The sequence below is a fragment of the Nostoc sp. CmiVER01 genome (genome assembly GCF_034531135.2).
Taxonomy (GTDB): Bacteria; Cyanobacteriota; Cyanobacteriia; order Cyanobacteriales; family Nostocaceae; genus Nostoc.
Genome location: NZ_JAVRBU020000023.1, coordinates 1 through 115,343 on the forward strand (window position 1 = coordinate 1; position 115,343 = coordinate 115,343).

The 115,343-nt window shown below is 40.9% G+C and carries 76 protein-coding genes and 10 pseudogenes (1 of these 86 running past the window's edge); 71 read left to right on the forward strand and 15 right to left on the reverse strand.

Features of this window, described 5'->3' with window-relative positions:
- The first annotated feature begins 485 nt into the window (after window positions 1-485).
- The 15 genes from RMZ43_RS30950 (at window position 486) to RMZ43_RS31020 (ending at window position 25,095) form a co-directional block, all read left to right on the forward strand.
- On the forward strand, window positions 486-1,967 hold the full coding sequence (locus RMZ43_RS30950) for an ABC transporter substrate-binding protein (RefSeq protein WP_322652418.1): 1,482 nt from the start codon (window positions 486-488) through the stop codon (window positions 1,965-1,967).
- A 212-nt stretch (window positions 1,968-2,179) separates the two neighbouring features.
- On the forward strand, window positions 2,180-4,651 hold the full coding sequence (locus RMZ43_RS30955) for a hybrid sensor histidine kinase/response regulator (protein ID WP_322652419.1): 2,472 nt from the start codon (window positions 2,180-2,182) through the stop codon (window positions 4,649-4,651).
- Window positions 4,644-5,468 carry a response regulator gene (locus RMZ43_RS30960; protein ID WP_416212410.1) on the forward strand — a complete coding sequence of 275 codons (825 nt, stop codon included), beginning with the start codon at window positions 4,644-4,646 and terminating at the stop codon, window positions 5,466-5,468. The genes RMZ43_RS30955 and RMZ43_RS30960 overlap by 8 nt, the downstream gene beginning before the upstream one ends.
- A gap of 561 nt (window positions 5,469-6,029) precedes the next feature.
- Window positions 6,030-6,398 (forward strand): carboxymuconolactone decarboxylase family protein, encoded by a 369-nt coding sequence (locus RMZ43_RS30965; RefSeq protein ID WP_322652420.1) that lies wholly within the window; start codon window positions 6,030-6,032, stop codon window positions 6,396-6,398.
- A gap of 47 nt (window positions 6,399-6,445) precedes the next feature.
- A complete protein-coding gene (locus RMZ43_RS30970; RefSeq protein WP_322652421.1) occupies window positions 6,446-7,987 on the forward strand; it encodes an EthD domain-containing protein in 1,542 nt (513 codons plus the stop codon).
- A gap of 18 nt (window positions 7,988-8,005) precedes the next feature.
- Window positions 8,006-11,269, forward strand: coding sequence for a nuclear transport factor 2 family protein (locus RMZ43_RS30975; RefSeq protein ID WP_416212411.1), 3,264 nt, complete (start codon window positions 8,006-8,008; stop codon window positions 11,267-11,269).
- Between the two features lie 368 nt (window positions 11,270-11,637).
- Window positions 11,638-14,433 carry a CHRD domain-containing protein gene (locus RMZ43_RS30980; RefSeq protein ID WP_322652423.1) on the forward strand — a complete coding sequence of 932 codons (2,796 nt, stop codon included), beginning with the start codon at window positions 11,638-11,640 and terminating at the stop codon, window positions 14,431-14,433.
- 116 nt (window positions 14,434-14,549) lie between these two features.
- A complete protein-coding gene (locus tag RMZ43_RS30985; protein ID WP_322652424.1) occupies window positions 14,550-14,867 on the forward strand; it encodes an antibiotic biosynthesis monooxygenase family protein in 318 nt (105 codons plus the stop codon).
- A gap of 117 nt (window positions 14,868-14,984) precedes the next feature.
- Window positions 14,985-16,412 (forward strand): MFS transporter, encoded by a 1,428-nt coding sequence (locus RMZ43_RS30990; RefSeq protein WP_322652425.1) that lies wholly within the window; start codon window positions 14,985-14,987, stop codon window positions 16,410-16,412.
- Window positions 16,413-16,516: 104 nt separating this feature from the next.
- On the forward strand, window positions 16,517-17,149 hold the full coding sequence (locus RMZ43_RS30995; RefSeq protein ID WP_322649065.1) for a DJ-1/PfpI family protein: 633 nt from the start codon (window positions 16,517-16,519) through the stop codon (window positions 17,147-17,149).
- A gap of 108 nt (window positions 17,150-17,257) precedes the next feature.
- Window positions 17,258-19,081, forward strand: coding sequence for an AGE family epimerase/isomerase (locus RMZ43_RS31000; RefSeq protein ID WP_322652426.1), 1,824 nt, complete (start codon window positions 17,258-17,260; stop codon window positions 19,079-19,081).
- Window positions 19,082-19,231: 150 nt separating this feature from the next.
- Window positions 19,232-19,645 (forward strand): STAS domain-containing protein, encoded by a 414-nt coding sequence (locus tag RMZ43_RS31005; RefSeq protein WP_322652427.1) that lies wholly within the window; start codon window positions 19,232-19,234, stop codon window positions 19,643-19,645.
- Window positions 19,646-20,011: 366 nt separating this feature from the next.
- Window positions 20,012-22,129 (forward strand): glycogen debranching protein GlgX, encoded by a 2,118-nt coding sequence (glgX, locus tag RMZ43_RS31010; RefSeq protein WP_322652428.1) that lies wholly within the window; start codon window positions 20,012-20,014, stop codon window positions 22,127-22,129.
- A gap of 517 nt (window positions 22,130-22,646) precedes the next feature.
- Entirely contained in the window at window positions 22,647-23,405 is a 759-nt protein-coding gene (locus RMZ43_RS31015; protein ID WP_322652429.1) for a MinD/ParA family ATP-binding protein, read from the forward strand.
- A 253-nt stretch (window positions 23,406-23,658) separates the two neighbouring features.
- Window positions 23,659-25,095, forward strand: a complete 1,437-nt coding sequence (locus RMZ43_RS31020) for a CHAT domain-containing protein (protein ID WP_428850941.1) — start codon at window positions 23,659-23,661, stop codon at window positions 25,093-25,095.
- A 297-nt stretch (window positions 25,096-25,392) separates the two neighbouring features.
- Here RMZ43_RS31020 and RMZ43_RS31025 read toward each other — a convergent pair.
- The 3 genes and pseudogenes from RMZ43_RS31025 to RMZ43_RS31035 form a co-directional block, all read right to left on the reverse strand.
- Window positions 25,393-25,488: pseudogene (locus tag RMZ43_RS31025) on the reverse strand (IS5/IS1182 family transposase); the annotation flags it as partial.
- Between the two features lie 448 nt (window positions 25,489-25,936).
- The gene (locus tag RMZ43_RS31030; protein WP_428850944.1) at window positions 25,937-26,236 is read right to left on the reverse strand and encodes a transposase; all 300 of its coding nucleotides are present in this window, start codon (window positions 26,234-26,236) and stop codon (window positions 25,937-25,939) included.
- Window positions 26,233-26,325 (reverse strand): annotated as a pseudogene (locus RMZ43_RS31035) (IS1 family transposase); the annotation flags it as partial. The pseudogene RMZ43_RS31035 and the gene RMZ43_RS31030, both read right to left, overlap by 4 nt.
- 854 nt (window positions 26,326-27,179) lie before the next feature.
- On the opposite strand from RMZ43_RS31035, the gene RMZ43_RS31040 reads away from it, so the two are divergent.
- From RMZ43_RS31040 to RMZ43_RS31065, 6 genes are all read left to right on the forward strand, one after another.
- Entirely contained in the window at window positions 27,180-28,580 is a 1,401-nt protein-coding gene (locus tag RMZ43_RS31040; protein WP_322654414.1) for a hypothetical protein, read from the forward strand.
- A gap of 35 nt (window positions 28,581-28,615) precedes the next feature.
- Entirely contained in the window at window positions 28,616-31,552 is a 2,937-nt protein-coding gene (locus tag RMZ43_RS31045) for a response regulator (RefSeq protein WP_322654413.1), read from the forward strand.
- Between the two features lie 77 nt (window positions 31,553-31,629).
- Window positions 31,630-32,007 (forward strand): response regulator transcription factor, encoded by a 378-nt coding sequence (locus RMZ43_RS31050; protein WP_190894307.1) that lies wholly within the window; start codon window positions 31,630-31,632, stop codon window positions 32,005-32,007.
- Between the two features lie 258 nt (window positions 32,008-32,265).
- The gene (locus tag RMZ43_RS31055; protein WP_322654412.1) at window positions 32,266-32,775 is read left to right on the forward strand and encodes a hypothetical protein; all 510 of its coding nucleotides are present in this window, start codon (window positions 32,266-32,268) and stop codon (window positions 32,773-32,775) included.
- 224 nt (window positions 32,776-32,999) lie between these two features.
- Window positions 33,000-33,233: a hypothetical protein gene (locus RMZ43_RS31060; RefSeq protein ID WP_322654417.1), complete on the forward strand. Its 234-nt coding sequence runs from the start codon at window positions 33,000-33,002 to the stop codon at window positions 33,231-33,233.
- On the forward strand, window positions 33,175-33,774 hold the full coding sequence (locus RMZ43_RS31065; RefSeq protein ID WP_428850945.1) for a DNA cytosine methyltransferase: 600 nt from the start codon (window positions 33,175-33,177) through the stop codon (window positions 33,772-33,774). The genes RMZ43_RS31060 and RMZ43_RS31065 overlap by 59 nt, the downstream gene beginning before the upstream one ends.
- A gap of 306 nt (window positions 33,775-34,080) precedes the next feature.
- Here RMZ43_RS31065 and RMZ43_RS31070 read toward each other — a convergent pair.
- From RMZ43_RS31070 to RMZ43_RS31085, 4 genes and pseudogenes are all read right to left on the reverse strand, one after another.
- Window positions 34,081-34,698: pseudogene (locus tag RMZ43_RS31070) on the reverse strand (isopentenyl phosphate kinase); the annotation flags it as partial.
- Between the two features lie 102 nt (window positions 34,699-34,800).
- A pseudogene (locus RMZ43_RS31075) lies at window positions 34,801-35,223 on the reverse strand (alpha/beta hydrolase family protein); the annotation flags it as partial.
- A gap of 42 nt (window positions 35,224-35,265) precedes the next feature.
- Window positions 35,266-35,971: pseudogene (locus RMZ43_RS31080) on the reverse strand (IS5 family transposase); the annotation flags it as partial.
- 59 nt (window positions 35,972-36,030) lie between these two features.
- Window positions 36,031-36,468 carry a hypothetical protein gene (locus tag RMZ43_RS31085; RefSeq protein WP_322649076.1) on the reverse strand — a complete coding sequence of 146 codons (438 nt, stop codon included), beginning with the start codon at window positions 36,466-36,468 and terminating at the stop codon, window positions 36,031-36,033.
- Window positions 36,469-36,567: 99 nt separating this feature from the next.
- On the opposite strand from RMZ43_RS31085, the gene RMZ43_RS31090 reads away from it, so the two are divergent.
- Complete coding sequence (locus RMZ43_RS31090; protein WP_322654410.1) at window positions 36,568-36,936, forward strand: helix-turn-helix domain-containing protein; 369 nt, start codon at window positions 36,568-36,570, stop codon at window positions 36,934-36,936.
- A gap of 37 nt (window positions 36,937-36,973) precedes the next feature.
- Window positions 36,974-37,516, forward strand: a pseudogene (locus RMZ43_RS31095) (IS630 family transposase); the annotation flags it as partial.
- On the opposite strand, the gene RMZ43_RS31100 reads toward RMZ43_RS31095, so the two are convergent.
- Window positions 37,505-37,666 carry a hypothetical protein gene (locus tag RMZ43_RS31100; protein WP_322654409.1) on the reverse strand — a complete coding sequence of 54 codons (162 nt, stop codon included), beginning with the start codon at window positions 37,664-37,666 and terminating at the stop codon, window positions 37,505-37,507. The pseudogene RMZ43_RS31095 and the gene RMZ43_RS31100 sit on opposite strands and share 12 nt — an antisense overlap.
- A gap of 18 nt (window positions 37,667-37,684) precedes the next feature.
- A pseudogene (locus RMZ43_RS31105) lies at window positions 37,685-37,906 on the reverse strand (IS4 family transposase); the annotation flags it as partial.
- Between RMZ43_RS31105 and RMZ43_RS31110 the strand changes: the two are divergent.
- The 20 genes from RMZ43_RS31110 (at window position 37,905) to RMZ43_RS31205 (ending at window position 71,921) form a co-directional block, all read left to right on the forward strand.
- The gene (locus RMZ43_RS31110) at window positions 37,905-38,363 is read left to right on the forward strand and encodes a GNAT family N-acetyltransferase (RefSeq protein ID WP_416212451.1); all 459 of its coding nucleotides are present in this window, start codon (window positions 37,905-37,907) and stop codon (window positions 38,361-38,363) included. The pseudogene RMZ43_RS31105 and the gene RMZ43_RS31110 sit on opposite strands and share 2 nt — an antisense overlap.
- A gap of 52 nt (window positions 38,364-38,415) precedes the next feature.
- Window positions 38,416-38,916, forward strand: a complete 501-nt coding sequence (locus tag RMZ43_RS31115; RefSeq protein ID WP_322654408.1) for a hypothetical protein — start codon at window positions 38,416-38,418, stop codon at window positions 38,914-38,916.
- Window positions 38,917-39,397: 481 nt separating this feature from the next.
- The gene (locus RMZ43_RS31120; RefSeq protein WP_322654407.1) at window positions 39,398-41,701 is read left to right on the forward strand and encodes a TOMM precursor leader peptide-binding protein; all 2,304 of its coding nucleotides are present in this window, start codon (window positions 39,398-39,400) and stop codon (window positions 41,699-41,701) included.
- Between the two features lie 456 nt (window positions 41,702-42,157).
- Window positions 42,158-43,252, forward strand: a complete 1,095-nt coding sequence (locus RMZ43_RS31125) for an amidohydrolase family protein (RefSeq protein WP_322649084.1) — start codon at window positions 42,158-42,160, stop codon at window positions 43,250-43,252.
- 53 nt (window positions 43,253-43,305) lie between these two features.
- On the forward strand, window positions 43,306-43,938 hold the full coding sequence (locus tag RMZ43_RS31130) for a hypothetical protein (protein WP_322649085.1): 633 nt from the start codon (window positions 43,306-43,308) through the stop codon (window positions 43,936-43,938).
- A 464-nt stretch (window positions 43,939-44,402) separates the two neighbouring features.
- The gene (locus RMZ43_RS31135) at window positions 44,403-45,794 is read left to right on the forward strand and encodes a radical SAM/SPASM domain-containing protein (RefSeq protein ID WP_322649086.1); all 1,392 of its coding nucleotides are present in this window, start codon (window positions 44,403-44,405) and stop codon (window positions 45,792-45,794) included.
- A gap of 83 nt (window positions 45,795-45,877) precedes the next feature.
- Window positions 45,878-51,670: an AAA family ATPase gene (locus tag RMZ43_RS31140; RefSeq protein WP_322654406.1), complete on the forward strand. Its 5,793-nt coding sequence runs from the start codon at window positions 45,878-45,880 to the stop codon at window positions 51,668-51,670.
- Window positions 51,671-51,843: 173 nt separating this feature from the next.
- Window positions 51,844-53,226: an AAA-like domain-containing protein gene (locus RMZ43_RS31145; RefSeq protein ID WP_322654405.1), complete on the forward strand. Its 1,383-nt coding sequence runs from the start codon at window positions 51,844-51,846 to the stop codon at window positions 53,224-53,226.
- An 855-nt stretch (window positions 53,227-54,081) separates the two neighbouring features.
- Window positions 54,082-54,624, forward strand: a complete 543-nt coding sequence (locus tag RMZ43_RS31150) for a helix-turn-helix domain-containing protein (protein WP_322649089.1) — start codon at window positions 54,082-54,084, stop codon at window positions 54,622-54,624.
- Window positions 54,625-55,099: 475 nt separating this feature from the next.
- Window positions 55,100-55,285: a LysM peptidoglycan-binding domain-containing protein gene (locus RMZ43_RS31155; protein ID WP_322654404.1), complete on the forward strand. Its 186-nt coding sequence runs from the start codon at window positions 55,100-55,102 to the stop codon at window positions 55,283-55,285.
- Window positions 55,286-55,786: 501 nt separating this feature from the next.
- Entirely contained in the window at window positions 55,787-56,140 is a 354-nt protein-coding gene (locus tag RMZ43_RS31160) for a carboxymuconolactone decarboxylase family protein (RefSeq protein WP_322649091.1), read from the forward strand.
- A 43-nt stretch (window positions 56,141-56,183) separates the two neighbouring features.
- Window positions 56,184-57,743, forward strand: coding sequence for an EthD domain-containing protein (locus tag RMZ43_RS31165; protein ID WP_322649092.1), 1,560 nt, complete (start codon window positions 56,184-56,186; stop codon window positions 57,741-57,743).
- Window positions 57,744-58,103: 360 nt separating this feature from the next.
- Window positions 58,104-60,743: a nuclear transport factor 2 family protein gene (locus tag RMZ43_RS31170; protein ID WP_428850942.1), complete on the forward strand. Its 2,640-nt coding sequence runs from the start codon at window positions 58,104-58,106 to the stop codon at window positions 60,741-60,743.
- Window positions 60,744-60,821: 78 nt separating this feature from the next.
- Entirely contained in the window at window positions 60,822-61,451 is a 630-nt protein-coding gene (locus RMZ43_RS31175; protein ID WP_322649094.1) for a DJ-1/PfpI family protein, read from the forward strand.
- Window positions 61,452-61,614: 163 nt separating this feature from the next.
- Window positions 61,615-63,744 carry a glycogen debranching protein GlgX gene (gene glgX, locus RMZ43_RS31180; protein WP_322649095.1) on the forward strand — a complete coding sequence of 710 codons (2,130 nt, stop codon included), beginning with the start codon at window positions 61,615-61,617 and terminating at the stop codon, window positions 63,742-63,744.
- Window positions 63,745-63,777: 33 nt separating this feature from the next.
- A complete protein-coding gene (locus RMZ43_RS31185; protein WP_322655655.1) occupies window positions 63,778-65,952 on the forward strand; it encodes an AGE family epimerase/isomerase in 2,175 nt (724 codons plus the stop codon).
- A 403-nt stretch (window positions 65,953-66,355) separates the two neighbouring features.
- Window positions 66,356-68,011: an FAD-dependent oxidoreductase gene (locus RMZ43_RS31190; RefSeq protein ID WP_322649097.1), complete on the forward strand. Its 1,656-nt coding sequence runs from the start codon at window positions 66,356-66,358 to the stop codon at window positions 68,009-68,011.
- A gap of 118 nt (window positions 68,012-68,129) precedes the next feature.
- Window positions 68,130-69,524 carry an ATP-binding protein gene (locus RMZ43_RS31195; RefSeq protein ID WP_322649098.1) on the forward strand — a complete coding sequence of 465 codons (1,395 nt, stop codon included), beginning with the start codon at window positions 68,130-68,132 and terminating at the stop codon, window positions 69,522-69,524.
- Window positions 69,525-69,614: 90 nt separating this feature from the next.
- Window positions 69,615-70,826 (forward strand): MFS transporter, encoded by a 1,212-nt coding sequence (locus RMZ43_RS31200; protein WP_322649099.1) that lies wholly within the window; start codon window positions 69,615-69,617, stop codon window positions 70,824-70,826.
- Window positions 70,827-70,865: 39 nt separating this feature from the next.
- Entirely contained in the window at window positions 70,866-71,921 is a 1,056-nt protein-coding gene (locus tag RMZ43_RS31205) for a hypothetical protein (protein WP_322649100.1), read from the forward strand.
- Window positions 71,922-72,079: 158 nt separating this feature from the next.
- Here RMZ43_RS31205 and RMZ43_RS31210 read toward each other — a convergent pair whose 3' ends face one another.
- Entirely contained in the window at window positions 72,080-72,211 is a 132-nt protein-coding gene (locus tag RMZ43_RS31210) for a hypothetical protein (RefSeq protein ID WP_322655654.1), read from the reverse strand.
- Between the two features lie 163 nt (window positions 72,212-72,374).
- Between RMZ43_RS31210 and RMZ43_RS31215 the strand changes: the two genes are divergently transcribed.
- A complete protein-coding gene (locus RMZ43_RS31215; RefSeq protein ID WP_322649102.1) occupies window positions 72,375-73,721 on the forward strand; it encodes a multicopper oxidase family protein in 1,347 nt (448 codons plus the stop codon).
- Window positions 73,722-73,963: 242 nt separating this feature from the next.
- Here RMZ43_RS31215 and RMZ43_RS31220 read toward each other — a convergent pair.
- Window positions 73,964-74,128: pseudogene (locus RMZ43_RS31220) on the reverse strand (ISAzo13 family transposase); the annotation flags it as partial.
- Between the two features lie 595 nt (window positions 74,129-74,723).
- On the opposite strand from RMZ43_RS31220, the gene RMZ43_RS31225 reads away from it, so the two are divergent.
- The 20 genes from RMZ43_RS31225 to RMZ43_RS31320 all read left to right on the forward strand — a co-directional run bounded on the left by RMZ43_RS31225 (window position 74,724) and on the right by RMZ43_RS31320 (window position 100,482).
- A complete protein-coding gene (locus RMZ43_RS31225) occupies window positions 74,724-75,926 on the forward strand; it encodes an ABC exporter membrane fusion protein (RefSeq protein ID WP_322649103.1) in 1,203 nt (400 codons plus the stop codon).
- Window positions 75,923-77,098 (forward strand): ABC transporter permease DevC, encoded by a 1,176-nt coding sequence (gene devC / locus RMZ43_RS31230; RefSeq protein ID WP_322649104.1) that lies wholly within the window; start codon window positions 75,923-75,925, stop codon window positions 77,096-77,098. The genes RMZ43_RS31225 and devC overlap by 4 nt, the downstream gene beginning before the upstream one ends.
- Window positions 77,099-77,107: 9 nt before the next feature.
- Window positions 77,108-77,827 carry a DevA family ABC transporter ATP-binding protein gene (locus RMZ43_RS31235; protein ID WP_322649105.1) on the forward strand — a complete coding sequence of 240 codons (720 nt, stop codon included), beginning with the start codon at window positions 77,108-77,110 and terminating at the stop codon, window positions 77,825-77,827.
- Between the two features lie 42 nt (window positions 77,828-77,869).
- Entirely contained in the window at window positions 77,870-78,583 is a 714-nt protein-coding gene (locus tag RMZ43_RS31240; RefSeq protein ID WP_322652177.1) for a helix-turn-helix transcriptional regulator, read from the forward strand.
- A 412-nt stretch (window positions 78,584-78,995) separates the two neighbouring features.
- Window positions 78,996-80,633, forward strand: a complete 1,638-nt coding sequence (locus RMZ43_RS31245; protein ID WP_322649107.1) for an NAD(P)/FAD-dependent oxidoreductase — start codon at window positions 78,996-78,998, stop codon at window positions 80,631-80,633.
- Window positions 80,634-80,743: 110 nt separating this feature from the next.
- On the forward strand, window positions 80,744-82,192 hold the full coding sequence (locus RMZ43_RS31250; protein ID WP_322649108.1) for a cytochrome P450: 1,449 nt from the start codon (window positions 80,744-80,746) through the stop codon (window positions 82,190-82,192).
- A 56-nt stretch (window positions 82,193-82,248) separates the two neighbouring features.
- A complete protein-coding gene (locus RMZ43_RS31255) occupies window positions 82,249-83,679 on the forward strand; it encodes a tryptophanase (RefSeq protein ID WP_322652176.1) in 1,431 nt (476 codons plus the stop codon).
- 88 nt (window positions 83,680-83,767) lie between these two features.
- A complete protein-coding gene (locus RMZ43_RS31260) occupies window positions 83,768-85,066 on the forward strand; it encodes an FAD-dependent oxidoreductase (RefSeq protein ID WP_322652175.1) in 1,299 nt (432 codons plus the stop codon).
- Window positions 85,067-85,137: 71 nt separating this feature from the next.
- Entirely contained in the window at window positions 85,138-86,274 is a 1,137-nt protein-coding gene (gene aroF / locus RMZ43_RS31265) for a 3-deoxy-7-phosphoheptulonate synthase (RefSeq protein ID WP_322649111.1), read from the forward strand.
- A gap of 40 nt (window positions 86,275-86,314) precedes the next feature.
- Window positions 86,315-86,893 (forward strand): SRPBCC family protein, encoded by a 579-nt coding sequence (locus RMZ43_RS31270; protein ID WP_322652174.1) that lies wholly within the window; start codon window positions 86,315-86,317, stop codon window positions 86,891-86,893.
- A gap of 203 nt (window positions 86,894-87,096) precedes the next feature.
- Window positions 87,097-89,337 carry an anthranilate synthase gene (locus RMZ43_RS31275; RefSeq protein ID WP_322652173.1) on the forward strand — a complete coding sequence of 747 codons (2,241 nt, stop codon included), beginning with the start codon at window positions 87,097-87,099 and terminating at the stop codon, window positions 89,335-89,337.
- Window positions 89,338-89,352: 15 nt separating this feature from the next.
- Window positions 89,353-90,207 (forward strand): indole-3-glycerol phosphate synthase TrpC, encoded by an 855-nt coding sequence (gene trpC / locus RMZ43_RS31280; protein WP_322649132.1) that lies wholly within the window; start codon window positions 89,353-89,355, stop codon window positions 90,205-90,207.
- A 27-nt stretch (window positions 90,208-90,234) separates the two neighbouring features.
- On the forward strand, window positions 90,235-91,047 hold the full coding sequence (trpA, locus tag RMZ43_RS31285; protein WP_322649114.1) for a tryptophan synthase subunit alpha: 813 nt from the start codon (window positions 90,235-90,237) through the stop codon (window positions 91,045-91,047).
- A gap of 17 nt (window positions 91,048-91,064) precedes the next feature.
- A complete protein-coding gene (gene trpB / locus RMZ43_RS31290) occupies window positions 91,065-92,306 on the forward strand; it encodes a tryptophan synthase subunit beta (protein ID WP_322652172.1) in 1,242 nt (413 codons plus the stop codon).
- Between the two features lie 34 nt (window positions 92,307-92,340).
- Window positions 92,341-93,438 carry an anthranilate phosphoribosyltransferase gene (trpD, locus tag RMZ43_RS31295; protein ID WP_322652171.1) on the forward strand — a complete coding sequence of 366 codons (1,098 nt, stop codon included), beginning with the start codon at window positions 92,341-92,343 and terminating at the stop codon, window positions 93,436-93,438.
- 126 nt (window positions 93,439-93,564) lie between these two features.
- Window positions 93,565-95,196 (forward strand): tryptophan halogenase family protein, encoded by a 1,632-nt coding sequence (locus tag RMZ43_RS31300; RefSeq protein ID WP_322649117.1) that lies wholly within the window; start codon window positions 93,565-93,567, stop codon window positions 95,194-95,196.
- A 177-nt stretch (window positions 95,197-95,373) separates the two neighbouring features.
- Window positions 95,374-95,922 carry an NADPH-dependent FMN reductase gene (ssuE, locus tag RMZ43_RS31305; protein WP_322649118.1) on the forward strand — a complete coding sequence of 183 codons (549 nt, stop codon included), beginning with the start codon at window positions 95,374-95,376 and terminating at the stop codon, window positions 95,920-95,922.
- A 159-nt stretch (window positions 95,923-96,081) separates the two neighbouring features.
- A complete protein-coding gene (locus RMZ43_RS31310; protein ID WP_322649119.1) occupies window positions 96,082-97,128 on the forward strand; it encodes a bifunctional riboflavin kinase/FAD synthetase in 1,047 nt (348 codons plus the stop codon).
- A 374-nt stretch (window positions 97,129-97,502) separates the two neighbouring features.
- A complete protein-coding gene (locus tag RMZ43_RS31315; RefSeq protein ID WP_322652170.1) occupies window positions 97,503-99,329 on the forward strand; it encodes a ScyA-related TPP-binding enzyme in 1,827 nt (608 codons plus the stop codon).
- 10 nt (window positions 99,330-99,339) lie between these two features.
- The gene (locus RMZ43_RS31320; RefSeq protein WP_322649121.1) at window positions 99,340-100,482 is read left to right on the forward strand and encodes a 3-oxoacyl-ACP synthase III family protein; all 1,143 of its coding nucleotides are present in this window, start codon (window positions 99,340-99,342) and stop codon (window positions 100,480-100,482) included.
- A gap of 138 nt (window positions 100,483-100,620) precedes the next feature.
- Here RMZ43_RS31320 and RMZ43_RS31325 read toward each other — a convergent pair whose 3' ends face one another.
- Window positions 100,621-104,139, reverse strand: coding sequence for an NB-ARC domain-containing protein (locus RMZ43_RS31325; protein ID WP_322649122.1), 3,519 nt, complete (start codon window positions 104,137-104,139; stop codon window positions 100,621-100,623).
- Window positions 104,140-104,896: 757 nt separating this feature from the next.
- Between RMZ43_RS31325 and RMZ43_RS31330 the strand changes: the two are divergent.
- The 5 genes and pseudogenes from RMZ43_RS31330 to RMZ43_RS31350 form a co-directional block, all read left to right on the forward strand.
- Window positions 104,897-105,059, forward strand: a pseudogene (locus RMZ43_RS31330) (transposase); the annotation flags it as partial.
- A 264-nt stretch (window positions 105,060-105,323) separates the two neighbouring features.
- Window positions 105,324-107,057, forward strand: coding sequence for an FAD-dependent monooxygenase (locus tag RMZ43_RS31335; RefSeq protein WP_322652169.1), 1,734 nt, complete (start codon window positions 105,324-105,326; stop codon window positions 107,055-107,057).
- Window positions 107,058-107,102: 45 nt separating this feature from the next.
- Complete coding sequence (locus RMZ43_RS31340; RefSeq protein ID WP_322652168.1) at window positions 107,103-107,810, forward strand: TetR/AcrR family transcriptional regulator; 708 nt, start codon at window positions 107,103-107,105, stop codon at window positions 107,808-107,810.
- Between the two features lie 623 nt (window positions 107,811-108,433).
- On the forward strand, window positions 108,434-108,757 hold the full coding sequence (locus tag RMZ43_RS31345) for a hypothetical protein (RefSeq protein ID WP_322652167.1): 324 nt from the start codon (window positions 108,434-108,436) through the stop codon (window positions 108,755-108,757).
- A gap of 107 nt (window positions 108,758-108,864) precedes the next feature.
- Window positions 108,865-109,200 (forward strand): annotated as a pseudogene (locus RMZ43_RS31350) (IS4 family transposase); the annotation flags it as partial.
- A 34-nt stretch (window positions 109,201-109,234) separates the two neighbouring features.
- Here the strand turns inward: RMZ43_RS31350 and RMZ43_RS31355 are convergent.
- A complete protein-coding gene (locus RMZ43_RS31355; RefSeq protein ID WP_322652166.1) occupies window positions 109,235-110,596 on the reverse strand; it encodes a DUF4157 domain-containing protein in 1,362 nt (453 codons plus the stop codon).
- 270 nt (window positions 110,597-110,866) lie between these two features.
- Here RMZ43_RS31355 and RMZ43_RS31360 point away from each other — a divergent pair, with 270 nt between their 5' ends.
- Both RMZ43_RS31360 and RMZ43_RS31365 read left to right on the forward strand, forming a co-directional pair.
- On the forward strand, window positions 110,867-111,523 hold the full coding sequence (locus RMZ43_RS31360; protein ID WP_322652165.1) for a hypothetical protein: 657 nt from the start codon (window positions 110,867-110,869) through the stop codon (window positions 111,521-111,523).
- Between the two features lie 7 nt (window positions 111,524-111,530).
- Complete coding sequence (locus tag RMZ43_RS31365) at window positions 111,531-111,788, forward strand: hypothetical protein (RefSeq protein WP_322652164.1); 258 nt, start codon at window positions 111,531-111,533, stop codon at window positions 111,786-111,788.
- Between the two features lie 142 nt (window positions 111,789-111,930).
- On the opposite strand, the gene RMZ43_RS31370 is transcribed toward RMZ43_RS31365, so the two are convergent.
- Both RMZ43_RS31370 and RMZ43_RS31375 read right to left on the reverse strand, forming a co-directional pair.
- Entirely contained in the window at window positions 111,931-113,418 is a 1,488-nt protein-coding gene (locus RMZ43_RS31370; RefSeq protein WP_322652163.1) for a DUF4157 domain-containing protein, read from the reverse strand.
- Window positions 113,419-113,555: 137 nt separating this feature from the next.
- Window positions 113,556-115,343: the 3' portion of an AAA family ATPase gene (locus tag RMZ43_RS31375; protein WP_322652162.1), read on the reverse strand. The gene runs 387 nt beyond the window's last position; 1,788 of the gene's 2,175 nt are visible here — the last part of the coding sequence; its start codon lies beyond the right edge, outside the window; the stop codon is at window positions 113,556-113,558.

Sequence of the window (115,343 nt, forward strand, 5' to 3'; positions counted from 1 at the left end):
CATACTCTTCTGATCTGCGATCGCTCAACTCTCTGTTTCAATTCTAACCCAGCAGAACTTATGAGACAAACCACTAGTTTATGCAGAGGGCAGAAGGAAGAAAAAATAAAATGACAGAAAGCCTTGTGGTATAAGGTTTACAGAATCTCTACATCACAAGAAAAGTCTTCAAGTCGGATCTGGATCTTTGTCACAAGTTCTACGACGACAGGCAAAATCTCAAAACCCTTCTGCCTCCCGCCTTAAAGCGCGTAACTTTTCATCATCGTCAAAAGCTGACAAGAACCGTAAAATTGTGTTATTCAAACTCAGTAGATATGCTGAAATATTCAATTCGAATATTACTTAATTATTTGAAGTATTGGGAAATGCCCGTATTGAATTAAATCATCCCGTATTTATGCAACGCGTTTTTTTAATAAGAGAGTCTACAAAAAGTATTAAATTGGCTATATCTACTCAGGTAAAAGGTAAGTTCTACGAGTATGTTATTTAGAACCAAAGCCAGTCAAATTGCTAAAGGCTTTAAGAATCACCAGAAAGCTAAACTAACTTTCACCGTAGTGCCAATAGGAGCTAGCCATTGCTATGTATTCATGGCATTGATACTCAGCTTGATAAATTTTGGCTGTACTAACACCTCAAAATCTGACCAATCCTCTGTTGTCGAGTCCTCTTCTGAAAGTAAAGTCTTGAAAGTATGGTGGGATAAAGGCTTTACTGTAGAAGAAGATGAAGCGCTACAACAAATCGTTAGTAACTGGGAAAAACAAACTGGCAAAAAAATCAAGCTTTCTTTTTTTACCAACGATGAGCTACCAAAGAAAACGAAAAGGGCAATAAAAGCTGGCAATCCGCCTGATATCTTGGTTGGTTACAATGCAAAAACAGAGTTGAATCCACGACTTGCCTGGACAGACCAATTAGTAGATGTCTCTGATGTAATTGAACCAGTCAAAAGTTCTTATCCTGAGACAACACTAGAAGATGTTCACTATTACAATAATGTCGCTAAAAAACGGAGTTACTATGCAGTCCCCCTTCATCAAGGGACAATTCAAATTTTCTACTGGCGAGACTTATTAAAGCAAGTAGGTCGGAGTGAAAGCGATATCCCCAAAGATTGGGATAAATTTTGGGAGTTTTGGAAGCAAGTGCAAGATGACTTGCAAGCAAAGCAAAAACAACTGCAACAGAATATTTACGGGTTGGGTTTTACTTACTCCATTGGAGCTTCTGACACTTACTATATGTTTGAGGAGATTTTAGAAGCATACGATGTCCAACTTCTAGACTCCAAAGGTCAACTCCTCATTGATGACCCTAAAGTGCGTCAAGGTATTATTAAGGGCTTAGAGTGGTATGCAAAATTTTATCAACAGGGGTACGTACCCCCAGATGCGCTAAATTGGTTAAATCCAGACAATAATCGCAACTTGTTAAACCGTGCTGTGGTTATGACACCCAATACGACCCTAGCGATTCCTATTGCTGTGCGTCAAGATCGTGATACCTACCTTAACAAACTTGGGACTCTAGAATTTCCTAATAAACCTAATGGCAAACCTATGCGCTACTTAGTCCTCTATAAAGAAGCAGTTCTGTTTGCTAAGTCTAAAAACCAGAAAATAGCCAAGAGTTTTCTAGGTTATTTAATCCAACCAGAGGTAATGGGAAGTTACCTTAAAGCTACTGGAGGTCGTAATTTCCCAGTACTTAAGTCTGTCTGGAAAGATCCTTTTTGGACAGACCCAAGCGACCCGCACATTTCGGTTGTGGCAAAGACATTAATCACGCGCCAAACGCGCTCATATTACAGTGCCCAAAACCCTGCCTACTGCATAGTTTTAGAGGAAAATGTTTGGGGCAAAGCTCTCCAACGAATACTTGTAGATCATATCACCCCAGAGCAATCAGCAGATGAGGCAATTAACCGAATCAAGCAAATTTTTGCTCAATGGAATTAAGTCAGAGAAAAGGTAAGTTTAATTATATAAACTTATTTGTTGTTAACATCAAAAATATATTTCTTGCATAAATGATAGATAAAAAGGTAATAAATTTTATATCAACATTAGCAGCGTTAACTTTTGCTAAATGTCTGTTGGATTTCAAACCTGAAAACTTCTCGTGTTTTTTCTCGATTATTTTTCTTCGAGTCGCAAAGTGACCATAACTTATGAAGTTCTGGAATCAGCACCTGACCACTAAAGTTGCCAGTTCATTCTTGCTCTTGTCGCTGGTAAGCGTTGCTGTGGTTGGAGGAGTTGCCTTTATCAAAGCGAGGGAGGCTTTAAAGCAAGCCGCCTTTGATCGACTCAATGTAACTGCAACACTTAAGGAGGAAGAAATAACTCGGTGGTTTGAAGACCAACAGCGAGATTTTCTACTTGCAACTCAATCTACAGACGTACAAGCGCATCTTAAGATACTCCTAACTAGTGAAAAAAGTAACGCAAATTATCAAGCTGCTTACACTGTTGTCTCTAAATATTTAATTAGAGTCGTCAGACTTAAACCTAATCTCAAAGAAATTTTCATTCTCGATCGCAGTAATCGAATTATTCTATGCACTGACAAAAAGCGTGAAGGTCAGTATGAAATTTTAGGCAACATTACTTATATTGAGCAGGTTGAACCAGGAGATGCTTTTAACCCAAATTTCTACGTTTCACCGTTGACTGGTAAACCATCAGTTACCTTGGCAACATCTTTGCGTAACACCGCAGGGGTAAGACAAGGTGTGATTTTAGCTCATCTGAACCTAGACCGAATTGATAATATCGTTCGGGAACGCACAGGTTTGGGTAAAAGCGGCGAAACTTATTTAGTTGGCTCCTTAATAACTAAAAACACCTTTATTTCCAAACCGCAAGTCAACACGCAAGACTTTCCTGAAGGAATTAGCAGTCAAGGGATTGATGAGGCAATGAGTGGAGTCAGAGGCTTTGGGCTTTATCGCAACTATGCTGGAGTGCCAGTTATTGGAATGTATCGCTGGCTCAATGATCAAGATTTGTCTTTACTGGTAGAAATGCATCAAGAAGAAGCCTTTGCCCCTGCTCGTCAACTGGCAGCGACTATTGTATTAGTAGGGTTGGTGTCTGTAGGAGGACTATTGATCGGAGTTTCTTGGCTGACGCGACAGTTAAAAATCTCTCGTGAACAGTTAGAAAATTACAGCTACCAATTGGAGATGAAAGCCCAAGAAGCCGAAACTGCCAACCGTACCAAAAGCGAATTCCTGGCAAACATGAGCCACGAACTTCGCACTCCACTCAATAGCATCCTTGGCTTTACCCAACTCATAACGCGCGATCGCTCTATCAATCCTTCCCATTTGGAACATCTAGAAATTATAAGTCGCAGTGGCGAGCATTTGCTGACCTTGATCAATGATGTGTTGTCAATGTCCAAAATTGAGGCAGGTCGAACAACATTGAATGAAAATAGTTTTGATTTGTATTCTTTGCTTGACTCGCTCCAAGAGATGCTGCAAATAAAAGCAGAATCCAAGGGATTACAACTGATATTTGAGCGTAGTCCCAAAGTTCCCCAATTTGTGCATACAGACGAAAGCAAATTGCGTCAAGTCTTAATTAACCTTCTTGGTAACGCTATCAAATTTACTCAATTCGGTGGTGTTAGTTTGCGCGTGAGAGAGAAAACTGAAAATTTGGAAACTTCTAATCCTCAATTATCAATCTTCAGTCACCTTCATTTTGAAATAGAAGATACTGGTCTTGGCATTGCACCAGTCGAGCTAGACAATTTGTTTAAACCATTTGTTCAAACAGAAGCTGGTCGCAAATCTCAACAAGGGACAGGTCTGGGTTTAACTATTAGCCAGCAATTTGTGCGCCTCATGGGTGGTAACATTACTGTTAGGAGTACTTTAGGTCAAGGAACAATTTTTGCTTTTGAAATCAAAATTAGTCCAGCAGAAATAACTGAAGTTCAAACTCGACAGTTATATCAGCGAGTAATTGGTCTAGAGGCTAATCAACCGAAATACCGAATCTTAGTAGTAGAGGATAAATGGGAGAATCGCCAACTCCTAGTCAAAATGCTTGCATCGCTTGGCTTCGAGGTGCGTGAAGCTGAAAATGGTAAACAAGGAGTAAGCATCTGGGAAACCTGGGAACCGCATTTAATTTGGATGGATATGCGGATGCCAGTGATGGATGGGTATGAAGCCACCAAACAGATCAAGGCTCATTTAAAAGGTCAGGCTACTGTGATCATTGCTCTGACTGCTAGTGCCTTTGATGAGGAACGAACTGTGGTTTTATCTACAGGCTGTAACGATTTCGTGCGTAAGCCCTTCCAAGAAGAAGTAATTTTGAAAAAAATGGCGAAATATTTAGGGGTACGTTATGTCTATGAACAAGAAGCACTTAAACAAGTCCAATTAGCAGAAAGTTCTGACCTTGAGCTTTTCTCATTAGAAAAAGAGTTGGCTAAAATGCCCTCTGAGTGGATAGCACAGTTACACCAAGCGGCACTACGTACAGATGAAAAGTTGATTTTCAGCCTGATTGAGCAAATTCCTGAAGAATTTGCACCTCTGGCTAATGCCCTAACTGATTGGGTCAATAACTTTCGCATTGATAAAGTCATTGATTTAACACAACCAGAACAAAATGGATAAAAATCAGGTTCAGCCACCCAAAGCAAATATTCTACTTGTTGATGATACTCCAGACAATCTGCGACTTTTATCTGCCATGTTAACTCAGTTGGGGTATGAAATTCGCAGAGTAATTAACGGGCAAACAGCTTTAAAAACAGCGCAAGCTGCCCCACCCGATTTAATTTTGCTCGACATCATGATGCCAGATATGAATGGCTATGAAGTCTGTCAACATCTGAAAGCTTCAGAGAAAACCCGCGACATCCCGGTGATTTTTATCAGTGCTTTGGATGAAGTACTCGATAAAGTTAAAGCCTTTGCCGTTGGAGGAGTGGATTACATCACCAAACCCTTTAGTGAAGAAGAGGTTTTTGCTCGTGTTGAGAATAACCTGACTATCCGCAGGCTGCAAACGCAACTCACGGAGCAAAATGTACGTCTGCAACAGCAAATTATCCTTAGCGAAGCTTCCCAAAAAGCTCGCCAAAAAGCAGAGTCAGCACTGCGACTAAGCCAGTTTTATTTAGACAAGTTTAAATATCCTATCTATTTTGTGAATTCTGATGCCCAGTTGGTATATGTGAATGAAGCAGCTTATCGTACTCTGGGCTATACCCGCGAACAGATGCTAAATATGACTGTTCATGATATTGATCCAAATTTCCCAGCAGTTACTTGGCAGTCAAAATGGCAAGAATTTAGACATAAAAACTCTTTCACTTTTGAATCTACTCACCTTACTCAAGATGGTCGAGAAATAAGCGTGGAAATAACCATCAATTACCTAGAGTTCGACGGTCAAGAATATCATTGTGTGAGTGTCCGCAATATTTAAACTCGCTAACAGGGTTAAGATCGCCAAAGCTGAGTGATTGGGTTTTAGGAATTTAGATTGAATAGGCGATCGCACAATATGGTTTAGATAAACTTTTTTCTCCTCCTCTGCTCCTCCTGCCTGTCTCAACGAATAAATTTCCTAACTGAACCGTATTGGGCGATCGCAACTTTAGTCTACGATAAATAGGCGTTTTCAGGCATTCAGGGACAAAAACGCAAAATTGGCGTGAAAGGTATGCAAGGATGAAATCAATCATCTTGCCGAAAAGGTTAACATGACCTTTTCAGACGTTTACTGACCTATTTTACATAAATTTAACTACACTTTTTTGAAAAACTCCTTACTACCTAAGACTTTTTCATGCTTAGAAAACTGGGTGATTATCTTAAATTAAATGCAGGGTTACATCAACCCCAAACAAAATTTAAATAAGGATAGAAGTCATATCTTTATGAGATGGACTACAAAAAAAGATTTTTTTAATAGTTGATGAGAACAATAACTCTTTAAAGAGTTGCTTTTGCAAATGCAAATCTACAGTAAGGATTTACAACAAGTATGAATCTAACCAAGAATGAAATGGAATATAACAATGCAGTTTTGGACGATCAAGACGTTCAAGAGGGTTTAAAAAGTATCAACGCTAAATTTGGTGATTTTTGCACCCGTGTAGCAGGTGAAGCGTGGGGTCTACCTTTAATCGACCAAAAAACAAAAGCTTTAATTACAATCGCAGTAGATGTTGTCAATCAAAATCAAGTAGGCCCAGGTAGTCCGTTCGGGGCACATGTACAAATGGCTCTCAAGCAAGGAGCCACTGTTGCAGAGATAGAAGAACTCCTTTTATTTATGTGCGTTTACGGGGGTTTCAATAAGGTTGCTGGTTGTTTTGGTAGTCTCAATGAGATTCTTAGTTCCCAAACTTAATATTTCGCCTCAATTAAGACAGAAAATGTGGACAAAGGAGAGCAGCAATGATGTTAACAACTAGAAAAGCCGATTATGCAATCCGCGATCAAAAAGGTAAAGTAGCCTTTTATGTGCTTTTGTGGAAACGGAGAGGAATTTCCCTAGAACTTTTCGATGACTATTGGAGAGATGTTCATGGCCCAGTCTGCGCGCGATTACCAAGTCAGCACCAATATTGGCAGTTCCATCTGTCTCAAAATGAAGGTGGTTTATGGCCAACTATTAAAGGTATTGAGTATGTTTGTCCTGAAGAAGATCAGTTTAATGGCATTGCCGAATTAACCTTTGAGTCAGAAGCAGAACGTAATATCTGGTTTAAATCTGCTGCCATTCTCATGGATGACGAGCACAATATATTTAGCAAAGCGATCGGTTATAACTCTAGCCCTGAGAATTCTAAAACCTATATTGATAGCATTCCCTCAGGAGATCCCAACGGCAAACTGAATCTGATTAAGTTCCACGTTATGGTGAAGAAATCTGACGCTGTAAGCGTGGAAGCTTTCCGCAGATATATGACAGATAGCTTTGCACCAGCTGTTATCCAAAGTGATTCTGTCCTCAAGTTCCGGCTGAATTTATTTGAGGAAGTAGATAATTCCCGCCCAGATGCAGCTGGGGTATCTCATTATGAATCTCCATACAAGCAGTATCAAGCTGCCTTTGAAATTGCCTTTGCCAATCCTCTGGAAATGGAAACATTCTTTGCCTCTAAAGAATATGCTACTGCTGTTAAAGACCAGATTCAGTACGTTCAGCGCATTTTACCATTTCCAGAACGAACTGCTTACACTTTTGTTTACGAGGGCAAGATGACGCTGGCGGGTCAACGGAGTTCTACAGTTGCAGAACTGATCGCAAATATCGGCGCAACCAATCAACTAAAGGAGGACGTAGTTTGTCTTATGCTCGAACAAAAACTTATATCTAACTCGAATGGTTTAAGCAATGGTTCCCAAAACGCTGCAAGCACATTCATTAATAAACGTACTAATTACTATAAAGATTTGGCAGCAGATTATTCTCGTCCGGGGCTTGTAACTGCTTATGTAGCGAAAAAACTGATTGAAGATGCCGAAAAGTTTGTTGGAATGAAAGAAAGGATATTGCCACTGATCAGTCCTAGTTATACTGTTGAGCAGATTGAACAAGAGAACAAAGAATGGTGGCCAACCCATTGTGAGGCATTAAGGCAGGGACGAGGCGATATTTTAACTGGTGAATATCGTGAAGATTTGGTTTATTTTTGCCAGGATGGGCCCTATCAAGGGTTAGCACAGCAAAAAGAGCGCGAACAACATTGGTGGGCATTAATTGCTCAACCAGGCGTAACAATGTGTTGGCCAATCGTCATGTTTCATGGTGAAGTTACCTTCTTTGAATGGAAGTGTATAGATGATGAAACCAACGAAACACTTGCTAAGGGAAATGTTACTTGGATTCGCCGTGGTCACAGAGGCGGATGTTACCTCAAAACTGAGCAATTGACTTTCTACCGCGACGTTTTTGCTCCCAGTGGATTATTGAAACTGATCGCTACAGCTTAGGATGATAGACAAGCGGGTATACAAAAATTTGCAAAAGTTGGAACTGCAAATGTAAAAAGTATTAACCCGAATGGTTACTTTGTTACTCGTGTAGCTCGTGAAATATGGGGTCTGCCATTAATTGACCAAAAGACTAAAGCACTGATTGCGATCGCAGTTGATATTGTCAACCAAAATCATCAAGCTTCCGGTAATCCTTTTACAAAACATATAAATATAGCTCTCAAACAGGGAGCTATTGACCAAGAGATTGCAGACATTCTTTTGTTCATGTGCGTTTACGCAGGATTCAATAAAGTCGTAGGCTGCTTCGGCATCCTTAATAAGATTTTTGAAACAAGGAAAAAGCTAATGACAACAGCAATGAGAAGAGTCGATTACTCAATCCGCGACCAAAAAGGCAAGTTAGCCCTCTATCTTTTGTTATGGAAACGCAAAGGCATTTCCCAAGAACTTTTCGATGACTACTGGAGAAACGTACATGGCCCTCTCTGTGCCCGCCTTCCCGGACAGCATCAATACTGGCAGTTTCACCTAGCTAAAAATGAAGGTGGCATTTGGCCGGAAGTTGCTGAGGTAGATTACACCTGTACTGAAGAAGAACAGTTTACTGCAATTGCCGAATTAACTTTTGAGACAGAAGCAGAACGCGATATATGGTTCAAATCTGCCGCCATTCTCATGGATGACGAACACAACATATTCAGCAAAGCAATTGGTTACATAACTAATTCTGGCAATTCTAAAACCTATATTGATAGTATTCCTTCAGGAGATCCCAACGGAGAATTAGGTGTAATTAAGTTCCATGTCATGGTGAAAAAATCTGATGCTGTGAGCGTGGAAGCTTTTCGCAGATATATGACAGACAGCTTTGCACCAGCTGTTATCCAAAGTGATTCTGTTCTAAAATTCCGACTGCATTTGTTGGAGGAAGTAGATACTTCTCGCCCAGATGCACCTGGAGTATCTCATTATGAAGCCCCAGAAAAGCAGTATCAAGCTGCCTTTGAAATTGCTTTTGCCAATCCTCTAGAAATGGAAACATTCTTTGCTTCTAAAGAATATATTGCTGCTGTTAAAGACCAAGCTAATTACATACAACGGCTTTTACCATTTCCAGAGCGAACTGCTTACACCTTTGTTTATGACAGCAAGATGACTCTAGCAGGTCAATGTAGTTCTAATGTTGCGGATTTAATTATGAAAGTAGGTGCGACAAATCAACTTAAGGAGGACGTAGTTTCTCTAATGAACGGCAAGCAGAATAAACAGAATGGTAAGTCTGGATTAGGTCATTACCTGCAAGGTGTACAACATTTTGGCATCACAGTTTATGACATGCCAAAATCTTTAGAATTTTACCTTGAAGTATTGGGAGGTAAAGTTGCTATTGGTGGAAATGGATTTTACGGCGAAGCATTGCACAATTTGATGTTTCAAAAAGAGGAGGTTGAGGCCATTGAAAAAGGGATCAATCCAAAGTCTCTAGGAGTTGCCAACATTAGAGATGGTTCAGACATGTCTTTAGATGTCAGATTCATTTCTTTTGGCAATACAGTAGTTGAAATCATTCATTTCCGAGATGCTAAGTTAACACTTGCTGCACCGAATGCTTTTGAAAAAATACCTTCCTCTGTTGGTTACACCAATGCACCACACCTTTCGTTCTATGTGAAAGATGATGTAGATATTGATGCCTTTGCGAAAGAATTAGAAGAGGAATGTCAAAGACGAGGGCTGACTGAGGTAGTTGTTAACCGTATTATTCGGGCTAACTCGGCAGAAGAAATGAAAAAACTTGCCCCTCAATTTGCCAAGACAGACTTTACTGGCGATTTTGAAGGATGGGCACTATTCTACTGCAAAGGGCCAAATGGGGAACAGTTAGAATTCAACCAAGTTACTCGTAAAGCCAAAGAAAACTTTACTAGAGCAGAGGCAGAATATAACCAAGCTAATGGGACAAATTACTGGTTTTTAAATTCTCAGAAACCAAAATCAAACGCTCAGGGGCTTTACGCTACATACAGTGTTTCCGTTGATGCTCCTTTAGAAACTGTTTGGGATGTTTTGATGGACAAAATACAAAACCCCCAACCATATATTCCCCATGTAGTTGAAGAACTGAAGATTTTAGAGATATATGACAATGGCATTCTCCGCAAAATTAGAACGCCGGGAATGCAGATGAAAGAAAGAGTCATCGTAGACAAGCAAGCTGGAAAAGTCACATTCACTGTGGTGGATCATCCACTTTTCACTGGTGAATTGAGTAACCAAGTGACGCTACCTTCCAATGGTAATTCTGGGTCTTTGCCAATTCTAACTTACACAATAAATTTGCAGCCTACTAGTGACAAAGCCCTCGCACAACTAGAAGCCCAATGGTTTATTAAAGCTGCTCAACCAGAAGCGATCGCTCAAGCTGCTCAACATCTAAAACATATTATTGAAAGTAAAAATAATCAGGAGCAAAAAACAATGGTACTTGCACATTCACAGGCATTTGTTGGTACGAAATCTGAAATTGTCCGCCGGATGTTTCAAGCTGGTGAATCGATGAATGTAGAAAAATTCGTTAAGTTCTACACCGAAGATGCCCACTATCAATTCAGCAACTTCCCCATTGCTTATGGGCCACAAGGTATTAGAGACTCTTCTGTTAGTTTTCTAGAAACGGTTGCCAAAGTTTACCACCATATTAAAAATATGTGGGAAGTAGGAAACACAGTTGTTTGTGAAATGGATGTCACCTACATTCGCCATGATGGTAAAGTGTTTACACTTCCTTGCTGCGACACAATTGTTTTTAAAGGCGATAAAGTCCAAGAACTGCGGATTTATATGAATATCGATCCGGTATTCGTCTTTGATAACAATGAAGCACAGCCAAAAGCTGCTACATCTGGTGGTTCATTGACGAAAACGCTGGAAAAAATGTATGAGGCTTTACACGCCGAAAATTGGGATCAATTTATGTCATTCTTTACCCCCAATTTACTTTATAAAATCGGTGCAAATGACCCTGTAATCGGGCCAGAAGCCTGTCGAGATTTATTAAGTCATATCTATAAAACTCTCAAACTAACAACCCACAATACACGAGGAATTTGGGAGATTGGCAACACCATTATTTTAGAAATGGATGCTAATTATATCCATAAACAAGACAAGCGATTCGTTCAAGTTCCTTGCGTAGATATCTATCGTTTTGATAGCGATAAGATTTACGAATGGCGAGTTTATCCAGATGCATCTGCAACAGGTGTGCAGATTTAAAAATTATCTAATGTAGCAGTCCTAATTTATTTGTGAAATCTTCTCTTTCTTTTACTCTTTGCGCCCATTGCAGTTTATTTAGGACTTACGCAAAAATTGCTTAAAAGCTTAACTTATCGAACCGCCATCGCGCTTCGCGTCTCGCAGAGAAGACGCCAAGAACGCCAAGAATCGTAGAGTTTGCGTAAGTCCTATTATTAAGAAAATACTTTTCACAACTCAAATAGGATTGCTACATAGCAATAGCGAATATACCCACATTCCTTTCCCCTTCAACCAAAAATTGTCCGGTGTATCTCGATAATCGAACAGCCAAAAATTCCACTACAAATTCTTGAATACAAGTTAACTAAAAGCAATAAACTTATATGACACATCCAATCGGTTCTATACCAATCCATTCTCCCAACGAACCAAATCATTCAGACCAGCCAGATCATGCTCACTCGTCCGAGCATCAAACTTCAAATGGTATTCAATCCCTTAATACACTTGGAGTTGTCGATAACTACTTATTTGTTCCCCAAGATGCTCCATTAAATGAACGTCCAGCACTTTATACTTCCGGTGATTTATACACGCTTTTAGCAACATCACAAGAAACTAATTTTGCTTTCAATGCATTTGATTTCTTTGTTCCGCCAGGAGGTGGGCCACCACCACACATCCATAATTACGAACATGAGGCTTTTTTTGTCGAAGAAGGAAGTGTTAATTTCTTTTTAGGTGATGAAGCTGGGGTTCCAGGAAGCGACAAATTCTTTGTTTTGGATGCAGTACCTGCTGGAACCTTGATATTTGGCCCAAGATTGAGACCTCATGGATTTTCCAACCCTGACTCTACAGAGGCTAAATCAGGAACAAATAAAGGAGCGAGAATTCTTTCACTCACAACTCCTGGGGGGCTAGATTTCTTATTTGGATTTGCGGGTGAGCCAGTCAAAGATAGAAATGACCCAATTCCTGCTCCACCTCCTGGAATTAACCCTGCATTTATCGAATTTGGGCAGCGAACTGGTTATCGTGGCGAATCCTTTCCTAAAGGTATAGCGTTTCCTGGGTATACACCGCGTGAAGGCACTCCCAAGTATGTTTTGGTGCTTCCAGATGACGCGCCTGCGGGGCTGGAGGAAAAGCTAAAAGCTCAAGTGGCTGGTATTGATGGGTTTAGTATTTGGACTGCAAGCGAGCGACCAAAAATTTCTGGGCCGTTTGGAGTTGAGTACACTTCTTTGACTAGTTTTGCAGAATCAGCAGACTATTTAGGTAATCATCCTTCATATAACCAATTTTCCCTTGCACCCAAAACAACTAATACCTTTGCTAGCTCCTATTTAAATAGGAATCAGGTGGTAGAGCCTACAAAATCGCTAGCAACTGGCACTGCTAATGTCCAATTAAATCAGGCAGGAGAGCTTGAATATAAATTGACAGTTACAGGTTTGGATTTTGGGGAATTAGTAGCAGATAAAACTCCCCAAACTCTTGGTAGTGAGCTAGATGATGTCATTGGGATTCATATTTATTCAGGTAAACGCGGCAGCAATGGTTCAGACGTATTTAGTATTTTAGACCCGGTTCATCAAGATGAAACGGAGTTAAGTATCACTTTGAATCCTGATAAGTCTGCCACCATTAGTGGTGTCTGGAATCTCACAGAGAAGGAAATTCCCACTACCCTGAGTGATTTCGTCAAAAATAGTGGTTTGCCAGGACAAGAGAGCGAATTCTATTTCGAGATAGATACTGAAGGAAATAAAAAAGGTGATATTCGGGGTCAAATTGCTCGTTCCACCAATGATTTTCCTACACCTATTAAAAGCGAGAACTCTGAGGTATTTTATGTTAGAGAGGGAGAATTATCTTTCAAAATCAATAATGAAGTTAGGTTGGCACAGCCAGATACTTTTGTCTATGTGGCACCAGGAAATGAGTACTCCTTCGGTAACTTTGGTACTGGAAAAGTCGAGTCGTTGGCAGTCTCAATTACACCAGCAGAACTTGAACCAGTACCTGTAGTGTCGCCTTTAAAACCTCAAACTAATATCTCGCCTAAACAGCTTGTCTTCTTAAGTGATGGAGATGATTTTTATCGACCAAATAAGAGTGATCTCCAGAACACACAAACAACTTACAATTTTCACGCCGACTACGAGACGAAAAATAACTTTAAGGCCATTGCCTCAAACCTTGTACAGGTAACACCGTCATGGCAAAGTACTAACGCTCCTTATGGTTTGGACAAACTCACTGGATTGGTCTACGGACAGACTGACTTTGCTACTGGCAAATTCAACTTCAACACAGATCCAACAAAATTTGGCTTACAGGGTTTACCGACTGGCTCGATAGTGCTGCAAGGAAGCAACGACGATAAGTTGTTTGCCACTGATAACGCTAACGGTATGGTCGATTTTGAGAAACTCACATCCACATCTTTTGGTACTTACACTCTCACTGGCGGAGAGGGCAAATTTAAAGGTGCTACTGGCACGCTGAACTTCTCCGAAACTGGCAAACTCAGTACAAATCCAAGCGATCCCCTTAAAGGTGAGGCTTCAATAACTGGCTCTTTTCAAGTTCCAGGGCCGAAACCCGGTTTTCGGATTTATGCAGGTGAAGGCAATGATGAACTCTATGCGACTGAGGAAGACCGCGTATTTGGCGAGGAAGGAAATGACTTGCTTGATGCCTCTAGTGGTAAAGGTTATAACCTTCTTGATGGTGGCGAAGGAAATGATATTCTCATCGCCGGCAGCAACGATCAACTTGTTGGTGGTGACGGAGACGATACCCTGATTATCTCCAAAGGTGGTGGCAATCTCCTCTATGGTGATGCTGGAGCCGATCAGTTTTGGATTGCTAATGGTAGATTACCTGATGCAGTTGCTGACACTAGGCAACAAATTGATTTCGGTCTACTACCGTTAAGCGATACCAAAAATGCGATCGCAGATTTTGAACAAGGGATTGACAAGATTTACATTCAGGGAATTAGCGGTGTCTCTTCGTTTAATGACTTGAAACTACTGCCTGTCTTTGGCGATATTCGCAGTACAAGTATTATTGCTCAACCTAGCGGGATTGATGGTGAGATATCCCTGGCAAACGTGACTGGCGTTTTGTTCAACCAACTTTCAGCTGCGGATTTTGTTTTCAGTTAGAGGGAATGGCTTTTTCCCAGTTCTCGAATTAAGAACCAATAATACTGATCCTCAGACACAACGAAATAACGCATCTTTTTACTCAGTTTAGTATTAACTCGGAATTAAGAGCAAAAATGACTACCATCAGCGAAGAAACTAATCTACTTACCGTGATCAACGTCTTCACAGTTGAAAATCCTCAAGAGCAGCAGTTTTTAGTAGATCACCTAGTAAGTAACATCGAAAAAGCTAAAAAGCAAGAGGGTTTAATATCTGTGAATATCCACAAAAGCTTGGATGGCACACGAGTTATAAACTACGCCCAGTGGAGCAGCAAGGAAGCATTAGAAACGGCTCTGAAAAGCCAAGAATTTATGGCTCCTGTAGAGAAAGCTGTGGAATTCCCTCACGATTTTCACTTGTACGAAGTTGTCTTTACAACACAACCATAGCGATCGCATTTTTTCAAAGGTGTAAGGGTACAGGGATGTACGAGAAACACTTGCTCATAATCTTTGTTTCCTTACCCAGTACTCCCCTAACTCTTCACTAATGATACAAGAAATTTTATGGTCACTAAGACTGCAACAGATTCCCGGCGTTGGCTGGCGCTGATCCTGCTGTGTGCGACACAGTTTATGTTCGTACTTGATGTATCAATTATTAATGTTGCTCTGCCCTCAATGCAGTCAGCGTTCGATTTTTCACAACAGAACCTCCAATGGGTGATTAACGCCTACACACTTGCCTTTGGCGGCTTTCTCCTACTCGGTGGTCGTGCAGGAGACTTACTCGGTCATCGTCGCGTTTTCATCGTTGGACTGACTTTATTTTCTTTAGCCTCACTAATGGGCGGTCTTGCGACTTCTGGAGCTATGCTGATTACAGCACGTAGTCTTCAAGGTTTAGGCGCTGCCCTTAGCTCTCCAACGGCGTTATCAATTCTTACCATGACCTTTACTGAAGGCTCGGAACGCAACCATGCTTTAGGAGTTTGGGGGGCTACGGGTGCATCAGGTGGCGCAGCTGGCGTACTTTTGGGTGGAATACTGACTGGGATGCTGGGTTGGGAATGGGTGCTATTTGTCAATGTACCGATCGCTGGTGCAGCAGCTCTGTTAGCTCCAATATTTTTGAATGAGACTGTCACGAAAAAAGATTCTCGGCAATTCGATTTAGCAGGCGCTTTCTGTAGTACAACAGGGTTAATTCTGCTTGTTTTCACAATCGTGAACGCTGAAGGGCACTTGGCGCGGACACTCGGATTACTCTGGCTGTGTGTGTTACTTTTCGCTGGCTTCATTCTGATTGAGCTGCGATCGCCTGCGCCACTAGTGCCGTTACGAATCTTTCGTTTGCGTAATCTTACTGGAGCTAACCTTGTCACTTTGGTTCACGGCACTGGGCCGTTATGTACCTTGTTCTTTATCTCACTCTATCTCCAGCAGGTGTTAGGCTTGTCGGCACTCGACTCAGGACTCGCCTTCTTACCTTTTGCATTAGCTGGTGGTGCTTCCTCTGGTTTTGCCTCGGTGCTGGTGAATCGGTTCGGTGTCAAACCTGTTTTGACAGCCGGGATGCTTTTAATGTCCCTTGGTCTGGTACTCTTCGCCCAAGTTGCTGTCGGTGGCAGTTATTTAATCCATGTGCTACCAGCTTCGCTCATTGTCGGTGCTAGTGCTGGTCTCTCCTTTGTGCCGTTAACTATTGCTGCTTTCATGTCGGTCAAAGCTGAAGATGCCGGACTAGCCTCCGGGTTGCTGGCTACTAGTCAGCAGGTAGGTGCTGCGATAGTTCTGGCGTTGCTAGTAGCAGTTGCTAGCGCTCACACTAAAGGAATTATTGCGGCGCAAGGTGAATCACCAGCAGTATTGGCAAGCGCGTTGACTCAAGGCTTTCAGTCTGCTTTCTACCTCGGTGCTGGTTTAGTGGCACTGGGTGCGATCGCCGCGTTTTTAGTTATCCAACAACGAACCAAACACTCCCGTCTTAATTAGCGCCTCCTCAGATTTCGCTGACAAGAAACAGAACAAATCTCCAGTCTGCATTTATCAACAAATTGGCATTCAATACATACAAATAATTAAGAAGTGAGCTAGCTATGACTACTGATTTGAAAGGAAAAATTGGTGTACTTATTGAAGAACATTTCGACCAAACTGAGTTTCGCAAATTCAATGAGTACTTTCCTCAACAAGGCTATGAAGTAGAATACATTTCTCATTTGTGGGGCAATCCACAATTAACATTCGGTTCAAATCCCGATAACGGTGAAGTTGAAGATCATGTAGTTGTAACCACAGAAGTTAACGATATAGATCCATCTGACTACAAAGGAATTATTTGTATCGGCGCTTATGCTATGGATCGGCTGAGATATCAAGTTTCTGTAAAGAAAGGTCAGAAAAATCAAGCTCCGGCGGTAGTTTTTCTTAGAAAAGCAATGAATACAGATGGTGTAAAAATTGGTACAATCTGTCATTCTTTGTGGCTTTTATGTGCTGATAAAGATTTGATTCAAGGTCGCCAAGTTACCTGCGCTCACAATATTATTTGTGATGTAGAAAATGCAGGTGGTGAAGTTATTTATGAAGGTGATGCCACCGCCGATTTAGTCATTGATGGCAATTTGATAACAGGAAAACATCCAGGAGTTGTAGACCAATTTATGGAAGTTTTTCTACAAGAAATTGAAGAGCAGCAACAAAAGGTAAAAGTCGGAGCAAATGCTTGAAGGTTAGTGATTGATTACTAGGAAAGAAATTATTTCAATATTTGCTTGAGGTTTGAATACCCAATCGCCAGTACCTAATTCCCAATTCCCAATCTTGGAGATAATCCTATGGATCACATGAGTTTTTCATTTTCAGACATGATCGCTGGTTATGTCACCCACTTTAACCGCAGCGAAAAATCATTTGGTATCAAAACATCAGATGGACGAGAATACCAAGCATACCTCACCCCTAGCGCCTATGGTCGGATTAGCCAAAACTTAGACGAACCTTATCTCGACTGTACTGCTCGGTTTGGTGAAATGCTCACTCCCGGTCAGCATGTGTTTGCTTATGGTGTTTTCTATCCTTGTGGACAAGATTATAAATTTGACGTTAAATATCTTGTTTTTCCGGGAGATGCACCCAGTAAATATCGTCATGAAGAACCAGATTGGTGGGTCAAACAAATACGTTCAATTGCTGATTCTTATCTAAAATGGCAGTTTGGCTACCCGGAACAGCCGATTGATTATAAGGAATATCGCACTTATCTCAACTTAGCTGGTAGTAAAAAGCGTGATGATTTCTTACAAGAAACTGATACGATTTCTCGCTTAGTTTATGGTTTCGCCTCAGCTTACCTATTAACTGGAGAAGACCGATTTCTAGAAGGTGCAGAAAAAGGTACTGAGTATCTGCGCCAGCACATGAGATTTTACGATCCAGATGAAGATTTAATTTACTGGTATCATGGTATTCAAGTTACAGGCAACCGAGAGCAAAAACTACTAACGTCTGAATTTGGCGATGATTATGATGCCATCCCAGCCTATGAACAAATTTATGCTCTGGCTGGCCCCATCCAAACTTACCGCATAACTGGCGATCGCCGCATTCTTAAAGATGCAGAGATGACTATCGATTTGTTTGATCGCTTTTTCTTAGATAAAGATGGCGTTGGTTATTTCTCTCACATCGACCCCTTAACTTTAGACCCGCGTGCAGAATCCCTTGGTGCAAATCGCGCCCGCAAAAACTGGAACTCAGTAGGAGATCACGCACCAGCTTATCTAATCAATTTGTGGCTAGCAACTGGCGAACAAAAATACGCCGATATGCTGGAATACACTTTTGACACAATCGCTAAATACTTCCCAGATTACGAAAATAGCCCATTTGTCCAAGAAAGGTTTTACGAAGATTGGAGCCACGATACCACCTATGGATGGCAGCAAAACCGCGCTGTAGTCGGCCACAACCTCAAAATAGCCTGGAATCTGATGCGGATGCAAAGCCTCAAACCCAAAGCTGAATATGCAGATTTGGCAAAAAAAATTGCTGCACTGATGCCAAATGCGGGTAGCGATCGCCAGCGCGGAGGCTGGTATGATGTGGTAGAGCGAATACTGGGCGAAGGCGATGAACAATACCGCTTCGTCTGGCACGACCGGAAAGCTTGGTGGCAGCAAGAGCAAGTAATTTTAGCCTACTTGATTCTGCACGGCATAACTCAAGAGCCGGAATACTTACGTCACGCCCGCGAAGCGTCAGCATTCTATAATGCTTTCTTCCTCGATCATGATGACGGCGGTGTTTACTTCAACGTTTTGGCCAACGGTTTGCCCTATTTGATGGGTAATGAGCGATTTAAAGGTAGCCACTCAATGAGCGGTTATCACTCAACCGAATTGAGCTATTTATCGGTAGTTTACACCAACCTACTAATTACTAAGCAACCAATCGACCTTTACTTTAAGCCACAGCCGGGAGCATTTAAAGACAACATCCTGCGGGTACAACCAGATATTTTGCCACCTGGAAGCGTGCGGATTGGTCAAGTATGGGCAAATGAGCAAGAGTATAGTGATTTTGATGCAAATGCATTAACAGTAAAGCTCCCCGATACCCAAGAACAAATAAAAATTAAAGTCCGAATTGTCCCGAATTAGTGAAATCAAAAGAACTAGGCGATCGCATAAATAAGAGTCCAAGAGTGCGATCGCTACTTTAAAAGTTAAGATGCCCCGCAGGTATCAGATTTTAGTTGGTGGACACTGCATAAAACTATTGTGTTTATTGAAATTTGAGATTAATACACTATGACAATTAACATCGAATTGCTGCCAGTAACGTTGTTAAACACGGCTGTCGATCAAGACCAGGCTGATTCGAATACACTCGCACCAATAACAGTGGTAGAAATAGTTGGCGATATAGACACCAATACAGCTCCCCTAGCTCAAGAGCGAATTTTACCACTAGCTCAACCTGAAACCAGAATGATTCTGGAAATGACTAATGTGCCTTATATGTCCAGTGCTGGCTTAAGGATGCTGCTGTCGCTGTACCGGCAATTATCTGCTAAAGGCGGACAGATTATTTTGGTAGGACTTTCCGAAGAAATTCAGGACACAATGTCCATGACTGGATTTCTCGACTTTTTTCAGACTCGCAACACCCTTGATGAAGCCTTAGAAACTTTCAATAACAAAGTTCAGGTCAAAGACACGTAATAGCTTGTGAGAAATCTGGGTTTAGCCCTTCCTCAAGCACTAAGGTGATTACTACGAACTCCCTTTGAAGAAGAATTCAGAAGTCAGAATTTAGCAGTCAGAATTAATCAGTCGGGGATTCAGACCCGCGACTGATTGAAGACCTCTAAATCTCCGATTTGGAGGGGGTTTTAGACCCGTTTATTCATCCGCTTTTTCGTTCAGAATTCATACTGAATTCTGGCTCCTGACTTCTGAATTCTGTTTGATAAAATTACGGTACAAATAAATAACCTATCACAAAACTTCAAAAGACTTACAGTGCTGGTTTATTTATTTCATACTGCATACTTCAGCTTTTTTGTACTAGCCCAATAGGAGCTATAAATGCAGAGAATTGATATCCATCCCACCCATAGTTACGAAAACTTTAAGCTACGTCCCGGTAGTCCAATTCCTTTTGGAGCAACCTTAGTACCAGGAGGCGTTAACTTTTCTATCTTTTCCCGTCATGCCAAATCCTGTACCTTAGTACTGTTCAAAAAGCACGCCCTTGAACCAATGGCGGAAATTCCGTTTCCAGAAGAGTTTCGCATTGGTAATGTCTTCAGCATGACCGTATTTGACTTGGATTACGAAAACCTCGAATACGGCTACCGCATGGACGGGCCTTTCGACCCCAAACAAGGACACTGGTTTGACACCAGCAAAATTCTTCTAGACCCATACGCCAAAATCATCGGTGGCAGAGATATTTGGGGAGAAAAACCCGACTGGGATAATATATATCAGCATCGATCGCGTTTAGCATTTGATGACTTTGACTGGGAAGGTGAGCGTCCACTACAAATTCCTACTGAGGATTTGATTATCTATGAGATGCACGTCCGCAGTTTTACTCAGCATCCCTCCGCCGGAGTGAAGCATCCAGGGACATTTGCTGCCATCCGTGACAAAATCCCCTATCTTAAGGAGCTAGGTGTCAACTGTATTGAGCTGATGCCCATCTATGAATTTGATGAATTTGAAAACAGCCGCCCTAACCCCCAAACAGGGGAAGTACTACTAAATTACTGGGGTTACAGTACTGTCGGCTTTTTTGCGCCGAAAGCTGGTTATGCAGCTACAGGCAAATATGGGATGCAAGTTGATGAACTCAAAACGTTGATTAAAACTCTGCATCAAAATGACATTGAAGTAATTCTAGATGTTGTTTTCAACCATACAGCAGAAGGTAACGATTATGGGCCGACGATTTCCTTTCGCGGAATCGACAACAAAACCTACTATATGCTGACCCCAGAAGGTTACTACTTTAACTTTAGTGGCACTGGTAACACCCTCAACTGTAATAATCCAATTGTTCGCAATATGGTGCTCGACTGTCTACGCTATTGGGCTGCTGAGTATCACATTGATGGCTTCCGCTTCGATTTGGCTGCAATTCTGGGACGTGACCCTTGGGGCGCACCACTCTCTAACCCACCACTTTTAGAAAGTCTTGCGTTTGACCCAATTCTCGCTAACTGCAAACTCATTGCTGAAGCTTGGGATGCAGGCGGTCTTTACCAAGTCGGGTCTTTTCCAGCATTTGGGCGTTGGTTAGAGTGGAATGGTAAGTACCGTGACACTATTCGTAAATTCCTTAAAGGTGAACCAGGGATGGCGGGAGACATGGCACAGCGACTACAAGGTTCACCGGATCTCTATGCTTGGGCTGACCGTGGCCCGACAGCTTCGATTAATTTCATTACCTGCCATGATGGTTTTACGCTGATGGATTTGGTTTCATACAATGGCAAACACAATGAAGCCAATGGTGAAAATAACAACGATGGTACTAATGATAATGAAAGCTGGAATTGTGGCTGGGAAGGTCAGACTGACAATCCAGATATCAACGCCTTGCGCCGACGACAGATAAAAAATGCTGTGGCTATGTTGATGGTTAGCCAAGGAGTGCCAATGATCCTCATGGGGGATGAGGTAGGACGCACACAATACGGGAATAATAATACTTATTGCCACGATAACGAACTCAACTGGCTGGATTGGAGATTATTGGAATCTCATGCAGATTTGTTTAAGTTTTTTAAAGACTGTATTGCTCTTCGTAACGCCCATCCTGTGCTGAGAAATAAATACCACTTTCGCAATGTGGATTATGTCGGCAGTGGCTATAGCGATATTACTTGGCATGGAACTCAAGCATGGAACGCTGACTGGTCTAACGAAAGTCGCATCGTGGCTTTTATGCTTTGTGGTCAACACGCTAAAGAGGGGACGGTAACTGACAATTACATATATGTGGCGATGAATATGCATTGGGAAAGTCATTGGTTTGAGATACCAGAACTTCCCCAGGAAATGCAGTGGCATGTTTGTGTTAACACTGGTGCTGCTCCTCCAGAGGAAAGTTGGGCACCAGGGACGGAACCATTACTGCAAAACCAGCACGGATTGTTTATCGGAGGTAGATCGGTGGTCATATTAGTGGGTAAATAATACAATTCGCAAGTTCTAGAGATATCAGGACTGAGGTAAAATACCTCCCAAACTCTTACTGCTCTACCTTGTGTCAATCGCTACAACATGGGGATGCCACTACGAATAGACCCACCGTAACGCGCTGGTTTCTCTGCATACTCTCCGGCAAGCCCTTCGGGTGACGCTCCTAACGTCGCTAACGCTTCGCTAACAGCAGTCGCTCATGGGGGAAACCCCCTACAGCCCTTCGGGCATCCTACGGCAGGTGCTAGCCTCTCCCTTTGGGAGAAGACCGCGCTGCTTCACCGCTCTACATCTACGTTTTTCTATAATTATGCGTAAGTCCCGTAAAATCCCAAACGGTATATGGTATAAGATGTGTCATATCATGTCCGCCTAATTAGTTATAATTCCCCATCTATGCAAAAACTAGGAAAACTTCTTTCCCCCTGCTCCCTGCCCCCCTTGTACTGAGCGCAGTCGAAGTATGCTCCCCTGCGGTTTTAATGATAAATCTTTCACCGAACACAATATCATGCCTAAAATTATATCTGTCCACTCATTTCGGGGGGGCACTGGTAAATCAAATATAACTGCTAATTTGGCTGCTACTGTTGCTCGTTATGGGCATCGGGTTGGTATCGTTGATACTGACATCCAATCTCCAGGGATTCATGTCCTTTTCGGTTTCGATGAGGAAATGATGGAGCTTTCCCTTAATGATTATTTATGGGGGCGCTGTGATGTTGAGGATACAGCCTACGATGTTACTTTTGCTTTGAAAGAAGTAGCTAAGAAAAACAGCGCTATTTACCTTATCCCTTCTTCTCTCAATCTGGGTGAAATTACCAGAATTTTACGTGAGGGATATGACGTAGGCTTGCTACATGACGGCTTTCAAGAACTGATCGAGAGACTAAATTTAGAATATCTATTTATTGATACTCACCCTGGACTCAATGAAGAGACTTTACTCTCGATTACCATTTCCGATGCTTTGATTATCATTTTGCGTCCAGATCATCAAGATTTCCAGGGTACGGCTGTAACTGTGGATGTCGCCCGTCAATTAGAAGTGCCCCAGATGCTAATGGTTGTGAATAAAGCACTGCCAAATTTAGATTTTGATACTTTACGACGACAGGTAGAAATAAGTTACAACGCTTCAGTAGCGGGCATTTTGCCTCTATCAGAAGAAGTAGTTCACCTAGCCAGTAGAGATATCTTTTGCTTACGCTACCCCAGTCATCCCTTCAGTCAGATTGTGGAAGCGATCGCTAAACAAATTCAGTAGATCGAAAACTTTTATAAGTTGACGAAATAATCAGGGTTTCAGCCGACGTTTTGGGGTTGACGATCGCGATCGCTTGCACTGCACTCTTAACCCACCAACAATGCCCGTTCCTTGAAAAGCAGACTCCAACAGGATTCCGGCAGACTATGTTCCTAAACTCAAATGAACGGCTCTTCAGGCTTCTGGAAAACTTTTCGATCTACTGAAATTATCACATGAAATACTAACAGACATTAACCCGGTGTCAGCAGTCATGAATAAAATTAATTTTTTAGCCATAATATTTCTAATTACAAAAATAATTAGTCCCATCTCAGTTAAAGCTGAGACTCTTACTTTATCTCAATTAATTAATAATAAACTTATTGCAGAAGTAGGAGAAAGGGTTAGTAAAAAAGCTCTCTTACGAAAGTGCCAAAAAGAGTTTTGCAAGAGGTATAATCTAAGTTTAGAAAATTCAACTACTGAAGTACCACTACCAAGAGATGCTGTAGCTGAACAAGAAAAAATCTGGAAAAAGGGTTATGAAAATTATTTAGGTGCAATTTTTTCTAATCAATTAATGACATCTAACACTATTAAAAACAAACTTCAGGAAATTGAGAATGACACTGGAAAGAAATCTGCTGTTATTTATCTAATACCAACAAATAAACAGCTAGAAATACTTTTAGTAACTGCGAAAAATAACCCAATTAATAAGAGTATATCAGTAGCTAATAAAAATACTTTATTCAAAGTAACTAAACAGTTTCAAGCTGAACTTAGTAATCCTAGAGAAGTTAATACTACGAGCTACTTAGCGTCTGCACAACAACTTTATCAGTGGTTAATTGCTCCAATTGAAAAAGACCTGAAAGCTCAAAATATAGATACTTTAGTTTTTTGCGTAGGTACTGGCTTGCGCTCTGTACCTTTGTCAGCATTGCATGATGGTCAGAAATTTTTGATAGAAAACTATAATATCAGTTTAATTCCTGCCTTCAGCCTGATAGACACTCGTTACACTGACATCCGTAAATCTTCAGTTTTGGCAATGGGAGCTTCCCAATTCAAAGACTTCGATCCTTTGCCTGCTGTACCTATAGAGTTATCTACAATTGTGAAGAATCAGGGGGGGGAACGTTTCCTAAACGATAAATTCACTTTAAATAATTTGCGATCGCAACGAAAACGGCAACCTTACAAAATTGTTCACTTGGCAACTCACGGAGTCTTCCAACCAGGAACAGCTAGTAACTCCTACATTCAATTTTGGAATAATAAGTTGTACTTAAACCAATTGCGACAGTTGCAATTGAATGTTCCTACTGTAGATTTATTAGTATTGAGTGCGTGTAGAACTGCCTTAGGAGATCGGCAAGCAGAGCTAGGCTTTTCAGGGTTAGCTTTGCAAGCGGGAGTCAAGTCGGCAATGGGTAGTTTGTGGTCTGTTAATGATGCTGGGACTTTAGCGTTGATGACAGAATTTTATATGCATTTGAAAACAGCACCGATTAAAGCTGAAGCTCTTAGGCAAGCGCAAATAAGAATGCTTAAAGGGCAAGTTCAGTTTAAGCAAGGACAACTGCGCTCCTCTGGGTTAAGGACAGAAATGCCTTTACCACCAGAACTATCAGAACTGGGAGATTTAAATTTATCCCATCCGTATTATTGGGCAGCCTTTACAATGATTGGCAGTCCTTGGTAGATAATACCAAGGACTGCATCTGTGGGAAAAATAAAATAATTATGTATTTTATTCTGCCCTCTGCCTCCTGCCTTCTTCAAAGTTCAGTAGACCTCTTGCATAAATATTTTGTGGTATGATTATGGATTATTCTAATTTCAGTTTTTGGTAAGAGTTTATAAATTGTTTCAAGCAAGTATTATCAGGCGATGACAACGACAAACCGCAGGCATTGCTAACTAAAAAAATGGAAGTAAAGGTTGCTTCAGTTATTCATTAATTACTGAAATTATTTGATAAGTTTGATTTTTAATCGATTTATATGGCTAATTCGTGATTATAAATTCCCGCAATTAAATTAGACCTTAACCCAAAACGTCGGTGACGATTTCGATAGCTATCAGATAATATTCTGAGGATTTCTTATTTTCCTCTGCTTAGAGTGATGGAAGAGCGATAAACAAACCCTTTGGTCAAATTGACTGAGGGGTTGTTTTTATTAATGTCGTTATAGGGCAATATGGTTCAGTTAAGGGCTACTCGTACAAAATTTTGGGTTTTTGAGACGCGATAAATCGCCGTCTCTACGAGTGTTTTGGTCTTATCTGAACCGTATTGCCTTAGAAGTAAGACTGTTAAGGAATTTTACAAGAAGTCTATTAAACGATAATATCGCTTGCCACTAGTAGTGGTGATCCTTCAAGCTGAATCTCGAAATTAGCCGCTAGATTACTATCAGTATTACCTTGGAGAATACCTCCAGAATAACGGATCTGACCTGCTGCGGTGAATGCGCGAGTTCCAATGTAAGTGAAAGCTTGGTCGCCTTTTATGATAGTGTTAGCGTCTATCTTATACCAATTTAATATAAAGCTGCATAGAATAAAGCTTCCAGGATAAAGTTGTAAGAAGAGACAGAAATTACCTGCTCAAAAGTAAGTTGGTCAAATATTTCTTGGATGCGCTCGCGTAAAGCTTGTAAAGAAGAAAAAAGTTGATTTTTGAGTGGTTTTTTGAGCAGCTGCCAAAGCCTTTCAATTGGGTTGAGTTTAGGGGCTGATGGTGGTTGAAACAGAGGAATAATATTCTCCGGCCAACGGAGCTTTGAACTTGTATGAGCCGGTGCTTGATCAACCTGTAAAATAGCGTAATCGGGCCTAATTCATCCAATTCGCCAACTTCTGGAATGACATCTTCTTTTGGTACATCTGGAAGTTTTTCTCCCAGTTGCTTGCCCCAATAAATTAATGATTGCACAAGGCTGGCAGAAGATTTTGAACTTAACGCAGTCACGTTGTCGAATCTTGCAATTCCTGCCATTAGCTTGCCAAAAGTATTATTTATTATCTGAGTCTTTAGCTACCTAATTTAGTATTGCTTAGTCTGATGTTTACATAACTGATTAAAAATTTCAAATTCAATGTTGTGGGATAACCAGCTTTTTTACACAATAAAAAAGCTCGAATTTTGAAGTGCTAATTTATTTAGTTTCTGGTGACTTGATTGTTCAAATTCTTACGAGTGAATTTTTTGTTCGTGTAGTTTACTCGTGCTACATATTGAAGTGCGGAATATAGGTTATAAGTATTCATCCGAACTTGATATAACTCATCAAAAAGTAAGCGATTTCTGTAGATGCAAAGATGCCTCTGGTACGGAATTTAAATATATTTGCTAATGCTCAACTTTGCTGTTAGATAGCCCATCTTTTTGGGAAAACTAGTCTTATTAATTAGTAAATTATTATATCCTTAGATTTTTATGACAATTTCTCTCTTTTTTGGAGATGCTGGGCGTAGCTTCCTTATCCGTTCGCGGAGCGTCCCGCAGGGAAGGGGTATGGATAGCCACGGTGAAGTAAGCAGGAGGCAGAGGGTTGCAATACAGTTTAGACTGCTTTTCTACACGAGAGGCCGCGCGATCGCAACTGGTAAAAACTAAGAACATGCTTGTCTGTGGAAACTTATACCAATTCTGTATGAAGATGCGCTTATGATGCAAGAAATGAAGAACGAACCGCCAAGAGCGCCAAGTACGCCAAGAAGAAATAAGAAATTCTGATCTATCCAATTTCTTTTTTATTGATGTTTAGAACAATGAAACAAATGAATAATAATTCGCTAGGACAAAAACATAAAAGTATTTTTGTAAATAAACTTAATTTAAGAGTTACTAAGAAAAAGGCTTTCTTCGGTACTCTCATCTTATTGCTTGGTTTGCTTGGAATTGGCACTTTCTGGTTTAAATCCAGATATGATTTTGATAATAAGATGACGGTTGAAATCCAAGAATTATCTAATGCCGAGTATCCAGCAAATCCTGCCCATTTAGGCAAAAATTTTCAAAGATATTCCCAACGGAAATTAACAATTATCAAGAAAGACGAAACTCACTTCGATTTTATACTGGAACCGACAAATAAAAAAACAGCAAAGATAATTATAAAAAATGTTGATTTAAAGCTATTAGTGCCTAAAGCACCAGAATGGGTGAAAAAAGATAAAGGTTTAGAAATAATTGCCTTTACAGATCGGGAGTGGAACCGACAACAAGTTAGCTTTCCGGCAAATTCTGAAAATATAGAAATTATCGGAGGCGATGGTTTTGAAAAGCAAAATCTTGTAGAGATTGCTTTGGCTAACAATTGCTTAAATGCTGGATTTTGGGAAGTTTTGCTTTTTACGAAAGAAGATGGTAATAAATCCCTTTATTATCAAAATTGGTTTACCTTCCCATTAGGACATTATAAAAATGTATTTGAAAATATCAATAAAATTTCTTATTGGGACTATTGGTGGAGATTAGAACACTGGCAAGATCCGAGTGGTACAGTAATAAATACTAATTTGCTCAGGAAAGTGAGCGATGAAAAAGAAATCGTTACCAACTTTCCAATTGATGAAAAAATCATTGCGGCAGGGGAACAAAGTAGAAAAGTTAGGACTACACTAGCAACTAATTTAACTAGCTGGGGAGATTTTTATAGGAACGAAAATAAAATCGAATTTGCAACATTTAGATCACCAGGGTTTTACGATGCCAATAAACCTTGGAAAAATGAATACTGGAGAATAGGTAAATTTGAAAAAACTATTTTAAGAAACATTAAAACTATCGGTAATCAGCAAGATTTGCAGGAGATAGAATTGATATTAGGAGATACAAGAACTGGAGAGAAAAATAAATTATTGATCAGTGGCATCGATATCAAAAATCTTCCTAAATTGCCTGTGGAAGAATATCCTAAAGGCTTATATATGCCGATGGGAATTGGGATACCTCCTTTTTATCAAAGTTACGAAGAATTAACAAAATCTCATCCAGATGAAAGCCCCTACTTCAGTTTTTTACTAGATTCAAAAGATAGATGGATAGATCATCACCACTTAGCAGTTGATGGTTCAGTAATGCACCTTGATATGGAGAATCCAAATCTTTTGCATCTTTATTTACTGTCTTATGAAAGAAATACTTTAATTACTCATCTCTTAATCTATTTGAAATGAACACCGCGCTACCACTCATTACTCAGCACTCTCTTATGCTAAAAAACCTTAAATTACTGAAAATCGCTCACCAAGGAATTCTCAAGCAATTCCTGATCACTTTCTTACCACTGTCCGTCCTGGTCGGGGGCGTGCTGATCATCATTCATCAGGCAGAGAGTAAAACTGAACGGGGCGCAATTTCGATCAACGAAAGCCGTAACGTTGAACTGCAAGCCAAAATAGCTGCTAATGATTTCAATTTAATTAAGTCAGACTTGATGTTTTTGGCTACCCAAAACGAACTACAGTCCATGCTCAACCGACCTGGGAGTACAACTGAAACACTGGAGTTAAGGCAGGCGATCGCTAAAGAGTATGTTTCCATGTCTCAGCAGAAGCAACTCTATGACCAGATTCGCTTTCTTGACATAACTGGTAAAGAAATTGTCAGAGTCAACTTTAATAAAGGTCAGCCCAGCGTTGTCCCTGACGAAAAGCTGCAAGTCCAAGCAAAGCGTTACTGGTTTAAGGATACCTTACCCCTCAAATCAGGTGAGGTCTTTGTTTCGCCACTGGATCTAAATATTGAGCGGGGCAAAATTGAACAACCGCTCAAACCAATGATCCGTTTTGGCACTCCTGTATTTGATTCTCAGGGGCAAAAACGCGGCATCGTTGTGCTTAACTATCTAGGTGAGAAATTTATCCAGAATCTGCAAAAAGAAAACTCGACAACTTTAGGCGAAATGCAGCTACTCAATGCTGATGGTTATTGGCTTAAGGGATCAAAGCCAGAGAATGAGTGGGGCTTTATGTACGAAGACCGCAAAAACCAAACCTTCGCCAAAGCCTTTCCGAAAGTTTGGCAGCAGATAGCCACAACGGAGTCGGGACAGTTCCAAACGGCTGAAGGATTATTCACCTTCAAAACCCTGTATCCTCTACTGGAAGTTCAAAAAGCTCAATCCAGTACGGGGGCGACCCGCGCCTTTGATTCCAGTCAAGAGAAGGTGGATGCCAAGTCTTACCGTTGGAAAATTTTGACTCATGTTCCCTCTGCGATCTTAAATGCGCGATCGCAAAGTTCTTTTAAGCGACTCGTGCTGTTTTATGTTGTTCTGACTGGGTTGATTGGGGTAGGTTCCTGGCTATTAGCCCTATCCCGCTTGGGACGGCAACAAGCAGACACAGAACTGCAAGCAACATTCGCTGACCTGACTGCGATTATTGACAATCTAGCAGATGGATTACTAGTAACCAACACCATTGGACAGATCACCCGCTTTAACCCGGCGCTACTCAAAATGTTCCAGCTTGGCGACATTGACCTTAAAGGAAAAGACTATCAAGAAATTTCTCAAGTTGAAATTGCTAATTTGGTAAAGCAGACCCACAAGCAGTCACGAGAAATCTTCACAGCTGAGGTCGATCTAGCAGCAGGTCGAGTTGGTCAAGCTCTAGCAACCACCATCTTTAAAGAAGCTTTTAAGGATGAGTCGAGGAAGTGGCTAGGCTCAGTGATCCTGATTCGGGATGTGACAGCTGAGAAAGAGATCGATCAGATGAAAACCGATTTCATCTCTACGGTTTCCCACGAGTTGCGGACGCCACTAACTTCTGTCCTCGGTTTTGCGTCGATCATTAAAGAAAAGCTGGAAACTGATGTTTTTCCAATACTTCCTACCGAAGACCGTAAACTTCAGAAAACGATTAAGCGGGTGGGTGACAATCTCAACATTATTGTGTCAGAAGCAGAACGCCTTACATCTTTGATTAACGATGTCTTAGATATCGCCAAGATGGAAGCAGGTAAGGTGGAATGGCAGATGCAACCCCTCGATCCGAGCGAATTACTCGATTGGGCAACCAATTCTACCGCCGGGTTGTTTGAAACTCATGGCTTGCAGTTAGTGTGCGAGATAGAACCTGGACTGCCTCAGATACTAGGCGATCGCAATCGTCTGCTACAAGTCCTGATCAATCTGATTTCTAATGCCGTTAAGTTTACCGAATTCGGTTCTGTCATCTGCCGCGTTAAACAAGAGAACGAAGGTGTTTGCATCAGCGTCATTGACACAGGCGTTGGTATTACACCTGAAGACCAGCCAAAAGTATTTGAGAAATTCCGCCAAGTTGGCGACACCCTCACCGACAAACCCAAAGGCACAGGGCTAGGACTGCCCATCTGTAAACAAATCGTCGATCATCACGGTGGTAGAATCTGGGTGGAGAGTGAACCAGGTAAGGGCAGCATATTCTCGTTCCTCATTCCCACCTCTGCTAGCGATCGTAAAACCAGTACCAGTCTGAATCTGGATGCGCTAGTCAAACAACTTAAAGAACACGTCATCACCACAAACCCTGTGCTGAATCAAAATAGCAAAACAATTCTGGTAGTAGATGATGATATCAACATTCGGGAATTGCTTCGTCAACAACTGGAAACCGAAGGCTATAATGTTCGGGAAGCGAAAGACGGCGTGGATGCTATTCATCAAATAAAAATAGCCCGTCCCGACCTGATTCTGCTGGACGTGATGATGCCCCAAATCAACGGCTTCGATGTGGCAGCCGTCCTCAAAAATGATCCCCAGACCGCAGACATTCCGATCATTATTCTGTCAATTATTGAAAACAAAGAACGAGGCTACCATATTGGCATTGATCGCTATCTCACTAAGCCCATTGACACAGAGAAACTCCTCAACGAAATTGGCTCATTGCTTTCCCAAGGTACTTCCAGTAAAAAGGTATTGGTTGTGGACAAAAATGCCTCAACCTTAAAAACCATATCGGATGTACTACAAACTCAGGGATACAGCGTGATTGCAGCCTCCGATCCCCAAGAATGCATCAATAAAGCTCGGTCAGCCAAACCTGACATGATCATCATCGATTCTATTTTCTCTCAAGAAGCCGACATGGTGAAAACTCTACGGTTTGAGAAGGAGTTGAAAAATGTATTTTTTATTATGCTGTCCGAACAGTAATCGCTGTGACTGGGGATTGGTCAAAAATTAGTTTAACCCAATGCCCCACTCCTCACTCCCCACTCCCTCCCAATCTTATGACTCAGAAAATTCTAATTGTTGACGATGAACCCAATATCTTGATTTTGATGGAACAAGCCCTAGAAGCATTAGAAGACGAGGGTGTTGAACTTCTAACTGCTCGAAATGGAGAAGAAGCCCTCGAAACTATTAAAACTGAAAAACCAAACCTAGTTTTTCTTGATGTGATGATGCCTAAAATGAATGGTCTGCAAGTCTGCCATATTGTAAAACACGACCTGCAAATGACTGACATCTACATTGTGATCTTGACAGCGAAGGGACAGGAATTTGATAAACAAAAAGGAATTGAGGTTGGCGCAGATTTATATTTAACTAAACCATTTCGCCCCAAAGAAGTACTTGAAAAATCAATGCAGGTTTTGGGCTTTTGAGGAAAATTTTGAATGCTTTTCACCTGCTTTCGCTTCCATTCTACCGCAGGCGATCGCATTTGATTTAGTTAGGTCGATTACTACTGAGATTAACACCAGTCAAATACTGGTTTTGGCTTTGGAGGTGACTGCATGACTAAATCAGTAATAGCTAAGTTATCTACAATACCCAAAAATTCTTAGAGAAAGGGGTCAAAGCCTCGCAAGGGGAACCAGTCAGATGTCTTTATCCGTACCTCAAAACTAAAAAGTTACTTGATGGCTCAACTGTTTTTTATCCTCGTGTCATTGGTGAGCGTGACCCAAATAACCCCTTTCTTTGGAGGTGGGGATATAACTGGAAGGAAAAACACAACCGGCGTTTGGAAGGGTAAAAGTATAGGCTCAATCCCCCCTGCTGCTGTCCCAATGATCCGTCTAATGCAACAGCAAGGGGCAAATAAGGAAGATATTATCGCCTTTATCAAAAAAGCGAAAATCAAAAAGCCATCACCAAAATCAGATGTCTGCAAAAATTTTGATAGCACAAAATTAAAACCAGTTCTTCCAGATGATGCCCCAATCGCTGTAGTACTGTTCGCTGGTGGCGGTGGGATTGAGGCGGGGATGGTGCAAGCCGGGATTCGTCCAGTCATTGCGGTGGAGTTCGACCCCACAAAACCAGACTTGAGCAGGGCGATCGCTCTCAACCATCACCGCAACTTTAGCGAGTACGGCTGTAGAATAATCCAGCTAATGGGACTTAGGCAAAAAACGCCGATAAAATAGCCCCAAACGTATACCGCAAGGGACTTTGACATCGTTTTGCTTGGTTTGTTGATATATCTGGATTTCAGGCGTTTTTGGGCATTTGGTGTATTTCCGTTACTCCACAAGGGTTTGAGGCTTATTTCTTCTTCAAAAATGTTTAAGTCCCGCTAACAGTCCAAGAAGTAGCACGGTTAAGATTTGTAGGTTTCCCCCGCCGCCCCGATTACCTCCACGCCTCCCCCGTGTGCGCCAACTTTAGCCAAGCCCACACAGCGAAAGCGGGTAAAGCTGAGGAAACTGGTGACGATCTGACGGCAGCGATCGCAGTAGCAGAAGCTATCCAACAGTTGCAGTCAGCGGGTGTTTACCCTAGAGAATGTCCCGCGCTATCAGAACAGTCAAAGTTTTGCCATCATCCTGGATGCTTTGGAGCAAAAGGGATACTCGGTCGATTACAGAGTGGTCAACATGGCTGACTTTGGCTTGCCCCAGGCGCGGCGGCGGTTAGTTCTGGTTGCCAGTAGAGGTTGTCGCGTTGCTTTACCAACTCGCAGAAAACCAATAGGGTGGTACGAGGCGTTCACGAAGTGTGCCGAAGGTATCGCCCATCTCATTCCTATGATGACCGATTCTCAACTACTCCCCAAACAACGGCAAGCGGTAGAACAATTTCTGACGGCTAACGAACCAACGCCACTGCTACTAGAGAGAGTTGGGGGACGCAACAGACTAAAGTACAAGCCTGGGCATCTACCCTGTAACACCATTCTGCGATCCCATTTTACAGATCACAAAGGTTGTAACCGTAGTAAGTTCGCTGATATCTGGTCGCCTGATGGGATAGTCAAATCCTTGTCTATTGAAGGGGCTGCAATCTTGCAAGGGTTTCCGTCTTGGTATGAGTTCCCAAAAGAGACTGCTACGGCTGGGTCAATCATTGGCTACTCTGTACCACCCAGTTTTGCCGCGCAGTTATTTACTCACATACAGAAACAATTATCAGGAGCATTTTTATGACAAACCGAGAGCAACTCACTTGAAATGTGTTACTACAGGTAAGGAAGAGGACAACCAACAAGCAGGGGACAGAAAAGAAGAAGCACAAAGGTTGTGCGGTGAGAGTGAATTTCCGCCTTCCGCCTGCTTTAATGGTTTTCTTTCCTTAACTACAGTTCACATCTGGGTTCGCAGAAATTTATTAGTAGGATAGATTCATAGCTGCCTTCAGCAAGAACTGCCCTCTGCCTTTCTCAATGAGTTATCTCAAAAAGATTAAGGGTAAGTAATTCGGATTAACTACCAACAGTTTTGAAATCATTTTAGTTAAAATGCCCTAATTAAAGTGCCTAGAGTTAGCGTACCTAAAACTGAAGAGGCTAAATTGCCTGGGATATTCCCATCAATTATCCAGCAGTCAATCCCTAAACTAGAAATAGTCAAAAACTCCTCAACTTTCTTCGCCATCCCGCCAGTAACATCTACTGATTTGCTCTTGCCCAAGAAAGGTTTAATCTGAGAATATTTAGCTTGAGTAATATTGGAAACTACTTGCCCCTCTTGATCATATACACCTGCATAATTCCTAACATTTATTAGTTGAATTTTAAACTTACCTTGAAGATAGAAGTATTTCGCTAGTTCTGCAATTATTGCATCTGTCGAGAGGACAGTACCACCAATAGCTTGATCTAGAACGACATCACCAAAAATTAAAGGAATCAAACCTGCTTGTAGACTACTTTCTATTACACTAAAGTCACTCTTCAACAGTTTCTTATTATGAGTGATTATCATAGTAATAGGTGGCAAACTTACCACTGGTAAACCTGCTTGTAGAAAACTTTTAGCTAGTAGGAAATTTAAATCTAAAGCATCTTGGTGAACTAAGCAAAACCCTAGTTTTTCTTCATCACATGAAAAACCATTAATTGTATCATATTTATTCGCTGTTAAAAATGCACAAAGCGAGCAGTATTGCGGTCAAGCCTGTCGTGAAGCACCGCAAACTACTACAATGGCGGCGATCGCCTTGTTCAGTTGGGGCTAAAAGTTTTCAATGACTACAGGCTCAACTGGTTGGGCAATTTCAAAATTGAAAATTTGTGAATAAAAGTAAAGTTCTGCTGACAAAGAACGCTTGATGTTTGCGGCTTTGCGGAAACCATGTTCTTCACCCTCAAAAGCAACATAAGCCACAGGTACACCTTTTGTTCTTAGGGCTGTAACCATTGCTTCAGTTTGATTGGGCGGAACTACTCGATCTTCTAATCCCTGAAAAAAAATCATTGGGCAGGCTAGACGCTCACTAAAGTTAATTGGCGAACGCTGTTGATAAATCTGACGCTGTTGTGGATAAGGGCCAACCAGACGATCCAAGTACCGGGATTCAAACTTATGTGTGTCCCGAACTAAAGCTTCCAAATCACTGACACCAAAATAGCTGGCTCCTGCTTTAAAAGTATCTCGGAAAGTTAAGAGGCTGTTTGAAAAGTTTTGAGGAGTAAAATTTTATGCCAATCGCCTCACCATGATCCGGATCATGGCAAGATAGATAAATGTCTCTGATGTTTCGGGTAATAACTCATAGTCTCTGACCAACCGCCGACACCCCATGAGCCAACCAAAAGTGCGCTCAACCACCCAACGTTTTTTGAGCAAGACAAAGCCCTTGGTCTGCTCCGGGCGCAACACCACCTGCACAATCCAACGGCAAAAATTCATCACCCACTGCATAAACGGCTCACCATCAAAGCCGCCATCCACCCAGAGAATAGTCAAACGAGATACCTGCTCCTGAGAGTGTTTCACCCGTTTAAGAACTTGTTTTCCCCCTTCTGGCTCACCCACATTGGCTGCCGTGACCAAGACCCGCAATACTAACCCCAAGGTATCGACCGTCATAAATCGCTTCCGTCCCTTGATTTTTTTTCCTGCATCAAAGCCTATCAATTGACTAACCATCGCTGCACTCTTGACGCTTTGACTATCGATGATCGCTTACGTAGGACTTCGATGGCGATCCTGCAAGGGTCCGTGTCCACTGCCGGAGATTATCATGAATTTTCAGCCACGTTCCGTCTTTGCGCCATTTGCGAAAATAGCTATATACCGTCTGCCAGACGGGAAAGTCACCCGGTAGCGTAGGCGTAGCCCGCCGTAGGCATCGCCATCTAACTCCTTCTACCAAAACATAGAAAATTTGCTCTTTCAGTGCTGTCTACGATCTATTTACAGCGTATACTGAGAGAGCTTTTTTACCATTTCTCTAACTTTTCAAACAGCCTCTAACAGTGTGAAATATTGTTCTGTGTGGTTTAATCCTTGCCAAATTTGCAGAATTTTTGTGTCTAAAACTAACTTGCTCTTTTTACCTTCGGTAATAACTTGAGACAGTCCAGAGGTGCGGAGAAGGAAATAAAGACCGTGAATATAAGGATAGGATTTTTGTACAGGACGTTTGAGGTTAATATCTATGGGATAACTCAATTGTGAGTTAAGTTGTTGGAGATACTTAAGCAATAATTGGTGATAAGTGCTACTAACTTCAACGCCGTTGGGTTGGAGAAGTTCTAAAATAGTTTGAAAATCCCGCAGAATTGTTCCTGGGATATCTTGAGTAATGGTTTGCTGTTGAAGTAGTTGTTTTTTATCCTCCGTCAGTGGTAATTTATCTCGGATTTGATCTGGAATGAGGGAAAATAGGTTACTCATCTAAGTTGAGATAAGGAATTTGTTCGGCAGTTACAGCAATTTTCAGGTAATTGAACCACAAACTACGGTAACCTAAATATGAAGTAATTGTTTGATTCGATGCTAGTATCTTACTCAGAGGATTTGCGTCGTCGCGTGATTGCAGCTTGGTTAGCAAAAGAAGGTTCTCAACGGCAGGTGGCGCAAAGATTTAAGGTCAGCTTGTCGTTTATACGAAATTTGCTGCGTCATTATCGTGAAAGTGGACGAATTGAAGCAAAACAACGTGGAGGATACCAAAAGCCGACAATTCAGGATGAACATCTAAGCATGATTAAGTCTTGGGTGGAAGAGAAAAATGATTTGTTGCTAACAGAGTTGTGCGATCGCTTTGTAGAAGGTACAGGGATTGAGGTAAGTATTACTACAATGCATCGGGCGTTAGAAAAATTAGGCTTACGCTGTAAAAAAAACTCTTTACGCGAGTGAGCAGGATACACCACGAGTACAGGAATTCCGACATGACTATCGCCGTTGGTTAGATAAAGTTGACGTGCGAAATTTGGTATTTGTCGATGAAGCCGGATTGAATTTATCAATGTCACGCTTGTTTGCTCGAGCAGTAAACGGCGAACGCGCAGTTGGTAATGCTCCTGGAACCAAGGGTGGGAATGTTTCTTTGATTGGTGCAATAAATATCGATGGACTAGTTGCTGCAATGACTGTGCCAGGAAGCACAAATACTGAGGTATTTCTAACGTATGTAACTCAGGTCTTAGCACCTCAATTATGGCAAGGAGCAATTGTCGTAATGGATAATCTTAAGGTTCATCATGCTGAACGTGTAAGGGTTGCAATTGAGTCAGTGGGTGCAAAAGTCAAGTTTTTACCTCCCTACTCTCCTGACCTATCACCCATAGAGCTTTGTTGGTCTAAACTCAAGCAATTTCTTCGTTCCTGTGAGGCGCGTACTTCTGAATCGCTCAATCAAGCAATGGCTGAAGTTGTAAATTCTATTACCGAGGATGATACTTTCGGTTGGTTCAATCACTGTGGTCTATTTACCTGAAAACTGCTGTAATGTCACAACTTGGCCATTTTGCCAAATGCTAATAGATTCTACTAAACGGTGGTGTCTTTCAATAGCTTTTTTCATAGCGAGTTTAACACCTGCATCGATTTGGCTAGAAGATAATTTCTCAGGAATTCGCTTATTCATCGCAATACCTCTGCCAAATTAAGAGGGTTCAACGCCTGTAGAAACGTTATGAATACGTCCTAAAGAAGTAAGCTTGGCAAAAATCTGGGTTAATAAAATAGGCTCAGGGATTTCTGGAAGCATTTTTAAGATTTCATGGACATATCGAAAGCCACGATAATGAGTCTTAAGGTCAATAATGCCGGAGTCGGGATTAAGGATGCGGAAATCAGCGAGAAGATGATGAGATAAATTAACCATGCAAATTAGAGAAGATGACCTGACAGGTAAAAAGATTGCTGACCTTTTATGGGAACATCTTGAAAATATGTATGAGATTACCCCGCCCGAAAGCGTTCATGCTCTTGATATAGAGGCATTGCGTTCGCCTGATATTACCTTTTGGACGGCTTGGGATGGCGAAGAACTGGTTGGATGCGGGGCATTGAAAGAACTAGATTCAAAAAGCGGTGAAATCAAATCAATGCGTACCGTCAAGGCTCACCAACGTAGGGGTGTCGCCTCAAAGATTCTGGAACAGATTATTAAAGAAGCCCAACGGCGTGGTTACGATTGCTTGAATTTAGAAACAGGGGCAATTCCAGAATTCGCTCCAGCACGAGCATTGTATACAGGGTATGGGTTTGAGTACCGAGGCCCCTTTGCTGACTACATTGATGACCCAAACAGCGTATTTATGACGAAAAAGCTTGCTTGATTCACTTTTTCATTGGACATTTTGCTCGGCAGCAGAGGGGCAAGTTCGACCGATGACAAAGCTTGAACCCGAACAACAGCAAGAAGTGTGGTTAAAAGCAGTGGAGCAGGCACAGCGTAAAGTGCCACCAGCTAGAATCGTTAAAAACGTAGTACAGCAAATAATGGAACGCACCCAAGTACCCAACACTTACCAGTTAGGCGAAGTATGCCAAATCCTTGCTCTTGACAACCCGGAACTCAGAGGTAAAGGTGGGTGCTGGGGCATAGTCAACCATGTGGGCGAATTCAGTTGTACCGTCAGAACCTGGGATGGCGAGCATACAGTTGGGTTGCAGTACCTGAAGTCTTTCAACTACTTGCCTGCCGAGTGTGAGCAGATGCGGGTGATTTGCGATCGCATCAATCGGGTGTATTCGAGTGGACTGGAGGAGTCGGTGCAGAGGTTTTTGGAGTCGTTGGGGAAGCTGAAGCGGGCTTATTTGACCGATTTGGAAGGAAAAGTGCTGAATTTGTTGGAGTTTGAATATAAAAAAAGATCCCCCTCTCACTGACTTGTACACACACGATCTGCATCGAACAAGCCATCATTTGTGGTACGGTTTAGTGGTTAAAGCTAAACAACTGTTGGCGCAGCAAATAGAGATACAGAGATACTGCTGAACATACTGATGCTGTTTTAGGGCTATGAGGATGGTAGTAGCTAAAGTTAATTGATAAAAATACGTGAGCTATTCCATTGCTTTTTATAAAAAGTTATGAGTTTTTATATGAGCTTTTGAAATTATTTTAATAAAAATTGTGTAACAATAATTTAAAAGCTACCTGAGATTCATTATAAATTCCGTTAAAATACAATGTCCGGAAATCTATGTTTACTTATCAACTATCATTAATTGTGCCAAAGTTTGATTTTTAAATTTACTAAATACATATAAACATATTTTTAAAATAAAAAAATCAATAAAAATTAACTATAAGTTAGCTCTACTAAAATTACACTTTAATTAGTAAAAAAACAATTAATAAAGCTCAATGGAACTTAAAATCCAATTCAATCCTTGTTATTCTGTTCAAACTATAGAAACAGACAATATCTTTTTTTTGTCAGAAAGAGAAAAAGTCTGGTTAAACGATCATCTTTCTTATACTTTAGCTACATTCATCGATGGTGAACGCAATACTGACGAAATTATTGATACCATTCAACAGTCGCTACTGCAAGATCCAAAATCTTTACAGTCAGCTACCACTTTTTTCCAAGAAGTTCTCGATGTAAGTATTAAAGTTCAATATGCTTTATTACAAATGCAGCAAAAGGGCTATCTTATTCAAGAAGATAATTCTTTCCCATCGCACTTAGAAATCTTCTGCCATCATCTTAATATTGCCCCCACAGTAGCTTATCAAAGATTGCGATCGACTAAAGTAGCAGTAAAAGCATTAGGTTCGGTTGCTGCTGAAGACCTGATTGCTGTGCTTGAGTCTCTGCAAATTCAAGTAGCAGACGAAGGTGATTTGACAGTAGTTTTAACCGATGATTATCTCAATGTTGAGCTAGAGAAATTCAATCAACAAGCCTTAAAATCCAAAACTCCTTGGATGCTGGTTAAGCCGTTAGGGACAATAGTCTGGATCGGCCCTTTATTTAATCCTCAGAAAACAGGTTGTTGGAACTGTTTAGCCCAGCGTTTGCGAGATAATAGACCAATTAAAGGATTTATTCAGAGACACAAGCACATTTGTTCTCCTTTAACTCCTCCTTTAGGATTTTTGCCATCTACAGTACAAACTGCTTTAGGAATGGCAGCCACAGAGGTGTTTAAGTGGATTGTCCAAGGGGAAAATAAACAATTAGAAAGTAATTTGATTGCTTACGATGCTCTAACACTGCAAACTCAAAATCATAGCTGGGTGAAGCGTCCTCAATGTTCTAGCTGTGGAGATATGGTAAATGGGTTAACCAAAAACCCTATACCTGTTGTTTTAGAACACCGCCAGAAAACCTTTACCGTTGATGGAGGGCACCGTATTTGTTCGCCACAAGAAACTCTCAGCAAATACCAACATCATATTAGCCCCATTACGGGCGTTGTGCGAGAATTAAATAAAATTCCTGGGAATGGATTAACTCATAATTACATTGCCAAACATCATTTTCTCAGTGTTTTCGACGATTTAGCTAGTTTGCGCCAAAATTTGGGGGGTAGAAGTGCGGGGAAAGGTAGGACTGACTCTCAAGCGATGGCTAGTGGTTTTTGCGAGGCGATCGAGCGATATTCTGGGGTGTTTCAAGGGTATGAAATTCGAGAAAAAGCCAGTTACCAACAAATGGGGGACAAAGCAATCCATCCCAATGTTTGTATGAACTTCAGCCAACAGCAATATGAGAATAGAGAGCAATGGAATGTTAAGTGTCAAGGCTGGTTTCAAAAAGTCCCCGAACCTTTTGATGAACAAAGAGAAATTGATTGGACTCCCGTTTGGTCTTTAACCCATCAGGAATTTAAGTATCTGCCAACGGCTTACTGTTATTATGGCTATCAACCGGACTATAAACCCGACTGTTGGGCTGATTCTAATGGATGTGCGGCAGGTAATACTCTTGAAGAAGCTATTCTGCAAGGGTTTATGGAGTTAGTAGAGCGTGATGCTGTCGCCTTATGGTGGTATAACTCTCTGCAAAAGCCACAAGTTGATTTAGATAGTTTCGACGAGCCTTATTTTCAAAGCCTGAAGCAATATTATCAAACTATTAATCGGGAACTTTGGGTTTTAGATATTACCAGCGATCTGAATATTCCAGTTTTTGCTGCTGTGACTCGAAGAAGCGATCGCTCTGTAGAAGATATTGTTTTGGGTTATGGCGCTCATTTCGATGCCAAGATTGCTATTAGTCGAGCCTTGACGGAAGTTAATCAAATTTTACCTAACGTTTTATTTGCCAAAGCTGATGGAAGTACTCAATATCCCCCGTCAGCAGATGGCTTGGCGGTAGATTGGTGGAAAACCGCAAACTTAGCCAATCAACCTTATTTAGTTCCAAGCGAGAGAATTGCTGCTGTCAGTGGCGATTATCGCGAAGTTGCAAGTGATGATTTACTCGAAGATGTCAAGCTCTGTCAACAAATCGTTGAGAACAAAGGTTTAGAAATGCTGGTTTTAGATCAGACTCGTCCCGATATTGGACTGAGAGTTGCCAAAGTCATCGTTCCGGGAATGCGCCATATGTGGAAAAGGTTAGCGTCTGGACGGCTTTATGAGGTTCCAGTGAAAATGGGTTGGTTGTCAGAACAGCTGACAGAAGAGCAACTCAACTCTTTTCCCATGTGGATGTGAGGTTCTCCCTACTGAATGATGTTATTTTTCATGAGTTTTTCTATGAGTTCGTAAGATGAGTTTTATGAGTTTCAGAGACTAAGAGAAAAACTAATATCAAAGGTAATTCACTGCGAGTTTAGCTCATCAAGCTTAACTTCCGTTCAGTAAACAGATATGACTTAATTACATAATCTGACTTTTATCAATGTGTAATTCCTAAAGTCTAACTTTTTACTGAACAACCAGAAAACTTAGTAGGAGAAACTAATCATGACTAATGAAATCATCAATGCCTCTTAAAATTACTGTAATCCTTACCATACAGAAGTTTTTACAGCATTAACTAACGTTCTGCGCTTATAGAACTGACACGAAAAACTGTAAAATGTGTGAAGCTACGAAAAAATTTCAGCGTAGTAATCAGACTTGTAGCGTTACGCACCAACTCCCAATTCCGAGCCAGATTGATCACAGATGATGCTAAACGGATATTCGATTATTGATGCTGATTCCCACGTAATTGAACCTCCCAGTATGTGGGCTGAGTATCTTGAACCAGAATTTAAACAGTTTGCTCCCTCAGCAGACATGAAAATTCAAGGGGAAGACATTGTTAAAAAAGTCTCTAAGCAAGTTCGTACTCTAGGAAATAAGCAGATGATGTCAGCTCATCCTAATGCTTATTTTCAAGGCTACAATGTTGAGTCTCACGTTCAAGAGATGGTGCAGATGGGGATCGATCTGGCATTCCTTTATCCAACTTATGGATTGTGGCTTTGGGCGATCGATACTATGCAACCAGAAGTTGCTGGCGCTTTTACCCGCGCTTACAACAATTGGTTACAAGACTTTTGCAGTTATGCTCCAGATAAATTGAAGGGGGTAGGAGCAATTAATCTGCACGCGCCAGAGTCAATGGTGGATGAATTGCATAGAGTTGTCGATTTTGGCTGGAAAGCGGTGTTTTTACGCCCTAACCCTATCAAAGGAAGACTGTTGAGCGACTCGGCTTACGAGCCTTTTTGGACAGAATGCGAACAATTAGGCATAGCAGTAGGTATTCACGAAGGGACTCACAGTCGTTTGCCAACTACTGGAACAGAAAGATTTAACACTCGTTTTGCTACCCACGCTTGCTCTCATCCGATGGAACAGATGATGGCTTTATTAGCCTTGATTGAAGGAGGAGTATTAGAACGTCATTCAAAACTAAAAGTGGCTTTTCTAGAATCCGGTTGTGGCTGGCTTCCTTACTGGCTATGGCGACTAGATGAAGAGTATGAAAATTTAGCTTGGGAAGATACAATTCATGATAATGTTAAAATCAAGCCATCAGACTATTTTCGTCGCCAGTGCTTTATTGCCATAGAGCCTTCAGAACCATTACTGGTTCAAGCGATTGAATATATTGGCACGGACAACTTAATTTTTGGTTCGGACTATCCTCATATGGATCATAAGCCGAACATCGTTGCAGACATGGTAAAGCTTGAGGAAAAATTATCGAAAGAAACTGTGCAAAAGATTCTTTGGGATAATCCTCGTCGCTTTTACGGTTTAAGTGGATAGCATTCTTACGAAAATACACAACTTTTTAGTTCAAAATAAGGAGATAAATTAAGATGGATAATACAGTGCGTCTTGCTAAACAAGGAAAACAAATATCCCAAATGATTAGCTATATATGGCGATGGGCTGATGATGATCCACAAAAAGAAGAGACTCAAAATGCTCGTAATTTAAGAAAACGCTTTGAAGAGATTGAAATAGACAGTATTAAAAAATCAAGTTTTAAAATATTATTATTTGCTGCTAGGGAATTGAAATTTGAAGATTCTAGTTTAATAGATAATCGAGAAAATGAAAATAAACCTTCAAATAAATTATTCTCAGCCGATCCCAGAGCTTGGCTGAGAAATAACCCTGATCAACCAGTGGAAACAGCCCCTGAAGAAGTTAAATTACTGATTTATATCTTTGGGAAAGAAAGGATTAATGATGAAAATAAATATATTTCTCCTCTGTTTGACCCTGCCGAACTAGAAAAATATGATTTCGATCTTAATTCAGATTCCTTTCGAGGAAACTTGGAAGATCCTCGAAAACTGGGTCAACCTTTTATATTCAAAATTGCTTATCCTCCAGCACCGAAATTTGGAGAAGCAACTGTTACTGAAAACCAATTAGAATCCTGGATACATAATGAGAATGAAGATTTTCCTTCTAACATATTTATTCCAGTCAGCACAAGTTGATTTCAACAGAAATATATTTGTATAGCAGTCTTAAATGATTTGTGAAAATTATATAGCAATCCTAAATTGGTTGTGAGAGGGAAAATGGCTGAAAAGCTTATATATGCGTAGTTTTTATCTATGTATTTTATCACGTTTAAATTCGGATTGCTATATATCTCTTTATTATTTCTTCTCTTTGCGTTCTTGGCGGTTTGTTTCCTTATCTATATTCACGAATAAAATAGGACTGCTACATATTCCTACAACTTATTCTTAATTTAAGAAAAGCCAAAGTTTTCTATAATTCAGCTTCTCTTAAATATTCAAGTTTTAACTAGCTTGTAACTAGACTTTCAGGCGAGGTCTTCTAGACTTAAAACATCTTAATCTTTTGAAAGCATAAACTGCTAAAGACCCCACCCGCATCTAACACAAGGGTGGTTTTTTCTTCATTGGTGCTATCTAAATTATGTAGAAAAAATATGATTATCAAAGATACTCAAAAGCTTTTACCAACTCAAATCCGAGACAATTGGGAAATGTCGGATATGGTACTGGAAGTACCACCTCATGGTATTCCCTTACACCCAAAAAGTCTAGAAAGACTCGTAGCAGCAGTAAAATCTGGAAAAAAAGTAATTGCTTTCAAACCCATGCTACCTATTTCATCAGAATTAGGTTTACCTCAATATCCGACTCTGGCTTATTTGTATCCCCAGGAGTTAAGTAAAATCTGGAGTCAGTTATTACAAGGATTTGAAAGTAAAAATCAGGGGATTTTTGGCATTCCTACACCCTTGACTATTATTTCACAGACCGATCCTGACGAACAGTTACATTACTTTGCAAACTATTATGGCACGGCTGTAAAACCTTCTTATGTTAGGGCAATTGTCGGAAATACCTGCAATCTCAAATGCGTGATGTGTCCATATCATAGTTCTTTGCTTAAGCCAACACATACAACAGATTTTTTCACAGGTAATAATGCAATGTCCTGGGAGATGATGGAAAAACTAGCACAAGAATGTGGGGAACAAGGAATTACGATTTTAATTGGCAGTGTGGAGGAGCCATTGCTTCACCCTAAGATTATAGATTTTGTCCGACTTTGTAGACAGCAAGGAGTTCCTAGAGTTCATATAACTACCAATGGTCAACTGCTAGATGAAAGTCGAGCTATCGCATTATTAGAAGCAGGTTTAACCAGTATTGATATTAGCATTGATGCTGCTGATCCCGATACTTACTTAAGAGTTAGGGGCGCTAATCTTAACCGAGTCGAATCTAATGTTATCAATTTTCTGCGACTGCGCGATCGCTTGGGAATTCCCTGTGAAGTGAGGACATCATTTGTCAGAAATCAAGATGTTACTATCGAAGAAGAACAAAAATTTCGAGAACGTTGGTTAGCAAAAGCAGATAGTGTTTTTGTTTTGAATTTAGCTGAATATAAAGAAACTAATATGCGTCTTAGCAAGATTAACGACGCTCTGCAAGATTCGCTTAAACATTATATTCAAAAAGCGCAAGGGAGATGGGCTTGTCTGTTTCCCTTTATGGAAATGGCTGTTTTGCCTGACGGCAGAATATACTACTGCATTGAAACCTTATTTAGACTTGGTTTTGATAAGGATATTGCTAGTCTGGGAGATTACAATCAACAAACTCTGCAAGATATTTGGAGTGGAAATTTATTTAATCAACTTAGACGCGATTTAATCCTTAATCAGTTAGATAATAGGTCGGCTTGTAAAAACTGCGATATGTGGAAGTCACAGGTTATTAGCAGAACTTTTAAAGATAGGCTTCAAGTTACCACCACTATGATAACTGAAATTTATCAAAAAACTGACTCCAAGGTAAAAATATAAAATTTTAAAATTTTTCAAGCACTTTAGAATTGAGAAGGGACAATAAGAAAAATTGTGCTTATAAGAATTTACTCACGACTCCTATGAAAGACTATCAGATTACCCGAAAAATTTATGAAAGTGCTAATTCCTTAGTTTATCGAGCTATTCTCAAGCCCGATAATCAACTCGTTATTTTAAAGATTCTCAAGGAAAACTACCCAACTCCCTCAGAACTAACTCGATATAAGCAGGAATATGAAGTCACTCGCTCCTTAAATACCGATGGAGTTATTAAAGCATACAATTTGCAGCGATATGAAAATAGTCTAGTCATGTTTTTAGAAGACTTTGGCGGTGAATCTTTAAAATTGTTAATGTGCGATCGCCAATTTACTCTCAAAGAATTTCTCTCTATTGCTATCAAAACTACAAAGAGTTTAGGAGCTATTCACGCTGCCAATATTATCCACAAAGATATTAACCCCTCTAATATCGTTTATAATCCAGAAACCGAGCAACTTAAAGTCATCGATTTTGGTATTTCCACCTGTTTATCACGAGAAAATCAGACAGTTGCTAATATTGAGCGCTTAGAAGGAACTTTAGCTTACATTGCTCCAGAGCAAACTGGAAGAATGAACCGAGGGATAGATTACCGCAGCGATTTTTATTCCTTGGGTGCTACCTTGTACGAATTGCTCACCAATAAACTGCCTTTTGCAACCACTGACCCTATAGAATTAGTTCATTGTCATATTGCTCAACAACCTGTTCCCCCATATGAACTTGTAAAAACGTTAAATTCAACGTCTCAATCAATACCTAAAGCCATTTCAGACATTGTGATGAAATTGTTGGCAAAAACCCCAGAAGAACGGTACCAAAGTGCTTGGGGAATCAAAGCCGACTTGGAAATTTGTTGCGCTCGCTTAGAGAGTTTAGGGCAAATTGACGAGTTTTGTTTAGCAACTCAGGATATTTGCGATCACTTTGTGATTCCCGAAAAACTTTACGGAAGGGAAAAAGAAGTTACTCAACTATTAACTACTTTTGAGCGAGTCAGTCAAGGTAACACTGAGATAATGCTGGTTTCTGGTTATTCAGGAATTGGCAAATCTGCCTTGGTTAATGAAGTTCATAAACCAATATTACGCCAGCGAGGCTACTTTATTAGCGGAAAATTTGACCAGTTACAGCGAGATATTCCTTATGCGGCGATCGCTTTAGCATTTCAAAACTTAATACGGCAGTTACTTACCGAATCTGAAGCAGCGCTACAAACTTGGAAACTAGAACTTTTAGCAGCCTTGAATCCTAATGCTCAGGTTATCATCGATGTAATTCCTCAAGTGGAGCAGATTATTGGTAAACAGCTGCCAGTTGAGCAACTAGGAGCAACTGAGACTCAAAATCGATTTAATTTATTTTTTGAAAGATTTATTACTGTTTTCGCTCAGAAAGAACACCCCTTAGTTATCTTTATCGACGATCTACAGTGGGCAGATTTAGCATCCTTAAAGTTAATTGAGTTATTAATAACCGATGCTAACATCCAATATCTATTAATAATCGGAGCCTACCGAGATAATGAAGTTGATGCTACTCATCCTTTGATGCAAACCTTAGAGCAAATTGAAAAAGAAGGTACTAGGGTCAATAATATCTCCCTGCAACCATTAGAAATCGAATATATCAATCAATTAATTGCCGATACTTTAAAATGCTCTACAAAAAAATCAAAATTTTTATCAGAGTTAGTAACTAATAAAACTCAAGGAAACCCTTTTTTCTTAACTCAACTACTTCACTATTTTTACAAGCAAAACATTTTGTCATTTAACCATAATAAAAATAATTGGCACTGGAGTATTGAAGAAATTGAAAGAGTAGGAATAACTGATAATGTCGTTGAATTAACTATTAGCAAAATTATCAAATTAAATGAAAAAACTCAGAAAGTTTTGCAATTAGCTGCCTGTATTGGCAATCAATTTAATTTAGAAGTTCTCTCCCTTGTAAACAATAAATCTCAAATAACTACAGCTAGAGAACTTCAGCCAGCACTAGAGGCAGGTTTGATTGTACCTCTGAATAATGACTATAAAATACCTCTACTTTGGAATCCAGAAGAAATATCAAGGGATACTTCAGAAATATCTCCTGTTTTTATTCCCAAAATTACTAAATATATTCCCTATAAATTTCTGCATGACCGAGTTCAGCAAGCTGCCTACTTTTTGATTACAGAAAATGAAAAAAAAGCAGTTCACCTGAAAGTAGGTCGTCTTTTGATGGAACATCTCAAAGAAAATGAATTAGAACGCAATATTTTTGATATCGTCAATCATTTTAACCAAAGTTTTGAATTAATTATCGAGCCTTCAGAAAAGTATGAACTAGCTAAATTGAATTTTGAAGCTGGCAAAAAAGCTAAAGCATCTACAGCTTATAAAGCAGCTTTGGGATATTTAGAAATAGCTTTACAACTAATGTCATTAACCAGTTGGAAATCTCAGTATGTTTTTACACTTAAACTTCATTTAGAAGCCTTAGAAGTTTTATATTTGAATACAAAGTTTGAGCAAGTTGAATCTTTGTCAGCTATTATTTTACAACAAGCCAAAAGTGTTATTGATCAAGTCAAAGTATATGAGATACAAATATTATTATATTTTACCAATAAATCTCAGCAACAGAAGGCAATAGATACTGCATTTAAAGCTTTGGATTCACTAGGAATTAGAATATCACAAAAACCTGATGAAATAAAAAATAGGATTAAACAAGAACAGGAATATTTAAAATCTTACTTGAGAGAAACAAAAATTGAGAATTTAATAAATTCTCCAAAAATGACAGATTCCCATAAACTTGAAGTCATAAAAATATTACAGCATATTATGGGAACTACTATAGTAAGCAATTTTTTGCTTCATATTGAAGTGGTGTTAATACAACTCAACCTCTGCATTAAATATGGCAATGCTCCTCAAGCAGTTTGCGCTCATAGTTTTTATGGATCGTTTCTCTGTAAAGGAATAGACGGTATTAATTTAACAAGAGATATTAATTTAGGATATAGGTTTGGGGAACTTTCTATCAGGTTGCAAGATAAATTAAAAATCCGCGAGTTAGAAGCTTTAGTTATGCATATGTATTATGGATTTATCTGGCACTGGAAAAAGACTCTCAGGGATAAAGTAGCAGAAAAAAAACTATTAAACGGGTTTCAAAGTGGAATAGATACAGGTAATAATGAGTTTGCTATTTATTCATATATTAGTTACTGTTTAATAAAACTTTTTAAAGGAGATAATTTAAAAGAAGAGGTTGAAATTTGTTTTGTTAAATGCATTGACATTGCCAAAAAGCTAAAGCAAGGACATAGTACTTTTTTTGCTAAAATCTGCCACAAGCTTATAACTAACCTGCTTGAAGAGTTTAAATACAAAAAATACTCGCCTATTGATAATGTCAATAACCAAGAAGACCTATATTTAAAGGAGTGGGATAAAAATGATAAATGGTTGACTTTTATCCACTTTTTTTCTCAAACGATTATTTGCTATTTTTTTAAAGAATATGCTCAAGCTTTTAAAAATGGTATTGAAGCAGAGAAATATGTTGAAAACCTTAGCTCACATTTAACTGTACCACAGCATAATTTATACTTTTCTCTATCTTGTCTTACTCATTATCAGAGTTGTGGTATAGAGCAAAAACAAATCCTAGAACAAGTAGAAATAAATCAAGATGACATGAAAATATGGGCTGGTCATTGCCCCGCTAACTTTCAAAATAAATACGATTTAGTAGAAGCAGAAAAAGCGCGAGTATTGGGTCAAAATTGGCAAGCTCAAGAACTTTATGACAAAGCAATTCAAGGTGCTAAAAAATCTGAGTTTATCCACGAAGAAGCCATAGCTTACGAACGCGCAGCAGAATTTTATCTTTCTCTTGGTAGAGAAGAAATAGGAAGACTATACTTAAAAAATGCCCATCATTGTTATTCTCATTGGGGTGCAAAAGCCAAAGTTCAAGCTTTAGAATTAGAATACCCACAGTTTCTAATGGATATAAACAACCGAAAAGAAAACCAAAGCATTAAGACAACTGAATCTACTGGTGGTACAAATCCCCAAGCACTCGATATCATTACAGTCACAAAAGCATCTCAAGTATTAGCTAGCGAAATTAAATTGGATCAACTGCTGGCTAAGTTAATGAAAACTGTAATTGAAAATGGAGGTGCCCAAAAAGGCTTTCTAATACTGGAAAAAGATCATAAATGGGTGATCGAAGCTGAAGGGACAGTAGATTCTGATGACGTAACTCTACTACGATCGCTTCCCATTGACTCTGTAGATGGCGATCGCCAGACACCTATCCTACCAGTTGCGATCGTTAACTATGTTGTCCGTACTCAAGAAAATGTAGTTATTAATAACGCAACCGTTGAAGAACAGTTTATCCGCGATCCCTACATCGTCGCCACTCAACCAAAATCGATTCTCTGTACTCCTTTGTTAAATCAAGGCAAACTAAGCGGTATTTTATATTTAGAAAACAATTTAACTACAGATGCATTTACCAGCGATCGCATTGAAGTTTTAAGAATTCTTTCTGCTCAAGCTGCTATCTCTATTGAAAATGCTCGTCTCTACGGACAGTTAAAAGATTATAACCGAAATCTAGAGCTGAGAGTAGAAGAGCGCACTCAAGAACTCTCACAAACCCTAGAAATTCTCAAAGCCACCCAAGCCGAACTGCTCTTTGAAAACGAGTTACTCAAAAGTGGCGACCAACCCTCTACCTTTGATTATCAAGTGGGAGGAAGTTTGCCGATGGATGCTCCTACTTATGTTGTGCGTTCAGCAGACCGTTATCTCTACAAGGCGTTGAAGCGCGGGGAATTTTGTTACATTCTCAATCCTCGGCAGATGGGCAAGTCAAGCCTGATGGTACGCATGATACATCACCTCCGGCATGAGGGATTTAGCTGCGGGGCGATCGATCTGACCCGCATTGGTAGCGAAAACGTCACGCCTGACCAATGGTATAAAGGCTTAACAGTAGAGCTATGGCGAAGTTTTGGTTTGTTAAGAAAGGTTAATCTAAAAACTTGGTGGCAAGAGCAAGGAGATATTTCTCCAGTTCAGAGATTGAGTCAATTTATTGAAGAAGTTTTGCTAGTAGAAGTTGTTCAAGAAAATGATATTATACCTAAAAATTTGATAATTTTTATCGATGAAATTGATAGCTTCTTAAGTTTAAAATTCCCAGTTAATGACTTTTTTGCGCTAATTCGCTCTTGCTATAATCAGCGTAGTATTAATCCAGAGTATCGACGTTTAACCTTTGCTCTTTTTGGAGTAGCTACTCCTAATGACTTAATTACTGACCATCAAAGAACGCCTTTTAACATCGGTCAGACCATTCAATTGGAAGGGTTTAAAGAGCATGAAGCGCAAACTCTACTTCAAGGATTGGCCGAGAAAGTGAGCAATCCTCAAACAGTTTTAAAAGAAGTGTTAGCGTGGACTAATGGCCAGCCCTTTTTGACTCAAAAGCTCTGTAAATTTATCCGCAATTCTTCATCTCCTATCCTTATCAATAGAGAAGCCGAATGGATTGAAAATTTGGTGCGATGGTCGATAATAGACAATTGGGAATCACAGGATGAACCAGAGCATTTAAGAACCATTCGCGATCGCCTTCTCAAAAGTAAACAATCTGTTCGGCTACTAGAACTCTACCGTCAAATCTTACATCAAGGGGAGATTATTGCAGTTGATAGTTCAGAGGAAAGAGAATTGCTTTTGTCAGGGCTAGTAGTCAAGCAACAGGGAAAATTGAGAGTTCAGAACCGTATTTATGAATCTATCTTTGTTTGATTTACGAAAACTTTTGTTTAATCTGGAAAGTCAAAGAAGAGGTCTATACTTCTGGATAATTTAATTGGTCTAAACAATACTATTGTACTAATAAATGGCAGATATTGTGTTACTTGCGTAACTCCTGTTGTCTTTACTGTTATCTTTATTAGTAGCATTTGTCTGTAATCTCTATGAACCTTGATAGTCTGTTTGAGATTGTTGATCGCCGACTAATTGAGAGCCACAATCGCCCCCTTAATTCCACCGAAAATCTGGTTTTGCGTGGGATTTGGCAGTATAAAACTTATAACCAAATAGCTCTAGAGGCAGGTTATAGTCCTGGTTACTTTACCAATGTTGTTGCCCCAGAGTTGTTTGGGCGACTTTCTGAGGTCATTGGCCAGCGCGTGACCAAGAAAAACTGTCAGGTGCTACTGGAATCTTATGCCATCATTGAAACAGCTCCAAATACAAAACTTTTGAAACAAGACCTTACGCAATTTCCCCCCACAGTTGATCAGGATAGGTCACCAAGCTATCCCAGCGGCTCAGTTCCTCTCGCCTCTCCCTTTTACCTCAAACGTTCTTACCTTGAGGAGCAAATCTATCAAGAAATCAAGAAACCAGGAGCGTTAATCAGGATTAAAGCTCCTAGAGAAATGGGCAAAACTTCACTGCTGCTGAGGATTCTTGACTATGCGAAGTACCAGGGTTACTGCACTATCAGCTTGAATCTAGAACAAGTCGAGCAGACAATTCTGAGCGACTTGAATCAACTTTTGCGCTGGTTGTGTGCCAATATCGCCCGCCAGCTTCAGCTTCAACCAATGTTAGATGAGTATTGGGATGAAGATTTGGGAAGTAAAGTTAGCTGCACCATCTACTTTCAAGAATATCTACTAGAGTCAATTAATACTCCCCTAATCTTGGCATTGGATGATGTAAACCATATTTTTGAGCATCCCGAAGTAGCGAAGGATTTTCTACCTCTGTTGCGTTCTTGGAACGAAGAAGCGAAAAGACTGCCCATTTGGCAAAAGCTTCGTCTAGTCGTGGTTCACTCAACAGATATTTATGTTCCTCTTGAACTTAATCAGTCTCCTTTCAATGTAGGGTTACCGATTCAGTTAGACAACTTTAGCCAAGAAGAGGTACAGCAGTTAGCCCAACGCTATAGACTCAATTGGACAGATGCAGAAGGAGCTAGACAATTAATGGCAATGGTCGGGGGACATCCGACACTAGTACATTTAGCTCTCTATCATCTGAGTCGAAACGAGGTAACTCTGTCGCAACTGGTAGAAACTGCTCCCATTGCTACCAAAATTTATTCAAATCATTTGCAGCGTCACTGGGCAACCTTGCAAAAACAGCCTGAGTTAGCACAAGCTTTTGATAACGTTCTGAATGCCAATGAATCTATTCTCTTAAATCCCACCCTTACTCACAAGTTAAGCAGTATGGGGTTGATTAAACTTTCTGGATCTGAAGCGATCGCAAGTTGTGAATTGTATCGGCGATTTTTTAGGAAAAAAGAGCAGCATTTGGCGTTGCAGAATAAAAATATGAATTAGTGCGATTGCTATAGAATGTCCAAGATGTGCATTAATCCGCATTTGCAAAATAGTAAACAAAATCGCTACTTTGTATCGTTGGACACAATAGTGATAAATCCTTGAGATGTACCACAGTTAATTTTCATGCTTGGGAATAACACTTTAGTTTACCTGACTTTCAGGCTTAATTGAAGTATTGATTTATGAGTAACAGTATTGAGAGCGCTTACTTAATAACCTGAAGAAAAAAGCTCAAGCTTTTGGTTTAGAACTCACTCTTATTTCTGACCCTACGCAATTGTTGAGAGTACAAGTGCTTAGTACAGCTTTGCGTAAAATCATGGCGAATTGAGGGTTGAAATTTAAACACAAAGGGGTGCAGAGGTAAGCGCAGAGGCACGCAGAGATTTCGCTATGAATTAATGAGATGTTGTACTTAGTTATAAGTTATTTTAGTAACATTACTATTTAAGGATGTTATTTTTCATGAGTTTTACTATGAGTTATGGAGTGAGTTTTATGAGTTTCAGAGTCTATAAGACAACTAATATTAAAAGTAATTCACTGCAATGTTATATCTAATACGAATTTGGTTTACTTGCTCAAATAACTTATTACTTACACTTCTTGTCAACGGATATCAAGACTCAGAAAATTATCATTTATGATGCTGGATAAGCAATACTAGTTCTATGATTCATAAGGCTCTCTCTGATTTAATACAAGTCTTGATAGCTATAAATTCAGGTGTTATAAAAGATTATTCCACTATAACTTTATCATCTATTTTTAATTATACAGCTTCAGCTAAATGTGATTTTAAGTAATAAAATTTTTATTAGTTAATAATTTTATTAAGTATTAGGGGATCAAATGATAAACATTTTAATAAATGATGCAGAATCCCAGACCCAAGACCTCTTAATAAAATGCTTGAAAACAGCAGGTTTTGAAGTGATTTCCACAGATAAATGTTTTATTACTGTTCATCTTAAACAAGAGAACTTATTTACTACCACCGAAATTAAAAAATCAAATACTCAAGAGTATATATTTCCATCTATTCCTCGGCTGCATGAGGTTTTTGAGTTTATTGAATTAAATTATCATCAAAGTATTAGCCTCAAAGAAGTGGCTCAAGCAGTTGGTTATTCCTCAGCTTACTTAACCGACTTAGTACGAAGACTTACGGGGAAAACAGTCAATAATTGGATTATTGAACGCCGGATAGCCCAAGCATGTACATTACTTTTACAAACTAATTACTCCGTTGATGAGATTGCTTTAAAAGTAGGCTATCAAAACATTAATCATTTTTATTGTCAGTTTCGTGATTACTACAAGGATACTCCTTGTGGTTGGAGAGAACTACAGCGTTGTAAAATAGCTTCTAATGAAGCACAAATAAGAAAATAGAAAAAATACTTAAAATTAAAAAGTTTTGTAATTTCTCCTTATTTGCTCATTTAGCTTAATTTCTTTCTTTTTATATTTGTACTTGAGAGTGTAATTGTCCCCATTGTCAATCCTAAAAATAGTAAATCTACTAAATTGGAAATTATTGTAGCAGTGAGTAATTGTTTCAGTATTTACTCACTGCTGTTTTTCCATAAAGTTTTCATATTCATCTATCTATTCTGTTAAACAAACTACTATTTTATACATAGATAAGACTGAAGCCTTATAAGCTAAAGATAATTAACTTTCGCTTTTATGAAAAGCTAAAAATAGTTAATTACCGAGCTAATTAAAAAAGAATAGTATTGATATTAAGAAAGAGCGAAAAGTTTAAACAAGTTAAACCTTGCTTTTTCAAAAAAATAGGGGAAGTTAAGTTAAATGCTACCTCCTATTGAACATAACTTAATCAATCAAAAACGAGGACAAAAATATGTCTACAACACAAGGTACTCCTCCCTGCACACATCGCGTAGGACAAGGAGACACATTTTATGAGCTTGCACGAGCTTATTATGGTGATGCAAGCAATATACAGGCGCAAAAAATTCAAGATGCTAATCCTGGTGTTTCCCCTACAAGCTTACAATTTGGTCAAATACTTAATATTTTTGCATAAATTTTAGTAGTCGGACAGAATTAAATACACCAATTTGGACTGAAATTTTGCCTAGCAAGAAATCAGTATTGTAATTAGTTCTAGCCTTAACCGAGAAGTATTGGGTTAAACCTATGATAATACCTAAAAATATTTAACTTTTGCTTATATTTTGTCTAAAAATAGCTAATTCAAATTTAAGCAAGAAAGAATAATACTATTAGAAACAACGAAATATTTAGTAATTATCTAAATTTTTACTTAAACAATGAAATTTTGTTTTTAAATAAAAAACTATGGCTAACCAATTCCAAAAACGTCAATATGTTTAAACTCAAAATAAGTAAAACGGATCAATAAACTAACTATGTAAAGATAAGTACATAAGAATGGGTATCAAGTACTGTAGCAAAGCTCAAATCAATAATTTTGCACTTTGTAAGCACATTCTTCTGCACGCTCACTTTACTCTAATCCTTAATAAAGGTAACCGTAAATATCTATAATTGGAGTTTCTTAATAATGGTAACGGAATACAAAAATGCAGTTTTAGATGACAAACAGCTTCAACAAGCTTTAAAAGATATTAACCCGAAGTTTGGTGACTTTGTTACTCGTGTAGCAGGTGAAGCGTGGGGTTTACCATTAATTAACCAAAAAACTAAGGCTTTAATAACGATCGCTGTTGATGTTGCCAATCAAGATCAGGTAGGGCCTAGTAGTCCTTTTGCAGCCCATATAAATATGGCTCTCCAGCAAGGAGCCACGAGGGCAGAAATCGAGGAACTCCTGTTGTTTTTATGTGTATACGCCGGGTTCAATAAAGTTGCTGGCTGCTTCGGTGCTTTGAATGAGATTCTCGATCGCCAAACCTAGTTGGCATCAACAAAAAATTAATTGCGAATAAAGGAGTGTAGCAATGATATTAGCAACGACAAGAAAGACCGATTATGCCACACGCGATCGCCAAGGCAAACTAGCCTTCTACGTGCTGTTGTGGAAACGCAAAGGCATTTCCCGTGAACTATTTGATGACTATTGGAGAGATGTTCATGGCCCAGTATGCGCCCGCCTACCAGGTCAGCATCAATACTGGCAGTTTCATCTAGGGCATAGCGAAGGTGGTATATGGCCAACTATAGATGGTATTGAATACACCTGTCTCGAAGAAAACCAGTTTGATGGGATTGCCGAATTAACCTTTGAAACCGAAACCCAACGTCAGATATGGTTTAAATCTGCCGCCATCCTCATGGATGACGAACACAACATTTTTAGCAAAGCCATCGGCTACAATACCGACTCTAGCAACTCCCAAACCTACGTTGATGGGATTCCTACCCCAGACCCCAACGGCAATCTTGGTCTGCTCAAGTTCCACGTCATGGTTAAAAAATCCGATGGTGTGAGTGTAGACCAGTTTCGCCAGTATTTGACACAAAGCTTTGCCCCAGCTGTGGTCAAAAGCGACTCGGTACTCAAGTTCCGCCTGCATTTGTTTGAGGAAGTGGACAACTCGCGCCCTGATGCGGCTGGGGTATCACATTTTGAACCTCTAGAAAAGCAGTATCAAGCCGCCTTTGAAATTGCCTTTGCTAATCCCTTGGAGATGGAAACTTTCTTCGCTTCAAGAGAGTATGCCACTGCCGTCAAAGACCAATCTAAGTATATCAAGCAGCTTTTACCATTTCCCGAACGTAGTGTTTACACCTTTGTCTACGACGGCGAAATGACTCTGGCAGGTCAGCGTAGTTCCACTGTTGCAGAACTGATTGCCAACATTGGAGCCACCAATCAACTTAAGAAGGATGTAGTTTCGCTAATGCTAGAACAAAAACTGAGTTTTTCTAACACGAATGGTTCTTCAAATAGGTCTCAAAATGGTTTACAAACCACTACAACCACATCGAGCCAAAAACGGATTAACTACTACAAAGATTTAGCAGCAGATTATTCTCGACCGGGGCTGGTGAGTACCTATGTTGCTAAAAAACTGATCGAGGATGCTGAAAGGTTTGTTGCCAAGAAAGAAAGAACATTGCCTCAAATTGGAGTTGATTATACCCTCGAACAAATCGAACAAGAGAATAAGGAATGGTGGCCTACTCATTGTGAGGTTTTACGCCAAGGACGAGGTGACATTTTAACAGGGGAATATCGCAACGATTTAATTTATTTGTGTCAGGACGGCCCTTATTACGGCTTAGAACAACAAAAAGAACGCGAGAAACATTGGTGGGCATTAATTGCCCAACCAGGAGTCACTATGTGCTGGCCAATCGTCATGTTTTACGGTGAAGTCACCTATTTTGAGTGGAAGTGTGTAGACGACGAAACCAACGAAAGCATTGCTAAGGGAAATGTCACTTGGGTGCGCCGTGGTCATAGAGGGGGGTGCCATCTCAAAACCGAGCAACTGACATTCTATCGTGATGTTTTTGCCCCAAGTGGACTATTGAATTTGATTACCACAACCTAAAATGAAAAATGCAGTATTGGATGACTTGAAACTGCAAGCAGATTTAAAAGATATCAACCCGAAATTTGGCGATTTTGTGATTTGCGTTGCTGGTTAAGTATGGGGACTACCGTTAATTGACCAAAAGACTAAGGCTCTAATTGCGATCGCTGTTGATATTATTAATCAGACTACCCAGGTTCAGGTAATCTTTTTACAGCCCATGTGAATATGGTTCTTAAACAAAGAGCCACCCACAAAGAAATTGAAAAACTGCTTTTATTCTTATGTGTTTACGCAGGATTCAATAAAGTTGCAGTCTATTTCAATACTTTAAAAGAAATTTTTCAGCAAAGCGGTGATGCAAACATGATATCTGCAATGAGAAAGACCGATTATGCCACACGCGATCGCCAAAGTCAACTAACCTTTTACGCGCTGTTATGGAAACGTAAAGGAATCTCCTTAGAGCTTTTCGATGAATACTGGAGAAATGTACACGGGCCACTCTGTGCGCGCCTACCAGGACAGCATCAGTACTGGCAATTCCATCTTGAGCATAGCGAAGGTGGTTTGTGGCCGATAATTGATGGCATTGAATACAACTGTCCACCAGAAAATCAGTTTGATGGCATTGCCGAATTAACCTTTGAAACCGAAACCCAGCGCGAGACATGGTTTAAATCTGCCGCCATCCTCATGGATGACGAACACAATATTTTCAGCAAAGCCATCGGTTACACCACCAGTGCAGGCAACTCGAAAACCTACGTTGATAGCATTCCCAATGGCGACCCCAACGGCAATTTGAGAACACTCAAATTCCACGTCATGGTGAAAAAATCTGATGGTGTGAGTGTAGACCAGTTTCGCCAGTATTTGACACAAAGCTTTGCCCCAGCTGTGGTCAAAAGCGACTCGGTACTCAAGTTCCGCCTGCATTTGTTTGAGGAAGTGGACAACTCGCGCCCTGATGCGGCTGGGGTATCACATTTTGAACCTCTAGAAAAGCAGTATCAAGCCGCCTTTGAAATTGCCTTTGCTAATCCCTTGGAGATGGAAACTTTCTTCGCTTCAAGAGAGTATGCCACTGCCGTCAAAGACCAATCTAAGTATATCAAGCAGCTTTTACCATTTCCCGAACGTAGTGTTTACACCTTCGTCTACGACGGCAAAATGACTTTAGCGGGACAATGCAGTTCTAAGGTTGCAGAGCTAATCGTAAAAGTAGGAGCAATCAATCAACTCAAGGAGGACGTAGTGTCTCTGATAAATAGTAAGCAGAATGGTAAAACTGGGTTAGGTCATTACTTGCAAGGAGTACAACACTTCGGGATGACAGTTTATGACATGGCAAAAGCTATGGAATTTTACACCGAAGTTTTAGGTGGAAAAGTTGCTCTGAGTGGCGATGGATTTACTGGCCCAGTGTTGCACAATACTCTTTTTCAAAAAGAAGATATTGAGGCAATTGAACGCAAAATTGAGCCGAAAACATTGGGAGTTCCCAACCTCAGAGATGGTTCAGAAGCTGCAATAGATGTAAGGTTTATTTCTTTTGGTAACACTGTTGTTGAACTCATCCATTTCCGGGATGCTAAATTAACACCAAATGCTCCTAATATTTTTGGCAAAGTGTCTTCTTGTGTTGGCTATGCAAACGTACCGCACCTTTCTTTCTATGTGAAAGATGATGTGGATCTCAACCTTTTTGCCACAACCTTAGAACAAGAGTGTCAGAGACGAGGTCTGACTGATGTTGTTTGTAACCGCATCATCGATGTCAAATCAGAAGCCGAAAGAAACAATCTTCCTCTTAAGTACAATGCCAACAAGTTTTGGAATGAACCAGAATATTTCGTCGAAGGCTACTCAGATTCAGAATTCGGCGACTTTGAAGGATGGTCATTGTTTTACTGTAAAGGGCCAAACGGAGAACAACTTGAATTTAACCAAGTGACTCGCAAAGCCAAAGAAAATTTCACCAGAGCGGAGGCAGAATATAACCAAGCCAACAACACAAATTACTGGTTTTTGAACTCCCAAACAAAAACTACAAACACAAATGGAAATGAGACTTATAGCACATACAGCAATCTACCTAATGGTATTTCTCAGTTAGAGCCAGAAAAAGCCAAGCATTTGTTACAAACTGCTCAACCGGAAGCTATCAACAAAGGTTCCCTTGCTCTCAAACATCTCATCAAAAATCAAACTACCAAAGAGGATAAATTAATGACACAGACAACAGCAATTTCCCTAACCAAACCTGAAATCGTTAGACAAATGTTTCAAGCAGGCGAGTCCATGAATGTGAACAACTTCGTCGAGTTCTACACCGATGACTGTTTGTATCAGTTTTCTAACTTTCCCATTGCCTATGGACATCAAGGTATTAAAGACAATTCAATTGCTTTCTTAAATACAGTGGCAAAAGTTTACCACCACATTAAGAATATGTGGGAGATAGGAAACACCGTTATCTGCGAAATGGATGTGACCTATATTCGCCACGATGGTAAGGTGTTTACACTTCCCTGCTGCGACACTATTATCTTCAAAGGAGATAAAGTGCAAGAACTGCGGATTTATATGAATATAGATCCGGTTTTTCAGATAGAACAAGTTGAACCTCAAACCGTCGCTGCAAGCGGTTCATTGAGCCAAAAAATCGAAAAAATGTATGAGGCTTTGCAAGCGGAAAATTGGGATGAATTTATTAGCTTTTTTACTCCCGACATACTCTACAAAATTGGTACAAATGACCCTGTAATTGGGCCGCAAAACTGCCGCGACCTTTTGACACATATCTATAAAACCCTGAAACTTGCAACCTGCAATATCAGAGGAACCTGGGAAATCGGCAATACCGTTGTTTTGGAAATGGATGCTAATTACATTCATAAGCAGGACAAGCGGTTTGTTCAGGTTCCTTGCGTCGATATATACCGTTTTGAAGGGGACAAAATATACGAGTGGAGAGTCTATGCTGATGCCTCTGCAAGTGGTGTTCAGCTTTAAGGGGAAATCAATGAAATGGTAGCTTTTATCAGATAGCAGCACCCTGCGACTTAGACCAATTATCCGGAGTTAGGAACTATGGTAACAAAAGTAACTAGTAAAAAAGGAAAAATAGGTGTTCTGATTGAAGATCACTTTGACGAGTTTGAGTTCAAAACCTTCAATAATTTCTTTACTAGGAATGGATACGAGATAGAGTATATATCTCATCTTTGGAATCAAAAACAACTGACATTCAAGGGAAATGACTTAACACAAGAAGTGACAGTTACCGCAGAAGTGAACGATGTTGCTCCTCAAGATTATGCAGGCATTATTTTAATCGGTGGCTATGCGATGGATCGTCTCCGGTATGAAGAGTATTCTCAAGAGGGACAACCCAACCAAGCCCCAGCCGTCAAATTCCTTCGTAAAGCTGTCAAGGCGATGGATAACGATCAATTAACAATTGGAACTATTTGTCATAGCCTTTGGCTGTTCTGTGCAGCACCAGAATTATTGGAAAATCGTCAAGTTACCTGCGCTCATAATGTGATTGCCGATGTGCAGAATGCCGGAGGAATTATTGTTTTTGATGGCAATGGTACTAAAAGAGTACATACCGACGGCAATTTAATTACGGGAAAACACCCTGATGTAGTTAACGAATTTGTGATTGCTTATTTAGAGGCAATTAACAAGCAAGCATTGAATAAAGTTACCGCTTAAACCAATCCTTTATAAAGTTGCGCTTAATTTTCGCTCTGGCGAAATATCTTTCAAAAAACTCTCTGTACTTTGCGATAACCTTAGCGTTCAAAAGCGAAAATCCGGTGCAGCTTTACAAAGACATAGTTAACTGATTAATCATTGCAATGAGAGGAAAGCTCAAATGGCTATTATCACCACGATAGAAGATGAAATTCAATTTGCACCGCTAATAAATCAATACCAATTAGAACCAGGAAAAGCAAATCCTTTGGGGGCAACGCCAGACAAAGACGGAGTAAACTTTTCGATTTTCTCAGAAAACGCTACATCTGTTGAACTTTTGTTGTTTGAGCAGTATGATGACCCAGAACCATCACAAATCATTAAATTAAACCCCAGGCTGAATAAAACTTTCTACATCTGGCATATCTATGTAAGAGGGTTAAAACCCGGTATTTCCTATGGCTATCGAGTTGATGGGCCTAACGATTTACACAGAAGGGGACACCGCTTCAACAAAAATAAGGTACTGCTCGATCCTTACGCTAAAGGAATTAACAATTTTGTTTGGAACCGTGCTGACGCTTTGGGATCAAAAGACAACGTAAGTACCTCAATGCGTAGTGTAGTCATTGATATCTCTGATTATGATTGGCAAGGCGATCGCCCCCTCAATTACCCAATGAGTGATACCATCATTTATGAGGTACACGTTGGCGGATTTACTAAATCACCCTCATCAGGCTGTCAGCACAGTGGTACATTCTCGGCGATCGTTGAGAAAATCCCTTACTTACAAGAATTGGGAATCACAGCTGTTGAACTGCTGCCGATATTTGACTTTGATGAAAAGCAAACTCTGCGAGAAGTTAACGGTCAACCACTGAAAGATTACTGGGGATATAATCCGCATAGTTTCTTTGCCCCTGAAATCTCTTATTGTAGTTCTCCTTGTGAGGTCAGCCCAATTACAGAGTTTCGAGATATGGTTAAGGCCTTACACAAAGCAGGCATTGAGGTGATTTTAGATGTAGTCTTTAATCATACTGACGAAGGCAACCATGAAGGCCCAACCATCAATTTCAAAGGTTTTGATAATAGTGTCTACTATCACCTAGTCACATCTGACCAGCAATACTACATGGACTACTCTGGCTGTGGCAATACGGTCAACTGCAACCACCCTATGGTAGAGAAGTTGATTATAGATTGCTTGGAATTCTGGGTAAAAGAAATGCACGTTGATGGCTTCCGGTTTGATGAAGGATCTATCCTATCGCGTGGTCACGATGGAGTGGCACTAGTTCATCCGCCAGTAATATGGCACATTGAAACATCCGAATCCTTAGCTAACACCAAAATCATTGCTGAAGCATGGGATGCTGGCGGACTCTATCAAATTGGCTATTTTCCGGGTTATCGGTGGGCAGAATGGAACGGACGCTTCCGTGACGACATCCGGAGCTTTGTTAAAGGAGATCCAGGGCTAGTCGGGGCAGTCGCTACGCGCATTGCCGGAAGTGCTGATCTTTATCAAGAAACCGGACATCTACCGATTAATAGCGTTAATTTTATTACTTGCCACGATGGTTTCACCCTCAATGATTTGGTTTCATACAACTATAAGCACAATGAAGCTAATGGTGAGGGGAACCGTGATGGTATTGATGAAAATTTAAGTTGGAATTGTGGCTTTGAAGGAGAAACTGACAACCTCGAAATTGATACCTTACGTCGCCAACAAATTAAGAATTTCATAGCAATTTTGTTCCTTTCTCAAGGCGTACCGATGATTGTCGGTGGTGATGAAGCCAGACGGACACAAAAGGGTAACAACAACGCCTATTGCCAAGATAATGAAATTAGTTGGTTTGATTGGAATCTTGTGCAGAAGAACGCTGATATATTCAGGTTCTGCAAACGGATAATCGAATTCCGCAAATGTCATTGCAATCCTACCTTGCGTCGCCGTCATTTCTTCAGTGGCGAAGTTAATGAGCGGGGTCTAACAGACATTGCTTGGCACGGTACTAAGTTATTTAGCCCAGATTGGAACGATCCTAATTCCAGAGTACTGGCATTGACTATGGGGGGCTTTGATGGCAATGCAGATATTCACGTCATGCTCAATATGCACTGGGAAGAACTCCACTTTGAACTTCCCTTTCTACTAGATAGGGAATGGTACAAAGTTATCGACACTGCTGAGTCTACCCCTATGGATATTGTCGAACCAGGGAAAGAAACTATCGTTGCAGGTGACATTTGTCTTGTGAAAGGTCGTAGCGTGGTCGTTCTAGTTTCCAAATAAATTCAGGTAAGCAATTTTCACTGGAGCAATATTATGTCTCATCTAGGTTTTTCGTTTTCAGATACCATCGCTGGGTATGTTAGCAATTTTGACTCACACAAAGGTGATTTTGGCACTTTTGACCTCACAACTTCAGATGGTAGGAATTTTTCAGTTGCATTGACCTCAATGACTTCTGCTGAACTGGTGCGTAATCTAGAAGAACCTTATTACGATTGCACTGTGCAGATGAAATCAATGCTGGTGCCAAATCGCTATCTTTTCGCCTATGGTATTTTCTATCCAGAAGCAGACCAGTACAAGTTTGAAGCCAAACACATAGTCTTTCTGGGTCGGACAGAAAGTGAATACTTTTTTGAAAAGCCAAACTGGTGGGTTAACCAGATTCGCAGTCTTGCCAATTTCTATCTCAAATCGCAGTTTGATGACGGCGAAATTGATTATCGCAAATATCGTACCGATCTCAGCTTAGTTGGTGCTAAGGAAAAGACTAATCGTCAGGAAACTGATACTATCTCACGCCTAGTTTATGGTTTTGCTACAGCCTACATGATGACTGGCGATGACCGTTATCTAGAAGCGGCTGAAAAAGGGACTGAGTACCTGCGCCAACATATGCGTTTTCTGGATGAAGGCGAAGGGATTTGCTATTGGTATCATGCCATTGACGTTCAGGCAGATGGTAGTGAACAGAAAATATTTTCCTCAGAATTTGGGGATGATTATGACGCTATCCCCGCATACGAGCAGATTTATGCCCTGGCTGGCCCGACTCAAACTTATCGCATAACTGGCGATCGCCAAATTATGAATGATATTGAGTTGACAGTCAATCTGTTTAACCGTTATTTCCTCGATCAAACCGACAAAGGCGGGTTTTTCTCCCACATCGATCCGATTACCCTTAGTCCCTACAGTGAATCTTTGGGCCATAACCGCGCGAAAAAGAACTGGAATTCCGTGGGAGATCACGCCCCAGCTTATTTAATCAATCTTTGGCTAGCCACAGGTCAGGATGAATACGCCGATTTGCTGGAGTACACATTTGACACGATTGAAAAGCGGTTCCCAGATTACGAGCATAGCCCCTTCGTTCAAGAACGTTTTTATCAAGACTGGAGCTATGATACAACCTGGGGATGGCAGCAGAATCGAGCAGTAATAGGACACAACCTGAAAATTGCTTGGAACTTGATGCGGATGCACCATCTCAGACCAAAAGAAAACTATGCCGCCCTAGCTGAAAAAATCGCCAAGATGATGCCAGCAGTTGGTAGCGACCAACAGCGTGGAGGGTGGTACGACGTAGTAGAACGTGTACTACAACCAGGAGAAGAAATATACCGCCATGTCTGGCACGATCGCAAAGCTTGGTGGCAGCAAGAACAGGCTATCTTAGCCTATCTGATCCTGGCTGGCTCCCTTGGTAATCAGGAATATCAAAGATTGGCCCGTGAATCAGCAGCTTTCTATAATAGTTTCTTCCTCGATACCGAAGTGGGAGGAGTTTACTTCAATGTTTTAGCCAATGGGCTTCCCTACCTCTTAGGCAAAACTGAGCGGGGTAAGGGTAGCCACTCAATGAGCGGTTATCACTCCTTTGAGTTGGCTTACTTGGCAACAGTTTATACTAACTTACTGGTGAATAAACAGCCGATGGATCTCTACTTCAAGCCGAAACCAGGCGGATTTAAGGATGACATTCTCAGAGTTGCCCCGGATATTTTGCCACCAGGCAGTGTGCGGATTGGTGAAGTATGGATCGACGGGCGATCGCACTTTGACTTTGATGCCAACAGCCTAACAGTCAAACTGCCACCTTCTCAAAACGATCTCAAAGTTCGAGTTCGACTATTGCCTACTCAGGTGTCATTCAACGCCACTCTGTTAGAAGTAACTGGAGGTACTGCCAAAATTTCTTTAACTGGGGTACTAGATGCCAGTGCTGTACCAGGTTTTCAGGAAGAGTTAGAGAAAGTGAAAACCCAACCAGTCAAACAGCTGGTATTTCTACTACATAATTTAAAGTGCATATCCAGTGCTGGTGTAAGATCCCTGATTTTCGCTAAACAGAAGTTAGGCGCTGATGTGCATATTTATATAGTTGGTGCGCCTGAACACGTATTACATTTCCTCAAGATGAGTTCTTTCTGCGAAGGCATTACTGTATTAGAGCAGTATGAAGCTATCGAGATGGCCAACGTGTAATTGAACACAACCTAATTGAGGAAAATCAGTAGGCAGAGAACTTTTCCGTGTTCACGTAGCGTCTCTTTCAAGAGAAGACAGGGTGTAGGTGACAAATTCGCTTCTTGTTGGGTGTTATTAAAGGCTAATTAGTTAGCAAGGGTGTTGGGAGTAGGGTGTGGGGTGTAGGGAAGATCAAGAACAGTAAATATAAGTACGGACACAAATCAATCTCTGACTCACTAATTTTCTTTACTACACGCGATACCCGACACCCCACACCCAAAGCCTTATAAACAATGGGTTTGCCGTTAACTTAGTGCTATTCGATTCACGACCATCTTCAATACACCCTACACCCCACACCCAGCCTAAACAGAGAACTTTGTAATCTACTGAACATAACTCAGTGAAGAAGGAAATTATGACGAAACCCGTACTAATGACAATAGACGATGATCCGCAAGTTTTATGGGCGATCGAGCGTGATTTACGGCGAGAATACGGTGGTGACTATCGAGTGCTGCGAGCGGATTCAGGCGAAATGGCTCTGGAGTCTCTCAAACAGTTAAAATTGCGTAACGAGCCAGTGGCACTTTTGCTTGTAGACCAGCAGATGCCGGAAATGACTGGCTTGGAGTTCTTAGAACAAGCCATTGAACTTTTTCCGCAGGTAAAACGCACCTTACTTACAGCTTATGCAGACACAGAGGCGGCCATCAGAGCCATCAATAAAGCAAAAATTGATTATTATTTGATGAAGCCTTGGAATCCTCCGCAAGAGCGTTTGTACCCTGTGCTGAACGATTTACTTGAGGTTTGGCAGGCATCATTTTTGCCATCCTTTGACGGCATTCGCGTTGTTGGTCATAGATGGTCTTGCAAGTCCCATAAAATTAAAGATTTTTTGGCTTGCAATCACGTTCCTTACCAGTGGTTGGATATAGAGTCAGATGAAGCACGCTGCTTGCTTCAGTGTACTAATTATGATGCTATGCAGCTGCCAATAGTGTTATTTCTCGATGGTTCTCACCTGGCAGCACCAACAAATATCGAAATTGCAGAGAAAATCGGGTTAAAGACACGCCCCAAAATGCCTTTTTACGATTTAGTTGTCGTGGGGGCAGGCCCAGCTGGTCTAGCCGCAGGGGTCTATGGGGCATCCGAAGGACTACGCACTGTCTTAATTGAACGGCAAGCCCCAGGAGGACAAGCGGGTTCTAGTTCTCGAATTGAGAATTATCTCGGTTTCCCAACAGGGTTGAGCGGAACAGAACTCGCCAGACGAGCGATCGCCCAGACTCATAAGTTTGGCGCAGAGATTCTAGCACCGCAAGAAGTAACTAACGTGCGTGTAGACGGTCAGTATCGATTTGTAACCCTCTCAGATGGGTCAGAGTTAAGCTGCCACACACTGCTGATTGCATCTGGCGTATCCTATCGTCGGCTGGATGTACCTGGTATTGACAAGCTGATGGGTGCTGGGGTGTATTACGGAGCCGCAATCACTGAAGCATCTGCTTGCCAAGGTGAAAACGTCTTTATTGTCGGGGCAGGCAACTCGGCTGGACAAGCTGCCATGCACCTGTCGAAATACGCCCAGTCTGTGACGCTTGTGGTACGTGGAGAGTCACTTCATAAAACAATGTCCAAGTATTTAATCGATCAAATCGAAGAGACGAAGAATATTAACGTCAAGTTGTTGACCCAAGTTGTTAAAGCCTGGGGCGAAGATAAGCTTGAGGCGCTCACCTTGGTAAACTTACAAGATGAAATGGAAACTTTACCTGCTAGCGCTCTGTTCACCTTTATTGGTGCGCTGCCACATACCAAATGGTTGGATGGTATTTTAGAACGTGATGAGCGGGGATTCATTTTAACTGGGTCTGAATTAATCCGTGATGGCAAACGCCCCAAGGGATGGACACTAGCGCGCAATCCTTTTCTGCTGGAAACTAGTGTACCAGGTATTTTCGCCGCCGGTGACGTTCGCCACCAATCAGTGAAACGAGTTGGTTCCGCAGTCGGCGAAGGTGCGATCGCTGTTCAATTAATTCATCAATATCTTGCATCTTTGTAGAAAGAGTTGATACCAAATTGTAATCATACGTAGTATTTCTCCCTCTACCTCCCCTGCACCCCTTCCCCTACCTGCCAAAACTAATATTCTTGAACGCAACTTGGTATGAGGTCTTTCTATGCTTGAGAAGTTATGCGAAATTTCTTTATTCCAAGAACTGACTGAGGATCAGCTTCAAGGGTTGTCGAAAGGCACCGAAGTATGGTTAGAGCCTGGACAAACCCTTTTCCAGCAAGGAGATCCGCCAGAATATTTCTATGTCCTACTTGAAGGCGAAATACAGATTTTACTGGATCTTAGTAACCAACAGATAGTTCTAGATAGATTCAAAACCGGGATGTTCTTTGGTGAATTACCTATTCTTGCAGGTATGCACCATTTAGGAAGCGGCCAAGCAGTACATAGAAGCCACTTGTACTGCATACCAGAGGATGTTTTTTGGCAAATGCTCATGGCCCATCCATGTGTGAGAAAAAATGTCCTTGGTTGTATGGCAATTCGCGTCCAAGAGTTTCGGATGTTATCTCAACAACATGAAAAGCTGATTGCTTTGGGGACTCTAGCCGCAGGTCTAGCTCATGAATTGAATAACCCAGCATCAGCAGCACATCGAGCCGCTCTACAACTGCGCGATACGATGCAGGTTCTCCAGTCCCTCGCTCTGAGGTGTATCGACCAACGCCTGGCACCGACTCAACTAGAATACCTTTTGCAGCTAAAAAGCAATGCCATTGAGTATGCTGCAACCCCATTCTCTTCAGATCCCTTAGCTCAGATGGATGACGAAGATGAACTAGCAGGCTGGCTGGATGAACATGGTGTGAATGATGGGTGGAAATTCGCTGCTGTCTTGGTTGGCGCAGGGATTAAAACTGAACAGTTACAAGCAATCGGTGACCAGATTGCCAGCCATACACTCACCGATATGCTGTCTTGGCTAGAAGCAACCCTGACTGTCTCAAGTGTATTAAACGTGCTTGAGCAAGCTATTGAGCGCGTATACGATTTAGTCAAGGCTGTCAAGGCTTACTCATACATGGATCAGTCTGCGCTACAGAATGTAGATTTGCATCAAGGTCTTGAAAACACATTGACAATTTTGAGCCATAAGCTCAAAAAGCACCGTGTCAAAGTCATACGCGAGTACTATCCTGAACTACCAACCATTCAGGCTAACGGGAGTGCGCTCAATCAAGTATGGACGAACCTGATTGACAACGCGATCGATGCCTTGAGCGAGGGAGGCACAATTTGGGTGCGGACATTGTTGGAGAAAGATTCTGTTCTAGTAGAAATTGCAGATAACGGATCAGGAATTCCCCCTGAGATTCAAGGCCGCATCTTTGAGCCGTTCTTCACAACAAAAAAAGTTGGTGTTGGGACAGGGCTAGGTCTGGAGATTTCTTATCGAATTGTGGTGGGTCAGCATAACGGAGACATTCGTTGCTTTTCAGAGCCAGGGAACACCAGCCTTCATGTTCGTTTACCTATTGCCGGAATCAAATTTACTTAAAGATACTGGTTTAATTAACATGAATTATGGCTCCTGAATACTTACCACAATTTTTTGTTTATCTAATCAAAAAAAGGAAGGTTTACTATCATGAATTCAGCCGTAGAAATCACTGGGGGTAAGAGCCGTAAGCCAGTCTATTTAGATAAAAATCTTCTGATTATTTTTGGCATTACTTTGATGGGTGTTTTAGGAGTTTCTAGTATTAATCCGGTTTTTCCAAAGATAGCGAAAGAACTGAATGTATCACCTCAAGAAATTGGGCTACTAATCACAGTATTTACTTTTCCTAGTATTGTATTAACGCCTATTCTTGGTGTGCTTGCAGATCGATTTGGTAGAAAAAAAATACTTGTTCCCTCGCTCATGCTATTTGGGATTGCCGGAGTAGGATGCGGGTTTGCTCATGATTTCAACTTATTATTAGTATTACGTTTTCTCCAAGGAATTGGTGCGGCTTCCTTAAACTCCCTCAATGTAACCCTGATTGGCGATATTTATTCAGGTAAAGAGCGCACCAATGCTATGGGTTATAACGCCAGTGTAGGTAGTATAGGTACGGCAAGTTATCCCACGATTGGTGGAGCGATCGCTGTATTAGGGTGGCATTATCCGTTTATGCTTCCCGTATTGGCCATTCCTATAGGACTGCTTGTGTTATTCTCGCTCAAAAGCCCTGAACCGAAAAGTCAGCAGAAGTTTACAGAGTATCTCAGAAATGCGCTAGGCAATTTTAAGAATCGGCAATTTGTTGGGCTTTTTGTGAGTACGGTTGCAACTTTCATGCTCCTTTATGGTGCTTATATAACTTATATCCCAATTCTCATCAGCAATTCATTTAATGTGTCAGCTTTGATTATTGGCATTATTCTCTCAAGTATGTCTGCCACAATTACGCTCACTTCATCACAATTTGGAAGGTTGGCAAGGAAATTTTCAAAAAGAGATTTAATCAAAATTTCATTTCTTCTCTTTGCTGTAGCTCTAGTCATAGTTCCCTTGATTCACAGCCTTTGGCTATTATTAATCCCTACAATGATTTTTGGACTAGGCCTTGGCATTGGCTTTCCTAGTATTCAAACTCTGTTAGCAGAGTTGACCCCCAGAGAATATTTAGCTGCGGTTATGTCAATCAACGGGACATTTCTAGGATTTGGGCAAACTTTGGGGCCTCTATTAATGGGGGCAGTTTTTGGTATCTGGGGAATCAGTAGTGTTTTTTATGCAGGTGCAATTTTTGCAATTGCCACGTTTTTAATATTTAGGCGTTGCAATTGTATGGAGTCAACTACTCCCACCTAAGGCTACTAAATACAATTTCAATATAAGGACAAAGTATTTATGACAATCACATCCAAAATCTCAGCCTTGACTGGCAGTACCTCACCAAAATCTCTCAAAGGTTTGCTTTCAAGAGTATTTGATCAGGAACCGAATAATTCTTTCGATCAGAGCCAATTGATCCCATGTAATATCAGAAATGTAAATGGCAAGATTGAAAATAATGACGTTGACTTTTTTAAATTTTCACATCTTCAAGCTGGAAATCTCTTTATTGCACAGGTAAAATCAAACACATTTGATCCACTTCTGGGATGGGTTAACGACTCTGGTAATATCCAAGTGAACGATGACCAATCTGACAGAAGTGTTCTACCCGTAATCACAGGAATAGTACCAGCTAGTGGGAATCTAGATTTGGCCGTGAGTGGTTTAAGGGATATTAACCTTACAGGTAACCATTTTGAATCGGGTCAATATACACTTTCATTAAAGACCTTTACTTTACCTACTTCTCCTACCAATTCAACACTCCTGAACGGTGGTTTTGAAACTGGTAATTTTGCTGGCTGGACAACATTAGGTGAATCTAGTATTCAGACATCAGCATTTGGGAGTAGTCCCACCGAGGGTGGTTTTGAGGCTTTGTTGTCAACTGGAGGAGCCACATTTGCTGACTCCATTTTAGAAGAATTTTTAGGGTTAGATTCTGGAAGCCTCGATCAGATTGCTAAACAAAGTACTGGTATTAATGAAGCTACTGAAGGTTCCGCTATTCAACAAACATTCACGGCAAAGGCTGGAGACATCTTAAGTTTCGATTGGAATTTCCTTCATAATATTGATATTCCGCAACTTCCAGGCATTTTTAATGATTTCGCTTTCGTCTCTATCGATTCTGTATCGGCTTTGGCTAACGCGACATCCTCATTATTAATGACTTCTAGAACACCATTTAGCCAAGAAAGTGGCTTTCAAACTTTTTCTTTTACAATACCAACCACCGGACAATACTCTTTAGGAATCGGAGTTGTAGATGTGGGCGATCGCACTGTTGATTCTGGATTATTAGTTGACAATGTGACTCTCACCTCTGGAAACAATTTGGTGATTTAGGCGTAGGTTGGAACGCAAGCAGAGAGCAAAAAACGCGCAGGTTTTCCTTACACAATGAGAGATAAAATAGCAATGTTAAGTAGAAGACACTTTATAGCAGCGAGTGCTGGGTTGGGAGCAGGACTTCTCATTCCTACGATGTTCCAATCAAAGAGAACTTATGCCGCCTCGCCACCAATAACTAAATTTACCGAGCCTTTGCCGACTCCGTTTGCGGGTTCACCACCGAGTATATTAGCGATCGCCCCAAGTACACACTCATTCCACAGCAGTTTAGGGGCAGGAGCCACATGGGGCTACGGTGGTGCTTCTTACCTCGGTCCTACTATCGAGGTCACACGTGGGGTACCGCTTAAGCTCACCGTGGCTAATAACGTGGGAAATCACCCTCTGATGGTGGGGCTTGACACAACATTGCATGGTGTACTTGCCTCCGATGCCACCAACCCACGAATGTCGTTGCACTTGCACGGCAGCAACACCGAACCACAAAGTGACGGTTACCCAACAGACACGTTTACACCGGGACAGACCTACGTATACAACTTCAACAGCAATCAAGAAGCATCGACATTGTGGTATCACGACCATGCGCTCGGTATCACTGGGTTGAACGTTCTGGCCGGGCTTGCTGGAGTCTACTTAATCAGAGACATCGACGATCCCATAGGTGGTAATGGGCCACTCAATCTCCCCTCTGGCGCTCCTTATGAGATACCTCTGGTGTTACAAGACCGGGAATTTAACGCCGATGGCTCGATATTCCATCCCCCTGGCTGGGAATCGGAGTTGATTGGTGATGTTGCTACTGTCAATGGCAAAGCATGGCCAAACCTTAATGTTGACCGCACTTTGTACCGATTCCGGATTGTCAATGGCTCAAGTGACCGAACCTACAACCTCAAGCTATCGCCGAAACAGCCAATCATTCAAATTGGTACTGATGGGGGAATGCTCAACGCTCCAGTGCCATTGTCCAGCCTGCTGCTCTCTCCAGGCGAGCGGGCTGATGTATTGATTGACTTCTCTAAGAATCTACCAGGAGAAAAAATCGTCGTCCAAAATGATGCTGTGTCACCGTTTCCGTTTGGTCGGGGCAGCTTCTTTCCAAAACCACTTCTGCCAGAAATCATGCAGTTCACGGTAAACGCGGGTGCTGCTGCTCCTAAAGTCATTCCTCAGAAACTACGACTGCATAAACCATTAATCAAGCCGATTGCTATTCCACCCGTGCGGCAGCGATTCTTGACACTAGTGGAAACCATAGTTGAAAACAAGCTGATGGTGGTGTTACAAAACTACGTCTACTGGGATGAGGCCGAGCAATATCCAGAACTAAGGGAACGCCCCAAGGTAGACACTGTGGAGCAATGGAACATTATTAATCTGCAACCAGTTGCCCACCCAATGCACCTGCATCTAGTCTTTTTCCAGATTCTCAATCGGCAAAAGATTGATACGGCTCAGTATCTGAGGGCATACTTTGCTACTGGCCCTCGTAAAGTACGTATGCACCACGCACCACCGGGTGGGTCAACAGTACCAGCTAGCTACCCACCACCTGACCCTACACCATTTGCGATCGGTCCTGCAAGACCACCTGCACGGAACGAGGCAGGCTGGAAAGATACGGTGTTAGTCTACCCAGGCGAAGTCACCCGCCTTATCATCCCCTTCGGTGCCCAAGCCGCGCCGAACTTGCCCTTTGGCAACTCGTTTACTGGGCGCTACGTTTGGCACTGCCACATGATCAGTCACGAGGACAACGAGATGATGCTGCCCTACGAGGTGGTGACGTAGGCTGGCACTTCAAGATACTAGGGCGTGTTTTCAAACTCCAGTAGATCGAAAACTTTTATAAGTTGACGAAATAATCAGGGTTTCAGCCGACGTTTTGGGGTTGACGATCGCGATTGCTTGCACTGCACTCTTAACCCACCAACAATGCCCGTTCCTTGAAAAGCAGACTCCAACAGGATTCCGGCAGACTATGTTCCTAAACTCAAATGAACGGCTCTTCAGGCTTCTGGAAAACTTTTCGATCTACTGATAGTACCTCGATTCCAGCCCAATTCTATTTCTGCAAGTCTCTGCCCTCCTAGACCTAAACCCTGTACTGTTGACGCTAGAAATTTGCGTTTTGCAGCTCCTTTTAATTGAGATGCTGTTTGTTTCAATAGTTGTTTCAGTGAAGAAGTTAATACTATAGACACCCCTGCTGCACCCGAAATTTCAATTATTATTACTGAATTTACTACAAAAAGGGAGAAAGCGGCAGCCATCGGCTACCGCTTTCTCCCTCTCCTACAATGATTATCATTATCTTTTGCTGGGATGTTTTATTTTTTGGAAGTCCCTTAACTCGACACCAATGGACTCCATCCCATTCGTGCAGAAGCAAGCATTAAAAGCTGTAGCAATTACCCCGTAAACCTTAGAGCTTTTCTTAGTGCTATTCGTCCCTAACCTTTTGTTATCGAAAGCAGCGACTAATTAAGTTTCGCCTTAACTTTCGGATTTTAATTGGACAAAATTATTCAAAATTGGAAAACTCAATATTACAGACCTCAATTCATTAAAACCATGATCAAGACAGTTTTCCACAACCCACTCAAGTTTTATTTTACGGCAATCGCATTACTCTATTAACCATATCAAGTGCAGTTAATTAATATTCATTTAGGCAGTACTTGAGACTACCAGTAATAACAAGCTAAATTAACAAAACTTAACTTCAAAAGCCTGTTACTCCATATTGAAACAGACTTGAGATTACTCCCAACTCAAATAAAATAATGCTTTATGGTGAAAGATACAATAGTCAAAAAATCCTCTCTTACAAAACCTCCGGTTCACCAATTGACCATTCTGACAATCGCTACAACTTTTTTAGTTGGCGGAGTTACAACCTATATGCTCTGGCGGTTTCAGTCATCTCAAGCTGGTGTTACCCAAACAGTAAAAGTTAACAATATACCCGAAGTCAAGACAGTAACTGCTTTGGGGCGTTTAGATCCTGGCGGTGAAGTCATTCAAGTTTCTGCTCCTACTTCATCTGAGGGTAGCCGAGTTGAACAATTACTTGTCAAAGAAGGTGATTCGGTAAAAACAGGTCAAGTAATTGCCATTTTGGATAGCCGCGCTCGTCTTCAAGCTGCTTTAGCAGAAGCCCAACAACAGGTACGAATAGCGCAAGCCGAACTTGCTAGCATTAAAGCAGGCGCAAAACTTGGAGAAATTGAGGCACAGCGCGCACAAATCGCTCGTCTGGAAGTCGAGCGGCGCAATAACATAGAAGCCCAAACTGCTACGGTAGGTCGGCTGGAAGCTGAATTCAGGAATGCTCAGGTCGAAAATCAGCGCTATCAGATGCTCAATCAGGAAGGAGCTATCTCTGCATCACTTAAGGATAGCAAACGTCTTAATTTTGAAACTGCTCAAGAGCAATTGCAGGAAGCCAGAGCAAATTTAAAGCGCATTCAATCAGGACAAAAACAACAACTCAATGAAGCCAAAGCCACGCTGAAACAAATTGCTGAAGTACGTCCAGTAGATGTCGAGGTTGCAGCCGCAAAAGTTAGTAGTGCTAAGGTTGCAGTTCAAAAAGCCCAGACAGATTTAGAACAGGCTTACGTAAAAGCGCTACAGACAGGAAGAGTGCTTAAAATTCACACTTATCCCAGTGAACGGGTTTCTGATAAAGGAATTATAGAGTTCGGCAAAACAGGACAGATGTATGCGGTTGCTGAAGTTTACCAAAGTGATATCAGCAAAGTTCATCCAGGCCAACGAGCCAAAGTGGTCAGTGATTCTCTACCAGAACAACTGCAAGGGACGGTAGAGCGGATTGGTTTAAGTGTAGTTCGGCAAAACGTGATTCATGCCGACCCAGCCGCCAACACTGATGCTCGTGTGATTGAGGTTTGGGTGCGTCTCGATCCCGTATCAAGTAAGAAAGTAGCACAGCTAACGAATCTTCAAGTGACGGTGGTGATTGATATATGAAAGGTTTAATCCAACAATTACAACAGCGAACACCTCTAGGATGGTTGCAACTGAATCATGAAAAAAGCCGTCTGTTCGTGGCACTGTCGGGCATTGCTTTTGCAGATATACTGATGTTCATGCAACTCGGTTTTATGAATGCGCTGTTTGATACCAGCGTTTTGCTCCACCGCAAATTAAAGGCTGATGCTGTACTAATCAGCCCTCAAGCCCGCGACTTAGCAAATATAGGCACTATTCCCCGGCGGCGGCTTTATCAAGCAATGGATGTGCCTGGAGTGAAATCAGCCCAGCCTTTGTATATCAACTTCATAGATTGGAAGAATCCCCAAACCCAGCGCAAGACCTCTATGCTGGTAGTAGGTATAAATCCAGAGCGTGTTACTGTTGATTTGCCAGAGGTTAACCAGAATTTAAAAAGTATCAAATTGTCAGATACGGTTTTATTTGACCGCACATCTAGAGGAGACTACAAAGAGATTATTGCCAAAATTGAACAGGGTAAAACTGTCAAGACTGAAATTGAGCGACGTACTGTTACTATTAGTGGACTGTTTCAAGTTGGTGCTTCCTTCTCTACCGATGGCACTTTGATTACCAGCGATCAGAGCTTTTTGCGGTTATTTCCTCAACGACAGGCTGGGGCGGTTAGTTTGGGATTGATTCAGTTCAAACCAGATAATGATCCAGTACAAGTTACAGCTGCATTAAAAGCTTACTTGCCTAAAGATGTTCAAGTGCTAACACTTGAAGAATTTATTGACTCTGCAAAAGATTACGAAGCCAAAAATAGACCGATTGGTTTTATCTTTGGACTCGGAACTGTAGTCGGGTTTATAGTTGGTATCGTGATTGTTTATCAGGTTCTTTCCACTGATGTAAATGCCCACATCAAGGAATATGCAACATTTAAAGCAATGGGTTATCGTACTTTTTACTTGTTAGGAGTCGTATTTGAAGAGGCGTTGATTCTGGCAGTATTGGGATTTATACCTGGTGCATCAATTGCTATAGGACTTTATCATTTGGTTCGTAATGCCACTAACTTGCCATTATCTATGCCGTTGTTAAGAGGAGTATTTGTACTGCTACTAACATTAGTCATGTGTACTATTTCAGGAGCGATCGCTACCCGTAAACTTCAATCTGCTGACCCTGCTGACATGTTTTAGGTATACACCATGTTTAATAAGCCAGTCATTTCCATCCACAATCTCGATCACTTCTTTGGTCAAGGTCAACTCCGCAAACAAGTCTTATTCGACATCAATTTAGAAATTCATGCGGGCGAAATTGTGATTATGACCGGGCCTTCTGGTTCTGGTAAAACTACACTGCTCACCTTAGCTGGTGGATTGCGCTCTGCTCAATCAGGAAGTCTACAGGTTTTAGGAAAAGAATTGTGTCATGCCAGTCCAGCAGAATTGGTACAGGTGCGACGTAACAACGGCTATATTTTCCAAGCTCACAATCTGCATGGTAGTCTAACGGCACTCCAGAACGTCAAAATGGGCTTAGAATTGCACAAAAATATTTCTTCAAAACGAATGCAACGGCGAGCAGCACAAATGCTGGAGCAGGTAGGATTAGAGCATCGGATAAATTACTATCCTGACGATCTTTCAGGTGGGCAAAAGCAACGAGTTGCGATCGCCCGTGCTTTGGTAAGCCATCCTAAAATTGTTCTAGCTGACGAACCAACTGCTGCCCTCGATAGTAAATCTGGTCGAGATGTCGTTAACCTCATGCAGCAGCTAGCAAAGGAACAAAGCTGTACTATCCTCATTGTTACCCACGACAACCGAATTTTGGATGTTGCAGATCGGATTGTCCAAATGGAAGACGGCAAACTAGTAAATAACTCAACGCAGATATCAAATATTGAAATGTCTCACCGTTGAAGATCACTCACAAAAAAGTAACTCTAAATAACTTCTAAAATTATGATCGCAGAATTTGATGATTTCCATGTCCTAACTACGCTTTATCAAGATATTCTCAAAGCGACTATCCCCTTCATTTTTTTTACTACTAAGGTAGCTCAGGTTGAAACTCACAAAAATATTGATCTAGAAGTGAATGATTCTCAAATTCAGTCGTGTAATTTAAGAAAATTATTGGCATTAATTGCTACCAAACTCGAAAAACAGACTCTCCTGAAACAAGATTTTGAGGCTTACGCTCAACAAGTTTTAGAGCCATTACCTATTAATACTGCTAACAGGACAACTCAGCAGTCAAATTATCAGTCTGTTCTCTTGCTCAAAGAAGTCTTTGACTTTATTGAAGCAAATTATAATCAACCAATTACCCTTGACGATGTAGCACAAGTAGTTGGTTACTCTCCAGCTTATCTTACTAACTTGGTACGACTACAAACTGGTAAAAGTCTTTACCGATGGATTACTCATCGACGGATGGCAGAAGCATACCTTTTGTTATTAGAAACAGACCAAAATTTAAATCAAATCTCTCTGAGCTTAGGTTATCAAAATACAACTACCTTCTGTCGTCAATTTCGCCAGATAAATGGCAAAACACCTCATATTTGGAGAACAATATGCCGCCGTTATCTTAGTCCAAAAGCAATTAATGCTAAACAATTAATATCTCAATCAAAAGAATGGTTATTGCATTATAAATTTCAGGCAATTTAAGCGGTATCACGTATATTTTATGAAATTGCAATGTATGAAATTCAATTTTTACAATGGCTGCAATCTTTACTTTCAGCCATTTTTTGTTTTTAAAGCATAGACATAAACTTACGTTCTTTAATTTTTGAAATAAAAATATACTGTTATGTTTAATGAAATCAAAATAATTGTTCAATTAATCAAAAAAATGATTATTGCAACTATCCTTTAAGACACTATAAACTTGAACTGTGAAAAGAAAACACTTGGCTTTCTCCTAAAACAACACACTTAAGACGTAAACAGTTGCTGCATAACTTTTAATGCTTTGCTTTTTAATCGCAAGCATTCGCAATCAAAAAAACAGAATTTACGTTCTTATTCCAATACATTAATCCGCAACAAATCTAGTCAATTGAAAACTCAAGAGATCATGAAAAAAAACAAACATTTTGACACTATTATTCTCGGAGCAGGGATTGCTGGAACAACCCTGGCTAGTATTTTAGCTAAAAATGGTTTTAGCGTATTGCTACTCGAAAAAGGTACTCATCCTCGGTTTGCAATTGGTGAAGCCATGTTGCCTGAAAGTGCATTGTGGATGTGGATTGTTGCAGAACGTTTTGGTATACCAGAACTTAAAAATTTAACTCAAGTTGAAACAATCCAGCAATACGTATCATCCGGTTGCGGCGTAAAACGTTTACTTGGGTTTGTTTACCATAAACAAGGCGAGAAACAAAATCCAGATGAAGCACATCAACTGATTTCGCCATCTTCTTCTTTGATATCTGAAAGCCACCTCTTCCGCCCAGATGTTGACCATTACATGTTGAAAGTAGCTATCAATTATGGCGTTGAATATCATGACTTGACTGAAGTACAAGACATTGACTTTCAAGAAGATGGCGTACAAGTACGAATCAAAGATGGAGAAGAATATTCTGCTCGCTTTTTAGTCGATGGCTCCGGTTTCCGTTCTCTAGTAGCTGAAAAATTCAATCTCCGCGAAAACCCAACTCGTTTAAGAACCAACACTCGCGGTATCTTTACCCATGTAGCTAATTTACCAGGCTATGATGATTGTATACCCCAAGAAGACTTGCCAGGACAAAGTTGTAAATGGCAAGAAGGAACATTACATCATGTCTTTGATGGGGGCTGGATATGGGTCATTCCCTTTGACAATCACAGTCTTTCGGAAAGCTCTCTGTGCAGTGTTGGCTTAATGCTCAATGGCTATAAGTATCCGAAAAAAGACATAGACCCAGAACAAGAATTCTACAGTATTATCGAGCAGTTCCCAAGCATTGCTAAACATCTTAAAGACCTGAAACCAGTACGTAAATGGGTCAGTACTGATAGGATTCAATACTCATCTACAGATGCGGTAGGACATCGTTATGCTCTGTTGAGCCATTCTTATGGTTTTATTGATCCTTTATACTCAAGAGGTTTTATCAGCACCTTTGAAACTGTTCATTCTCTAGCAGGTCGATTATTAGAGGCGTTAAAAGATGATGACTTCAGTGTTGAGCGCTTTACCCATGTAGAAAAATTGCTAGCAACAAAAATTGATCACAACGACCAGATACTTTATAACACTTTCCGTTCAATGTCGCACTTTCCACTATGGAATGCAATGACTCAACTTTGGTTAGCTTACCTAATTCTTAGTGATGTCTATCTGTTCCGTAGTTGCTTAAAATCTATAGCTAGTAGTAGTTCATCACCTTTTATAGAGCTTGACCAAGAAGAGCCTTATCCTATGGCTAAAGCTCCCTTTGCTGAGACTTTCCAAACTGTTTTAGATAGTTACGAAGTGTTATTAGATAAGGTTGATGCAGGAGAAATTCCTGTAGAAGAAGCTGCTAATCAGATGCTCTCTCTTCTCAAGCAATCTGATATGTTACCGCAATCAGTTTACCCTTGGGGAAATCCTCAAGCACGACATGTTGATTTCCGTGCGTATCCAGAACCAATCAAACCATTAGTTTCTTCAGGTGCAGATGATATTCCCTTAGCCTTGCTTAAAGAGTTTTTTGATATTAAAGTACCACAACCTGTATAGACGGGTTAGAAAAGTCTCTCCAATATTTGGAGAGACTACAGAGAGGACAAATAATGTGCAATGTGTTTTAAAGAATTGAGACAACAGCAACACAAATAAAAGAGATTACTATGCTATTGCAATCAAGACCTTCTACCCCAACAATAAATACTCCACTTCCAGGCCCGCGTGGTTTACCCATCATTGGGAACTTGCCAATCATGGGTAAATATCCATATCAAACATTCACTCATCTAGCAAAACAGTACGGCAATGTCTTTCAAATACGTATTTTTTCTCAAACTATTGTTGTACTCAATGGACTTGAAACAATTAAAGAGGCTTTATTAAAACAACAAGGGGATTTTGCTGGTAGACCAAACTTTTACACTCTCAAGAATGCAGTTAGAGGTAGGGCTATTGGTGGTAGGGATTATGGTTTGCTATGGAAAAGGCATCGGGAAATTACTACTAACGCTCTGCATAAATTCGTTACAAGTAAAGTAAGCTCCATTGAACAGCAAGTGATGGAGGAAGCAGCTGAATTAGTAAATATTCTCTTGAGCTATCAAGGTCAACCTTTCAATCCCGAGATAGAGGTAAATCTCTCCGTTGCGAATGTTATGCTTCAGATTTTGTTTGGAGAAAAATGCAGTCGTGACGATCAAGATTTTATTGCCTTTGTCAAATTAGCTGAGGATTTTCCGCAAAATACTGCGGGTACTTTATTAGCTGATTTTATACCACAGACTCGTATATTTTTTGAAAATTTTGGACAAGGGTTATCAAAGTGGCATAACGCGCTGAATACGCTGGAAAGATTAGTTTTAAAGAAGTTAAAAGAGTATCGAGACTCATACGACCCCGAAAATCTTAGAAGTATGGTAGATGCGCTCATTAAAGCCACTAATGAGTTAGATGAGTTCGACAAGCAAACCTTGGGTCTTACCGAAAAGGTGATTGTGGAAGGAACACCGCAAGAAATGATGGGTACAGGATTACTACCTATTGCGCCCCTAATTCGTTGGGCAATGTTATATATGATTGCTGACCCAGATATTCAGACGAAAGTCCACCAAGAACTAGATACAGTAGTGGGTAGAGACCGACAAGTATGCATGGCCGATCGCAAAAAATTGCCATTTACAGAAGCTTGCATTCATGAAATGCTACGACATGCTCATTCCTTCCCTCTGGCTCTCCCAAGCGCTACTACAATTGATACCACTATCAATGGTCACTTCATTCCCAAAGATACGCCTGTGTTCGTTAATCTTTATAGCTTGACCCGTGATGAGCGTTTTTGGCATGAGCCTGAAAAATTCAACCCATATCGATTTCTCACTGATACAGGAGAAGTTAGAGAAGATTTGCTAGATAAATATTACCCATTTGGAATTGGAAAACGTCGCTGTTTCGGAGAGTATTTAGGACGGCTTGAGCTATTCACTTTCATTGCTAGTTTAATGCAGAAATGCAGCTTTGAAAAAGCTCCAGGAGAAAAATTGAATTTTGAAGGTACAGCAGGAGCTATTTTAATGCCGGAGAGTTTTCAAATTATCATCAAGCCGCGTATTTAATTAAGAGCGATCGCAAATCACAATCAAAAACAGCAAACAATATTTAGAGGTAAGTTATGACCTTTCATCCCCCAGAACCATTTCGGATCAAGATGGTTGAGCCGATCAAACTACTCGATCGTAATACCCGTGAGGCAGCCATACGCCGAGCTAATTACAATCTCTTTGGTCTGCGTTCAGAGGAAATATTCATTGATTTATTTACAGACTCCGGCACTAGTGCAATGAGTCAAGCACAGTGGGCAGCAATGCTTGAAGGTGATGAAGCTTATGCTGGCGCTCGTTCGTATTATCGATTAGCAGAAGTCATTCAAGACATATTCGGCTTTCCCTACTTTTTACCTACTCACCAAGGTCGAGCAGCAGAAAACATTTTGAGCGCTTGTTTGGTGAAACCAGGTCAGTATGTTCCTTCTAACATGCACTTTGATACTACCTATGCCAATATTCGCGCTCGTGGGGGACTTCCTACTAACCTAGTTATTGAAGAGGCCCATCATACTGGTTCATATCACCCCTTTAAAGGGAATATGGATATTGAAAAGCTACGTGAATTTATCAATAGAGTAGGAGCAGACAAAATTCCCTTTGGTATGATCACAGTCACCAATAACGCTGGAGGTGGTCAACCCGTTTCTCTAGAAAACCTACGAAAAGTTTCTCAAACTTATAAAGAGTTTGGTATACCGTTTTTCATTGATGCTTGTCGCTTTGCAGAAAATGCTTATTTTATTAAGCTACGAGAGCCTGGTTATGCAGATAAAACTCCTCTGGAAATTAGCCAAGAAATGTTTGCTCTAGCCGATGGCATTACCATGAGTGCCAAAAAGGATGGCATGGTCAATATTGGTGGCTTTATAACCATGAGAGATGAAGCGCTATTTGAACAAGCACGTAATGAATTAATTCTCCGTGAGGGATTCCCCACTTATGGCGGGTTAGCTGGCCGGGATTTAGATGCTATGGCCATTGGATTGCGTGAAGTACTTCAAGAAGAATATCTAGCCTATCGTTTGGGGCAAACAGCATATCTAGCAGCGCGTCTACGAGAATTAGGGATTCCCATCATTGAGCCGCCAGGCGCACATGCAGTATACGTAGATGCTGGATTGTTATTGTCTCATATCCCTCAAGAACAATTTCCTGCTCAAGCCTTAACAGTAGAACTCTATTTAGAAGGTGGAATTCGAACAGTAGAAATAGGCTCACTGACTTTTGGTCATCTTGATCCAGATACCAACAAAATGGTGTATCCCAAATTGGAACTAGTTCGTCTAGCACTTCCTAGAAGGGTATATACACAAAGTCATTTAGACTATGTGGCTGAAATATTTGGTAAAACTGCTGCACGCTGCAATCAAATTCCTGGATATCAACTAAACTACGCGCCTAAATTGTTGCGTCAATTTACAGCCCAGCTTGAACCTATTAAAGCAGATAATCACTTATCAAAAACATTGACAGAGTTATCAATACTCTCGGTTTAAGCGCAACTTGTGAACTTTCTTGAAAAAGATTCTTCCTAGCACAAAACATAAAGCTGAACAAGAACTGTTTTGAATAAAAGAGGTAGAAATGGAAGAAAACATTATTATTGTTGGAGCAGGGCTTGTAGGTTCTCTGCTCTCTGTATACCTAGCACGCGCTGGCTTTAAAGTTAGTGTATATGAACGAAATTCAGATCCACGCCAAGTTAATCTGCAATCAGATCGATCTATCAATATAACCTTGTCTGAACGGGGTTTCCACGCATTAGATGCTGTGGGTGCAGGTGACATGGTACGCAGGCTTTGCATTCCTGTCTATGGCAGAATTATTCATGCCCAAAATGGTGAGCTAAATTATCAGCCTTACGGTAACAATAGAGAAGCTATTTATTCTATCGGACGCGAAGACTTAAGTAAGGCGCTTCTCTGTTTTGCCCAACAGCATGAAAACATTGAATTTCATTTCAACCAAAAATGTAGTGACATTGATTTACCAACTGCTACCTTAAAATTCCAAAATTCAAAAACAGGAGAAGTCAATCAAGTTCATGCAGATAGGATTTTTGCTGCTGATGGAGCTTATTCTTCTGTTAGGCACAAGATGCAGCGATTAAAACGTTTCAATTATTCCCAAGAATATTTTGAGCAGGGATATAAAGAAATTATCATTCCTCCCTCCAGTGATGGCGATTGGGCATTAGATAAAAACGCCATACATATCTGGCCACGAGATGATTACATGCTTATTGGGTTTCCTAATTTAGATAGAAGTTTTACGTTATCATTACACTTGCCTTATGAAGGTGAAATTTCTCATAAGTCTTCTGCATCTCCCGATTCTCTGCGCTATCTTTTCAAAAAGTATTTTCCTGATATCTGGTCGCTAGTAGAACCCAACTTAGTGAATTACATTGATAAACCAGTGGAAGCAATGATTACTATTAAATGTTTTCCTTGGAGTTATCAAGATAAAGTAATACTAGTTGGTGATTCTTGCCATGCTATTTTTCCTTCATACGGTCAAGGAGCTAATGCCGGCTTTGAAGATTGCCAGTTACTTACTAATTGCATTCATAAACATTTAGGAGACTGGCAATCAATTTTTCAAGAATATGAGATTATGCGTAAACCAAATATGGATGCTCTCGCTGATCTTTGCGTAGAACACTTTACTGTTTTAAGAAAAATGGTAGGAGATCCCAAATTTTTAGAACTCAATAAAATTGAGAGAAAAATCCAAGAAAATAATCCAGAGTATGCATCCCTTTACTACAATGTTTCTTTCACTTGTATGCCATATCTAGAAGCTTTAAAAGCAGAGCGTAAACATCAGGAAATAATTGAGAAGATTGTCGAAGCAAACATGGTTTTAGAGATGTCGGTCTAGAATATTTACTTGAAAGTAATTATTCACTCAATTAAAGTGAACAGCAGTCTAGTAAATAAAGGTTTAAGTCAATGATTATAGTCATGAAAACAGGAACTCCTGAGCTAGAAATTCAACAAATTAGCCAAGAATTAGAAAGATGGAAGATTAAACCAGAAAAAACTGTAGGCAACCACAAAGTTATAATTGCATTAATCGGTGATACGGCAGATATCAATCCTCAATACATTCAACAACTCAGTCCTTTTATTGAGGAAGTATTGCGGGTGAAACAGCCCTTTAAACGGGTTAGTCGAGAATTTCGCTATGGAGAACCTACTGAAGTATTAGTATCCACACTGAATGGAGCAGTTAGTTTTAGCGAAAATCATTCTATAGTTACAATAGCTGGGCCTTGCTCAGTAGAGAACGAAGAAATGATTGTACAAACAGCTAGGCGAGTTAAAGCTGCTGGAGCTAAGTTTTTGCGGGGAGGAGCATATAAACCGCGTACATCTCCCTATGCTTTTCAAGGATATGGTGAGAGTGCTTTAAATTTGTTAGCAACCGCTCGTCAGGAAACAGGTTTGGGAATCGTGACAGAAGTCATGGATACAGCCGATCTTGAGAAAGTAGCTCAGATTGCTGATATTGTCCAAATCGGCGCTCGCAATATGCATAATTTCTCGTTGTTAAAGAAAGTAGGTAGTATAAACAAACCTATTTTGCTCAAGCGAGGGATGTCTGCCACGATTGAAGAGTGGTTGATGGCAGCTGAATACATTTTGGCAGCAGGCAATCCGAATGTAATTTTGTGCGAACGGGGAATTCGGAGCTTTGATCGGCAGTATGCCAGGAATACGCTTGATTTGAGTGCTATACCTGTGTTGCGATCGCTAACTCACTTACCGATTATGATTGACCCTAGCCACGGTACTGGTAGATCGGAATATGTACCAGCGATGGCATTAGCTGCGATCGCAGCTGGTGCAGATGCTTTAATGATTGAGGTTCACCCTAACCCATCGAAAGCTCTTTCTGATGGGCCTCAATCTCTAACACCAGATCAATATGAGAAGTTAATGCAAGAAATGGCTGTGATTGGTCAAGCTGTTAATCGTTGGGAACCAAAATTTGCCACATCGACAGTATCTTCCCTTTCATCAAACTATCAATCTGCAAAACAACTTTGTAATAGCACCATCACTGTCATGACTTCTCACAACTAGTTTTAAAACTCTGTTCAATTTCCATGCACAAGAGGTACAAATGAGCAAGGAATATGACCCCGCAAAACTAGAATTAACAAACTTAGAACCTATCACTAATACTGACTTGATTGCTCCACAAGCTGTAGACATCAAAATTGAAAAGCTAGAGAACCGACAACGACGTGTTTTTGCCAAAATTCAAATTCCCTATTCATTAGAGCAAGTTTGGCAGGTTCTCACAGACTATGAAGCTTTTACTGAGTTCATGCCCAATTTTACGCAAAGTAGACGCTTGGCTCATCCAACTGGAGGTATTCGTGTAGAACAAGTCCGCACGAAAAGTTTCATGGGGATGAAGGTATCGACCAAATTAGTTGTAGATATCGAAGAAAACTTTCCCTCTAAAATTCATTATCAACAAGTTGAGGGAGACTTTAAGAACTTCTCTGGTTACTGGCAGTTAAAACCTTGGAATCTATCGCCCGATCAAGATGGAGTGGAGCTTTCATATAACTTCTTGATTTGGCCAAAGCCAATTTTACCAGGCGCATTAGTAGAACACGTTTTGAGCCACGATATACCAGTAAGTATGTTAGCGATTAGAGAGCGAATAGAAAAGCTATTTAGTCGTGGATAGATGACTAATAGTTTATCGCATTAGTTTTGCTAGAAAAATTAGCTTTTCAACTTCTTTCTTTTTCCTTGTTATTTGCGAATTTTGGTTACTTTGTAGTTCGTTATTTTACAGTGCATTCATGCAATGAACCAACTAGGTAAACAAGTTTGTAGTTAAAGCATTTCTGGAATGGTGTTCTTTAAATAGTTTGAGAGAATTCCCCAATGTTTGATACTTATTGCTACACAACTAAAGGTGGAGTGTACATATCTCGCTCCATCACTGAGACACTGATCGAGACTGCGATTAATGAAGTCTTATCACTTATTGATTCTCAACGTGGAGGTTTATTTTCCAGTAGTTACGAATATCCTGGAAGATATAAAAGATGGGCAATAGGTTTTGTTAATCCACCCTTAGAACTCGTTACTACTGACAACTTTTTTACACTTACAGCCCATAACGATCGCGGCGTAGTGCTATTGCAGTATTTAGCAGAGCGTTTGTTTGGGCGATCGCAACTCCAGATAGTTAATTGGGAAACGAAGCATTTATCTGGATTAATTCGACCAACAGAACATTTATTTTCCGAAGAAGAGCGCAGCAAACAACCATCTGTTTTCAACATCGTTCGGGAAATCTTATCTGCTTTTGAGAGTCCAGAAGATCAACATTTAGGGCTGTATGGCGCATTTGGCTACGATTTGGTTTTTCAATTTGAACCAATGCCAAAGCAGCTTGAACGTTCTGTCGATCAGCGAGATATGTTGTTATATCTACCTGATGAACTGTTAATTGTTGACTACTACCAGCAACGTGCATTCAGGGTGCAGTATGAATTTGAGACTAAGCATGGTAGTACTAAAGGTTTGCCAAAGAGTGGTGAAATCATTGATTACAAAGGAAAATCCTATACCCCCACTCAACCTTGCGATCACAAACCAGATGAGTATGCTCTTCAAGTTGAAAAAGCACTTGATTATTTCCGTCGAGGTGATTTCTTTGAAGTAGTTCCTAGTCAAAACTTCTTTCAAGGCTGCCAAAAGTCCCCAGCAGAACTTTTCCGAAAGTTACAGCAAATAAATCCTAGTCCCTATGGATTTATCTGCAATTTGGGTGGAGAATATTTGATTGGTGCATCTCCAGAAATGTTTGTGCGCGTCGAAGGGAAGCGTGTTGAAACTTGCCCAATCAGTGGCACTATCAAGCGTGGAAAAAATGCCATTGAGGATGCAACACAAATTCTTCAGCTACTCAATTCACGCAAGGATGAAGCTGAACTGACAATGTGTACTGACGTTGACCGCAACGACAAATCCCGAATCTGCGAACCTGGGTCAGTGCGAGTAATTGGCCGCCGCCAAATAGAGTTGTATAGTCATTTGATCCATACAGTAGATCACGTTGAAGGCTTAATCAGACCTGAATTTGATGCCTTGGATGCATTTCTTACTCATCTGTGGGCAGTCACAGTCACAGGAGCGCCCAAAAGAGCAGCAATGCAATTTATTGAACAGCATGAGCGTAGTCCTCGACGTTGGTATGGTGGAGCAGTTGGTTACTTCACTTTCAAAGGCGACTTGAACACCGGTCTGATTCTGCGAACAATTCAACTTAAAGACTCAATTGCAGAAGTGCGTGCGGGTGCGACAGTTCTTTATGACTCAATTCCAGAAGCCGAAGCCCAAGAAACTTTAACTAAAGCAGCAGCTTTGTTTCAAACGCTCTACCAGACTCAGCAAAAGTCCAACTTGTCATGCAGTTTAAACCTTAGCAATCGAGCTAAAACTGAAACAAACAAGCATGTCTTACTAATTGACCACGAAGACTCATTTGTACATACACTTGCTAACTATATCCGCTCTTCTGGTGCCACAGTTAAAACACTACGTCATGGCTTCTGTGAACAAATTCTAGATATTGAATCTCCAGACATCGTTGTACTATCTCCTGGCCCTGGTAGACCTAGTGACTTTAATCTGTCCAAAACAGTTGCAAGCTGCATACGTCGAAAAATCCCAATTTTTGGGGTTTGTTTGGGGTTACAAGGAATTGTTGAAGCTTTTGGGGGTGAATTAGGAGTTCTTGAGTATCCGCAACATGGAAAATCGGCTCGTGTTGTTGTTACAGCGCCAGAATCTGGGATATTTCAAGGTTTACCCCAATCCTTTGAAGTTGGTAGATATCATTCGTTATTTGCTCTACCCGATCGCCTTCCTCAAGAATTACAAGTTACAGCTATTTCAGAAGATGGTGTGATTATGGGCATTGAGCATAAAACCCTTCCAATTGCTGCACTTCAGTTTCACCCAGAATCGATCATGACTCTTTCTGATGAAGTAGGTCTATCAATTATTAAGAATGTCGTGCGTATGTACACACGAGAGTGCAATTTCTCACATCCACAGCTAGAAACTACTGGCAACAAAGATGTTATCCATCGTGCCGTATTGTCTATCTCTTAAATTCAAGTGATGACTATGCAGACTGATCGCCATCCTTTAACTTTATTTACTACTAATACCAAGCCGCGCCATATCCTTGAAGAGATTGTGTGGCAAAAAAAGCAAGAAGTTGCACTTAGAAGTCAGCAATTGTGTTTAGAAGATTTACAAAATCAGATAAGTACTGCCCCTGCTACGCGAGATTTCTTAAGTGCGCTGCAACAAAGCCCAACCAAACCCAGCTTAATTGCAGAAGTCAAAAAAGCCTCACCTAGTAAAGGAGTAATTCGAGCTAACTTTGAACCAGTCAAAATTGCACAGGCTTATTCACAAGGTGGAGCAACTTGTATATCAGTACTAACTGATGAAAAATTCTTTCAAGGCAGTTTTGACTATTTGCAGACGATTCGACAAAATGTTTCATTACCACTGCTGTGTAAAGAGTTCATCATTGATCCTTATCAAATATATCTAGCACGAGCAGCTGGCGCTGATGCTGTACTTTTGATTGCAGCCATTCTGTCAGACCAAAACCTCAAAGAATTTTTGCAAATTGCCTACAGTTTAGGCATGAACGCTCTGATAGAGGTACATACTCTAGCAGAACTAGACCGAGTACTAACGCTCAAAGACTTGCGTTTAGTAGGTATCAATAACCGTAATCTCGAAGATTTCACGGTTGATTTAGGAACTACACAGCATTTATTGGCAGAACGAAGAGAAAAGTTAAACAGTTTAAACATCACTGTTGTTAGTGAGTCTGGTATACACACAAAAGCTGATTTAGCTCTTGTGGCTGATGCTGGTGCTAGTGCTGTTTTAGTGGGAGAGTCTTTAGTCAAACAAACCGATCTAGTCCAAGCAGTACTCGATCTGCGGACAAATTTTTAGCCATTCACTTACTTTGTTAGACAAACTATGAGGACGACTTCTATCTCTCATTGCTTCGAGACTTTACGAAATCGCAATCAGTGCGCCTTAATTCCCTTTATTACTGCTGGCGATCCAGATTTAGAAATAACAGCAGAAGCTCTACGGGTTTTGGATCGTCACGGTGCCGATCTGATTGAATTGGGTGTTCCTTACTCAGATCCTTTGGCAGATGGGCCTGTAATTCAAGCAGCAGCAACCCGCGCTCTGCAACGGGGCATTCGTTTAGATCAAGTTCTGGAAATGGTTCGGACTATTAGTCCTAGCCTCAAAACACCTCTAATCTTATTTACTTACTACAACCCCATTTTGAACCGAGGTGTTGAGCAGTTCTTGCAACAAATAGCTCAAGCAGGCATTGCTGGTTTGGTAGTACCTGATTTACCATTGGAGGAAGCAGAAAATTTATTACAGCTAGCCACCAAGTATGGTATCGAAGTGATTTTGTTGGTAGCTCCTACTAGTTCAGTTGAACGTATTGAAGCGATCGCTCGTCAGTCTCAGGGATTCGTTTATTTAGTCAGTGTCACTGGTGTCACTGGTATACGCTCCGAACTCCAACTGCATGTTAAAGATTTACTCACAGATTTGCATAGTGTCACTGACAAACCTATTGCTGTTGGTTTTGGCATTTCTAGACCTGAACAAGCTCGTCAGGTGATGGATTGGGGTGCAAATGCTGTGATCGTGGGTAGTGCCTTTGTGAAATGTTTGGTTAAAGGGACAGCGACTCAAAGGCTGTTGGCAGTTGAAAAACTTTGTCGAAGTCTGAAAGCAGCAATTACTGCATCAAATAACTAATTCAGGGGAATCTCATCGTGGTAATCACAAAAGATATTTATGCTCTCGCTCCCAGAGCAAGCAAACCTGATATATTGGGTCGATTTGGACGCTTTGGAGGCCAGTACGTTCCTGAAACTTTAATGTCAGCGCTCAGTGAGCTAGAGAGAGCTTACCAGCACTATCGTACAGTTCCTACTTTCCAATATGAGTTACAAAACCTCATGCAGGATTATGTAGGACGACCCAGCCCTCTTTACTTTGCTGAACGTTTGACTGCTCATTATGCCAAACCTGATGGCACAGGGCCACAAATCTACCTCAAACGTGAAGATTTAAACCATACAGGCGCTCACAAGATTAATAACGCTCTAGCTCAGGTGTTATTAGCAAAGCGAATGGGCAAAAAACGGATTATTGCAGAGACAGGAGCAGGTCAGCACGGGGTTGCTACAGCCACAGTTTGCGCTCGCTTTGGTTTAGACTGCGTAATCTATATGGGCATCCATGATATGGAGCGGCAAGCTCTAAATGTGTTTCGGATGAAGTTGATGGGGGCAGAAGTTCGTCCTGTGGAAGCAGGAACAGGAACTTTAAAAGATGCTACTTCCGAAGCAATCCGAGATTGGGTAACTAATGTCGAAACTACTCATTACATTCTCGGTTCTGTTGCTGGGCCTCATCCTTATCCGATGATGGTGCGTGATTTTCAGGCTGTGATTGGACAAGAAACTCGCACTCAGTGTCAGGATAAATGGGGAGGATTACCAGATATTCTCCTGGCTTGTGTAGGAGGTGGTTCTAATGCGATCGGACTTTTCCACGAGTTTGTCGATGAACCAAGTGTGCGACTAATTGGAGTAGAAGCAGCAGGTGAAGGCGTTAACTCCCAAAAACATGCTGCTACTCTCACTCGCGGACGAGTTGGCGTTTTGCATGGTGCAATGAGCTATTTGCTACAAGATGACGATGGTCAAATAATCGAGGCACATTCGATTAGCGCTGGGCTAGATTATCCTGGTGTGGGGCCTGAGCATAGTTATTTGAAGGACATCGGACGTGTTGAATACCACAGCGTCACCGATCAAGATGCTTTACAAGCATTCCAGCGTCTTTCGCGGTTAGAGGGAATAATTCCGGCTCTAGAAACTGCCCATGCGATCGCATATCTCGAAACTCTTTGCCCTGAAATAGGAGGAAGTCCACGAATTATCCTCAGTTGCTCTGGACGAGGAGATAAAGATGTGCATACCGTTATTCAATTCTTGAATGCTATCTAATTAACTCTGTTGTAAAAATTTGGGAAAATTTGAGATGATAGCGGCAATTCCTACATTAAATGCAGACAAGGCATTAACTTTTGATTCTCAAGATTGGTCTACCTTACTGCAACAACTGCTAGACCGTCAGTCCCTTTCTGTACTCCAAGCCAAAAATTTGATGCAAGGTTGGTTAACAGAAGCCATCCCCATAGCACAATCAGGAGCAATTTTGGCAGCAATTCAAGCCAAGGGAGTAGCTCCTGAAGAGTTGGTTGGTCTATCGCAAGTTTTGCGACAGCAGTCATTACAATTAGGAACTAGTAATGCTATCAACTCCTATCCTTTGATTGACACTTGTGGGACTGGTGGAGATGGAGCCTCAACTTTCAATATTTCTACAGCTGTAGCTTTCGTGGTTGCAGCCGCAGGAATCAAAGTTGCCAAGCATGGCAATCGTTCAGCATCTAGTCAAGCTGGATCGGCGGATGTCCTAGAAACGCTGGGTCTGAATCTCTATACCAGCAGCGATCGCATAATCGCAGCCCTTGACGAAGTTGGGATAACGTTTTTATTTGCACCAACATGGCATCCTGCTTTCAAGGTGGTGTCACCTCTGCGTAAAACGTTGAAAATCCGTACTGTCTTTAACTTATTAGGCCCCTTACTCAATCCTTTACCACTTACAGGGCAAGTTATCGGAGTTTATAATCCTAACTTAATGAACACAATCGCCCAGGCTTTAAATCAATTAGGCACTTGCCGAGCGATCGTTCTTCATGGACGTGAAAAACTGGATGAGGCAGGACTAGCAGATTTGACTGACATGGTTGTGTTGGCAGACAAACAACTACATCAAATAACTTTGAATCCTCAAGATTTGGGATTGAAACCTGCTGCAACTACTCAGTTAGCAGGTGGAAATGCCAAGGAAAATGCTGAAATTCTCAAAGCTGTACTTCAAGGAAAAGGCACTCAGGCGCAGCAAGATGTTGTGGCTTTGAACGCAGCGCTAGCTTTACAGGTTGGCGAAGCGACCACTTCCACAGATGAAATTAACTTCTATGCAAAAGGGGTAACTCTTGCTAAAGATATCTTACAAAGTGGAGAAGCCTGGATGAAGTTAGAACAGTTAATCCGAATTCTGCATTAGGTAAAAAAAGTATCTACATACTTTACAAACGTAAAATTCACTGCGTTTGGATTTATGTTGGTTGATTTCTTTGACTTTTTCTCGTTTGACAAAATACTTCATGAAACCTTTAGGAGCAATATTCTCATGGCACAGAACATAAAGAACATTGTAATTGTTGGTGGTGGTTCTGCTGGTTGGATGACCGCAGCATATTTGAGCAAGGCTTTGGATAAAAATGTTCAGATTACCCTAATTGAGTCATCTAACATCACAACAGTGGGAGTTGGTGAAGCGACCTTCAGTACCATTAAGCTATTCTTTGATTTTCTCGGTTTGCAAGAACACGAATGGATGCCAAAATGCAATGCTACTTATAAAATGGCAATTAAGTTTGTCAATTGGAACTCTCAAGGACAATACTTTTACCATCCTTTTCAAAGATATGAAACGGTAGATGGTTTTGATATCTCCGAATGGTGGCTAAAAACAAAGAGACATGAAGCACCATTTGATTACTCCTGCTTTATGATTCCTTTGTTATGCGATCTGAAGCGCTCTCCCAGACATTTTAACGGAGAAGTTTTTGACAATAAAGCTCAAGATTTGTTTACCCAAGAGATTACCACTCAGAAAAATGTCTTGGCTGATTTAAAAGCTCAGTACCCTTACGCCTATCATTTTGATGCCAACTTACTGGCAAGATTCTTAAAAGATTATGGGAAGCAGAGAGGTGTAAGACAGATTGTTGATGATGTAGTAGATGTTCATTTAGGTGAAGATGGCAGTATAGATGATGTCAAAACCAAAGAACATGGGACTATTAAAGGCGATTTATTTATAGATTGTACTGGCTTCCGTGGTTTATTAATCAATAAAGCTCTTGGTGAACCATTTATTTCCTTCTCGGAGTCACTACTGTGCGATAGTGCGATCGCTATGCAAATACCCACTAATATCAAGAAAAATGGCATCAATCCTTATACAACAGCAACTGCGCTCTCATCTGGTTGGGTCTGGAACATCCCTCTGTATGGAAGAGTTGGCACAGGGTATGTTTACTCAAGTGCGTTTATCTCTAAAGAAGAGGCGGAAACTGAATTTAGACAGCACTTGGGAGAAGGTGCCAATGATTGCAGAGCTTCACATATCAAGATGAGAATTGGTAGAAACAGAAACTCATGGGTGAAGAACTGTGTAGCTATTGGTCTTTCTAGTGGTTTTGTTGAACCACTAGAGTCTACCGGCATATTCTTTATTCAGCATGGTATTGAAGAGTTAGTCAACAACTTACCAGACACTTCCTTTAATGAGGATGTAATTAAAAACTACAACAAAACTGTTGCTAATTGCATAGATGGTGTTCGAGACTTTTTGACACTTCATTATTGTGCTAGTAATAGAGCAGACACAGAGTTCTGGAAGGCAAGCAAGCGCGACATCGTAATTTCTGAAGAACTACAAGAAAGATTGAGATTGTGGAAGAGTAGACTACCAAACAACAAGAGCATCAATCCGAACTATCACGGTTTTGAGTCCTATTCCTATTCTGTAATGTTGTTAGGGTTAAATTACCTTCCTGAAAACAATTTACCTGTATTGAATCATATTGAAGACCAAAAAGCTATAGCAACATTTGATGCAATTAAGGAAAGAACAAATTACCTTAGTGCTACCTTACCATCTCAATATGAATACTTAACTTACGTGATCAAGTCTCAAGAACAGTCTGAATATCTGAGCGAAAATGAATTAGTTCGCTCTTTGGTTACGACTTAAGTGTATTAAGCTGTTTCTGGCCTAACATTACATGTTAATCATGCTGCTCTGTGGAATGCTAAGTCATTTCACAGAGCCTCTCTCGGTGTTCCATCGACATTAGAGAATCTATCAGGATCAAATCAAATGCAATGTATTTTAGAAAATTAATACTAATCATCTCGGGAGATTTAAACCATGCACAAAATCGTTACAATTTCCGGTAATTCTTCTTTCAACTCTCGCTCTGCTGCAATCTTAAACTATGCTCAAGAACTTTGTACCAAACATCAAATCGAAATAGCATCTATTACAGTACGCGATCTCCCTCCAGAGGATTTGATTTACGGAAACTTTGAGAGTCCAGAGGTGAAAAGACTACAGCTTCTCGTTGGGCAAGCAGAGGCAGTAATTATTTCTACACCTGTTTACAATTCCTCCTACACAGGAATACTAAAGACTTTGCTAGATTTAATGCCTCAGTATGCTTTTGGTGGTAAAACTATCCTGCCAATTGTTACAGGTGGATCAATCAATCATTTACTGTCAATTGACTATGCGATTAAGCCTCTGTTCTCAGCAATGGGAGCTACTCACATTCTCAAGGGAGTTTACGTCGTCAGTTCACAAATTCAGTTTAATGAGCAGAAAGAAATCCAATTAGATAGCGATATTGAGCAGAGATTAAAAGCTTCTATTCAAGAACTTGTTAATACTTTGACACAGAAAAAATTGGTGGCAGTGTAGTTTTATTGACCAGAAAAAGGCAGAGAGCAGAAGTAAAGAATTGATTTTATCTCTGCCAATATGATTAATTGCTAATGATGATATTGGTAAACTCGCCCCTAAAAGTTCAAAAATCCAATATCAGTTTTATAGTACATTCAGAAAAAATAATATGTAATTATGAACAAAATAGCAAATTTTACTAATAATGTACGAGTGACTTACTCTACTTCTGCTGCTTTCACACCAACTGTTGTTGCTCTGGGAAAGTTTGACGGTCTGCATTGTGGTCATCAACAAGTCATTCAACCTATTTTGAATCACATCAGAACGCAGGAGTCCGGGAAGAAAAACCGATCGCTAACTAAAGAACATATTTACCCCACAGTTGTCACTTTTAATCCGCATCCACAAGAGTTTTTTACGGGAAAACCTTGGCCTTTACTGACACCCTTGCAAGAGAAAGTGCAAGAGCTACAAAATTGTGGTGTAGAACAACTAGTATTATTACCTTTTGATAAAGAATTAACTACTTTAAGTCCGCAAGATTTTGTAGAAAAGATTTTAGTGCAACAGCTAAAAGCTCAAATGATCAGTGTAGGAGAGGACTTTCGCTTTGGAAAGCACCGTAGTGGAACTACTAGTGATTTACAGGATATCGCAGCTAAATTTAATATTCCTGTTGTCATTGTTCCTAATTACTCTTTTCAAGGCGAACGTATTAGCAGTTCTTCTATTCGCCAAGCCTTAGCTAAAGGTGACATGCACCGTGTTAAGGTACTATTAAACTATCCTTATAATTTCACAGGGAAAGTTGTTAAAGTACAGCAGTTGGATAGAAGCATCGGCTTTTCACCTGCTAAAATTCAATTAACAGCTAACAAGTTACTACCTCGGCATGGTGTATATGCGGTGCGAGTATTCATTGTCAATGAGACTGTAGATGCTTCATCTTTATCTAACCAACTTTTGCCTATAGGTATAGGAGTTATGAATGTTGCTCATCATTTAATAGTCAATGATACCTATCCATCTGTAGAAGTACACCTATTGGACTGGTTAGGCGATTTGTATGACAAGACATTAATAGTACAATTAGAAGAATTTTTACGACCAGAGCAAAAGTTCTCCTCCTCAGAAACCCTCAAAGCACAGATTACAGCCGACTGTGCCAAAGCCAGATATCTATTGTTACGATCAACTAATTTAGAGAAATTCGCAGGCTGATAAGCTGTAGTGCTTGATGAATAACGGTCTTATGCCATATTGAACTTCAATGAGCAATAGAAAGACTTAAGTTTATTCTTAACTTGCTGTTCTTGAGTGCAAAAAATTTTGCAAGTGATTTAGTATCAACTTAATTGCTCAAAAGTCAGAGGTTTTGGGATGAATCTATGTGATCTAAACATTAGAGAGTAAAGAATTAGATTGTTCAAAAACCATTATAGATATACACTCTTGCCTGCTCAAAACTATTATTTCTAGTACTAAACGGGTAAGGGTAAATTCTTACAGCAGAAAATAGCAAACAGGAAATAGTGAGCAGGCTTGAAAGTCAGTAAAGCCAGATAACAACCTTTAATCTATTTAATTTGCTGAACATGAGTACTAAATTTCAAACTCCCAACACAAAAACAGATATTTCGCTGAAAGGATCAATCGCGTCTTCTGTTTTATCGCCATCTTCACTATCGTTGCTGTATCCACCTTTTGCAGATATATCAAATATCTGCTTGGAGAATATTGCGCCTTCAGTTGGCAATGAAGTGTCAGTGGCTTCTGCGGTAGTCAAAATGCTAGAAAAAATGGGAGTGCAATATGCGTTTGGTGTTTCGGGCGGAGCGATCGCACCTTTATGGCATAGCCTGGAAAATAGCTCAATCCAAGTGATTCACTTTCGGCACGAAGCTGGAGCAGCGTTTGCAGCTACAGAAGCACACTTTACTAGCGATCGCCCAGTTGTAGTATTTACTACAGCCGGGCCGGGGATCACAAACGCAATCACAGGACTATATGCAGCACGTTGGGACGGTGCAAAAGTTATCTTTTTATCGCCGTCCACCTCAGCATCACAGCGAGGAATGTGGGCTTTCCAAGAAACCAGCGCTTACACAATGCCCAGTGCGGATATATTTACCACAGGAAAACTATTTCATTATGCAACGACTTTAGAAAGCGGCGAACAATTGCCAGAAATTGCACGTAGGCTAGTGCTGGGTTTAGCTAGACCGGGTGGTTTTGTCGCCCATTTGAGTATTCCAACAGCAGTGCAGACAAGTACAGCCAAAACATCTTGGTCAAAAGTCAATCTCACTGCACCAGGAGTCACAGTCAGTGAGGAAACAGTTTCAGAATGTGCAGAGTTACTTTCTAAAGGAAAATTCGCCATCTGGGTAGGCTTTGGGGCTAGAAATGCAGCTAAGGAAATTCGGCAGTTAGCAGAAACAACAGGTGCAGCAGTGATGTGTTCGCCACGGGGTAAAGGAATTTTTCCCGAAGACCATCCGCAATTTATAGGCAGTACAGGCTTCGCTGGACACAAATCAGTCTTGAGATATATGCAACAATCTCGACCATTGCACACTCTAGTTTTAGGAACACGATTAGGAGAACTCACCTCTTTTTGGAATCCCGCAATGATTCCTTTGCAGAGTTTTTTGCATGTTGATATTGACCCAGAAGTACCAGGAACAGCCTATCCAACTGCCCAGACAGTAGCCATTCAGTCGGATGTGAAATTATTTGTGCGATCGCTACTTAAGCATTTACCAAAAAGTCCTATTGAAACACAGCAGTCATTACCCAAACCTGAGTGTGAAATATTCTCATCATTAAACACAGGTGCAGTGCGACCAGAGGTATTGATGAATGCAATTCAACAGGTAATTGTGGATGGCAGTGATGCCTTGATCATTGCAGAAGCCGGCAACTCTTTTGCTTGGGGAAATTACATGCTGCGATTTGCCCAACCCGAACGTTACCGTGTTAGTACCGGATTTGGGGCTATGGGTCATGCTGTCACAGGTGTTGTAGGTGCTGCCCTAGCCCGGAATGGCAAAGCTGTAGCCATAGTGGGAGATGGTGCGATGTTGATGAACAGTGAGGTAAGTACGGCTGTCAAATATAAAATTCCTGCCGTTTGGATTGTACTCAACGACTCATGTTACAACATGTGCGCTCAAGGAACAACAATGCAGGGATTTAACAATCTTGATATAGAAATTCCCCAAGGGGATTTCGTTAAAATTGCCCAAGGAATGGGAGCTGATGGTATCCGTATCGAAACAGAATCTGACATTCAGCTAGCCCTAAAGAAAGCGATGCTCTCTCCAGTTCCATTTGTTGTTGATGTAGTAATTGATCCGACTCGGCTAGCACCGATTGGCAGCCGCATTGAGAATCTAATTTTGCAAAATACTAGTGTTTGAGAAAAAATTTATGATAGCGTGTCAATCTGTAGGAATTAGCTCACTTGCCTTAAGCTTCCCAACCATTAAGCGTACAAAAAACTACTACAGAGAAAATTATCCTGATTTAATTGCTCATGCAGAGCAAAAAAACTTAGCAAAGCTAATGTCACAAGATAATTTGGCTGCTTGCAACGAATTTGACTCCCAAATGCTGCCCTATTTATCAGATCCCTTTCGGGGAACTGTTGAGAAAAGGATACTTGGGCCAGGCGAGTCGTCACTGACCTTGGAGTATCGTGCCGCTAAAGATGCTCTAGAGGCAGCAAAGCTTTCCCTTGACGATGTTGATCTTTTAATTGTCGGCTCATTCTTACCTGAACATATCGGCTTTGGTAATGCTGCCTTCCTCGCCCGCGAACTGGGATTAACTTGTGGTGCATGGAACCTTGATGCAAGCTGTGGTAGTACCCCTGTAGCGCTACAAACTGCCTGTGCTTTAGTGCAATCAGGAGGATACCGCAATGTATTGGTTGTGATCTCCTGTACTTACTCTCGTTTTTTCAACGAGGACGATACTCTCTCTTGGTTTTTTAGCGATGGTGCTGGCGCAATGGTTGTCAGTCCGCTCAAAGCAAACCAAGGCATTCTCAGCACCAAATCTGTAAATACCAATATGTTGTGTGACCAGTTCTCCTTTCAACTCACACCAGATGAGCAGGGCAAAGCACAATTACGTATGCAGGTAGATAAGGGTACAAACAAAGTAATCAGTAGAACATCTGCGGGGCTTCTACGTCAGTGTTGCGAGGGAGCAGTTGCTGCTGCTGATGTCAGTTTCGACCAAATTGATTTTTTCATTTTCAATACACCTACTGCCTGGTTTGCCGACTTTTGTACACAAGTACTAAGTATTGATTCAGAACGCACAATCAACACTTACCCTCTCTATGCAAACATTGGGCCAGCACTGACTTTAGCTAATTTATATCACGCTGCCCAGTTGGGTAAGATTCGTGAAAATGATTTAGTTCTCATTTATGGCTTTGGTGCAGCCAGTAGTGCCACTGCAAATGTAATGCGTTGGGGAAAAGTGGCTTTAGGTTCCGATCCACATCTCAATTTACCTGAATCGGCAGTGAAAACTTCAATAATGAGCCTTGCTTCTTGTTAACCTAAGTTCAACATATTAGATTTAACATATTTTCAAAGCTTTCACTGCTCGGCTACCGTGTACACACAAGTTAAAAAACTCACTTGACATTATCGTATACGGTAGCCTTCCCTAGCAGGCAAGGGGCTGGAATTCTGTTCAATACTCAACTGCGCCCAAGGCTTTCATAGTAGCAATAGTTACTGGACTTACACCTGTTACACCATTAATATTCATACCTTCGTAGGATTTAGAGCTTTTCAAAGTTTTCTGACACTCACCAGTTTTGAAATTCCAAAGCTTAATCGTCTCATCTTCACTGCTACTTGCTAGGGTTTGACCATCAGGACTAAAAGTAACTGACCAAACAAACTTAGAATGTCCAGTCAAAGTTCTGATGCACTTACCTGTGCTGATATCCCACAGTTTCACCGTATGGTCGCCACTACCGCTTGCTAGTATATGAGCATCTAGAAAAGCTACTGAGTGTACAGAACTGGCATGTCCCTCTAAGGTTTTAAGATGCCGTCCTGTGCTGACATCCCACAACTTAATTGTTTGGTCACTACTACCACTTGCCAACGTGCAACCATCGGGGCTGAAGATGAGTGACCAAATCCAATCAGTATGACTATCCAAAGTTTGAAGGCAAAGACCAGTACTGACATCCCACAACTTAATTGTTTGGTCATTACTGCCACTTGCTAATAAATCACCATTGGGATTGAAGGCTACTGTCCATACCCAATGAGTATGTCCTTTTAAGGTTTTGACACACTGAGTTGTTTTGGCATCCCACAACTTTACTGTCTGGTCTTGACTGCCGCTTGCTAATAGATGACCATTGCGGCTAAAGGTAATTGATGTGATTCGATTTGTATGTCCTTGTAATGTTTTGAAGCATTGACCAGTGTTAATATCCCATAACTTCACTGTTTGATCTTCACTACCAGTGGCAAGTATAGTATTTTGAGAAAAAGCAACTGATGTAACTCGATTACTATGACCCTGCAAAATTTTTAGGCATCTCCCAGTGCTAACATCCCATAGCTTCACCGTTTGGTCATTATTGCCACTTGCAATATAGTTACTATTAGGGCTAAAGGCAACTGACCACACTCCATTACAATAACCCTGGAAAGTTTTCAGACAAAGACCAGTAGTGACATCCCACAGCTTTACGGTTTGGTCTTCACTGCCACTTGCTAGCGTATAAGTATATGGTCTAAAAGCAACTGAAGATATTCTGCTACTATGACCGTACAGAGTGTTAAGGCACTGACCAGTAGTAACATCCCACAGCTTAACTGTTTGGTCATCACTGCCACTTGCTAAGGTCTGACTATCATAACTAAAGGTAACTGAATTTACACAGTCTTGATGACCATGTAAAGTTTGAATACATTGATATGTAACAGGATTTAATAGCTTTATTGTTTGGTCACAATAACCTATAGCCAAAATTTGACCATCTGGACTAAAGGCGACTGACTTTACTTCACTATCTTGATACTCTAGAGTTTTTAAGCATTGATAGGTTTTAAGATCCCATAGCCTTACCTTTTGGTCATCGCTACCACTGACAAGTATAGTACCTTGAGAATTGAAGGCAACTGATGTAACTCGATTACTATGTCCATGCAAAGTTTTGAGTAGTTGACTACTAGTGGCATCCCATAGTTTCACTGTTTGATCTTCACTACCACTGGCAAGCATAGTACTGTGAGGATGGAAAGCAACTGACCATATCCCACCACTATGATCTTGCAAATTTGCTAGGCATTGTCCACTATTAGCATCCCATAGTTTCACTGTTTGATCGGCGCTACCACTGGCAATAACATAACCATCAGGACTAAAAGTAATCGGCCAAACAAAACCTATATGCCCCCTAATAGTTAGCAGTTGTCTGCCATCTGTAACTTGATACAGGCTAATATCACCGTTCGTATCCCCCATAGCCAAAACTTTCCCATTTGGGTTGAATGCCACGGAATGAATACCACCTATGGTTGCAGCAAAAACACACTTCGCTAAATTAGCATGAGTAAAATTTGTGTTGTGCAAATTCACATATCTCATATCTGCTTGCCAAATAGTCAGATTAGAAAAATCGTAACCAGTTAAATCTGTTTTTAAATGACAAAGCAAATTCAGAATATTTCCAGCTGTATAACTTTGTTCTAGGGGAGATGTTTCTTGTAATCTTGCTAAAATTTGAATAAATTGATTTTCAAGGTTTTTTTTATTTCTATAGTAAGTAAGTAATTTATTAATAAGTGGTTGAATAATGACTTGTATTTGGGTATTAATAATATAGTCTTTGGCTGTCGCTTTCATCAAAGCATGACTCCGAAAAAGCTGGAGGTCTTGAGTGACAATCTCTTCATTAACCTGCTCTATTAACCGTTGAGTTATATACTCCATAACTACAGGTTGTAGCATGAATAGTAATGCGTTTTGTTCAATCAGTGATCGCCGTCTTAAAGATTCCAGAGCTTCTAATAATTTTACTTGTGGTATTGATGAATATATATCTTCTCGCAATTCTAATAGTGAAACTGGCTCAAGATTAATCGCTAACCAGTACATTATTTCTTTTTCTAAATCTAACAAGCGCGAAAACTGCTGGTCTAACAAATCGCAAATATCGCCGAAAACGACTGTTTCTTGCCGCAAAAATTCAGAAATGCTGCCATTAAATAAATCTTGAATGGTTGTCGCAACTATTTTTAAAGCTAAAACATTACCACCATAGCGCTCGACTAAAGTTTTGATCAATTGTGACTCTGATACAGAGATACCCTTCATTTTTAATATTCCCTGCCCATCTTCTGGCTTGAGACCATTCAGCAGTAATGAGCGAACAGATAAGGATTTTCCTTGCTGTGAGGCTACCTCTTTAGGTTTTTCCCTACTTGTCAGTACTAAGCAGCTTTGGTGAGTAGCTTCTCCTACAAGTTTGAGTAACTCACCATACCCCTCATATCCTTCACGATAAATTCCGGCTCGACTTCCATCACGCATAATCGACTCTAGATTATCTAGGATTAGCAAACAGCGATGCTCCCGTAGATAGCTTATTAGTCGTAATATTCTGTCGCCTACGTTTTCTGGTAAGGTAGTTTCTGTTTCTTGATTATCGCTAAGGAATTGGATTAAGTTTGCTAGCAAAGCTTTAACAGATGGAGCTTCTCGCAGCGATCGCCAAATTATATATTCAAAATTGTCCTTAATCTGTTCTGCTAGTTTTATAGCCAGAGCTGTCTTACCAATTCCTCCCATTCCCAGCAGTGCTACTACTCGGCAGTTTTCTCTCAAAACCCATTGCTCTAAAGTAGCTAGTTCTTCTTGTCGTCCATAAAAAACTGATACACAAATTGCTTTTCCCCAATCTTGGTGCTGAGATTGGTCTGAACTGACATAGTAAGTTTTATCTAGTTCTAAATTGAAAGCTTTGAAAAAAAGCTCAAGTGTTAGTTTGTCAACCCCTTCCTCACGGGAAAGTACTTTGGAAATTGTCGCCGTGTTGACTCCAACTCGATCGCTCAAATCTTCAAGAGTATACTTGTTTCCATAATTGTCGTTTAATTCTAACGCTAGTTTGCTCGATTGAAGTTTTTGCAACCCTTCAGGAGTCAGGAGAACACCACGTTTGCGTTTTTGCTTTTTAGGCATTATTATAAGCACCTTTTTTAGTAGGTTTAAATAGTTGGCTTTAAACAACTATGCGTAGTCAGTAACTATGAACATCAGCTATTTTTAACCTTTAATTAACCTATTTTTCATATAGGCACTATGTTTATGAATGAATATTCAAGCAATTATCATGTTAATGCATCTTTGATAGTATATTACCAGAAATGTTAAATGTCAGTACAAAACTTTACATGTTTATTTATACTAATTATAAAAATTCTAAATTAATCAATATAATAGCATCTATTAAAATCAGTAAATGTAATTGAGTTTCTAATATATAGAAGACTGAATATAGGGAAATTTATCTAATGGTAGATGTCGCTATTATGTATAAGTAAATAAAACTGATAATATCAGATAGGCTATTAAGATAACCTAAATTTGTATAGTAATACTATTGATATTTTTGGTAATTAATTTGTCAACTTTTAAGTGCATCTTTAAAAACTTCCATAATAGTTAAACTCCCACAACACAATCGATAAATATCTCTGATTTCATTGTCAAAAACTGCTGCGTCTGCTGACTTCGGTAAATTAGTTACTATAGCGTTTCTCAGTTTTAGTTTCTAAATCACAAAAATTCATGATTCTATAAGCTTTAGCATCATTAGATGCACCAACTTTAATTAATCCAGGTTGCTCCGCAAATTCTAGTAACGAAATTGTTTTTTATCCGCAAAACGAAATATTTGTTTTCTTGCAATAATTCTTATATAAATTTTAATCTAGTAAACGTAGATGACCGAAAACCAGTCTCAAATATGACTAAGGACATAAGAAAGCAAACTGCTTGGTCACAGAGGATACATCTCTCAAAAATTGTTTGAAGAGTTATATGAGCGAGGGTTACAGTTAGCCACAAAATCTAAGAAGAAAATGAAAAATCGTTTGGTAAAACACTCAAAATTTTATATTGATTTTATAAATAGCTTTTAAAACGTGTAGCACAAAGCTGAGATGACGTTTAATAGTTGATTGAGAGCAACAGTTGAAATTTGCCTACGTATTAATTATGTAATATTAATTGTGTTTTTCTTTAATTACTTACTTAGTTTTCCCAAAATTGACTAGCTGGTATCTTGACGTTTCCTCAAAACAAAAACTAGAATGACAGTCAGTCTAGTAAACGTTGAATAATTGAATAGAGGAGATAATCTGATGACATACTTCCATACTGCTCAATCTTCTATGCCTGTACTGGTAGTTGGCGCTGGCCCAGTAGGCTTAACGCTAGCTGCCGAGTTAACACGTCATGGTGTTCCGTGTCGCATCATAGATAAAGCTGCACCACGCCCAATCGTAGAGTCGCGTGCTGTTGGCGTTCATACACGCACACTCGAAATCTTCGAGCGTCTTGGTGTTCTGCAAACTGCCCTTGAACAAGGTCGCATTGCCCGTGGAGCTAATTTCTATGGGGATGGACAACAGCTAGTCCATCTGCGACTCGACGAACTCGATGTTCCTTATCCCTTTTCTCTACTGCTTGAGCAAGGTAAAACTGAGCGCCTCCTAGTTGAACATCTTGCTAGCCAAGGGCTAACAGTGGAGCGCCCTGTTGAGTTGATCGCGCTCACGCAAGAAGGAGACATAGTTCACGCTACTTTACGCCATGAGGACGGAAGAATTGAAGAGGTAACGACTGCATATTTAGTAGGTTGTGATGGCGCACACAGCACAGTCCGCCATTTAATAGGCGTGAACTTTCCAGGGCATCCCCATGTAGGGCAGTATGCCTTAGTTGATGTGGATGTTGAGTGGGATCGTACCTGGCCTGATGACCAAATTCATACCTTCTTACGCCCTGAAGGTTTATTAATTCTGGGTCGGCTACCTAGTGGCATTTGGCGCATAGTAGTTACACTGCCTCATGACCAACCAAGGATAGAAGACAAGCAGGCAATACTAGCCTTAATTAAGCATCAGCTGACTTATCACCCCGATGCTGGTATACGCGAGTTGCATACCCCTCTATGGGTTTCTACGTTTCACATCAGTAGCCGTGTGGTTGAACAGATGCGCTACGGGCGTGTATTTCTTGCAGGAGATGCTGCACATATTCATAGTCCTGAAAGTGGTCAAGGCATGAACGCTGGGATGCAAGATACCACGAACTTAGCTTGGAAGCTTGCACTCCATGTACGTGGGCTGGGTGGCGAGGCGCTGTTGGATAGTTATCACGCTGAACGACATCCGATCGTAGTTGAGATTGTAAGAACAACCGAGCTTGTCGAGCGCCTTTTAGAACTGAAGCAACCTCTAGTTGCGAAAGTACGCAACGCTACACTGTCGCTGGCTTGGCATGTGGATGCAATTGAGCGTCAGATGCGGAACGCCTTTGCCGCTAATACCTACAACTACCGCCACAGTCCCTTGGTAGGCGAACACACTCAGTCATTTGTTGAATGGTGGCATGCAATAGCCTACACTGAGCCACACCCATCAGTAGGCGATCGCTTTGATTTTAGCCATGGCCCAACAGCAGGCGATCGCGCACCAGATGCCCGTAACATAGTAGCGCAAGATGGCCAACCACATCGGTTGTTTGAAATTTGGGGTAGCGAAGCACGACATCATTTATTAGTGTTTGCTGGTTTAAAAGAAGAACCTCAGCGTTTAGAAGAACTTCGGCAGATAGTTGCTTTGTTGCAATCGCGTTACGGTACACTCATTCAATGTCAATTGGTTTTGTCCCAGCAAGGTGGCAACGAGCAATTTAGCTTATGGGATTCTACAGGTGAACTAAGCCGCCGCTACGGGGCCCAGTTTGAGTGTTTGTACTTAGTGCGACCAGACGGTTATGTTGGCTTCCGTAGTCAGCCTGCCCAGTTACAGCCGTTAGAAGCATTGTTAATGCGGTTACTTGGTAACTCCGTTGAGCTAACGTTGAACTAGTGAAATCATGACGGCAGTAAGGAGATAAAAGAAAACACAATACTGGTGAGAGTGAGTATGCAAGAAAAGAATCCTGACCAAAGAAATTTGATCGATAAGTCCACTTCTCGTTTACCCCGTAGTGATAAACGAGCTCGCATCCTAGCGGCAGCACGTGAAATCCTTGCCCAAAGGCGCTATGAAGATGCAGCTGTCTCAGAAATTGTCAAGCGTGCAAACGTAGCTCAAGGGACTTTTTATCGCTATTTTCCGTCGAAAACAGCTTTAGTAAGCGCACTCGCTGAGGAGTTGCAACGCGATATTACACAAGCAGTAGAACAGATAGCGACCGAGAACCAACCTTTGGACAAGTCGCTAGAAGCCCTGATCCGGGCTGCACTGGCGGCTGCTACACCCTACCGAGACATTTTAGGCATCCTAGATACTGAGGCCCTCTTATTTGGTTCGTCTTCCTCTGCGGAGGAGCGTCGTGAGCCTTACTTACAGCAGCTAATCTTGCTGATCAAACGTGACCAAGCCTGCGGGCGGATTTCATCAAATATAGATCCAGCGATCGCAATTCGGCTTGTGGGCAGTATCCTGGATCGCATGGCACGCGATTGTTTACTTTATCATCCCGAAATTGCCGTCGAACACTATCTTGCAGAGACAGTAGGTTTCGTACGTCGTGCGCTAGGTATGTCATGGAATAACCAAATTAATGACAAACAACTTAGCGCTCAAAACGTAGATGCATCTGTCACCCAGGACTAATACGAATTAGACTTGAGCCATTAGAATTACGCGATCGCGTTTTGCAAGCGGCGAAGAGGCGATCTCGCGCTATACCGAACATTAATTTTTTAATCTGAAGGGGTGACAAAGGGGCTGAAGCCGAGGAAATAAGGAGGTGTGACCGTTTTAGGGTAAAAAAAGATAGGTCAGGTATTCTCAACAACACCTATCAAATGATAATATTACCTAAATTCTACCAGAACTGCTTTCAAAATTTACTGACACCCGCACAGTACAAGATGCTTGAAATTTTGATTATGCTGTTGCAATTTCATAAAACTGTAACGATTGAAAAGCTCTCATCTGTATTTCCACAACCGATAAAATTTGAAAGTAGGCGACGGAGCATTCAAAGGTTTTTATTGTTGCCCCAATTATCAATTCAATACCTCTGGTTTCCAGTACTCAAACGATGGGTTAAAAATAGCCGACAATCATTGAACAAACAAATGATATTCGCCATTGATAGAACGCAGTAGCGTTCACAAAATGTATTTGTAATCAGCATAATTGAACAGAAAAGAGCTATTCCAGTTTATTGGCTATTGTTACCAAAAAGAGGATGTAGCAACTTGGGTGAGCAGAAAAAATTAATACGCCCATTGCTACAGATATTTAAAGGATATCGAATTCTGGTTCTGGGAGATAGAGAATTTCATAGTATAAAACTGGCGAATTGGTTACATAGCAAAGGAATTGATTTTGTGTTGCGTCAAAAGCAAGGCACTTATATTAGGCAAGGAAATCAGTCATACCAACGTTTACAGTCCTTGGGATTAAATCCTGGGATCTCCTTCTTCTTAATGGGTATTCAAGCTACTAAACAGAAAGGTTTCGCTCAGTTTAATTTACCATTTTCCCTAATCGTGCAACAACGCCGGATATTTGACAAGCCATTTGGTTGTTTACGCTGTAACGCTGCATGAGATTGGTTCGGTGCGTTACTTCGTTAACGCACCCTACAAGATCAGCGATCACACTACTTTTACCCCTATATTAGCATCAATATGGTGCCGTACCTGTTAACGCACCCTACAAGATCCGCGATCGCACTGCGAAACGCTTGCTGAGATTAAGTTATCTATGGACTGGTTCAATTAATGGTGTCAAGCTTCAAGTTTGGGCAACTTGGTTATTTTACGCAGTTTTAATTGACCTTGCAGATGCTGTTGCTGACGAGCTACCCCTTCCATTTTACCGCATTTCCTTAGAGATGATTTTTCGCGGGCTTTATCATTTCAACCATGCTTACAACAAGGGTCGGGCGACTGATCCAGTTTTATTTTTTGCGGCTCCAGAAAATAAAAACCTTGATGTTGTCAAGACAATACGAAAAAAACCTCAAACCCTTGATTTATCGCCTTTTCCTTTACCCTTGACAATTCCTGCTTTCCCTTAACTTGTTACGAATTTGGTAACGGTACTCTTAGGGTCACTACTCGGTATCGCGAGTCGAATAAGTCGTTAAACACTTCATTTGCGCCTCTTTGTTCCAAGGGTTGTTCCGGCGGCCCATAACTGCCTCCTGTTTGTCCCAGTCCGTATGTTCCTCCATCTCCCTCTGCCTTAAATGCACTATTTTCTTTTTTTTGACCTAGGGCGTCCGTCAATGCTGTCTTTAACGTGCCTGGGGGAGGTATATAAAACTCCACTAGGACGCAATATTCACTTGCATTTGTTATGTATCCTCTGCTATATCTCTTGTTTGTGGCCACCCCTTGGAAACTAGGACCCCTAGGCAACCAATCGTCGGATTTGAGCCTACTGAATTCCTCGAATGTCATGGCTCTATACCAGTACTGCGCTTGAGCTACCTCGCACTCCCCCTCTTGTTTGGCCTCTGCTTCATAATATACCACTTGATCTGTTTGACTAAAATGCTTACAAGTTAGATGGTGCGCTGATATAATCCGCTTATATTTGCTCCATTCTCCACCCCTTTCCATAACCCGATTGTGCACATCAACTAACCTATCATCGATTGCGGCAGAACCCGCAACCGCTGTCGGAGTTTGATCCGACAACATTGATTGTCCTATCTTCACTCGCTGGACTGATCGGGCTTCTCCATCCTGCTGCACTACATGAGTCAACTCATGGGCAATCAACTCCTGCCCCCCACGACTCCCCGGTTGATACTCGCCCTGCCGAAAGAACACGTCCTGCCCTGTAGTAAACGCCTTAGCCTGTATCGATTGATTCAACTGGTCAGCCTGAGCATTCGTATGAACCTTCACCCTACTAAAGTCGGCCCCAAAAGCCTGCTCCATCGGTTCTCTGATGCTGTCTGCTAATGGCTGTCCACCGCCTCTAGCCCGTTTTATCCCAACTTCCACATCTGCTGATGCAGCCATGCCACCGTCTGTCACATGCTGTACTATCGAGCGCATTTGAAGGTCGTCTTTGTCTTCAGGCATCTGGCGCTGTACTGCTTGGCTTTGACCTGATACCGCAGGCGCATTAATTTGCTGTACTACCTCACGCGCTACACTATCTGCTTCCTGCTCGTACTTATCTCCAGGTTCTCCAATTGTCAGCTTCGCCTGCACCTGTGTTGCACTTCGACTTGCCAACAACCGATTCGTTGCCCTATTGCCCATTGTCTCCTGAAGGGTTAAGACCTCATCTGCACTCAGGGAACTGGGGTCAGCTTTCGCCCTTTGAACTATTGAATGCACATCATTTGTTATTCCTATTGTTGTCGGCTGCTTTTGCACAGCCTTATTACTTTTGGCTAATATCTGCCCTTGCTGACGATAGAACATAAGATTATCCTCGAATGTAAATTAATTGAAATCTTTATCAATCTTCTATAATAAAATGCTAGTTATGCCGTGCTAAACTTTAGTTATTTCTAAATACAAGCAGCGAAATTTAATAATCTGAAAATCCTAGAGCTTTTAAAAAAATATCAAGTAAAAGCTGAAAAAACTTTTTTAACGCTTATAAATAATTTTACAGATAAATCTACTGAAAACATATTGATTTTTTTTAATTGCCGACCTATTGAATTAACAGCAATCACAGAGGATTTTATGGGAAAACCAGCAGCTAGAATCACGGATAGAGTACAACATCCTTTGCCACCAGTTCTCACACCAGGTACTACTGGTAGCCCAAATGTCATGATTGGTGGTAAACCTGCTTGGCGTGGTCTTCCTTCTGCTCAGGCAGCTATTGTTAATGCAGCCAAGCAAGTTGCTGATACATTAGTTCAAACTGCTGAACAAGTAACCAAGGCTGCTAACTTTCCTCCTGCTAAAGCTGCTGCTTTTGCTGCGGAACAAGCTACTAAGACAGCTGTTGCAACATCAATGACTAGTTTGATTGCCACTAGTGCTTCTACTGCTGCTGCCACTACTGCTGCATCAGGTTCATTTGGTACTGTTGATCTCCATACTTGCATGACTCCTTCTCCTATCCCTCCCCACGGAGTAGGCGTAGTAATTGATGCTAGTAACACTGTATTAATCAATGGCTTACCAGCTTGCTTTCAAGGAAATACAATTATTGAACCGCTTGGTTCTCCAAATAAAATTACTGGCGGCTGTTCAAGTGTTTTGATTGGAACTGGGTCAGCATCACCTATTTCTGTTGATATTAGTAGCATCGCTACTTCCATGACTAATCAAGCTGCTCAAGCGTCACAAAAAGCGCAAGAGCAAGCCAAACAAACATTAGAGGGAAGCTAAAAAGAATGTGTTAGGTACTATGGGCGATCGCACTATATTTGTTTCTCAGACATCTGGTACTCTTGGCGATCGCTCTCATCTTCTCAAAAATAAATTGACAAGCGATCACACTCATTATCCAACCAATTTCTACCTGATCGCACTACAAGATCAGCGATCGCTTTTACAAATCTCCACAAACAAATCGATCGCTCTCTTCATCATCAAACCAATACACGCGATCGCACTTTTGAAACTCAAGGCAATCATTCCATTCATCACCTAACTAATTTCTAAGCGATCGCTCCCCATCTTCTCAAAAATCATTGACAAGCGATCGCTCTATTCATCACCCAAGCAATTTCTACGCGATCGCACTACAAGAGCGGCGATCTCACTTGAAGGCCACTGACCCATCTGATCGCTTATCAGATATTGTGCTCCTGAAACGTGACCTCGATATCTTCCATCAACTCCTGACCTTCTTTCACTTGCTGTGTTAGGCTCTCCTTTACCCCAGCCGGGATGGAGTCAAACCGGAAATGTCCAGAGTTATTGGTAAAGGTAATATTCCCTTGCCAGCCCATCAGCGCTTTTCTCTTATCCTTCTCTGACATGGCTTTGATGTCGCGATCTCCGATGGGTATATTACGCAAACCTTGGGTTGTTACTGTTCCTGCCATATCGACATCTGGCATGCCGCCAAAGACCCTTGGGTGAACGTATGTGTCGTCTACCTTATTGGCAATGCCGATCACTCCGTCCTTCAATAAGAACATCGTCTCCTTCCCTTCGGTTACTTTTTTCTGGATATGTCGCACGAGTTGCCATGAATCATTTGAGAACAATTTGGACTCCCCGATCCTTGTGTACTGAATTCGGTGATCATGCCCCAGATCCTGGCTCATGAGAGCTTTACGATAGCTCCATTGATCCTCCACTCCATTCCCCATTTGACGGGGTCCTGGGAAAGCTTCCAGTGTCGCCTTGGTAAACAGCGCTTTTCTCATATCTGGGTTGTGAGCCAGATCTGTTGCGATTGACTCAGGCGGCAATAGCTTCATCTGCATAGTCGGCTGCATCATGTCCTGCGCCTGCTGCACCACATGAGTCAATTCATGCGCCAACAACTCCTGCCCCCCTCGACTCCCCGGCTCATACGCACCCTGCCGAAAGAACACATCCTGCCCCGTGGTAAACGCCTTCGCCTGTATCGATTGATTCAAATGATCAGCCTGAGAATCCGTATGCACCCTCACTCTACTAAAGTCAGCCCCAAACGCCTGCTCCATCGGTTCTCTGATACTATTTGCTAAGGGCTGTCCACCACCTCTAGCCCGTTGTATCCCTTCTTCCACATCTGCTGATGCTGCCACGCCAGCGTCTGCCACACGCTGTACTATCGGGCGCATTTGTAGATCCTCATCTGGTAATTCTTCTCGCTGAATCATGCTCTGCGGCTTCATCTGTAATTCATCTTCTTCGGGCATGACTTCGCGTTGGATATTGTCTACAGGTTTGGTTTGCAATTCATCTTCATCAGGTGAAACCTCTCGCTGAAGATTTTGATAGGACTGCTGGGCAACTGGTGCATTTATCTGGTTTACAACTTGCTTTGCTACACTATCTGCTTCCTGCTCGTATTTATCCCCCACCTCACCGATTGTCAGCTTCGCCTGCACATTTTGTGCTGTCTTTCCTGCTAACAGCCGACTCGTTGCCCGATTCCCTAGCGTCTCCTGAAGTGTCAACACCTCATCAGCATTCAGCGATTTGGGGTCTGCTTTCGCCCTTTGGATAAGTGTTGCTGGGTGCATCACATTCACCTGCGGCACTATTGTATTTCTTGTCGATTGTTGCTTTGGCAAAGCCTTATTACTTTTTTGCGATATCTGCCCTTGATGACTGTGAAACATAAAATTATCTCCAGATGTAGAATAATACGAATTTCAAAAACCTTCTGCTGACTCTAAACCACTTTTTTGTTCTGTTAAATCAACATAGGGTCTACTTGCCGTCTTTGCTCTAACCATCCAAAATCTAAAATCGCAAATTACAAATGCCCCATATACTCCCCAAATTCCCCCTCCATCAAAACCTTCCCCATCTTCTGATACTCTCGCCGAGTCGCACGTACCAAGTGACACATCTGTACCACCCCACCATCATCTGCTGCCAAAAAAGCTGCTGCCAGCACAATATTGCGTATATTCCCCCCCGGAATCTCAAAACGTCGCGCCATAAAATCCAAATCTAATTCTGCACTACGAGGAATAGCGTCTGGCCAAAGGTTTTGCCAAATATGGCGACGATGCTTCTCATCCGGTAAAGGAAAATCGAGGGTAAAATGCAATCGCCGCACAAACGCTTCATCCATGTTTTTGCGAAAATTCGTTGCCAAAATTACCACGCCGTCGTACTCCTCCATTCTTTGCAAGAGGTAGCTGACCTCAAGATTGGCGTAGCGGTCATGGGCATCACTTACCTCGGTACGCTTGCCAAATAGGGCATCAGCTTCATCAAAAAAGAGAATTGCATTACTAGTTTCTGCCTCTTGGAAGATGCGGGATAGGTGCTTTTCTGTTTCGCCAATATACTTGCTGACCACTGCCGAAAGGTCTATTTTATATAAGTCTAACTCCAATTCACCTGCTACAACCTCAGCCGCCATTGTTTTACCTGTACCTGGAGGCCCTGCAAATAGAATGTTTAGTCCTTTGCCTAAAGACAGCTTTTTCTCAAAACCCCACTCGTCATAAACCAAGCTACGATATTTAACATAATTACAAAGTTCTTGTATTGTATTTTTTTGCTCATCCGGTAAGATAATGTCTGACCACTTGTAGCGTGGTGTAATCTTGCGAGCCATTTCACTTAACTGGCGATTTGATTGCAAGCGACAGGCAGCGATTAGGTTATTTATAGTTATCTGCCCTTGCGTTGGATCTTGCCAACAAGCTAAATTACGTGCTGTAGCTGCCGCATCCCGAATTTGTCCACCGCTAAAACGGAATTTGTTAGCCAAATCCTGTAGAGGTGCAATGCCTTGCTCCCCTATAAACCTCGTCCATAACTCTACCCGTTGGGCTGCTGTCAGGAGAGGAAATTCCACTCGCAAAAAGGTCAAGTCTGATTGTGCATTAGATGGTTCCCAGATAGTGTTACCTGCTAAAAAGGTCAGCAATTGCATTTCCTGCACTTGGTGCAGTAATGCTAACCGCCAAGCGGCTTTGTCCGAAGCTAAAAGTGCGTCAAAACCTTCAAAGTATATAGCCGCTGACTGTAACACCGCTTCACGGTAAGCTAGAGCAATAATTGTTTCAAATTCTCTCAATTTCGCTGATAATAGTCTTTCTAACTCTACTGTCAACAACCCAATTCCCAATTCCTGACAAAATGCCTCGGCAGTAGTATGCTTGGCAACTCCGTAAGTTCCTTGGAAGTAAAATATTAGTCTGGTTTTAATTATTTGTTTCTCCAAGGCTAGTAAGCCTAAGCGTTCTTTAATTTCCAGTGGTAGTAACAAATCTTCAAGTTTTACTTGAGGCCAGGTGTATTTAGCATAGGGTAAAAGCCGGGTGTCGAGTTCGTCATTACCAAGTAAATAATTAACTACCCGTTCATCGACTTTGAGATATTTACTCAGCAGTGGTGGTTGCTGCTGTGACGAATCATCAAATAAATGCAGCAGTTGATGTTTGAGTAGGGGAGCAGTAGGCAGAAAACGTTGACGTGCTGAGAGCTTGCTTTTGAAATCTGCACATAGTAAATTTAACACCAAATCTACAGAGGGCCGCTTCTTTCTTACGTCATCTTGGAGATAAGCATAAAGACGCTCGTA

Excerpts from the sequence above, each read along its gene's own strand:
- RMZ43_RS30950 (WP_322652418.1), top strand. The coding sequence starts at position 486 with ATGTTATTTAGAACCAAAGCCAGTCAAATTGCTAAAGGCTTTAAGAAT.
- RMZ43_RS30955 (WP_322652419.1), top strand. The coding sequence starts at position 2,180 with ATGAAGTTCTGGAATCAGCACCTGACCACTAAAGTTGCCAGTTCATTC.
- RMZ43_RS30960 (WP_416212410.1), top strand. The coding sequence starts at position 4,644 with ATGGATAAAAATCAGGTTCAGCCACCCAAAGCAAATATTCTACTTGTT.
- RMZ43_RS30965 (WP_322652420.1), top strand. The coding sequence starts at position 6,030 with ATGAATCTAACCAAGAATGAAATGGAATATAACAATGCAGTTTTGGAC.
- RMZ43_RS30970 (WP_322652421.1), top strand. The coding sequence starts at position 6,446 with ATGATGTTAACAACTAGAAAAGCCGATTATGCAATCCGCGATCAAAAA.
- RMZ43_RS30980 (WP_322652423.1), top strand. The coding sequence starts at position 11,638 with ATGACACATCCAATCGGTTCTATACCAATCCATTCTCCCAACGAACCA.
- RMZ43_RS30985 (WP_322652424.1), top strand. The coding sequence starts at position 14,550 with ATGACTACCATCAGCGAAGAAACTAATCTACTTACCGTGATCAACGTC.
- RMZ43_RS30990 (WP_322652425.1), top strand. The coding sequence starts at position 14,985 with ATGGTCACTAAGACTGCAACAGATTCCCGGCGTTGGCTGGCGCTGATC.
- RMZ43_RS30995 (WP_322649065.1), top strand. The coding sequence starts at position 16,517 with ATGACTACTGATTTGAAAGGAAAAATTGGTGTACTTATTGAAGAACAT.
- RMZ43_RS31000 (WP_322652426.1), top strand. The coding sequence starts at position 17,258 with ATGGATCACATGAGTTTTTCATTTTCAGACATGATCGCTGGTTATGTC.
- RMZ43_RS31005 (WP_322652427.1), top strand. The coding sequence starts at position 19,232 with ATGACAATTAACATCGAATTGCTGCCAGTAACGTTGTTAAACACGGCT.
- glgX (WP_322652428.1), top strand. The coding sequence starts at position 20,012 with ATGCAGAGAATTGATATCCATCCCACCCATAGTTACGAAAACTTTAAG.
- RMZ43_RS31015 (WP_322652429.1), top strand. The coding sequence starts at position 22,647 with ATGCCTAAAATTATATCTGTCCACTCATTTCGGGGGGGCACTGGTAAA.
- RMZ43_RS31020 (WP_428850941.1), top strand. The coding sequence starts at position 23,659 with ATGAATAAAATTAATTTTTTAGCCATAATATTTCTAATTACAAAAATA.
- RMZ43_RS31040 (WP_322654414.1), top strand. The coding sequence starts at position 27,180 with ATGAATAATAATTCGCTAGGACAAAAACATAAAAGTATTTTTGTAAAT.
- RMZ43_RS31045 (WP_322654413.1), top strand. The coding sequence starts at position 28,616 with ATGCTAAAAAACCTTAAATTACTGAAAATCGCTCACCAAGGAATTCTC.
- RMZ43_RS31050 (WP_190894307.1), top strand. The coding sequence starts at position 31,630 with ATGACTCAGAAAATTCTAATTGTTGACGATGAACCCAATATCTTGATT.
- RMZ43_RS31055 (WP_322654412.1), top strand. The coding sequence starts at position 32,266 with ATGGCTCAACTGTTTTTTATCCTCGTGTCATTGGTGAGCGTGACCCAA.
- RMZ43_RS31085 (WP_322649076.1), bottom strand. The coding sequence starts at position 36,468 with ATGAGTAACCTATTTTCCCTCATTCCAGATCAAATCCGAGATAAATTA.
- RMZ43_RS31090 (WP_322654410.1), top strand. The coding sequence starts at position 36,568 with ATGCTAGTATCTTACTCAGAGGATTTGCGTCGTCGCGTGATTGCAGCT.
- RMZ43_RS31100 (WP_322654409.1), bottom strand. The coding sequence starts at position 37,666 with ATGAATAAGCGAATTCCTGAGAAATTATCTTCTAGCCAAATCGATGCA.
- RMZ43_RS31110 (WP_416212451.1), top strand. The coding sequence starts at position 37,905 with ATGCAAATTAGAGAAGATGACCTGACAGGTAAAAAGATTGCTGACCTT.
- RMZ43_RS31115 (WP_322654408.1), top strand. The coding sequence starts at position 38,416 with ATGACAAAGCTTGAACCCGAACAACAGCAAGAAGTGTGGTTAAAAGCA.
- RMZ43_RS31120 (WP_322654407.1), top strand. The coding sequence starts at position 39,398 with ATGGAACTTAAAATCCAATTCAATCCTTGTTATTCTGTTCAAACTATA.
- RMZ43_RS31125 (WP_322649084.1), top strand. The coding sequence starts at position 42,158 with ATGATGCTAAACGGATATTCGATTATTGATGCTGATTCCCACGTAATT.
- RMZ43_RS31130 (WP_322649085.1), top strand. The coding sequence starts at position 43,306 with ATGGATAATACAGTGCGTCTTGCTAAACAAGGAAAACAAATATCCCAA.
- RMZ43_RS31135 (WP_322649086.1), top strand. The coding sequence starts at position 44,403 with ATGATTATCAAAGATACTCAAAAGCTTTTACCAACTCAAATCCGAGAC.
- RMZ43_RS31140 (WP_322654406.1), top strand. The coding sequence starts at position 45,878 with ATGAAAGACTATCAGATTACCCGAAAAATTTATGAAAGTGCTAATTCC.
- RMZ43_RS31145 (WP_322654405.1), top strand. The coding sequence starts at position 51,844 with ATGAACCTTGATAGTCTGTTTGAGATTGTTGATCGCCGACTAATTGAG.
- RMZ43_RS31150 (WP_322649089.1), top strand. The coding sequence starts at position 54,082 with ATGATAAACATTTTAATAAATGATGCAGAATCCCAGACCCAAGACCTC.
- RMZ43_RS31155 (WP_322654404.1), top strand. The coding sequence starts at position 55,100 with ATGTCTACAACACAAGGTACTCCTCCCTGCACACATCGCGTAGGACAA.
- RMZ43_RS31160 (WP_322649091.1), top strand. The coding sequence starts at position 55,787 with ATGGTAACGGAATACAAAAATGCAGTTTTAGATGACAAACAGCTTCAA.
- RMZ43_RS31165 (WP_322649092.1), top strand. The coding sequence starts at position 56,184 with ATGATATTAGCAACGACAAGAAAGACCGATTATGCCACACGCGATCGC.
- RMZ43_RS31170 (WP_428850942.1), top strand. The coding sequence starts at position 58,104 with ATGAGAAAGACCGATTATGCCACACGCGATCGCCAAAGTCAACTAACC.
- RMZ43_RS31175 (WP_322649094.1), top strand. The coding sequence starts at position 60,822 with ATGGTAACAAAAGTAACTAGTAAAAAAGGAAAAATAGGTGTTCTGATT.
- glgX (WP_322649095.1), top strand. The coding sequence starts at position 61,615 with ATGGCTATTATCACCACGATAGAAGATGAAATTCAATTTGCACCGCTA.
- RMZ43_RS31185 (WP_322655655.1), top strand. The coding sequence starts at position 63,778 with ATGTCTCATCTAGGTTTTTCGTTTTCAGATACCATCGCTGGGTATGTT.
- RMZ43_RS31190 (WP_322649097.1), top strand. The coding sequence starts at position 66,356 with ATGACGAAACCCGTACTAATGACAATAGACGATGATCCGCAAGTTTTA.
- RMZ43_RS31195 (WP_322649098.1), top strand. The coding sequence starts at position 68,130 with ATGCTTGAGAAGTTATGCGAAATTTCTTTATTCCAAGAACTGACTGAG.
- RMZ43_RS31200 (WP_322649099.1), top strand. The coding sequence starts at position 69,615 with ATGAATTCAGCCGTAGAAATCACTGGGGGTAAGAGCCGTAAGCCAGTC.
- RMZ43_RS31205 (WP_322649100.1), top strand. The coding sequence starts at position 70,866 with ATGACAATCACATCCAAAATCTCAGCCTTGACTGGCAGTACCTCACCA.
- RMZ43_RS31215 (WP_322649102.1), top strand. The coding sequence starts at position 72,375 with ATGTCGTTGCACTTGCACGGCAGCAACACCGAACCACAAAGTGACGGT.
- RMZ43_RS31225 (WP_322649103.1), top strand. The coding sequence starts at position 74,724 with ATGGTGAAAGATACAATAGTCAAAAAATCCTCTCTTACAAAACCTCCG.
- devC (WP_322649104.1), top strand. The coding sequence starts at position 75,923 with ATGAAAGGTTTAATCCAACAATTACAACAGCGAACACCTCTAGGATGG.
- RMZ43_RS31235 (WP_322649105.1), top strand. The coding sequence starts at position 77,108 with ATGTTTAATAAGCCAGTCATTTCCATCCACAATCTCGATCACTTCTTT.
- RMZ43_RS31240 (WP_322652177.1), top strand. The coding sequence starts at position 77,870 with ATGATCGCAGAATTTGATGATTTCCATGTCCTAACTACGCTTTATCAA.
- RMZ43_RS31245 (WP_322649107.1), top strand. The coding sequence starts at position 78,996 with ATGAAAAAAAACAAACATTTTGACACTATTATTCTCGGAGCAGGGATT.
- RMZ43_RS31250 (WP_322649108.1), top strand. The coding sequence starts at position 80,744 with ATGCTATTGCAATCAAGACCTTCTACCCCAACAATAAATACTCCACTT.
- RMZ43_RS31255 (WP_322652176.1), top strand. The coding sequence starts at position 82,249 with ATGACCTTTCATCCCCCAGAACCATTTCGGATCAAGATGGTTGAGCCG.
- RMZ43_RS31260 (WP_322652175.1), top strand. The coding sequence starts at position 83,768 with ATGGAAGAAAACATTATTATTGTTGGAGCAGGGCTTGTAGGTTCTCTG.
- aroF (WP_322649111.1), top strand. The coding sequence starts at position 85,138 with ATGATTATAGTCATGAAAACAGGAACTCCTGAGCTAGAAATTCAACAA.
- RMZ43_RS31270 (WP_322652174.1), top strand. The coding sequence starts at position 86,315 with ATGAGCAAGGAATATGACCCCGCAAAACTAGAATTAACAAACTTAGAA.
- RMZ43_RS31275 (WP_322652173.1), top strand. The coding sequence starts at position 87,097 with ATGTTTGATACTTATTGCTACACAACTAAAGGTGGAGTGTACATATCT.
- trpC (WP_322649132.1), top strand. The coding sequence starts at position 89,353 with ATGCAGACTGATCGCCATCCTTTAACTTTATTTACTACTAATACCAAG.
- trpA (WP_322649114.1), top strand. The coding sequence starts at position 90,235 with ATGAGGACGACTTCTATCTCTCATTGCTTCGAGACTTTACGAAATCGC.
- trpD (WP_322652171.1), top strand. The coding sequence starts at position 92,341 with ATGATAGCGGCAATTCCTACATTAAATGCAGACAAGGCATTAACTTTT.
- RMZ43_RS31300 (WP_322649117.1), top strand. The coding sequence starts at position 93,565 with ATGGCACAGAACATAAAGAACATTGTAATTGTTGGTGGTGGTTCTGCT.
- ssuE (WP_322649118.1), top strand. The coding sequence starts at position 95,374 with ATGCACAAAATCGTTACAATTTCCGGTAATTCTTCTTTCAACTCTCGC.
- RMZ43_RS31310 (WP_322649119.1), top strand. The coding sequence starts at position 96,082 with ATGAACAAAATAGCAAATTTTACTAATAATGTACGAGTGACTTACTCT.
- RMZ43_RS31315 (WP_322652170.1), top strand. The coding sequence starts at position 97,503 with ATGAGTACTAAATTTCAAACTCCCAACACAAAAACAGATATTTCGCTG.
- RMZ43_RS31320 (WP_322649121.1), top strand. The coding sequence starts at position 99,340 with ATGATAGCGTGTCAATCTGTAGGAATTAGCTCACTTGCCTTAAGCTTC.
- RMZ43_RS31325 (WP_322649122.1), bottom strand. The coding sequence starts at position 104,139 with ATGCCTAAAAAGCAAAAACGCAAACGTGGTGTTCTCCTGACTCCTGAA.
- RMZ43_RS31335 (WP_322652169.1), top strand. The coding sequence starts at position 105,324 with ATGACATACTTCCATACTGCTCAATCTTCTATGCCTGTACTGGTAGTT.
- RMZ43_RS31355 (WP_322652166.1), bottom strand. The coding sequence starts at position 110,596 with ATGTTCTATCGTCAGCAAGGGCAGATATTAGCCAAAAGTAATAAGGCT.
- RMZ43_RS31360 (WP_322652165.1), top strand. The coding sequence starts at position 110,867 with ATGGGAAAACCAGCAGCTAGAATCACGGATAGAGTACAACATCCTTTG.
- RMZ43_RS31370 (WP_322652163.1), bottom strand. The coding sequence starts at position 113,418 with ATGTTTCACAGTCATCAAGGGCAGATATCGCAAAAAAGTAATAAGGCT.